Raw genomic sequence first — 115,343 nt, 5'->3', positions numbered from 1 at the left:
CAAACTTGATAGCACTCTTTTTTTTGAGACAGGTTTAGGATGCGAGTTGCGGGTACGCTACGCGTCGAGTTGCAAGGACACTTCGTTCGAGAGCCGAGCAGCCAGAGAACATTGCAGTAAATAAGGTGGCGAGTAACGTGTTTCGTGTTGCGGCAAAGAATCGCGCTCTTACTCGCAACTCGAAGCGTAGCGCTCTCGAAACTCGCACCTCGCGAAGCGTCTATTTAGCACTTAGCACCGTGGCCGGATTCAACTTACTCGCTCTAGATGCTGGGTACCAAGTCGCTAATAAGCTCAACGTGATTGCGGTACCAGACACTAGTAATACATCCGGCCATGATACGAGCGAAGGTAGAAAGTCGATAAAGTAAATATCGCCCGATAAGAATTGATGACCCATGATGGCTTCTAATCCTTTAATCATCGGAGTGAGATTATACGCCACTAGTACACCAACCACGCTACCAATTACACTTCCTAGCACGCCAGACATCACGCCATACCAAACAAAAATACGTTTGATCAACCCATCACTTGCACCCATTGTGCGTAGAATAGCAATATCAGACGCTCGGTCTTTCACCGCCATCATCAAAGTAGACACGATATTAAAACTCGCTACTCCTATCACTAGCACCATCACTAAATACATAATAGTGCGTACCATTTGAATATCATGATGTAAAAAGCCGTACTTCTCTTTCCAACTTTTCAGATAGGCGTAAACAGGAATAGTTGCGCCAACTTCACGAATAATACGGTCAGCTTCAAAGACTGGCTCAACTTTTAAAGATACGCCGCTGACGCCTTTACCCATCTTCATGTAATCCTGGCCATCTTCTAGTGGAATCATCACTAAACCATGATCGATTTGACCACCTAAAGTTAAAAATCCAGCCACATGAACTCGTACTCGTTTCGGCGCACTCAGTTGTATCTGACCATTTGAAGCAGCTGGTGGAATTAATATGGTAATTGAATCGCCGACTTTCACATTAAGTTTGTCAGCAACTCCTTTACCTAATACGATTTGATTTTGGCCTGCTCTAAAGTTTTGCCATGCTTGTTTATCAACAAATTTAGAAAGGCTTGATACCGCACGTTCATAATCTGGGTCGACGGCACGTACCTCTACCGCTTTAAGTTTGCTGCCGCGCTCTAACAATGCGGTAAAACGGACATAAGGCGCAACCGCTTTCACTTGTTTATTTTTATTCGCAATTGAAGCAATTTGTTGCCAATCTTGAATCGGCTCTCTTACGCCTTCAATTTCCGCTTGTGGAATGACTGATAACACGCGATTTTCTAATTCACGCTCAAAACCATTCATCGCCGATAGGCCAATAATAATCACCGCCACGCCCACCGCAATACCAATGGTAGAAGAGAGCGAAATAAATGAAACTAGCTTATTACGTTCTTTGGCGCGGCTAAATTTAGAACCAATAAATAACGATAAAAACATAATTATTCACCCGATTCTTGTACGGTATGCTCAGGTTTTAGGGTATTTTCGTTCCAATCAAGTACACCGTCTTGCATGGTATATTGCTTATCCATTTTTAAAGCCAGTTGATTATCATGTGTTACCACTAGAAACGCCGTACCAAAATCACGATTAAGTTGACGCATCAAATCATAGATCTCTAATGCGGTTTTTTGATCAAGATTACCCGTAGGTTCATCGGCCAACACAAGATCTGGCTCATTCACTAACGCGCGAGCAATTGCCACACGTTGTCTTTCACCACCCGACAGTTCCGATGGGCGGTGATCTAAACGATGACCTAATCCCACTTTTTCTAATACCGATTGCGCTTTTTGTTTTGCTACATCAGCTTTCTGCTTACCAATCAATAATGGCATGGCTACATTTTCTAAGGCAGTAAAATCCGCCAACAAATGATGGAATTGATACACAAAACCAATATGTTGATTACGCAGTTTTGCTTGTTTATTTCCAGATAGACGTAATAAAGATTGACCGAGTACCGTCACGTCACCATCACTAGCATCATCTAGTGCACCCAGAATATGCAGTAAGGTACTTTTACCTGAACCTGAAGAACCAACAATGGCTAAGAAATCACCTTTATTGATAGATAAACTCACCCCTTTCAACACTTCAGTTTCTAGGTTTCCTTCTTGGTAAGTCTTACTTATATTTTGACAGCTTAATAAAGGGTTCATAATGTATTGCCTTGTAACCACAAAACCACGTAAATCATCGCAGTCTTTGAAAAATAGTTATTCATAACGAAGCGCTTCTGCAGGTTTCACCGAAGCCGCTCGATAAGATGGAAATAGCGTTGCCAGTAGACTTAATCCAATCGCAAGGATAATCACTACCACGATCTGAACAGGTTCAATCACCACCGGCAGTTCAGTGCCCGGTGCAAATAAAGACAAGCTCAAAGCACTCATCACATTATTTAAATTAGCGGCTAGTAATGTGCCTAGTAATCCACCGACTAATGCACCAATCACACCACTACTTGCGCCTTGCACCATAAAGATCGCTAATATCTGATGATTCGACATACCTTGAGTCTTCAAGATGGCAACTTCAGATTGTTTCTCCATCACCACCATGATTAGCGCTGAAATAATATTAAACGCCGCCACGGCAATAATTAGACCAAGCATCAAGCCCATCATATTCTTTTCCATCCGTACGGCTTGGAATAGCTCACCTCGCTGCTCCCGCCAGTCAGACCAAAACCATTTTTCAGGTAATAAATTATTATTGCTTGCTTGTTGTGACAAATCAGCCACCACAAATGGGTCATCGAAAAACAATCGCCAACCTGAAATATGTTTACTTGAATAACGGAGTAATCGCCCAGCATCTTCGATATTAGTCACCATCAACATGCCATCAACATCAGAACCAGTATTAAAGATGCCCGCCACGGTGAAATTACGTTGACTAGGAATACGCCCTAGCGGAGTAAACTGGCTCGCGTTAGTCACCATTAATCGTACTTTAGAGCCGACATTAACATTTAATGTTCGGGCTAAAGTGTGACCTAAAAAAACATGGTAACTTCCAGGTGTCAATTGTGACACTTTCCCCATCATCATACGTTTGGCGATAGGATCTTGCTCTCTTGGTTCAATGCCGACCATTAAACCTGCACTTAACTTAGTGGGACTTTGAATAATCGCTTCACTGCGCACAATGGGAGAAATATCTTCAACATGGGGAATTGTATTTAAAAAAGCAGGTGGTGTATCTGATATTAGGGTTTTATCGTCAGCTTGAGAGATGACCGCTTGAGGAAGCACGCCGAGAATTTTTTGCTTTAATTGCCCTTCAAAGCCATTCATCACAGATAATACAGTCACGAGAGATAGTACGCCGATAGAAATACCAGCAGTCGACATATACGAGACAAATCGGCTGAATTTATCGCCTGATCGACCTTTCAAATACCGCAAACCAATATAGGCCGCAACTGGGTGAAACATTCCAATAATCCCTGAATAAAATAATGAAACCGGAGCATATACCCAAGTAACTTCGCGGTGCAAGTTTCAGCAAAAATAAAACATACTTCTGACGAATGAGGGTGATAAATTGATAAAAAAACAACAATTGTGCACATTCCCTTGATTAGTTTGCCTACATGACGATAATCAAACCACTCAAAGTGCTACAACTAGCGCAACATTCAATTTATAAAAGCCTAATCGAATTATGTCTGAATTATCATCCACGTCAGCGTCTTCTCTTTTGCAACTGCCACTGCCAACTAAAGCCGGTGACAAAAAGCACATAGGCCAATTAGTCGGTGGCTCATTAGCACTATCTATTGCAGAGTTTACCGAACAACATTCAGGGGTAACCTTACTTGCTGTACCTGATCCGCAAATCGCGATAAAGCTACAGCATGAAGTCAGCCAATTCACTGGTCATTCAGTGTCTTTATTCCCTGATTGGGAAACGTTGCCGTATGATAACTTTTCTCCGCATCAAGATATTATCTCAGACCGTATCGCACAGCTATATCAGTTACCAACACAGCAAAACGGCTTAATCATCATTCCAATCAGTACGCTATTGCAGCGTCAATCACCAAAAGACTACTTACTCAAAACCACATTGATGGTCAAAAGTGGTGACCTTTATTCACTTGATAAACTGCGTATGCAACTGGAAAGTTCTGGTTACCGTCATGTCGATCAAGTGTTTGGACCGGGTGAATATGCCAGCCGTGGTTCGATTATCGACCTTTTCCCAATGGGCTGTGATAATCCATATCGTATTGACTTTTTTGATGATGAAATTGATAGCATTCGTACGTTTGATGCTGAAACTCAACGCACTATCGAAGATATAAAAGAAATCCGCCTACTACCTGCTCATGAATTCCCAACTACCGAAGCAGCGATAGAAGATTTCCGCATTCGCTGGCGTCAACGTTTTGAAGCACGGCGTGAGCCAGAATCCGTTTACATGCAAGTTTCCAAAGGCACTTGGCCTGCTGGTATTGAATACTGGCAACCATTGTTTTTTGAGCATACCGATACCCTATTCGACTACCTACCAGAGAGCACCTTGCTACTGACGCTTGGTGAACTAGAAAAAAGTATTGATATCTTCTTAACCGATGCTGAACATCGCTTTGAACAACGCAAAGTCGACCCACTACGCCCATTACTTGAGCCACACGAATTATGGCTAAAGAAAGATGAGCTATTTAGCTACTTCAAAGGCATGCCTCAAGCGACCTTATCGATTGAAGCGGTAGAAGATAAAGCCGGACGTAAAAACGCCTCTGTTAGCCTTCTGCCTAATTTACATGCCCAGCATCAACTGAAAGAACCTCTTGCCGCACTGCGTCAATACCTTGAGCAATATTTGGCGGACCACCCACAAGGTAAGGTTATCTTTTCGGTAGAATCTGAAGGTCGCCGTGAAGCCTTAAATGAGCTATTAAACCCAATAAAAGTAAAACCGAAAGAATGCGACAGTCTCGCCCAAGCTTTAGCTTCTAAGCACAAGTACTCTCTAGTACTCGGCTCAACCGAACACGGTTTTGTTCATCACTCCCCTGACTTTGCCTTTATCTGTGAAAGTGATGTGCTTGGTGACAGAGTGATCCAACGTCGCAAAAAAGATCGAAAAGCGGTCAATAGCGATACCGTAATTCGCCATCTTGCGGAATTAAAACCCGGCCAACCTGTGGTGCATTTAGATCATGGTATTGGTCGCTATATCGGTTTACAAACCTTAGAAGCTGGTGGGTTGACCACAGAATACGTCACCCTTGAATACTTAAATAATGCAAAATTGTATGTGCCAGTTTCATCACTGAACTTAATCAGCCGTTACTCAGGTGGTGCAGAAGAAACCGCACCATTACATAAACTGGGTAGTGATGCGTGGAATAAAGCTCGTCAACGTGCGGCAGAAAAAGTCCGTGATGTGGCCGCTGAGCTCCTAGATGTTTACGCCAAACGTGAAATCAAAAAAGGCTTTAAGTTCATTCACGATAAAGAACAATACGCGCACTTTAAAGCGACTTTCCCGTTTGAAGAAACTGATGACCAGTCTATGGCTATTAACGCAGTTCTCTCCGATATGTGCCAAGCAAAGGCAATGGATAGATTAGTCTGTGGTGATGTTGGCTTTGGTAAAACTGAAGTGGCTATGCGCGCGACATTCCTTGCGGTCGATAACAGCAAGCAAGTTGCGGTACTAGTACCAACAACCCTCCTCGCTCAACAACATTTTGAAAACTTCCGTGATCGTTTCGCCAATCTACCGGTACGAGTTGAGGTGCTATCACGCTTTAAATCGGCTAAAGAGCAAAAACAAATTCTAAATGATATCACCGAAGGTAAAGTCGATATTATTATCGGTACCCATAAGCTGCTGCAAGATGATATTAAATTCCGCGATCTCGGTTTATTGATCGTCGATGAAGAACACCGCTTTGGGGTACGTCAAAAAGAAAAAGTCAAAGCGATGCGCGCCGATGTGGATATTCTTACTCTCACCGCGACACCGATCCCCCGAACTTTAAACATGGCAATGAGTGGTATGCGTGATCTATCGATTATTGCCACACCACCAGCGCGACGTTTGGCTATCAAAACCTTTGTCCGTCAAAGTGAAGACAGTGTGATTCGCGAAGCGGTACTACGTGAAATCATGCGCGGTGGCCAAGTCTATTTCTTACATAATAATGTTGAAACCATTGAAAAAGTTGCCGAAGGTTTAACCAAGTTGATTCCAGAAGCTCGCGTGATCACCGCCCACGGACAAATGCGCGAACGTGAGCTTGAAGGCATTATGAATGACTTCTACCACCAACGTTTTAACTTGCTTGTTTGTACCACCATTATCGAAACCGGTATCGATGTACCAACCGCCAATACCATTATTATGGATCGTGCTGATAAACTCGGTTTAGCACAGCTTCACCAATTGCGTGGTCGTGTTGGTCGCTCACATCACCAAGCCTATGCTTATTTATTAACACCACATCCAAAAGCGTTAAGTAAAGATGCGGTAAAACGTTTGGATGCGATTGCCTCACTCGAAGACCTAGGTGCAGGCTTTACACTGGCAACTCACGATCTAGAAATTCGTGGGGCTGGTGAATTATTAGGTGATGATCAAAGTGGACAAATTCAGTCTGTCGGTTTCTCGCTATATATGGAGATGCTAGAACAAGCAGTCAATGCGTTAAAAGAAGGCAAAGAATTGTCATTAGACGAACTTTTACGTGAACAAACTGAAGTAGAATTACGCTTACCAGCATTACTGCCAGATGACTACATTCCAGACATCAATACTCGTTTATCCATGTATAAGCGTATTGCCAGTGTGAATAGTGAGTCGGAATTAGCAGAAATGAAAGTGGAGCTGATTGATCGCTTTGGCAGCTTACCCGATGCTGCGAAAAACTTATTAGTGATCAGTGAAATGAAACTTCAAGCTGCTAGAATACAAGCGAAAAAAATTGAAGCACATGACAAAGGCGGTTTTATTGAGTTTTCACCAAATGCAGACATAAACCCTGCATTCTTGGTACAATTACTACAATCATCACCGAAAAAATTTGCAATGGAAGGGCCCACTAAGTTCAAGTTTACTGTACCATTAACAGATAGACGGGAACGAGTCAGATTCATTAACGATTTACTGATCGACTTTCAGAAAAATCGTTTACCAAAAGTTGGCTAAGCGCTAGACAATTTAGCAATAACCACACAATTTATTATATTAGCTAAGGTACTATCTACATTAGAAGTCTAAAGCAGAAGTACCTTTGATTACGGAGTAACAATGAAAAAACTGATTATATTCCTATTGGTTTTTGTTTCATTACCAACATTTGCACGATCTTTTTCTATCGAAATGATCATTTTTAAGCGTAATGTGGAGCCATCACAAATTAATGAATCTTGGCCACAAGACCTTGAGCCGATTAGTTTTGAACGCGCATTTTCATACCGTGATAGCAACCTAATGTCGCAGCATAGAGCGGGTCTACTTCCAAGTGGTTATTACAATCTAAACAGACAATATCAAGCATTAGAACGTCACGCTGGGTTTAAACCATTAGTTCACGTGGCTTGGTCTCAAAATGATCGTGGTGAAAGTACATCCCCCATCTTCCACATTCAAGCGGGAGAAGATTTTTCGGATAAATTTGCCCCTGATGGACGCTCTCTTAAAGAAATCGCGAAAGACGGCACACCGACTTCCATTGAAAAAGAGCCTCTATATGAGCTAGATGGTACAGTTCAGGTTTATGTACAACACTACCTATACTTGAAAACCAATCTAGACTTACGCATCCCTGGACAAAATGAAGTCGTATTACAAGACTCCGTTATTGACCCATCAAATGAAGATAACGATGAAGATGTTCAAGTGGGTAACCTAGAACCCGTTAAACCAAAAGTTGAAGTTCAAGACTTTTTGAATAGCTACCGTATGCAGCAAAAACGAAAAATTAGAAGTGGTGAAGTACACTACTTAGATAATCCATTCTTAGGTGTGATTATCAATATCCGTAAGCTGTAATAGTGTTCTAAAATAGAATAATTCTGAATCAAGAGGCCATCATGGCCTCTTTTTAATTGCATCAATACAGGTGAACGATGACCCCAGATCATACTTTACTGACCGATAGGCTAAAATTGCGCATGATTCATGCTGATGAAAGTGAACGCTTTGCGGATGCAATTCAATCATCCCCTTCTCTCTACCCATGGCTTGATTGGTGTCATTCAGCATTTACCGTTGAAGAAGCGATGGACTTTCTCATGCACACTCGCTTAAATTGGCTCAAAAATAATGCCTACGGATTTGGTATCTACCATCAACAAACCAATGATTTTATTGGGATGGTGGCATTAACCGACTTATCACCTAGTTTCAATATGGGGACGATTGGTTACTGGGTATGTGACCAACACCAATCCAATGGCTACGCCAAAGAAGCCCTACAAGCCCTTATTAACTTTTGCTTCACACAATTACATCTCACTCGTCTTGAATGCATCTGTGCCCCTAACAATGCGCTTAGTCATCATATTGCACTCAGTTGCGGAGCAGAAAAGGAAGGACTGGCTCGTAATCGCTATTTATTCGATGGCAAACCTAAAGATGGGATCGTATTTTCATTTATACCCAAGTAATACCAATTCCAATAAATAACTGATCTTCTTAGCTTGTTAAAAAACTCATTGAAATATTTAATAAATACAAAAAAGCCCATCACAACGATGGGCTTTCATTTTTTAGATTCAATTATTAAGTAACGATGACTCTTAGTGTAACTTTAAGTTTGGACGCAATACTCGGTTAATTCGCCCTACCAGCATCATTAAACCGGTTTTAAAGCAGCCGTGTAAGGCAACTAGGTGCATACGATAAAGTGAAATGTACACTACTCGTGCAATACGCCCTTCAATCATCATAGAACCTTTGGTTAAGTTACCCATTAAGCTACCTACGGTAGAAAAGCGACTTAGTGACACTAGTGAACCATGATCTTTATAAGTATATGGTTTTAATGCGTGTTCATTGATTTGCGCCACAATATTACGATAAGCCAGACTTGCCATTTGGTGTGCTGCTTGGGCACGAGGCGGAACAAAAGAACCATCTTTTTGCTGGCAAGAGGCTAAATCACCAATCACATAAATCTCATCATCACGTGTTGATTGTAGCGTATCTTTCACAACTAATTGGTTAATGCGATTTGTTTCTAAACCTGCAATATCTTTCATGAAATCAGGGGCTTTTATACCCGCCGCCCACACCATGAGTTGCGCGGGGATACGCTCACCGTCTTTGGTTATTAAACCTTGCTCGTCCGCTTGTGTCACCATAGTAGCTGTACGAACATTTACGCCTAACTTAGTTAATTCATTGTGTGCTGCTGATGAAATTCTTGGCGGCAACGCAGGTAAAATACGCTCTCCTGCTTCAACTAGGCTCACATTCAGTTTGCTTGAATCTAAATCTTCAAAACCGTATGTGTGCAGTTCTTTAATTGCATTGTGTAACTCAGCTGAAAGCTCAACGCCTGTTGCGCCACCACCCACAATCGCAATATCCACTTTACCTTCACCGTGTTTTGCATGAAGCTTTAAAAACAAGTTATTCATTTCTTTACGGAAACGGTGCGCTTGCTCTGGGCTATCTAAAAAGATGCAGTTTTCTTTCACGCCAGGGGTATTAAAGTCATTTGATTTAGAGCCAATCGCCAATACGAGAATATCGTATTCAATTTCACGACTTGGAATCAGCAGTTCATTGCTTTCATCTTTAATTTCACTTAATGAGATAACCTTACGCTCACGGTCAATTCCATCTAAGCTGCCCATTTGAAAATCAAAATGATGATTTTTGGCATGAGCACGATAACTTAATGCATCAACACCTTCATCTAACGAACCGGTTGCCACCTCATGTAACAATGGTTTCCATAAGTGACTTGCGTTACGATCGACTAACGTAACACTCGCACGTCTTTTACGGCCTAATGTTCGGCCCAATTTTGTGGCAAGCTCTAAGCCACCAGCACCACCGCCTACTACAACGATTCGCGTCATCTGACACTCCTAAATATATAAAGATAAAATTGATTCAGCTCGGCTCATACCCAGCTGATAGATTCTTCATGCTTTTCGATACGATGAGGTTAGCTTGTGTGCGAAACCTAAAAGGGTCATCTTTGAGAGATGAAAAAAGTTGTATGTATCGGTGAGATCAAATTGTGAAGTAAAGGTCATTTTTCATTCTATTTATTGGGAAAATTTGATCTAGCTCATTATATCCAGACCTAAAGTAGGATCAATAGAAAGTAACAATTAATAAAAAAGAGCCAATGATTGGCTCTTCTTTATAGTTACAAATTGTGAATTGCTAATGAATTATGCCAATTTGAAAGCTTTTATTGTTTGCAGATGTTGAGAGATTTTCTTAAATTTATGCGCTTCAGATTCATCCCATACCACCTTGTAATATGGTGACAATGCTTCATAACTATCTTGATTATCTCTGATCTCATCATTGCTAGATAAAAACACAAGGCAATTCTCTTTATTCTGATCTCGATAATCTTTAATGCATTTAGTCGCAATATCAGCATACTCTTCGGGACGATCAATACGACCTTGCATGTTGTCTTCTGGATGCAGATTAGGATTGAAAATAGCTTGTTTAATCCCACATAAGAAACCAATACGTTCTGACCAATAACCACCGAGGCCAACACCACAAATAAGCGGTGACGGATCATCGCTTTGTTCAACAACTTTAGTCACTTCTTTTAGAAGGTGTTGCATATCATGCTTAGGGTGAAGTGTACTGTAATTAATAAAACGAACATCTTCATCGATGAATTGAAGTTGTAATACTTTTTCGTGATTCCCTGGGCTTGTGCTATCAAAGCCGTGTAAATAAATGATCATTGAACCATCCTCAGTTCTCGTTCGATAGTGTATACCCAAGTGGCTTCAAAGTGCAGAATTCAGAGCTATCATCTTGAAGCCACCTGGGTATAATCTACCATGAATACTATGGTTTTAAAGTCTTGTTTCTACGATTATTAATGACGATATTAAGAAAAGTGACCTATGTTCGCTCTTCCGACTAGAATCATCACTATTCAGGCAAGTCTAATTGCCGGGTTAACACTTCAATCGCCTGCTTATCTGATGTGCGTTGATGCAAAGAAAAGTTAACTTGATGCCACAACAACGCCATAAAGCGTAAGTATGGTAGCCACTCTTCTACAATAGCAATGAACTGTGCCTTATCGATATCTAAGCCTCTAAGCTCTAGATAACACTCAACACTTTCTTTAACATTAAGTTGCTCGGCTAATATCGTCGTCGCTAAATCCACAACAGGACTAGAAATCGCTGCATATTCCCAGTCAATCACTACCAAGTCTAAATTTGCTTTTTGAATAATATTATAGCTACCTAAATCAAAGTGGCAGAGACAAGGTGCTAAAATCGATTCTGTTCGATTTCTTAATTCATCATATTGCTGATAAAAAGCTTCAAACCATTGCTGATAGCGAGTTGTTTGCTGCTGACTAGGTAATGATTGCCAATAGTTTTGAATACAGGATTGATAATCAAAAATAGGTAAAGAATGAGTTTGAGGAAGAGGATATTGATGCAGAGAAACTAGACACTTCACCACTAAAGTAGACAGCTGTTCACTATGCTGTCCCATTAAAGTCAAGCCATCCACCCACTCAACCAATAGGCCTTGTGGTAATAATGCTTGAACGCTCGGTGATAAAGCAAAACCTTCGAGTATATTGAGGACTTCGAATTCATTAGAGCGGTTAATAGAAAAGGACTGGGTAGAAACAGAATGTGGCCGCCACACATAGTGACGACCACATGAGGTAGTGATTTTCCAACATTGATTGGTTAATCCACCTTGTAATGGCTGAATATCAGAAATACTCTCAGGCCACTGAGCTTGAAGAGCGATTAAGCTTGGATCTTGCTTAATGTATTGTTCTTTCAAACTCGTGACCTTATCCAGTAAAAGGTATTACATGCCAAATAGGCTTTTTGACTCTTGCTTACGGATCTCAGTTTCATCTGCCCATTCGATTAGACCCGTTTTTAAATCCATTAAACGCATCGTCATTTTGTAATAAACATCTTTATCATTACCCGCTTCTTTTACGATGCTAGATAGGTTGCCGTATAACATGTACTGAGCACCCATCATTTGACCAAACTTAATGGCGCTAGTTTGATCAACTAATTCATCGTTATTTTGGAAGTTAAGCTGCTTACGCACGTCCTCTACTTTAGTCATATCAACAAAACGGAACTTACCAGAGTTCAACATTTTGGTGCTCACTGAGTCAGTGATTGATTCAGTATCGATATGTTCGCTGGTTTTGTTACGAATGCTATCAACGTAAGCAATCGGACGACCTTCAATTGCCGCTACTGAGCCAGAAGAAAGCATGCTATCTACCATCTCATTCGCAATTTTTTGTAAATCTGTCGAACCGAAATCTACGGTTGTTGTTTCAGCAGCATTAGCGTCACCATACTGAACCTTATTTGAACAACCACCTAGAATGACTGCTAAACCTATTAATGCAATTGCCGTTTTCTTCATGTGTTACTTCCTTTGATTAATCTTGTGGGCGAATTTGAATACGAAAATCGGTCGCATTCGGATTCACAGACACTTCATTTAAAGTCATTGATTCATAACCGCGCAGGATAAATTGACGCCAAGCACCTTGCTTCGCATTCACTTCCAAACCTTGATCATCATACCAATAAAAGCGGTATTGGAGATTTTGCGTATCTTGAGAGTTATTGGTAATTTTCACCAAACCGCGAGTATTACCATTGTTTTCCTGAGTATCGATATTATCAATTGTCAGGTCATCATCTAACGCAGAATCGCTGTATAAAACTTGTTGGCTGGCACTATCGATACGCAATCCTGCAGTATTACTACTTGAACATCCTGCTAATGCCACTAGACCTAAGCCTGCTACTAACCATTTCTTCATCGAATTGCTCCTAATTGTTTGTGCCATATTGTCACTGCATTCCCTTGACGTGAAAGCCAGACAAAAGTGCGTTGATTCGGTTTTATATCAATTGCATATTGTTTACTACCCGCAGAGATAGTGTGTTGCCCTGCTGTCAAATATGCACTACTACTAAACACCTGAGCAGGTAATGTTTGCCAACTACGAGTATCAGGTTGTTCTGTCACAATATTCCATATATTCACTAAAGCATTGGATATACCTGAATCATCTGCTTTTGCTGCTTGGTGTCTTAACTGATCTTTAGTATATAACCTTAAACCTTGTTTAAGAACCATGGCAGGAATTCGCTCACTCAAATCATTCTGGGCCATCAAGTTTGTATCCGCTAAAAGACTCGTCTTTAATGGTTCAGTATCTAAAGTGGCTGGTGAGAAATTTTGTACTTTGATATTTTTATAAACTGGCAACGCCACACTATAAAACTTGGTTTTACCTGAACTATCCCATATCGGTAATGATAAACGCCAATTACCACGCTGAGCCACAACACCACGCTCATCAATAACAATCACTTGCCCATAACCTTGTGGCATTGATTTAGGTTCACCATATTGTTTGAGCAAAGAATCAAGGTCTTGTCGCATGCCTAATCGCTTAGCCATTCGAATGGTTGCATCAATGATTTCTCGGTTATTTGGGTTGACCGCTAACGCACGTTTATAGTCAATATAGGCATCATTTAGCTGATTGTCGGCTTCATAAAGTACGGCTGACAAATACAACAAATAACCATTTTGTACCGCTTGTAACGTCTTACCCGCATCTGGGTATTGTGAAAGGATACTGCCTAAGTTTGGTTGCACCCCATTATTTTTCATTTTTTGCTGAGCATCTTTTAGCTCATCTTCACGACGTTTTTTTGCTTTTTCCTGAACCTGATTCGCTCGGCGCATTTCAACCAAAGCGCTTTGCAGATCGTTTTTCTGTAGGTAGTTTAAACCTAGATATAAATGTAAATAACCCAATTCATAATCAGCAGGATCATAAGTCGTTAAATTGTCATTTGTTGCCAGAGAGCCAGCTTGATTCGCACCTTCTGAAAGTGAAATCGTAGCCCGATCATTTAACACTCTTACCGCTTTGTCACTTAATTGAAAGGCCGTGAAACTATTCGGGTAGTTTTCGGCAAGGAATGACACTCTGCCCTTTTCCATATTACTTAAAACTGGCCCGCCAACCTCAGACTCCACAAGTTCTGATTCCGCACTTTTATAATCACCATCCACCACATCTTTGTAGACATCTTCATTCTGTGCCGAGTAATGGCTAAATAGATTCCCCGCCGAAAGATTGGCACAAGCACTCAATGTCACACTAAAAAATACCGCTAAACTGGCTTTAATCACTTTACGCCAAGGCATTACATCCATGTTTTTTAAGATTAGAATTTGCATTGATTTAATCACGTTTACGGTTATTCAGTTCGCTTTCACGCCTAAGAACTGGATTCATTATTTCGGGGGTTAACTCACTAACATCGGACCTAATGGCTCACCACCGACTAAGTGCATGTGGATGTGATACACCTCTTGCCCACCATGAGCATTACAATTCACAATTAAGCGGTAACCATTTTCAGCAATACCTTCTTGTTTGGCTAGTTTCTTAGCAACAGTAAATAAACGGCCCATCACCAGTTCATCTTCTTCTTCAACATCATTAGTTGTTGGAATTAACTTATTAGGAATAATTAAAATATGGCTTGGCGCTCTTGGGCTAATATCACGAAAAGCAGTGACTAAATCATCTTGATACAACATATCGGAAGGGATTTCTTTATTAATGATCTTAGTAAATATTGTTTCTTCAGCCATTTTAATCTCCTATTGCCATCGTGCTTAATGAGTTAATTTGAGTATCCTCAAGATGCCAAATACAACGCTATCACCTTGAAGTGCCTCGAATGTCTAAGTATGCGCTAACCCTAGTGATATAACAATATTTTCTCTACTTACTGAGAGATTTAGGCAACTGATATTTCAAGTGAAAAACCTTACTGTTGGGAACTTCCTACCCTTTTTATAGTCTAGTTAATCAGTGGCGATAGAAGATTTATACTCAAGTAGACATCAGCTGGGTGTGACAATAAATAAGGTTAATACTTGTTATTGTTAAAATTCAGCTACATATTATATCTAAGTAACCTCAAGATGAAGCTCCCCAAGAGCAAGTTAAAACTCGCACCTTGAGGTCACAGATATAAAAGTCGCCTCTAGAACACGACATCTTTTCGTTACTCCATTTTCAATGTGATTCTATAGGCCCACAACAGTTCGACTACTTACCTATCTTATGTCTAGTACAGTAAAGGTTAGTTGTTGATTTCACTAGTAACAACAATTAGCGACATACGCTACAAAGGAATAACCATGGCGGTTCATATTGGAATCATAGATCAAGACCCTGTTCGTTTAATTACCCCTCTTTTAGATAACCGTTCTGAATGTACTCACATGGTATTCATCGGTGATGATGCTCAACGAGAAATGTATCAAAGGCTGAATCAAGTACTTGAGTTTCGTGGTATTGGCTCTGAGTTTTTCGAAATCCCCGGTACTATTTATACGTCAGCGATCAAACAAAAAATTAAACAGTTAGCCGAGCAGTTAAAAAGTCGAAATGAGCAAGTTTACTTAAATGCCAGTTGCGGATTACGACATCGACTCTTATCTGTTTATGAAGTAATTCGCAGCTATAATTGGCCCATTTTCGTAGTCGAACCTTTCAGTGATAGTCAATGCTGGCTTTACCCAGATGATAAGCCCGAACAGCAAGTTCAAGATCATATTCGTATCAGTGACTACCTCACTATTTTTGGTGCTCGTAGTGAGTTTCCAACACATGAGATCCCTGCCCCTTTAGATGCAAAACTGCATGAATTAGGCAAACGCTGGGCAAGTAACGCATTAGAATTGGGCCCAGGCCTTGCCACATTAAACTACTTAGCCACCACATGCCGTAAAGAACAAAAACTTGATGTTGCGCTTACCGAGAAACAACAAGGCTATAAAGAACTTGATTGGCTCATTTCTGATTTAGTCGATATTCAACTTGCCACTTATCAAAATGGGATTCTTGAGTTTTTCAACGAAGATGCAAGACGCTTCTCCAATGGTGAGTGGTTAGAAAACCTTGTACACAACACAGTACGAGAAATACAAGATGAACTGCCTACCATTCAAGACCATTCATTAAACGTGCAAGTTTATCGTGAGAGTGCGGGTAGAGAAGTTCGTAATGAATTGGATGTTGCCACTGTGGTCAATAACAAACTGCATATCATCGAATGTAAAACCAAGGGCATGCGTGATGATGGTGATGACACGCTGTATAAACTGGAGTCATTACGTGACTTGCTTGGTGGGCTGCAAGCACGCGCGATGTTGGTAAGTTTCCGACCATTACGTCATAACGATATTTCTCGTGCCCAAGACTTAGGTTTAGCGTTAATTGGCCCAGAAGAATTAAAAGATTTAAAAACCCACTTAACTACTTGGTTTAATGAAGCCGGTGGACAAATAGAAAAGTTATAATACGGCCTATATTCAAGTAACTTTTATATAATAATGCCGATTCCAATAAATAATTGATCGAGTTAGTTGAACTGTCATCTTGGAGAGTGATGAAGGAGCGAATTCAAGATCTCCAAACTCGATTTGAGTCTCAATGCCGTCTTAAATATCAACACGCTGTGGGAGATTCCTGATGTCGCCTAGGCTCCTCGGAATGACGGGGAATTTTAAATTATTATGGTATCCAAATTGTATAAAAAGCCCAGATAGACTCATTTTACACTTGTCTATCTGGGCTAGTTTTTATACCCAAGTAACTTGGGTATAGGTTCAAATCAAAACGATTTACAGCATTTTTCTCGCCGCTTCTACGACCACTTTAATAGAGTTAATTTCTGCTTGTTTTAGCTTCTCATGATCTGGAATTTCATCTTGGCTACGGTTTACAATCACACCCGCAACACAACCCGCTTTCAAACCTGAGCTTGCGCACATGGTTAACAACGTGGCTGATTCCATCTCAAAGTTTAATACCCCCATTTCCTGCCACTCTTTCATTGAGCCTTGGAATCGAGAAACAACACGACCAGTGAATGTATCGTAACGCTCTTGACCTGGGTAGAAAGTGTCACTTGATGCAGTAACGCCGGTATGAACCGTACAACCTGAATCAATCGCGGCTTGTTTCATTGCGGTTGCTACATCAAAATCAGCAACTGCTGGAAATTCCATCGGAGCGAAATGCAAGCTAGCACCATCAAGGCGAACCGAGCCAGTAGTCACAATCATATCACCGACATGAAGGTGCGGTTGGATTGCGCCAGTAGTACCGACACGCAAGAAAGTACGAACCCCTAATTGAGCTAATTCTTCCACCGCAATCGAGGTTGAAGGGCCACCAATACCAGTAGAACACACCACCACTGACTTACCATCTAGTTTGGCGCGGAACACGGTATATTCACGGTGGCTGGCTAAAAACTCTGGCTCATCCATTAAATTAGCAATTTTTTCAACGCGAGCTGGATCGCCAGGAATAATCGCTAATGTTGCGCCATTAAGGTCTTGCTTATTTACACCTAAGTGAAAAACATTTTGAGTATCTGTTGGTGCCACAATGTGCTCCTTACTTTTACTAGAAAGTTTTATTAATAACTAAAAAATCATTGCCGCTACTCTAATCGAGAATACCCAACAAATAAGTGATATCAATCACATCAGCAATGAAACATAATTAAAATTAATCATGAAAAAACGATTTGCATCACACGATATCCAGATCTTGATATTAAAAAAGGTCGCACTTTACATGCGACCTCGCTGAAAATTCTATTTGATAAGAAATCAGACTGGATGCTTAAAACAATTATCTAAATTATCACTCACCGCTTTTAATACCTCACGACGAGAAATAATACCCACTAGCTTTTTGTTTTCGACAACTGGATACACTTTAGGCTTACCTTCTTGCATCATATTAGCCAGTTCAATCACTGACATTTCAGGGCTAATAGTCAAAGGTTCCGTTCTCATACAATCGCCAACCACATGAGTATCTTGGCAATGGTAACTCACTTGAACCAATCGGTTGAGTAAGTCTTGTTCAGACAAAAAGCCCACAACTTCATTTCTATCGTTAACCACTGGACCACCGATATTAATCGCGTTCAATACTTTATCCAATGCCGTAGACAACGACATATCAACGGTAAAAGTGACCGCTCTAGGGCGCATATAATCTCGAACTTTTAATGATGGCATAAAGTACTCCTTGAGATTGTTATCATTCTAATTACTTGAGTATCGTCTAATTTCTTGATTTTACTAAATGGATTTAAGCAATTTCATTAATAGATTATGCCAATGGGTGATCCGGCTCTCGGATTCCATTGGCTTAAACCCATACCCAAGTGACTTCAAGATGCAGAATTCAGAGCTATCATCCACACCTTTAGACAAGGAAGATTGACGAAGGAATGTAGGCACCTTTCAAATCAATCTGACGCAGTATAAAGGTGTGGATGAAGCTCCCGAAGGGCAAGTTAAAACAAGCTTTATGCTGCGTTAAATTGAACAGAGATAGAATAGCTATGATCATGTCCAATTTGTCTTGCCTAAAGCTTGTTTTATTCTTGCTGAAACTCGCACCTTGAAGTTACTTGGGTATAGGCATATTAATTTACTTTTTTCTTGTCTCATTCACAGGAGAAAATTGATAAAGCTCAGGGCGGCGGTGTTTTAAGTTAGTCACCGAACCTTCACTATGCAGCAATTTAAGTTTTGATAAATCAACATCGGCATAGATCATCATTTCGGTATTAGGATCGGCTTCTGCAATGATTGCGTCATGTGGGAAATAGACATCCGAAGGTGAAAATACTGCCGATTGGGCATATTGAATATCCACATTATCCACACGCGGTAAGTTACCGACACTACCGCTGATCGCAACGTAGCATTCGTTTTCAATCGCTCGTGCTTGAGCACAAATACGTACTCTCAAATAACCATTTTTAGTATCTGTCCAAAATGGAACAAACAGAATTTGTACACCTTGTTCTGCTAACATACGACCTAATTCTGGGAATTCCACATCGTAGCAAATCAAAATACCCACTTTACCGGCATCAGTTTCAATCACCTTAACTTTATCGCCACCTTCAATGACCCAGTCCCATTCTTCATGTGGGGTAATGTGTATTTTATATTGCTCTTCGATACTTCCGTCACGGTGTAACATGTATGCAACGTTGTACATCTTTCCGTCTTGCTGAATCGGTAAGCTACCAGCAATGATATTGATGTTATAAGTGACAGCTAAGTGAGAAAAACGCTGAATAATTTCATCAGAGTATTCGCTCAAGTAGCGCATCGCTTCTACAGAACGCAGATCAGGTGCTAGTCCCATTAGCGGAGCACTGAAAAACTCGGGGAATAAGGCAAAATCAGACTGGTAATTTGCAAGAGAAGTAATAAAGAATTCAGCTTGATTAACGAGATCATCTAGAGACATCACATGACGCATTTGCCACTGTACTACCCCTATACGAACAATACTTTTTTCCGTTCCATGAATAGAATCTGCTTCTTCTTCATAAAAGATATTATCCCACTCAAGCAACGTGCCATAGCCTTGTGATTTATCATCTTCAGGTAAATAACCACGCATTAAGCGCTTAATATCAAAATCATTAGAAAGCTGGAAAGACAGGATTGGGTCATGGATCTCTTGACGCTTGACCTTATCGATATACTCACTGACTCTCATTTGTTCGGAATATTGTTTAAAGCCTGGAATGCGGCCACCAGTCAGAATCGCTTTTAAGTTATTCGCGCGGCACATCTCTTTACGAGCTTCATATAAACGACGACCTAAACGTAAGCCTCGGTAATCTGGGTGCACAAAAACATCCAAGCCATATATCGCATCACCTTTAGGGTTATGCTGAACAACATCATTCGCATTAACTAGGTCGCTGTTTTTATGCGGCAAACTAAAGCGGCTATAATCCACTTTCATCGTCAGCGCCGCACCAATCATCTTTCCACTATCTTCAATACAGATTTGCCCATCAGGAAATTGGGTCACTAAATCCATAATGGTCGACTCTGGCCAAGCACCACCTACATCTGGAAAGACAAGATCCATTAAGGCTGCCAGCTCTTCATAATCGTCAGGAGTAAGTGTTCGTAAATTTAACAGCGGTGTATTATTTTCATCCATAAATTTTTTTGCTCCAATCAAATGCTTAATTCCATTATGAGACTTCCATTAATAAATTCTAGTCTTGATATTCACATTCTTTACAATACGTATAGCCAACAGTATTAATTTTCAACAAAACATCAACTAGTGGTTATTATTCAATCATCGCTTTGCTATCATGCACTTATCTAATTTCCCATACCTTTCTTTAGAGCCTTATGAAAAAAATGTTCTATTCCCTATTTCCAGGGAATCAACCTGATCAAACGTCAGTATCCTTGCTGTTTACCTGCTTTTTTGTCGGGATTGCGGGGGCATTTACCATGCCTACTATGAGTTTGTTTATCTCAGAGGAAGTCGGCGCTCGCCCTTTTCTCATCGGGGTCTTTTTCATGGTCATGACGATTTCAGGGGTATTGGTAAGCCAAGTGATTGGTTGGTGGTCAGATCAAGGAGTAGACCGAAAAAACTCATTCTGATCTGTAATATAATGGGAGCGATAGGGTTTATTGTCTTTGCATTTAACCGTAACTACTGGGTTTTATTAGCGACATCAGCCATTTTTGTTAGTACAACTTCCGCTTCTATTCCTCAAGTATTTGCACTTGCCAGAGAAATTTTAGACCGAAAAACGCACACATCCGAGACTTTTAGCTCACTACTCAGAGCGCAGATATCTCTCGGTTGGGTAATTGGGCCACCGATTGCGTTTTTTATTGCAACGGGAATAGGCTTTACCCAATTATTCTTACTCGCCGCCAGCATGTTTATTATTTTATGCTTAGTCGCTCATTTTACTTTGCCACAAATTGAGCCTACCCCGAAACATAACCAATTTGACCCTAGTGACTCGATTTGGCGTGATAAAAATATTTTGCTGTTGGCTCTGTCATTCGTATTTATGTATTGCGCCAACAACATGTACATCATTAGTATGCCGTTATACATAACTCATGAGATGGATTTAGATTCATCGGCTGCTGGTTTAATGATGGGAACCGCAGCCTTTATCGAGATCCCAATAATGTTACTATCTGGTCGTTATGCACTGCGTTTTGGCAAAAAGAACATCATTTCAGCAGCCGTACTTGCGGGTAGCCTGTTTTATATCGGTATCATTGTAAATACTAGCTATATCGGATTTGTATTATTGCAATTTCTCAACGGTATTTTTATTGGCGTGACCGCAGCGCTCGGGATTTCCTACTTCCAAGATTTAAAACCTAAAAAGATGGGGCAAATCACAACATTATATTCTAATGCGATTAAAACAGGAGGCGTGTTAGGAGGTGTTTTTGCCGGTATTATTGCTGACATTTATAGTTTCCAAGCCGTATTTTGGGCTTCTTTGATCCTCACCGCTCTCGCTTTTTTAACCATCTTAAAAGTTCAAGATGGCGGAGCAAAGTCACTCTAAACATTCCGCACCAAAACAAAAAAGCCAGAGCAACTCACTTGCTCTGGCTTCGAAGTAATAATACCAATTACATTAATTATTTATTCATTCTTGCTTGTTAAAAGGCTCGATAACTGCGTTATAACTTTTTGATTAGTGTAACATTGGAATATTTATACCTGTTCTAAAGTTTTAATTTCAACTCTTAATTGATGTTTACCGGTTGTATGCGCTTTTTGTTTCGCTAGATACATTTGCTTATCAGCACGAATAATCAAGTCATCAATATTGTAACCAGCGGCTGGTGACATCTCTGCCCCACCTACGCTTAACGTGACATCCAATGGCTTCATTTTATCAAAAGCATCAAATAAACGTTCACAGTAGAAACTTAGATTTTCTGCCTTGGTATTCGGTAATAAAATACAAAACTCATCACCACCATAACGTGCTGCCGTTTCTTGCTTCCGAATAGTCGATGAAATAGCCTTAGAAACTGCAATTAAAATTTCATCACCAACTTTATGACCTTTGATGTCATTGATCGCTTTAAATTTATTCACATCGATATAAAGAAGGGAATAAGCACCACCAACGCGCTCTACTTGAGACATTCCTTTCTCTAAATGTTCATAAAAGGCACGTTGATTATACAAATTCGTTAAAGGATCTTTTTGTGATAATTCCGTTAACTCTCTAGTACGCTCAGCAACCGTATCTTCTAGGCGTGATGCATAGTCTTCTAACTGATGATTGACTGATTCAACTTCCAATTGCAAAGACGATATATAGGTATCAAAAACAAATTGGTTATCAAAATACATTAACTTACGAACTGCTCGCTTAAGATCTTTGGCGTTCATACCATTTTCTTCAGCATTGCCGTCAATAATATCTTCAAGTAATAATTGAAGTTGATTGATGCCAGATAAATACAGCTTTGGGCTAACGCCAATACGATGATGAACTTTACCGATTCGTAAGCGTTTCTCGACATAAGTTAAATCATATTCCCCTTCAAACAACTCGCACACATACACTTGCATACTTTTATGCAAGTTATTTAAAGTTTCCCGGTCACCAATAATCAATGCTATTTCAGGAATCCCTGTCTGCAACACATAAAACTGACGAACAATTTCTGGAATAAAGGAGGTAATCCATGAACTGGCCTCTTTCAGTATAGAAACGTCCTTATTAGTAAATGACATAAAAACTTTTCTGCGTTCGATATCATGATCGGTAATACGCATCTGTTCAGATAAAGATTGAAAAACTTTGTTCATGGTTCAACTCTGTAAAATTTACTTCATTCTACCACCAAAAAATATAATCTCTTACTTTTTACAAGGTTTATACCCAAGTGACTTCAAGATGCAGAATTCAGAGCTATCATCCAAATCTTTTGGCAAGGAAGATTGGCGACGGAATGTAAGCACCTTTCAAACCAATCTGACGCCGCATAAAGGTTTGGATGAAGCTCCCGAAGGGCAAGTTAAAACAAGCTCTATGCTACGTTAAATTGAACAGAGATAGAATCACTATGATCATATTCAATTTGCCTTGCCTAAAGCTTGTTTTATTCTTGCTGAAACTCGCATCTTGAAGTTACTTGGGTATATATTGGTGAAATATTTGGTTACATTGATAGCGATTGAGTTTTGAAATATATTTTATGCAGGATGGGCGTATGCAAAAAGCATTAGTTGTTGAAGGTGGCGCGATGCGTGGTATTTTTTCCGCGGGAGTTTTGGATCAGTTCATAGACAGTAACTACCAACCATTTGACTTTTGTATCGGAGTTTCAGCCGGCTCTACCAGTTTAGCATCGTGGTTATCTCAACAAAAACGCCGAACCTATAATGTGATTACCGACTACTCTTGTCGTCCTGAGTTTATTAATTTCAAACGTTTTGCTCGCGGTGGGCACTGGCTTGATCTTGATTGGCTATGGGATATTACGATTGATGAAATTCCCATTGATACTAACCTACTACACCAACAACCTACCTCGCTGTATGTCGTCACGACCGATATATATACTGGTCAAGCGCACTACACTCAATCAACGCCAGATAATATTGTCGAGCTATTGAAAGCTTCTTGTTCCGTGCCCGTAGCTTACCGTAATTACCCAGTGATTAATGGCATTCCGATGACCGATGGGGGTGTTGCCGATTCTATTCCCGTTGAACAAGCTTATAAAATGGGGGCAAAAGAAATCACAGTGATTTTATCTCGGCCACTTGGTTATCAGAAAAAGCCATCCAAAATGCCGTGGTTAACCCGAAAGTTTTTAGCTCAAAATCCTAAACTTGCAGAAGCGGCTTTAAAACGCGCCGAAAACTACAATAACAGCATCAAGTTTATTCAATCTCCGCCAGAAGATTGCACTATCCATGTGATTGCACCGCCGGATAATTTCCCTGTTGGTCGTTTAACTAAAAATAGAGCAAGACTTGATATCGGCTATCAAATGGGCATTCAAGCGGCTCAAGTACAGATGAAAGATTAATATTCAAGTGATTTCAAGATACAGAATTCAGAGCTATCTTCACGCTTTTAGTACAACAAGATTGTATAGCTCGACACTTAACTTTATCTTAAACACATGTTTGACTTTTAAGGATAAGAGCAATGAATCACTTACTTGATGGTTTTCCGGTTGTAACAGAAATCCCCGTGGCTTGGGGCGAAATGGATGCTCTACAACACGTTAATAATGTGACCTATTTTCGATATTTTGAAACCGCGCGAATTGATTACTTCAAGCACATCGATTTGATGGAAAATATCGCCATTACCCAAATTGGCCCAGTAGTAGCTGAAACCAGTTGCCGCTATAAAATGCCGGTTACTTTTCCGGATACTTTATTAGTGGGAACAAAAATCACCGACTTGCAAGACGATCGTTTCACCATGAAGTACCAAATAGTTAGTAAAAAGCTAAATAAAATCACTACCCTAGGCAGTGCTACCGTAGTGATGTTTGATTTTAAAACTAATCAAAAAGCCAATTTGACCCCGGAAATTTTAGCGACTATTCAACAACTGGAGAATCTGCGCTAAGCCTCACTACCACCTTATAATAACAGGGTAGTATTGGTTGCCCTGTTATCATCTTTGCTCATACTCTACATTTTTACATTCTAATTTCGGAAAACCTCCCCTTTCTCACTCAACATTCCAAAACAAACAAGCTAATTACCGCAAATAGCCGTAGACTAGCTTTATACCCAGTAACTTCAAGGTGCGAGTTTCAGCAAGAATAAAACAAGCTTTAGGCAAGACAAATTGAATATGATCATAGTGATTCTATCTCTGTTCAATTTAACGCAGCATAAAGCTTGTTTTAACTTGCCCTTCGGGAGCTTCATTCAAACCTTTATGTAGCGTCAGATTGGTTTGAAAGGTACCTACATTCCTTCGCCAATCTTCCTTGCCTAAAGGTTTGGATGATAGCTCTGAATCCTGCACCTTGAAGTCACTTGGGTATATACATAATTACTAAAGGAATATGCTATGAACTACCCACTTGATCTGATATTCGACAACATCGTCCCTGTTGTCCTGTTTATTCTTGTTGTTGTGATATTAAAAAGCAGCATTAAATTTGTCCCACAAAACCAGGCCTGGGTAGTGGAACGATTTGGTAAATTCCAATCGACAAAAATTGCCGGTATTAACTTCATCATCCCTTTTATTGATCGCATCTCAGCGGTTCGCAGCTTAAAAGAACAAGCTCAAGATGTGCCATCTCAATCTGCTATCACTCGCGATAACATTTCTCTGGTTGTCGATGGTGTGCTTTATTTCCGTGTTCTTGATGCTTATAAAGCCACTTATGGTGTCGATGACTATGCTTTTGCGGTAACTCAACTTGCCCAAACAACAATGCGTTCTGAACTCGGTAAAATGGAATTAGATAAAACCTTTGAAGAACGTGATGTACTAAATACCAACATCGTTTCTGCGATTAATGTTGCGGCTGAACCTTGGGGTATTCAGGTATTACGTTATGAAATTAAGGATATTGTGCCGCCGCAATCTATCATGGAGTCTATGGAAGCTCAGATGAAAGCTGAGCGTGTTAAGCGTGCACAAATTTTAGAATCAGAAGGCGATCGCCAAGCTGCTATCAACGTTGCCGAAGGTAAAAAGCAAGCTCAGGTGCTAGCAGCAGAAGCGGATAAAACCGAACAAATTTTAAAAGCTGAAGGTGAAGCCAAAGCCATTATTGCCGTGGCGAACGCGCAAGCCGAAGCGCTGAAAACCGTAGGTGATGCGGCCAATACCGAAGAAGGTCAAAAAGCCATCCAACTAGATTTGGCGACTAAAGCAATTGAAGCAAAACATGCGATTGCCAAGGAATCTTCTGTTGTACTACTGCCAGATAGCGGTACCGATGCAAGTTCACTAGTTGCACAAGGGATGTCTATTATTAATTCACTGAATAAACAGAATGAGGCTTAACTATGGATTGGATTGTGAGCTACTTACCACAAGTATTAATGGCAATTGGCGTAATTGCGCTGATTGTTGAAGTGGTAGTTTTAGGCTTTGCCACTTTCATTTTTTTCTTTATTGGTCTGTCATTGATTATTAGCGGTTTTTGCATGTACATAGGCTGGATAGATACCAGTATTCAATATGCAATTTGGACCAATATAATTTTAACCATCGTGTTTGCAGTTGTGCTATGGAAGCCATTTAAACAATTGCAAAATAGGAAAACCAAACAAAACTACCAATCTGATTTTGCTCAACAAACCTTTGTATTAAAAGGCAATGTCGATGCTAATACCGATGATGTTACCCACGCTTATTCCGGTATTCAATGGAAGGTTAGAAGTGAACAACCTTTAGCAGAAGGGCAAAAAGTTAAAGTGATAAAAATGGAAGTTGGTATTATGTGGGTTGAAGCAATTAATGAATAACTGCTAGCGATTAAACTAACCAATGAACTAATATGTATCTATTGCGTTAGTTAAAGTACCAAAAAACAAAAAGTGATGAGCCTATGAAAAGGTTCATCGCTTTTTAATTTATACTGCCATTGAATTTAATATGTACCGCTTTGAACACTGAAATAAACCGCAGCAAACAGCCCAGCAAAGACAAGTACAGTAATAAGCACTTTTAACCAAATAAATTTCATAAGTAACCTAAATCATTCAAACTTCGACTAGATTACTTAATTTAACCCAAGATTTAAATAAGAGAGTCCATATTTCAATCTAAACAATTGAATTTATTGATATTGATAATTTTTACTCTTCAACTTATTTTATTACTCACTCAATACTGAGATTTTAGATGTACAACAAGGCAAAGGTTCACATGAAGAAATCTAAAAGCGTTCAAAAATTCGAAGACATTTATCTCGCAGGTGGTTGCTTGTGGGGAGTACAAGAGTTTATTAAATACTTACCGGGAGTGATCGCAACTGAAGCGGGTCGCGCTAATGGCAATAGCAATACGACTCAATCAGACTACGATGGTTATGCGGAATGCGTTCGCACTACCTTTGATCCTAATGTCATTAATATTAAACAGATTTTAGAAGGGTTATTTGAAATCATTGACCCGTACAGTTTAAATAAGCAAGGTCAAGATGTTGGAGAAAAGTATCGCACAGGGATTTATAGTTACGATTCTCACCATTTAGATGCTGCCATTCAATATATTCAGCAACGTACTGACAGCGAAAAAATTGTAGTCGAAATATTACCTTTAACCAACTATGTTGCCAGTGATGAAGAGCACCAACACAGGCTCAGCCTACATCCAGAAGATCATCACCTATGCCATATACCATGGAAGTTATTACATAAATATAAGAGTGAATAAGCCTCGCAACTAGGCGACAAACAAGAACGTTTATTCAAAAGTATTGAAGGCGCGTTACGAATTCCAGGTAAAAGCAAAATCGATCGCAAACTAGCTCTTCCTAAGAACTATTATTCCCTCATCACTGCGATACGTTGGTCTTTACACTCATACGATGCCATTTCGAATTCTCGACAAATCCACGGGCGATTTTCATAAATAGTGCACATATAGGTTTCGCGATCTAACGCCGAACACCAACCATCATCTAAACGCAGCATGGTTTCTCCACCCCACTGATCATAGGAAATATGCTCTTCTGGAACGCCAGTTTCACTAATAATCATCACTTCTAAACGACAACAACAAGCTTGGCAGTTTGAACAGGTAACTTCAGGGGTGGTGATATCTTTGATTGGAATAGTCATTCAGATCTTAATTGGAGGCAATGTTGGAATTGTACGCGAAATTCATAGCCAAGTAACTTGAGTATAAAAATAAAAAAGCCAGTAGCTCAACACTACTGGCTTTCAAGCTAAGAAAAAATTAGTCCTCTAATTCCTCTAACTTAGTACTACCGCCGTGAAACTTCTCACGCAATTTCTGAATAATAGAGTACAAGCCTGGAATCAATAATGTGCCAGCAAGTAACACACACAATAGCCCACCAACCAATGAGATCCCCAATGAATTTTGACTAATATGGCCAGCGCCACTCGCAAATACTAATGGGAAAATACCGAGAATAAATGACCACGATGTCATATTCACTGCGCGGAAACGTAATGTCCCTCCTTTAATTGAGGCATCATCAATCGGTAACTCATTTTGTTCACGCTCATTTTTAGCAAACTCTACAATCAATATGGCATTTTTGGCCGCAAGAGCAATCAACAATACTAGACCAATCTGCGCATATAGATTCAGAGGTACTCCCATTAAGTTAAGAGCAATAAATGAACCTAAGGTCGCAACCGGAACCACCAATATGATAGAAATTGGAATTAGCCAGCTTTCATACTGCGCTACCATAAATAAGTAGATAAATATCAACGCCAGTGCGAAAGCAAAAATCGCTTGGTTGCCCGCTAATACTTCTTGATACGCCATTCCGGTCCACTCGTACTGATAACCTTGTGGAAGCATTTCTGCTGCAACGCGTTCCATTGCGGCAATCGCATCACCACTAGAATATCCGTCTGCTGGCTGACCTTGAATAATTGCCGAGCGATACATGTTGTAGCGCCAAGCCACATCTGGTTCAAATACTTGCTCATAAGAAACTAGGGTACTTAATGGCACCATAGAACCACTTTGACTACGTACAAAAAAGCGTTCTAAATCCGTCATAGAAGAGCGATGCTGACTATCTGCTTGCATAGTCACTCGGAAGTTTTTACCCAGCATAGTAAAGTCATTAACGTAAATTGAACCTAAGTTTCCTTGCAGAGTAGTAAAGATATCGGTTAGCGATATGCCAAGTTGCTTAGCTTTTTCACGGTCAATATCCAAATAATAGTGAGGTACATTAGCCCTAAAAGTACTAAAGGTATGAGAGATCTCCGGCTGCTTATTGGCCTCTTGAATAAAATCACTCATCAATTGTGCCAGCTCTGTTCGGCTACGCCCCAACGTATCTTCTAGCACAAATTCAAAACCCGAAGCTGCGCCCATACCCGGCACCGCTGGCGGCCCTAAAGCAAAGACTATCGCATCTGGAATCTCTTGTGCCGCGCGGCCATTAATTCGTTGTGAAATTGCAAAAGACGAATTATCACCGTCTAACTTGGCTCGCTCATCCCAAGATTTCAACTTAATAAATAATGACGCACCATTCGATGCCAGCGCTCCAGTCATAAAGGCATAACCGTTTGCCAGAGTGACAGCTTCCACTCCCGGCTCTTGGTTTACTAATACCATCAAATCGCCAGTGACTTCCTCAGTACGCTGTAAGGAAGCGGCATCTGGCAATTGCACGTTCACAAGTAAGATCCCTTTATCTTCTTGAGGTACAAAAGCAGTTGAAGTGGTTTTGCTGAAATACGTTACAGCGGCCAAAGCCACAATAAAGAAGCCAATCAAAATGATAGATTTCTTCACTAAGTAACCTGCAAGCTTGCCATAACCATTGGTCACACGATCTAAGCCACGATTAAACGCTTTAAACCAACTTGCGGTATTGCCACCACCTTGTTTTAACACCAAAGAACACAATGCTGGAGAAAGTGTCAAAGCGTTAATTGATGAAATCACAACAGAAATACAAATAGTTAGCGCAAATTGGCGGTACATGATACCGGTAATACCTGGCAGCATTGCCACGGGAATAAATACGGCCAGCAGTACCAAGGTCGACGTAACAATAGGGCCGGTCACTTCCTTCATGGCTTGTAATGTAGCTTTCTTCGGGCTCAATGTCGGATCTTTACGCATAATGGTATCAACATTTTCGATAACCAAAATGGCATCATCCACCACTATACCAATCGCCAAAATTAAGCCAAACAGTGTCACGGTATTAATGGTAAATCCCGTCATCTGCATAATGGCAAAAGTACCAATTAACGACACCGGAATCGCTACAACAGGGATCAAGGTTGCTCGCGTACTACCTAAAAATAAATAAGTAACCGCAATCACCAATAAAATCGCTTCAATTAGGGTTTTCACTACCCCATTAATCGACTCTTGTACAAAAATTGTCGTGTCATAGCTGCTTTCAAACTTCATCCCTTCTGGGAAGTTTTTACTCAAACGATCAAGGGTATCCATGACTGCTTGACCACTTTCTAATGCATTAGCACCAGATTGCAAAGATAGCGCAACAATCGAGGCATCTTGCCCACGGAATTTACCCGTGCTGTCATACATTTTCTTGCCAAGTTCTACTCTCGCCACATCACGCAAATAAACAGCAGAACCATCATTGTTAGCACGCAACATAACATTTTCAAATTCATCTACCGTTTCTAAACGACCTTTGGTGACAATATTGAAAGTCACATCGGTGGCATCATTGTATGGTGGCGCACCAATCTTACCTGCAGCGACTTGGATATTTTGTTCAGATAATGCTGCGTAAACATCTGAAGTCGTTAACTTCAAATTAGAAAGCTTTTCAGGATCAAGCCAAACTCGCATTGCGAATTCGCCACCACCAATAACATTAACGTCACTAATGCCTTGTACACGTGCAAGCTGATCTTTAACGTTTAAGTTTACATAGTTGGTTAAATACTGGTCATCATACTTACCTTCAGGTGAATAAAAGTTCAGTACCATAAGAATATCTGGCGAACGTTTTTTCACTGTCACGCCGATAGAGCGAACTTCTGGTGGTAGTTTAGATTCAATTTGAGTCACGCGGTTCTGTACATTGACCTGAGCCATATCCGGATCAGTGCCGACATCAAACGTCACATTTAAGTTATAAGAACCATCATTAGCACTTTTTGAAGACATATAGATCATGCCTTCTACCCCATTAACTGAGGTTTCTATTGGGTCTGCAATTGCTTGTTCTACTGTTTCTGCACTCGCTCCAGTATAAAAAGCAGTAACACTCACCGATGGCGGACTAATACGTGGGTATTCCGAGACTGGTAGTACGAATAACGCAATCGCACCAGCAAGAGATAAAATAATTGAAATAACCAGCGCAAATTTCGGACGCTGTATAAAAAAACGACTTAACATGACTGATTACTCCGCTTTTTCTTGAGCATCAGCGCTGTCATATTGCACCGCCATACCATTACGCACACGTTGCAAACCACTCACAATCACGCGTTCATTCTCACCAAGACCCGTTTTCACGATAATGCCATCACTGGTTTGCACACCAAGTTCAATGTCACGGCGTTCGGCAATATTTCCTTCAGTAACCACCATAACAAAATCACCACCCACATCGGTTTGTACCGCACGGCGTGGGATCACGAATGCTGGTTTGGTTTTTACTGTCGAAATCTCAACATTTATATGCTGACCCGGCAGAAGGGTATATTCTGGATTTGGCACTGAAGCACGCACGGCAATAGTCCCGGTTGTCACATCAATTCGGTTACCAATAAAATCTAACTGGCCAATATGTGGATGAACTTGGCTATTTTCCAATAACACTTTAACCTTCACAGACTGTTGACTAGACTGACCATCACCTTGTAAATTTTCAGCACCAATCTCTAAACGATCTCGCTCACTTAATTGAAAGCTCGCATGAACAGGATCTAGGCTAACTAATGTTGTTAACACACCAGAAGCAGGCGAAACCAAATCACCAGTGCTCACTTTACTATCGGCAATTCTGCCACTAAATGGCGCAGTAATTTGTGTATAAGAAAGGTTAACTTCTGCCAATTTCAACTGAGCTTTCGCGGCTTCTAATTGCGCAGATGCACCCATTTGTTGAGCTTGGCGATTATCATATTCTGAACGAGAAATACTGCCTTTTGGCAATAAAGTTTTGGCACGCGCAAACTCATTATTAGCATGCTTTAACGTCGCTTGAGCTTGAGCAACCGCCGCTTTGGCATTAGCAACTTGAGCTTCATAAGAAGCCGGTTCAATGGAATAAAGCAATTGCCCTTTTTCGACAATTTGTCCTTCACGAAAATGGCGTTCTTTCAGATAACCTGATACTTGCGCAGTAATATCAACATCTTCTAATGCCGAAATACGCCCAACAAACGCTTTACTCGGTTGATGCTCGATGACTTCCACTGGCTGTAACACCACCTTAGGGGCAATAGCACCAGGCTTTTGCTGTTCAGCTTCACCACAACCTACCAGAAATAAGCTTGTCATTAAGCTCATTGCGATCATCGATTTTTTCATCATACTACCTTAAAGAACGTTAAAACCACTTGGGGCTAGATGAACAATACATCAATTAACATGTTGACACAGTTAAAATAAGACGCTGAGTCTAAGATGTAGTTCAATATTTACTTTCTACTTTTAAAAAGTTGGTTAGCTTATTTGGATGCAGCTTGCTGCTCTACAATAAACGCGATCGCTTCATCATTTAAGCAAGATTTGCTGACATATTGTCGCTGTTTACCTATATGAAAAATAAAGCCTAAATCACTTTGTTGAACTTGATTAATTTCACTCCAAGCAATGGTACGGCTATTTGCAGCACTGTTATAACTCACACCTTTAGAATCCACTTGAAATTCCACTTGGCTACTAGGCCCAGCACTGTACGTTTGTCGCCACACCCACCAAGTTCTCTTAAAATAAACACTAAGCACTTCAATAATACTCAAAGTAATAAAGAACCAACCAAGGTAACTATTAGGTAATAGATCAAATTTAACGACAATCACACCAAAAATGAGAAAAAATATTGCTTTGAAATAAGCCTTGGGAAATTTAACAGGACGACTAGTTTGATCATAACATTCTTCAAAAAAGCGCTTATCGAGAGTATATTTTGTAGTGAAATCAAAAGCTTTATGCATATAGGGGGAGTTCTCTGTGAGTCGGTATCCATGCTGCGCTATCGCAACTTGAGTATTGTATGCTTTTCTTTAACTATTTTGCTCTCCCTTTTTGTAAGTCAATAATACCGACAGTGCCTATTTTCACCGTAGCCACGTGCGATACAAATGACTTTTGGTTTCCAGCAAGTAGTATATACCCAAGTAATAATCGCAAAATCAACAACCTAATATAACGCTTAAGTCATCGTTAAATTTAACGCTATCAATAACAAAACCTTTCATGAATATGACTGAAAATACATAGTTTATGGAAATATTGAGAAATCATATTAAATGATAGCCTCTACTGAGAAATAACTATGCTTAGCCCGATATTGCTGAGTCAACCACGACAAAAACAGATGAACATGAAAAGAATCGATTATCCAAGTCACTTAAAAAAACTGAATATTATTTTTACTTCCCTCTTTATTATGATTTTAGTCGGATGCTCTTCGGCAATCAGCGAATCAAAAACCCAAAATTACACAAACTCACATGCTCTTACTGGCCAAGCTTCTTGGTATGGAAAAAAATTCCATGGCAAACTGACAGCAAGTGGGGAGCGCTATAACATGAATGCTTACACCTCGGCTCATAAAACCTTACCATTTGGGACTATCGTGAGGGTAACAAATACAGCCAATAACAAGTTTGTCGATGTGAAAATTAACGATAGAGGTCCCTATGTAAAAGGTCGAGTTATCGATCTTTCTTATCAAGCATTTACACAAATCGGCAACGTTAAGAAAGGAACCATTCCCGTTCAAATTGAGATTGTTGATGACAGTAATACCTTTCGGTATAAACACTAACCGCCGTTAAATAGGACATATATACAGATTTACTTGAAAGGTGTTTATTCCGCACAAATCATCCTTGTCTAAAGACTTGGATGATAGCTCGGAATTCTGCACTTTGAAGTCACTTGGGTATATTAGACAGAAATGATTTTGTGGGAAGAAGAGTCACTTAATGATCGTGAAAAGATCTTCGAGTTTATCTATGACTTCAACCCTGATGCGGCAGAAAAAACTGACAACCTCATTGAAGCAAAAGTAGAAAACTTGCTTGAACAACCTTTAATGGAGGTACAACGAGATGGCATTGGCGGATGACTACTTATAATTGCTGAGATTTCGATGATAGTATCCTACTGGGTTGAAGGAGACATCATCCGTATGATGCGCGCGCTCCACCAGAAACAAAAATTCCTTATGGATTGATTGCTTCCTCTGGGGGAAGTAACTTTTAGCTAAATAGTGCCACAAACAAACTCACAACGACCACATTACTCTGAAACAAAACCGCTGTACGTTATACATCAATTTTAGCACCTTGCTATGCTTGCACGACTTTTTGAGTGAAATGTTCAAAAGCTGTAATCTTTAAGTAACCTTCCGAAATATATAATTTTTTAGCTATTTCATTATCAACGGCAGTTGCTAACTTAACTGTTAGAGCATCGGTTTCTACTGCATAAGTTTTTACTTGTTGTAGCAATGCTTTTCCTACACCCTGTTTCCTTGCTGATTCAGCGACAAACAAATCATTTAAATACCACATACGCTTCATAGCAACAGAAGAGTAAGATGGGTAAAGCTGAGCAAAACCTAACGGTTTATCTTGATAATCGAGTGCGAGGAAAATGACTGAATCCGAACAACTTAGTCTTTCTTCAATAAAACTTCTTGAACCTGATAAATTCGGCTTTTGACCGTAAAACTGGCGATATGAATCGAATAGTTGAGCTACAGCCTCAAGATAAGAGCTATTTATTTTTTTTATTTTCAAAATGACACTCCTTGTCGATTTGTGAGGAACATACAGAACAACTTAATAGATAGAAAAAATAATCATTGTAACACTGGTCGGGTTACTGACTAACTCAGTTTAGGACATAAATAACTTACGCATATCCCCTCCTGAAATGACAAAGTGGTCTTTTTCTCACCCTTATCTTTAAGTTGATTACTCTTGTGCGAGTTTGTGATTACTTCTAGTCGGTAGCCAAAATGAAATCAACGTTGTTAATGCCAAGAAACTGAATGATACCCACAAGCAAGCAGCAAATCCCCATGCTTGGAATACCCAACCAGATAGGATAGTACCGATTAATCGTCCCATCGCATTCGCCATGTAGTAGAAACCAACGTCTAAAGAAACGCCATCTCCTTTGGCATAGCTAACGATCAAGTAAGAGTGAAGCGATGAGTTTACGGCGAATACCACGCCAAATATCATCAAACCAATCACAATAACTAACTCAGGGTTCCATTGCATTTGCACGCTATAAGCAATCACACCTGTTATTGCTGAAAGCACAAAAGCCCATACTATCGCTGATTTTCCATCAGGAACTAGCCCCGATTTTGCCCCTGTGATCTTAGGTGCGAAACCTTGGACAAAGCCATAACCTATGACCCATAGAGCAAGAAATCCCCCTACTGAACTATGATCCCAGCCAAAAACACTTCCTAAATAAATCGGCAATGCAATAACAAACCACACGTCACGTGCACCGAATAAAAACATACGCGCCGCAGATAACACGTTAACACTGCTAGATTTAGAAAAAATCTCCGAAAACTTAGGTTTAGTTTTGGCTTTTCCTAAATCAGCTTTTAAGAAGATTAAACTCATGATAAACACCAAGAGCAACACACCGGCCATCGCAGCAACCGCATATTGAAAGCCAATTAGCGAAAGTAAGGCACCACCAATAAAGAAGCCGACGCCTTTTAAGGCATTTTTAGAGCCTGTAAGAATAGCGATCCATTTATATAAAGCCCCTTGAGCATTTTCCGGTACTAAAGTCTTAATCGAGCTTTTGGCACTCATCTTGTTTAAGTCTTTGGCAATACCGGATAACGCTTGCGCTGCCATTACCCAAGGAATAGTTAACCAAACACTAGGCACCGCCAACATAGCTAAGGCAACTATCTGCATGCCGAGACCAATGTTCATGGTTCTATTTAAACCAAGCCTAGCACCTAACCAACCACCAATAAGATTAGTAACCACACCAAAGAATTCATAAAATAAAAATAAAGAAGCAATCTCTAATGTGGAATAACCTAAATCATAGAAATACAGCACAACCAACATACGCAATGCACCATCGGTAATGGTGAAGTTCCAGTAATTAAAGGTTACTAACATGTACTGACGGATATTTTGATTAATTTGAGACAGCATAATCATTCTCTTTAAAAAAGAGCCACCATCAGGTAGCTCTTTAGGCAGTATTAAAAATTAACAGATTAAACCTGCGTTGAATTAGGCAACAGATTTTGCAAACTGATTGATATAGTCAATTTGTATTTCTTTGGTAAAAGCGCCCGGTCTTAGTGCTTGAACTTGAGAGATAATTTCAGGTAATTCCCACCCTTTTTCTAATAAAAGGTGAGCCGCTAATAAACCAGTGCGTCCTGAACCACCCATACAGTGAAGCGCGATTTTTTCACCATGATTTATCGCTTTATGCAAAGATGGAGCAAGATGCTTCCAACGAGCATGAAAAGCATCATCTGGTGCGCAATCATCTTCAATGGGCGCGTTAAACCATTGCAGCCCTGCTTTTTCGACTTCTTCAGGTAAGTACTCTACACCGGCGTCTTGCATCTCTTTGACGCTTAAAGCGGTAACTACAATGCTAACCCCTTGCGATTTAAGTTGTGCAATACTATCGGCAAGCTCAATGCCTTTTGTTCCTGGGCAAGGCGTTAGCACGAGTCCGGAGTTATCCACCTCAAGAGGAAGTAACCATGTTGGATGTGTCATAATATGTTTTCCTTATGCTAAGCCGACTTTACGAACAAGTTCTGCAGTACGTGTCGCGTAACCCATTTCATTGTCATACCAAGCATAGATTTTTACCATACGCTTTCCGACAACCATAGTAGACAAGGCATCAACAATCGTTGAACGTTGGTCGCCTTTATAATCAATAGAAACCAGTGGGCGTGCTTCAAAACCAAGAATTCCGTTAAGCTCATTTTCAGACGCTTGTTTCAGCAACTCATTAACTTCTTCAACCGTAGTATCACGCTCAACATCAAAAATAATGTCAGTGAGTGATGCATTAGCCAGTGGTACGCGAACCGCGTGGCCATCAATTTTTCCAGCTAAGTCAGGGAAAATTTCAACAATCGCTTTTGCTGAACCAGTTGTGGTTGGAATCAAACTCATGCCACAGGCGCGAGCACGACGAAGATCTTTGTGCGGTGCATCCAAAATGGTTTGAGTATTGGTTAAATCATGGATCGTAGTGAAAGAGGATTGAGCAATACCTAATTTTTCATGAATCACTTTTACTACAGGCGCAATACAGTTCGTGGTACAAGAAGCCGCCGTCACTATTTGATGTTTTACAGGATCAAAAATATGGTCATTTACACCGACAACGATATTAGCAATGCCTTCTTCTTTTACTGGTGCAGAGACCACAACACGCTTAACACCTTGTGCTAAATATTGATTAAGAAATTCAGTTTTACGATGAACACCAGTAGCTTCAATCACCACATCACAACCTGACCAATCGACCGCATCAATCGCTTTTTCTTTTGAGGTTTGAATCAATTTACCATTGATAACAATAGCATTGCCTTCACTGGTGACTTCATGGTGCCAACGGCCTTGTACAGAATCAAATTCAAGTAAATGTGCAAGTGTTGCTGCATCCCCTGCCACATCATTAATTTGTACAAATTCAATTTCAGGCCAATCGAAAGAAGCTCTTAACGCTAAACGTCCAATACGACCAAATCCATTAATTCCTACTTTTATAGACATCTTATTTTCCTCTAAACACAGCACTCTGGACGTGATTCCATCTCAGATAAGCGCAAAATATCTTGTTGGTATTCTTTTTTTAAACAGTTAGATTCTGTTAACCCTTGAATTTGTTTTCTCATCCAGCCAGGCAATTCACTCGATAAACGGTAAAAAACCCATTGACCTTGACGCACATCAACCACTACTCCACTTGAACGTAATAACGCTAAATGGCGAGATATTTTCGGCTGGCTTTCATTAAGAGCAAGCGTTAACTCACCCACACACACTTGTGTTTCACGAGCAATAATCAGTAAACATCTCACACGAGTTTCGTCTGAAAGTAATTTAAAAAATTGATGAGGCAACATCGCTACACCCTTATATATGAATATGCGTATATATTATTTAATATAAAATAGAAGTCAATAATTAATTCGACCCTATTAGAAATGTCATGCAACGATATTAAAACGAGAGACAAAAAAATTGACATTATCTTGCAGGATATTTGTTGCACTTTTATTGCAACTTACTTCCCAGTAAATATTCTTGAAGTAGGCTTCCCGTCTTTTCTGGCAACGATACATTGCATAATTAATATCAACGACATAATCATAAGCGGGTTCAATTTGAGTAACCGGGTCAAGAAATGAATAACCAAAATAATCGAATCGCTCCAACTCCTCCCCTTCAGAGTCCACTTCATCGTCTAATACTTCAAACGAAATGTCATACAAGCTCGCCGATTGTTGATGTAAAAGATGCGCCGCAATTCGAGCCAAGCTTGAATTTGGGTAACTAATAAAATGCACACTTCGCTTATCCATACTTCCCTCTTCATGAGTATCTATCCGTAAAAAAGATATAGCATAAAAAATCATCCGCACATATGGACATGTGAATATTTAAATAAAGTGACATAAATATGTCATAAATGATCAGTAGGGTAACAATCGAAACATAAATGACTAACAAATGGAGACAGTCATGAAACACACGTTATCAACAACTTTAGTTTTATCTTCACTATTAACAGTAAGCCACACAGCCAATGCTCGTGATCTCGTTAAAATCGATGGATCAAGTACCGTTTTCCCTATCACTGAAGCAATGGCAGAAGAATTCCAAATTGCTGAAAAAGGTAAAACAATGGTTACTGTAGGTATCTCTGGTACTGGCGGTGGTTTTAAAAAGTTTTGTCGTGGAGAAACGGATATTTCTAATGCTTCACGTCCAATCAAAGACTCTGAACGTAAACTTTGTGAAGAGAATGGTGTTGAATTTATCGAACTTCCAGCTGCTCTTGATGCGCTAACGGTTGTTATCAACCCTAAAAATGACTGGGTAAAACAATTGAATGTTGAAGACCTTAAAAAAGCATGGGAACCAGCCGCTCAAGGTAAAATTACTTCTTGGAAACAAATGAACCCAGACTTCCCAGACCGCCCATTAAAACTTTTTGGTCCAGGTACTGACTCAGGTACTTACGACTACTTCCTTGAAGCGGTTGTGGAAGGCAAATCAAGCCGTGGTGACTTCACAGCAACAGAAGATGACAACATTATCGTACAAGGTGTGGCTAACGATGTAGACGCTCTTGGTTTCTTTGGTTTAGCGTACTTTGAAGAAAACAAAGACAAACTGAAAGCAGCACCAATTAGCTGGAAAGGTGGCGCAGCGGTTGAACCAAGTGTTGAGAACGCAAAAAATGCCACTTACCAGCCACTATCTCGCCCAATCTTCATCTATGTAAGCAAAAAATCAGCCGATGAGAAAAAACACGTCGAACGTTTTGTTGAATTCTACATGGATGAAAAAGAAGCCTCTAAGCTAGTAAGCGAAGTAGGTTATGTACCACTTCCAGAAAAAGCTTACAAACTCGCTCAAGAGAACTTCAAAAACCGCAGCACGGGTAGCGTATTCCACGGTGCTGAAGTAGGTGTAGGAATCGAAGAGTTACTCGCTCGCACACCAAAATAATTCGCAATATAAATCGTATGAGGGCAGCGTTCTGCCCTCTTTGTTGTATCGATTAGGTACTTTCTATATGAATAAAACAAACTTAAGCCCAGATAGCATGATGGTTTCAGAAGCCTTTCTGAGGCGTCGTGCTTTTTGGAATATCGTCAGCCGATATTTATTAATGGCGGCGGCGTTGGCATCTATTCTAGTCACTGTTGGTATTGTCTATGTATTGATCTCAGAATCCTTACCTTTTTTTGAGCACGTCGCACTTTCTGATTTCTTAACCGACACCCAATGGACCCCAATGTTTGCTGATGCTCACTTTGGTGTGATGACATTAGTTTCTGCAACCTTAACTGTCGCCGGTATTGCATTACTAGTAGCGATTCCTGCTGGTATTGGTTTAGCCATTTACTTAAGTGAGTACGCGAGTAACCAAGTAAGAGAAACGGTTAAACCATTTTTAGAATTACTTGAAGGGATACCAACAGTCGTTTACGGCTTCTTTGCCTTGTTATTTGTGACCCCTCTTTTACAAGCCATCATTCCTGGGTTATCAGGCTTTAACTTACTGGCTCCGGGTATTGTGATGGGCATTATGATCCTGCCTTACACCGCATCGGTGAGTGAAGATGCGATGCGTTCTGTGCCTATGCATTTAAGAGAAGCTGGCTACGCTCTTGGTTATTCACGTTTTAAAGTTGCCTTACATATTGTGATTCCAGCGGCTTTATCTGGTATTACCGCAGCCTGTATTCTTGGTATGTCCCGCGCAGTAGGTGAAACTATGGTAGTGGCAATTGCTGCCGGACAAAACCCAAGATTTGGTTTCGACCCAACAGAAGGTGCTGCAACGATTACCTCTTTCATCGTACAGATGGCAATGGGTGATTTACCTCATGGTACGATCGCCTACCAATCCGTATTCGCTGCCGGTTTAGTGCTATTTATCATCACCTTAATTTTCAACATCATTGGTTTCTATCTGCGCCGCAGATTTAGAGAGGTTTACTAATGGCCACTTCATCGCTCCCACTTGAAACAATTGTCAGTAAAAATAAACGAGACGATTTAGTCATCGCTTCAATTGGGATATTTATCCTCGTTGTCGCCATGTCTTTGTTGCTCAGCGTTTTTATCGACCTGCTCCATACTGGTTTTCCACGTTTGTTTGATCCAAGTTTTTACACCAACTTCCCTTCACGCCATCCAGAGCGAGCAGGTATTTTATCGGCATGGGTCGGTACTAGCTTAGTGATGTTAGTGACCGCTTGTATCTCGATTCCTCTAGGGGTTTCTGCTGGTATCTACTTGGAAGAATATGCACCTAAAAACTGGCTAACTAACATTATCGAAATTAACGTGAGTAACTTAGCGGGTGTACCGTCTATCATTTATGGCCTACTCGCTTTAGGTTTATTCATTTATGGCTTTGGCTTAGGCGAAAGTATTTTGACTGCTGGTCTAGTACTGGCGTTGTTAATTTTGCCAGTCATTATCGTTTCCACTCGTGAATCGATTCGTAGTATCCCACAAGAACTACGTGAAGCCGCTTATGGCTTAGGTGCTGATCAATGGCAAACCGTAAGAATGTATATTATTCCTGCGGCCCGCCCAGGTATTCTCACTGGCACCATTGTGGGCTTAGCGCGCGCGATTGGTGAAGCAGCGCCGGTTATTACCATTGGAGCATTAACCTTTATTGCTTTCTTACCTAGTCCTCCAGTTCAAAACCAATTCCCTTTCATTAATTTTGATTGGTTATCAAGCCCATTTACCCTAATGCCGATTCAGCTATTTAACTGGCTATCTCGCCCACAAGCAGAATTCCATGTCAATGCAGCAACTACTGGTGTGGTACTGATTGCAATGACCGTAGCAATGAACGGAATTGCTATTTATATCCGCTACCGACTACGTCGTAACTTGAAGTGATAGGAAAAATATTATGACGACACAAACTATGACCGCTCCAACAAGCGACTTAGTACAACAAAAAGAAGCCGCCGTAGAGGGAAAAACTTCCTCAACATACACTATTTCAGACACATTACGCGCTGAAGTAAAAGACTTAAATTTCTGGTATGGCGGTAAAGTTCAAGCGTTAAACGGCATCAACCTACCGATTGCTGATAAAAAGATCACCGCACTTATCGGTCCTTCTGGCTGTGGAAAAAGTACTTTACTACGTAGCTTCAACCGTATGCATGACTTGTACCCTGGTCACAAGTATCAAGGTGAAATTCTGCTACACCCAAGCGGTAAAAACTTAATTGAAATGGAACCGGGCCTAGTTCGCCTAACTGTTGGTATGGTTTTCCAAAAGCCGAACCCATTCCCGAAAAGTATTTACGAGAATGTAGTAGCTGGCCTTCGCATTCGAGGTATCACTAAAAAAGCGGAACTTGATGAACGAGTGGAGTCATCTTTACGTGGTGCTGCGCTTTGGGATGAAGTGAAAGATCGCTTACATACTTCGGCTTATGGCTTATCAGGCGGACAGCAACAACGCTTATGTATTGCACGTGCATTAGCACCTAAGCCTGATTTGTTATTGCTTGATGAACCGACCTCTGCTCTTGATCCTATCGCAACAGCAAAAATTGAAGACTTGCTCAGCGATTTACATAAAGAAACGACGGTCGTTATCGTGACACATAACATGCAACAAGCTGCACGTATTTCTCATTACACTGCTTATATGCATATGGGTGAAATGGTTGAATTTGCTCCAACCGACAATTTATTCCGCTCACCACAAAAAGAGAAAACACGCGATTACATTACAGGACGATTTGGTTAGGAATACATTATGAGTGCTCATATATTTAAAAAATTTGATCAAGATTTAGAAGAAATACAAGAAACCGTCAATCAATTGGCAAATAGCGTTCTTAAAGAGTTCGAGCAAGCACTTCAAGTCTTTGACATTCCAGATAAAGATCTTGCTAATCAAGTGGTAGAGCAAGATAAATTTGCTAACCAATGCTTAGCTTCTATTGAGTTTTACGGTGAAAAAGTATTGTCTCGTCAACATGTAGTCGCAGATGACTTGCGTTTTATCCTTTGCTCTATGCGCATGGCGCCTCGTTTAGAACGTATTGGAGATTATGCAAAGTCGATGGCCATCAAATCGAGCCGTTTTAAACATGCCATCAGCCCTCAACGTAATGAAGAATTTCATAATATGCATACTCAACTGATGGATATGCTGAACAATGTTATTCAAGCCTACAATGATAAAAACTATTCACAAGCCGGCGTTGTTTGGAAAGGTGATGATGAGTTAGATAGCCAATATAAAGCGCTTTATACATCTTTATTAGAAGAGCTTGGCAATAGCAATACAGCACCAAAACAACAAGTTGAATTGTTATTTATCGCCAAAGGCTTAGAACGTGCTGGTGACCATATCAGTGATATCGCAAAAGATGTCCAGTTTATGGTGAAAGGTAAATAAACAAAGTAATTGGAGTGATCACTTCAAGTGCCAAAGCTCTAAATATTAAGGGGTCACTCATCAAAGTGACCCCTTATTCTTTCTATTCTATACCCAAAGTAATTGAAGTTGCAGTGAGGCGACAAGTGAATGAGGCCCCATGAGCATAGCTCGCCTATGTGATTGGGGCGAATGAACGCCGGCAACAAAACTGCAGCTTCAAGTACGACGGGTATATCTGCTAATTAAATCAGGCGATGAGTCAGCTTAGGTCATGAGAAACCTAATCTTGCGACCCTCGTTCATCGACACAACATTCGTCTTGCAAGTAACCAATCACGCTTTGTAAAATTTCATATTCCGCTACACAATATAAAACCGTTCCTTCTCGTCTTTGGGTGATCAAACCTGCTGAAATTAGCGCAGATATATGATGAGAAAGCGTTGAGTTTGGAACCTCTAACTTTTCTTGAATTTTTCCTACCGCAATACCTTGATAACCCGCCTTTACCACCGTTTTATAAATCATCAATCGTGTGGCATGCCCGAGCTCTTTCAACGTTTTTGCAATCGCTTCAATTTCCATCACTTCTTCGCCATAAGTTAAATGTTTAAATAGTCAAAATCCATATACCCAAAGTAATTGGAGTTGCAGTGAGGCGACAAGTGAATGAGGCCCCATGAGCATAGCTCGTCTATGACTTTCTTTAATAAAGAGATAAGGGGGTGAATGAACGCCGTCAACAAATCTGCAACTTGAAGTTACTTGGGTATATTAACCAAAAATAAAGTTATAAAGTAACCCTGCGCCAATCGCCATACTTAATATTACCGTTAAAAATGCTGCTATCATCTGATTTTTAAAGATGGATTTTAGCAAAATAACTTCCGTTAGACTCGCGCCAGCACTGCCAATAATCAGGGCCATCACCGAACCTAAAGCCATTCCCTTTTTCACTAATGCTGCACTTAATGGAATCACCGCTTCTGCACGAATATACAAAGGAATACCTATCACAGCCGCAACGGGAATAGCATACCATTTATTTGCTCCAGCATACTCTACGATAAATTCCGTTGGAATAAAGCCATAGATAAATGAACCAATCGCGATCCCCAATATTAAATATGGCAATACTTGTTTAAAATCTTTCCACGTTGATAACCATATTCTCATCCAACGGCTAAGCGGCTTAGTCTCGAGTAAGGTTTCGGCATTATTGACAGAACAACAAGAACTACTATCCGATACAACTGCAACTTTGGGTTGAGGCTTAATCTTTACTTCTTCAATATTTTCTGCTCCAACTTTACTGCAACAACTCACATTTTCTACCTTGGTAACCGGCTCAGGTTGTGCGCAACATGACGTTTTCGGACTCGTTGCAACAAGTGAACAACTGCTTTGCTGATTATTTGAATTAGTCGCACATCCTGATGTTTCATGGGATTGATACGCTTCTGGTTTGATATAACGTTCAAAGCCCAATTTTTCCAACAAGTAACCCGAAGCTATCGATACAGTCATCGCGACAGCAAAATAAAATAATGCCACTTGCCACCCAAAAGTAATAAAAAAGAGACCGATAATCACAGGGTTTAACAATGGGCTAGCAAATAAAAATACCATCATTGGCCCAAAACCAGCACGAGCACGCAACAAACCTTTTAAAAATGGGATAGTCGAACAAGAGCAAAATGGCGTAATAGAACCAAGCAATGCCGCAATAAAATACCCTTTCCCTTTACGCGAACTCAGTATCGATTGAATTTTTTCAGGTGTAAGAAACTCTTGCAGTACACCAACCAAATAACTGATTGCTAAAAAAAGCACGATGAGCTCAGCGGCTAAAAAGACAAACATATCTAAAGCATCATGTGCCATATCAATTAATTCATTATTCACAGTACCGCCCTTATATTTCTAATATTCCAGAAATATAGTAATTATGGTTTCATTAATCAAGAACAATTTCCACAATTACCGAAATAACAACAATTGCAGTAAGTAACTGGTGTTGATGAGGCTAAATTAAGGAAGGTAAAGGTTTGATGATAAAACACCACTTCAAGCTGCTTATAGTCAATACATTCACAGTTTAAAGTGGTGTGCATATACCCAAGTGACTTCAAGATGCAGGATTCAGAGCTATCATCCAAACCTTTAGGCAAGGAAGATTGGCGAAGGAATGTAGACACCTTTCAAACCAATCTGACGCAGCCTATCTCTTATAAAAAAGAAGAGATTTGGATGAAGCTCCCGAAGGGCAAGTTAAAACAAGCTTTATGCTGCGTTAAATTGAACAGAGATAGAATAACTATGATCATATTCAATTTGCCTTGCCTAAAGCTTGTTTTATTCTTGCTGAAACTCGCATCTTGAAGTTACTTGGGTATATAGTGTCAGTTATTTCGTCATTTGACTAAGCGCTTCTAAACCTACTGGCTCTTTGACTAACATTGGCACCAAAGCTAATCGTGATGCATATTGCTGCACTAAACCAATTTGATAGCACTCTTGATTGGCTCTTTGTTGCAATAATGGTGATGTCGTTTCAGCCACCGATAATGCATTGTTCACTACCCAACCCCACGGATGAATACCTGCGCGAGCAAGATCATCTTGCAAGTGCTTAGCTTCTAATACCGGAGTCGTTTCCGCTAATGTCGCAATTAATACTTTGGTGCGTTCTGGATCTTGCAATTGCATCAATGGCGTGGTGAAACGTTGTTTTTCACCCATCTTTTTCTCGATTTCTTTATGGTATGCACCTGTCGCATCCAGTAAAAGAAGTGTGTGCCCTGTTGGTGCGGTATCCATAACGACAAAACGACGACCTGATTCTCGGATCGCCCGTGAAAACGCCTGAAAAATAGCAATCTCTTCTGTACAAGGAGAACGTAAGTCTTCTTCAAGCAAAGCTCTTTCAGAATCACTTAAATTTTGACCTTTGGTTTCCAACACATGCTGGCGGTAACGTTCAGTTTCTTCTACAGGATCAATACGACTTACTTGTAAGTTTTCAAGAGCTGGGCTTTCAAGCTCGCCTTTTAACGTGGCTTGTAAATGTGCCGCAGGATCGGAAGTCGTTAAGTGAACATCGAGCCCTTTATTGGCTAAACCAACCGCAATTGAAGCCGCTAACGTGGTTTTACCAACGCCGCCCTTACCCATTAACATAATTAAACCATGATCATCCTTCGCTAACTCATCAACCATAGCAGCGAGCGTTTCATCATGCTCGATACTTTGTAGTGATGATTCAGCTAAATCTGCCAATGGACAATCTGCTTTCAATAATGAGCTCAGCATTTCAACGCCAACCATATTATTGGCTTTTAGTGTGACCGTATCCATCGTTAAATTTTTCAAAGCCTCTGGCAGGTTTTGAAGTACTGCTTGCTCACGCTGACGAATCGCAGCCGCTAATGGATCACTTAATGCAGCAGATTCTGGCATTACGCCATTTACAATTAAACACTGTTGCTCAATGCCTAGTGAATAAAGCTCTTGATAGGTACGAGCCACTTCATCTAATGCACCTTGTTGAGCTCTAGCAACTAAAATTAAACGTGTTTGTTGTGGATTAGACAAAAGCTCAACTGCATGCGCATATTGTTCACGTTGCTTTTCAAGCCCAGCCATTGGTCCAAGGCAAGATGCACCTTCTGGGTTCGCTTCTATAAAGCTGCTCCATGCTCCTGGTAATTGCAATAAACGTATTGTGTGCCCGGTTGGTGCAGTATCAAATACTATATGATCAAACTGATCACTGACTTCTGAATTAGTGAGTAAGCCTGTAAATTCATCAAAGGCCGCAATCTCTGTCGTACATGCACCGGACAATTGTTCTTCAATGCTGCGTAGTGCATCACTTGGTAAAATATTTTTTAACGGGCCAACAATACGCTGACGATAATTTTCTGCCGCTTCTTGTGGATCAATTTCAATGGCGGATAGATTACCAACTTGCTTGATCTTAGTAATATTATTACCAATCTCTTGATTAAAGACCTGAGCCACATTCGAGGCAGGATCGGTACTCACCAATAGTACTCGCTTCCCCGCTTCCACTAAGTTCAATGCCGTTGCACAAGATAAAGACGTTTTACCCACACCACCTTTACCAGTAAAAAAAAGATAAGGTGGTAAATTATCTAAAAATTTCATTGAAAACTCCTAACAACAACCAGAAGATTGACAAGTTGATTTCGCCGTTGCCTGCCCAGCTAATGTCACCAAGCCAAACCAACTTGCTAGCTCTTCACGAGTCGGATAGCGACCAAATGAGACCAATTGCTCTCCTACGATAAAAGCAGGCAACTTATCGACACCTTGTTCTTCTAAAAAGGTTTTGATCTTTTCTTCTGTCGCGAAAGCCATCGGTTCCTGAGCAAGATTGAAGCGTTTGATTTCAATATCTTGTTGTTTCAACCATGCAAGATCAGCAGAAAATTGGATCAGCATTTGGTCGGCATCAACACCACATACACCACTGCTACAGCAAAGTGCAGGGTCATAAATGGCAAGGCTTTTCTTTTGGGTAACAACACTATTAATTTTCATTGGAGAACTCGCTTAATAACCAAAATTAAATAAAACGCCACACGGTTGAAAGTGTGGCGAGAGGTTTAGTAATTCTTCTTCATTCTCAATGCGACATTTACCAGCGCAATCAATACAGGCACCTCAACTAGAGGCCCGATCACACCGACAAAGGCTTGGTCTGAGTTAATACCAAATACTGCAATCGCAACAGCAATCGCTAATTCGAAGTTGTTACCTGAAGACGTAAAGGCAATGGAAGCGTTACGGTCGTAAGGAATGCCCAGTTTTTTACCAACATAAAAGCTCACGAAGAACATCACTAAGAAATAGATGATAAGCGGTACGGCAACGCGTAATACATCCATTGGCAGTTCGACAATCATCTCACCTTTTAGGCTAAACATAAGAACAATCGTCGCGAGTAATGCAACTAAAGTGATTGGAGAAATACGTGGAATGAAGACCTCGTTGTACCATTGCACACCTTTCGAGGCGACCAAGATTTTACGGCTTAAGTAGCCCGCTAAAAATGGAATACCCAAGTAGATCAAAACGCTTTCTGCAATGTCGAGGATAGTGATATCAATAGCAAAGCTTTCTAAACCAAAGTAAGGAGGCAATACTGTGATGAATAACCAAGCCATAAAGCTGTATGTCACGATTTGGAACGCACTGTTTAATGCCACAAGTGTTGCGCCGTACTCTTTGTTACCACCACTAATGTCATTCCATACCAATACCATCGCAATACAACGCGCGAGACCGATTAAAATCAGGCCTGCCATGTAACCTGGGTAGTCACGTAAAAAGATAATCGCCAGAGCAAACATTAAGATTGGACCGACAATCCAGTTCATCACTAATGACAACGTAATGGCTTTTTTGTCACGCGTTACTTCACCCAGCAGGCTGTAGTCTACTTTTGCTAACGGTGGGTACATCATTAAGATAAGACCAATCGCCAATGGGATATTAGTTGAACCCACCGACATATTTTCATTCCATTGTGCAACTTCAGGGTAGACAACCCCAATAGCGACACCAATCGCCATCGCGAGGAAAATCCAAACCGTTAAATAACGATCAAGGAAGCTCATTTTTTTGGCAGCACTTTCGTCACTGCATGCGGTTACGTTTGTCATTTTAAGACCTTATATTCGGTTTATCTGGGATTTTACCTTGGTGTGTTATAGCCAAAGTAATTGGAGTTGCAGTGAGGCGACAAGTGAATGAGGCCCCATGAGCATAGCTCGTCTATGTGATTGGGGTGAATGAACACCGTCAACAAAGCTGCAACTTCAAGTACGAAGGGTATATTTGGTTTATTGAGCTTTACTGGCTTCAATAACCCGCAATTCGTGTTCAATCATTGGCTGATTGTTGTTTAATGTCAGATCCAAAACTTGCAAAGTCCAAGCCGGTAACTCAGGGTTAACTCTGTAATGCACCCATTTACCACGACGATCATCAATCACCAAGTTATGCTTTCTTAGCTCAGCAAGGTGACGAGAAACTTTAGGTTGGCTTAAGTTAAGTGCGCTCATTAAATCACACACGCATAGCTCGCCTTTACTTTGCATTAATAACAAAGACTTCAAGCGAGTTTCTTCTGAAAGGGCTTTATAAAAATAGAGTGGTTCAAACATGAATACTTTGCCAATCAACTAAACATACGAAATATCATATATATGAAAATTCGAATGTCAAGTGATGCAATGAGTTAAATGTGGTAGTAGAATTGTAAACATCATTAAAACTTGGCGAATCTTTCTGCATGAGATCCTGAACGTCGTTCGTGCCTCACTCATCAGGATGACGTGCTGTTAGGTATCTTGAACGCTCTATTGTTCCCCTGAACACCCTATTTATCGCATCCTGAACACCTTATTTATCGTCATCCTGAAAAGCGCCGTGGGCGCGCAGTTCAGGATCTCCTACCGCACGTTACTCACCCAATGAAATATCAACGATTCAAACTTAATAGGCATTCTCAACAATCGCATCGGTTAAGTGCAATTGGGTTTGTTGGGATTGCGCCAGTTTAGATTTAAGGTCATCGCAAATCGCCATCAGTTCATCGACTTTAGCGACGATGCGGTGCTGTTCTTGTTTTGGAGGTAGAGCTAAAACCATTTCGGCAACATCACTTAAACGAAAGCTATTTTTTATCCCTCGTTGTGGTGCGTCAAACTGAAATTTAGCCATTGGTGAGCGCATAAATTCAGGGAAAAAACGACCTTGAGTTTCGGGCATAAAGCGTAATAAACAAGTGTGCTGATTTATATAAGCTTCTCCGAAATTCTCGGGAATTAAACCAAGGTTACCCACATCACCAGTAATAGAAATTAACAAGTCATTAGTTTCAAGTCTTGTTCTTGAACCTTCACCATCTTTTGGTGGTTGAACATATCTTTTATTATCTAAACGCAACTGGTAACTCCCTCTCGAAAGGTTCCCCATTGTTACAAATAGTGCACCAGATTCAGAATAATACTTAGCCCAATCACGAGAGCCTGAAGTTGTGAACATAGATACATCAAAGATACGACACCACTCCCACCCATTCGGCAGTTCAAACGGCTTTTCATCTTCATTGATTGGCGGTAAGGCTTTTTGTTTTTTAATTTTCTTCTCTTTAATCAATTGCTCTTTTTCAGCGGCGATGCGCTCTAGCAGTTTGCTCGCAGGTTCATCATTAGGATCTTGTGGCACCAGTTTGCCCATTACCGCCAATTGCAGAATGGTTTGTTTGAGTAGATCAATGCTCTGTTCAGTGGTAAACAAAGTATCAAAATTTTGCGCCAACAATGCCCAGTTTTGTTGTAATTCAGCATGGTTTTTGCAATTAGTGAGCGTGTCTAACAGGGTTTGTACGAGCTGCTGATGGGTTTCTAATTGATTTTCGGTTTGGCTTTCCAACTGATCGCACAACGCCATCAGTTCATCGACTTTCGCGACGATGCGGTGTTGTTCTTTAAGGGGAGCAAAAGGAAAAAGTGCTGCTCTTGCCTTATCTGTTCCCATACGAGGAAGATTCATTCCATGTGTAGATTCATCCGCATATCTAATAAAATATGGTGACTTCATCATTAAGCGAAGAAATTTGGGCAACAAATCGCAATACGTTCTAACAGGAATCATTTCCGTTGTACAAACACCAACTTCATCTGCAATTAAAACTTTATCTAGGTATGGGCGAAGCTTGCCATAAATTACATCATTAGCTTCAAAGCGATTTTTAGAACTTTTAAACCGGCGTTCAGAAAACCTAACTTTCTTCAAAAGTTTTGATGTAACTTTCTCTACATCTTCAAGCTCTAATACCCATGTATGAGTGTCTACATCTACTGATTCAGCTTTATCACAAACTCCATAATTAGTAACCTCACCTAATTGGCTCCACTCCCACCCACTCGGCAATTCAAACGGCTTTTCTTCATCGGTAATCTCAGGCAAGGCTTTTGGCTTTTTAATCTTTTTCTCTTTTACCAATTGCGCTTTCTTGATCGCAATACGATCAAGCAACACTGAGGCAGGTTCATCATTCGGATCTTGCGGCACCAACTTGCCACGCACCGCCAATTCTAAAATCAGCTCACGCAGTTTTTTAATGCCATACAACTCCACTTTTTTTGACGTACCACGGCCAGACGCAGACTTGGCTTTGATGGCCGATGTCCAAATATCGATATGCTCTGTGATCAGGCTATTTCCAATTAAAGAATCACTCATTAATTTTGCTCCCCTGATTGCTGCACTCCTGACTGTAAGGCTGCGCCTAAAATGTCTTTCAGTTGGCTACGCAATTGAGTGATTTCTTGTTGCTGAGTTTGATATTGGGCTAACAATTCTTGTGGATCATGGCTGATAACTTCACCTTGATATGGGTTTTTAATATCTAGATTGAAGTTACGCTCGATGATCTCTTCAATCGACACTTTCCACGCTTGGTTGGTTTCGACGCGGCTAGCAAAACCATCTTGTTCACTGCCCCACCAATCAATTTCCGTTTGGAATTCTTCAAACTTCATTGGCTTGGTTTTGTTGTAGTTTTTCACGCCTTCTGGGTACGGATGCTCATAGAACCAAACGTGCTGAGTTGGCTCACCTTTAGTGAAAAACAGAATATTGGTTTTAATGCCGGTGTAAGGGTTAAATACCCCATTTGGCAAACGCACTATGGTGTGTAGGTTACATTCTTCCGTCAGCATTTTTTTGATTTTGGTTTTTACACCTTCGCCAAACAAAGTACCGTCTGGCAATACCACACCTGCTCGACCATCTTTGTCCAACACTTCAATAATGAGCTGCAAAAATAAATCGGCGGTTTCACGGGTTTGCATTTCCGCTGGGAAGTTCTTTTCAATGCCGTCTTCTTCGGTGCCACCAAACGGTGGGTTAGTCGCAATCACGTTGATATTGCTGTCCCAGTTAGAAAGCGGTTTGTTCAGCGTATTGCCGTGTTTGATTTGCACAGGCACTTCAATGCCATGCAGCATCATGTTGGTGATACACAACAAATGTGGAAGCTGTTTCTTTTCTACGCCATGAACTTGCTTTTGTAGGGTTTGGTGATCAGCAACGGTTTTCACGTAGTTATTTTTTACATGATCAAACGAACACGCCAAGAAGCCGCCGGTACCGCACGCCGGGTCCATAATGCTTTCGCCTAGCTTAGGGTCGAGACGATCAACAATAAAACGGGTGACTGCACGAGGCGTATAGAACTCACCGGCATTACCTGCGCTTTGTAAGTCACGCAAAATCTGCTCGTAAATATCACCAAATAAGTGGCGCTCTTTGGAGTCAGTAAAGTCGATTTCATTCAGTTTATTGATCACTTGGCGCAATAATGTGCCGTTTTTCATGTAGTTAAACGCATCGCTAAACGCTTCACGTACCACGTGACCACGCGGGTTTAAATCAATCGGAGCGGTTAGGTTTTTGAGGCTATAAAAAAGCTCATCGTTAACAAAATCCAGTAGTTCATCGCCGGTAATGCCTTGGCTGTCAGTTGCCCAATTGCGCCATAATAATTTTTCTGGAATGGGCGTTTTGTAGTCATCCAGTTCTAGCTCTAGCTCTTCTTCCTGTGCATCAAATACCTTTAGGAATAACAACCAAGACATTTGCCCTAAACGCTGCGCATCACCATCAACACCGGCATCTTTACGCATAATATCTTGAATGGATTTGATCACTGAACTGATTGACATAACAAACCTGTTTTAACTGACTGAAAATTGAGGCCGATTATAACAGACTTGACTCGAAAAATTGTGTTCTAAACTGAGGTTTTAATTTTGAAAATGTAATCGAGCTTGTAAGTTGTCACTATAACTTTTTACCGAGCAACCAAATGAAAATCGAATGCCCAAAATGCAGTCAAACTAATGAAATTGAATTCTCCGAACACATTTCATGTCAACAATGCAAAACAAACTTTAAAGGAATGAGCTTTGTTAAAAACACTCTCACTAAAGCCGTTGCAATCGGTGCTTTATCAATAGGCGCAATTGGAGGGTATGAAGCGAATGATGCTTTTGACAAGATGGGAAGTTCAAGTGAGTATCGCTACCCTTTGGAAGTTGAGTATGCTTTAGTCGATTCATGTATTAAAAAACGTTCAATATTATACAGAACCAATGATTTTCTAAAAGCCAGAAAAAAATGCCTCTGCGCTATTGAAACTACGACAAAAGAAGTCTCATATCATCAATACCAAAACGATATTGCTGAGTTTGAGAATGCCATTCGATACTCTGTTCAACGATGCAAAAATTAGTGGCAACCAAAGCTGCCACTAAGGTGGCCATCAGCCCTACTTTTTCGGTGTATTTCCACGACCCGGGCCTGATGGATTACCAGTTTTGCTTGGGTAATTGGGATTTTGATTAGACATAATTATCTCCTTTCTATTCATTTAAGTATCGTCTTCTCTAACGACGCATTCAAATTAACTTAACTACTCGGGACAATTGGGGACAATGGAAAAACAAAATCAAATTAAATCACTATTAAAGGAATTAAGCTGGGGTGTCAGCACACTGGCTGATTTGGTTCTCGAAGAGCGTTATTCAGATGATTGCGGCTCACATATTGAAATAAGTCCAGAGGAACGCACTAAGGAAGTAGAAAAAATAAAGAAGCATTTACAGCGAGAAACAACGCCAGATGAAAAGCTCAATTTGTACTTGAGGATTATACGCCAACACCCCGACTTTGAAGCACTCAAACTCGATTACGTTTTTCCGCAATATGTTGAGCATGAGTGCTTATCTCCGGAAGTCGTTGATATATTCAAGAACTTAAAATGGTGATTAGCCTAGCTTGTATATTTCAGCTTCTAATTCACTCACCGCTTCCATATATTGAGGTTTACCACCAAAGCTATTTTTGATGATTTCAAGCGGTCTGCCCATTTCATCGAATGGCTTCACTTTAAGAACATGAATATTTTCAATTTCTTGAACACCTTCATCGGCATATTTGTCTAGCAAAGTATTTAATACTTGCTGAGCCGTTTCTCCGTATTTGGTGAAGTAGTTACGCTTTTTGACGTTTTCAGCCCGCTCTTTGCGCGTTAATGCTGGTTGGTCATAAACCACATGGCAAATCATATCGAATGGGTCCATGTCTTTGCCCACTTCATCTTCTAGGGCTTGCCAAATGATGCCTTCTTCTGCCAGTTCATCAATAATGGCTTGCTTGCGGTCTGCTTCATTCCAACGCTTGGTGAACTCATCTAATGAGGCAAACTGATTTTTCATGGTTTTGCGGGTGTAACCTTTAAACGATTCCGTGACTAATTTGCCATCAGAATCGTAATATTGAACCCGTTCGGCAAGCGCTTTAACTTGCACGCCGTTGACATGATACTTACGCACTTTGTCTTCATCGGTCCACCAATCCTCGCCGCCGGAAGTATTTCGCGGGTCATTACTCTCTGACGTATTCCCATAAGGTGCTTCTGGTTCTTGAATAGAAGCAGGGTCAATATCATCACCAAATGGACTGTCGCCTTCCTCTGTCATATCTTCAGGGTCGATGCCGTTAATGATGTCATCTAAGTCATCTTGATCATCAAAATCTTCCGGTGTAACCACTTTGACGCGCTCTGCTTCACCATCAAAGCGTTCATCAGCAAACAACTCGGTCGCTTTTTTAAAGTCTAAAATGGTGAACCATAATTTACCGTAGCGATCATCGATGCGAGTACCACGTCCAATAATTTGCTTAAACTTGGTCATAGATTGAATGCCTTGATCGAGCACTACTAACTTACAAGTTTTAGCATCAACACCTGTGGTCATTAATTCGGAGGTTGTGGCGATAACTGGGTAGGCTTTTTTCGGGTTGATGAAGTTATCCAATTGCGCTTTACCGATTTCATCGTCACCGGTGATTTTCATCACGTATTTTTCGTTTTTCGCCACTTGCTCGGGGTTTAAATTAACCAATGCCCGACGCATTCGCTCTGCATGGTCGATGTCATTACAGAACACAATCGTTTTGGCCATCGGATCGGTGCGTTTTAGATAATTGGTAATCGTTTGAGCCACAAGATCGGTGCGTTCATCGATCACCATAGTACGGTCGAAATCTTTTTGGTTATAAATGCGATCTTCAATCAGGTTACCATCTTTATCGGTTTGCCCTTTGGTTGGTCGCCAACCTTGAACATCGACATCAATATCCACACGCACGACTTTATAAGGCGCAAGAAAGCCATCTTCAATACCTTGCTTTAATGAATAGGTGTAAACCGGATCGCCAAAATATTCAATGTTAGAGACTTCATCAGTTTCTTTTGGTGTCGCAGTTAAGCCCACGTGAGTCGCAGCACTAAAGTAATCCAAAATTTCACGCCATGCGCTGTCTTCAGAGGCACTACCGCGATGGCATTCGTCAATCACAATCAAATCAAAGAAATCTGGATCAACTTGTTTATAGGCTTTTTGACTTTCTTCTGGCCCAGTTAAGGCTTGATATAAACCAAGATGAATTTCATAAGCGGGATCAACGGTTCGACCTGTGATTTTGGTCATCGCAGAGCCAAAAGGTTGGAAGTCATTGGTTTTAGTTTGATCAACAAGAATATTACGGTCGGCAAGGAACAGAATTCTTTTCTTCGCTTTGGCTTTCCATAAACGCCAGATAATTTGAAATGCGGTATAGGTTTTACCCGTTCCTGTCGCCATCACCAATAACACTCGATCTTGACCTGCGGCGACAGCTTCTACGGTTTTGTTGATCGCTTGCAACTGATAATAACGTGGTGATTTACCACTGCCATCATCGTGATAGTCTTGCGTGATCACGGGAAGATGTTCCGTTTTGTAGCCTTTCCAAATACAGTATTTATTCCAAAGTTGCTGCGGGGTTGGAAAGTCTTCTAAGCGTATTTCAGTTTCTAGCTGAGCTGGGTTAGTTTTGTCGTGAAAGATAAAACCATCACCGTTCGAAGCAAAGATAAAAGGCACTTCAAGCAAAGACGCATAATCGAGTCCTTGCTGCATACCTTTGCCAATTTCATGTTTATTGGCTTTTGCCTCTATCACTGCAAGTGGCATGCTTGGTTTATGATAAAGCACGATATCGGCAGATTTGACTTTCTTACGCGCCGCCGCTTGACCACGAACAATCACCTTTCCATCACGCAATTTCACTTCTTGACGAATTTGCGTCATATCATCCCACCCTGCGTTTTTCACCGCCGGAAAAATGAATTTAGAAATGATATCGCTTTCTGAAAGTTTAGTTTTATTAATGTTGGTGGTCATAGACTTAACTCGTCAATCCTTTGTTGATAAGAATATAACTGATTTAAGTTTTAAAACCGAGAAGTAATCATCAGGTCTTTGAATTGGTACTTATATACCCTAGGTGCGAGTTATGAACGTAGAAAGATTTGTTCGTATGATCAAACTTGCTAGAGTACATTTAGTTGTAAACTTACAGCTAAAATTAGTCTAAGCAGAATTAGTTTGAGAATATTAGAAAGGTGGAAGCCCCAGCCACATCCCGGCACACACGTCATTCGCTGTGGCTGCTCCCTTCCGGGCCTGACCAAGTTCACGAACTAGTATTGCGGGAGGACCAGGGCCTCCATAGATTTTTTATCGCAGAAACTTAGGATTGCTAAGTAACTCGAGTGCGGTGATTATGTCGAATCAAGGCAGCCAATGCAAGATCAATATATAAATACATATTTGTTTGCCTAACTTTTCAGCAAAACATACAAATATTACCTTGATGCTGCTTTATCTAGATACATTTTTTCGTCTGCGAGATGAAGAACTTGATCGACATTCATCACCTGTTTTCGATTGGCTGAAATGCCACATGATGTCGTCACTTCAATTATATCTCCGTTTTCAAGACCAATCTCCAAGGATTTGAATTTTGATAAGATGCTTTGTAATTTTTTATTATCGATTCGAGCTAACAATATAAATTCATCACCACCAATGCGAAATGAATGCCCATTCCAATGATTTAATATTGAACTTGCTAAATCTTTTAAAACTGTGTCACCACAACGGTGTCCATGCGTATCGTTAATCATCTTAAAGCGGTTCACATCAAGGTAGACCAAAGTGTAGTCAGCAGGTATCCCCCGTGAAAACTTTTGATATAGCGCCCGGCGATTTTTCAGTCTAGTCAAATTATCTGTCACAGATTGTTGATAGATCATCCATAAAACAAATGACATACAAACAAGACTAATAAGGAATATAGCCCATATCATATGGTGAAGATGCTGCTCTTTTTGTAATACTAACCGCCAGTTCGGCACCACATAATAGCTCTTAACAATATGCGGTATATCCACTAAATTTTGCGCTAAATTAAAGGCTTTTGAAAGTTTATATCCATCATCTGTTTTAGGAAATGCAAATGAGACTGGTGTTTTATGAAAGACACCAATATATTGATCTTCCTCTGTATCAAAACCAGCCGATTCATCTAACAGCATTTGAGTATAGTTCTGACGATTTAAAATTATATAGTCAACTTTGCCGTCTCTTAAGGCTTGTATTTGCTGTGTACGATCCGACATTCTATATAGTTTTTTACTTGGTAGCATATCGGTCAGCAAACCATCATAGTAATCACCATCAACAACACTGATTCGCTCAATTACCATTTCCGATAGGCTTTTGTATACACCTTCCTTATAACCTGTCCGTTTTACCACCACGGTTTCAGGTGTAAAATATGGAAGGCTAAAGTACATTTTGTCTTTTCGTGACGGTGATATAAAAATCGGACCAAGTACATCAATTTTATTATTTAATAAGTCAGCATACATAGATTGCCAAGTTTCATCAGCTGTACTAACTACTTCGCACTCAAATTCCAATATTTCACAGATTTCATTTAATATATCAATAGATATACCTTGCAACTCTCCTTCTTTGTCATATTTAGAAAACACATGCACATTCTCCAATTTTACTTGAAGCTTTTTTTTGTGGTTTAAGTGTAATCTAGCAACTTGTTGCTTTATTGAATTTAATTGGTATTCATACTGAAAGCGTTCTGTTTTTTGACGTAACGCTTTTTGGATTTCTGGAGTATGCAGGTAAGACACCATCGCTTTTACAGCCTCAGCATGTTGTCCCTTCGGGGTCGCAATACCAACAGATTGTATCGGCAAAATAGAGTTCAGCATACGTGCATTCATGCCATCATCCAAAAAGCGTCTTAACTTTGAGATACCATCAATTACACCGTCAACTTCACCACGTTTTAGCATAGTTAAGGCTTGTTGATAGTTAGAAAAATTGAGTACCCGTATATTAGAATAATTTTTTTCGATAAAAGATTTGAAAATAAGATTATTAGCGACGGCTACAACACGCACATCTCTAAAAGTATTCTGCTCGGAGAAAGTGGGCAAAGTATAAAGATAGGTATACTCCATATTAGTTGGCTCTGAAATATCAAAATATTTCTCTCGCTCAGTGGAGTACGTGACATTTGGGGCAAAATCAATTGTATTTTTTTTCAATGCTTCTAGAATTTGGCTAAAATTTCGAAAGTAAACATAATTAACTTGAAATTGAAAATGTTTTTCAAGTTCATCAAATACAACTTGACTACCGACATCACCTTTAACCAGTGCCACTTGGTAGGTTTTGTCTTGATAAGATGTCGTAGGCTCATCAGCATGAGCAACAAAAGTAATCAAGCATAATGAATAACAAAATAATAGAAGACGGAACAAGTTTTCCCCTTGGAAAAGAATTTGACACCACTTTTCTTAAATAAAGGTATCTTTTTGTCATATTTTAAGACATATAGTCTATATGGTTAAACTCTAATCACCAAACAAGTAACTACATTTAAGAATTAAAAATGACTTACTTTGATCAAAACGTATATTTCGTTCTAAAACAAATCCCACCAGGTATGATCTCAACTTATGGCGCCATCGCTAACATGGCGGGCTTCCCTGGGTATGCTCGTCATGTCGGAAAATTATTATCAAATCTGCCCGAACATTCCACCTTACCTTGGTTTCGTGTCCTAAACAGCAAAGGCAAAATTTCATTAAAAGGTGCAGATTTAGAGAGACAAAAACGTTGCTTAGAACAAGACGGTGTTGAAGTCAGTCCAATAGGCCAAGTAAATTTAAAGAAATACCTATGGCGTCCTGAAGGTTAGACGCCATAAATATATACCCAAAGGCTATCGACTCATTAACGAACGCCAATCATACGTAATTGAACTGCTTGCGTTTTGTTTTCATCCGTAATGACGTGGGTGATAGTATCTGTTGTAAAGCGTAACTTACCATCGACCGCAACTTTAGCTCGAACATTATAACGATGGTTCGGCACAATTTTATTCGCATCATAATCAAGCTTAAATTCAAATGGCACTTGCTTACCACCCGTTATAAATGAATCTGTTGCTATAATTTCTGCGGCCTTATCTGCTAACGAAATATCTTCTAATGTCACTGTCACAACTGCGTTATCTGGTAGTGCGATACGCTCACGATAGAACACGCTTCCCGTAACACTGGCAAGACCAACCGCTTCGCTTGAGCTTTGTGATGCAGATGAAGTGTTATCAGCATTTGTGGTGCAACCTGTCATTGCGACCCCCATAATTATTGATGAAATTAACAATAATGACTTTTTCATGCTCTTCCTTAATGAATTTTCGTAAGGTGAATATTATGCAGTCTTGTAATATCAGTCCCGCATGTTAATAATTGGACAATACAATATGGAGGTCTGATGAGCAAACAATTACAAGAATTACTCAATTTACACCAACTAGAGCGCTTAGAAGTTGGCTTATTCCGTGGGGAATGTGAGCATTTAGGCTTACCGCAAGTTTATGGTGGGCAAGTAATTGGACAAGCTTTATCTGCCGCTGGTTATACCGTTGAATCAGATAGAACAGTCCACTCTTTTCATAGCTATTTTTTGCACCCGGGCGATATTAATCAACCAATTATTTATGATGTTGAAAAACTGCGTGATGGCAAAAGTTTATCCACTCGTCGAGTCAAAGCGATTCAACATGGTAGACCAATTTTTTATCTGACAGCTTCTTACCAAGGTCAATTTGAAGGGCTAGAACATCAAGAGTCGCAAATGCCTGGCATCCAAGGTCCAGAAGGTATTCCTTCGGAAAGTGAGCTCGCTCAATCGATGAAAGAAGCGCTATCTCCTGCGATGCAACGTGCATTTTGCCATGAAAAACCAATTGAAGTTCGCCCAGTAGTGGTCAACAATCCCTTCCAGCCAGATGCTTTACCAGCTAAGCAATATTTATGGATTAAAGCCAATGGTGCTTTACCAGATGATCCAATATTACATCAGTACTTACTCGGTTATGCTTCTGATTGGGGATTCCTAGTCACGGCTCTATTCCCGCATAAGGTATCGCTATTTACCCCTAAATTCCAAGTCGCCACTATTGATCATTCTATGTGGTTTCATCGTCCTTTTAAAATGGATGAATGGCTGCTGTATGTAATTGATAGCCCAACTAGCAGCAATGGCCGAGGCTTAGTACGTGGCGAGATTTTTGATCGACAAGGCAACCTAGTGGCAAGTGCGGTACAAGAAGGTGTGATGCGCTTTACTCAAAAATGAGATTGATACTTGCGCATTTCAATATACCCAAAGTAATTGAAGTTGCAGTGAGGCGACAAGTGAATGAGGCCCCATGAGCATAGCTCGTCTATGACCTTCTTTAATAAAGAGATAGGGGGGCGAATGAACGCCGGCAACAAAGCTGCAGCTTCAAGTGCGACGGGTATATATAGATTCTTTTGAAAGGTGCTTACATTCCTATGCGAATCTTCCTTGTTTAAAGGCCTAGATGATAGCTCTGAATTCTGCATCTTGAAGTCACTTGGGTATAAGCGCTTCGGTTTCTAATCACACTGAAGCGCTTAATCTAATTTAATCAATCGGCAGAGCGGTTGTATATTTAATTGATTCCATCGCAAAAGTGGAAGTCACGTTCGAGATTCCTTCTACACTATTCACTAACTTCTTATAAAACTCATCATAAGCTTTCATATCCGAAACCAAAACTTTCATCATATAGTCAAACTCCCCCGCCATTCGGTAAAACTCCATCACTTCAGGAAATTCACTGACCGTATCAACAAAAGCTTGATACCACTCATTCGAATGATTGTTGGTTTTGATTAAGGCAAAAGCGACAAAAGACAAGCCCAACACCTCAGGATTGAGTAGCGCGACCTTTTTATCAATCATACCTTGTTCTTCCAATCGCTTAAGACGCTTCCAGCAAGGAGTCGTAGTCAAATTGACGGTATCAGCTAAGTCTTGCAGTGATACCGTAGCATCTTGTTGCAGCATATTGAGTAATGTTTTATCTACCTTATCTAACATCAACTGTTTCATTTCCAAAACCCTACCAATAAGAGAATTTATTTCTCCAATATAGGCAATTAACAACTAATAAAGCAAACCTTTTCTCTTTTTTAAGAGGTAAATTACCCATAGAGAATTAAGCAACTTTAGATAGCAATCAGGATTAACGTTATGTGCATAGATAGACAATGGATTAACCAAGCAATCACTAAAATTGAAGCGGACTTTCAGCGCTCAGCTGATACGCATTTAATTAAATTGGATCTACCGTATTTGTCCGGCATTGATATTTACCTTAAAGATGAAAGTACTCATCCGACTGGATCTCTTAAGCATCGTTTAGCACGCTCGCTATTTTTGTATGCGTTATCAAACGGTTGGATTGGTCCTGAAACAACCGTGATTGAATCCTCTTCTGGTAGTACTGCGGTATCTGAAGCTTACTTTGCTCGTTTATTAGGCTTACGTTTTATTGCGGTAATGCCAAAATCAACTGCCACAAAAAAAATAGAACAAATCCAATTTTATGGTGGAGAAGCCCACTTAGTGGAGCGTTCGGATCAGATTTATGCAGAATCTCGCCGTTTAGCAGAAGAGTTAAACGGTCACTATATGGACCAATTTACCTACGCCGAGCGTGCTACTGACTGGCGTGGAAACAACAATATTGCTGACAGCATATTTTGTCAGATGAGCCGCGAACCTCACCCTATCCCCTCTTGGGTCGTAATGAGTGCAGGAACAGGCGGTACATCAGCAACCATTGGCCGTTTTTTACGTTATAAAAAGCACCCTACTCAATTATGTGTGGTTGATCCTGAGAATTCCGTTTTCCATGATTTTTTTAAGCATGGCGATGCCTCTATTACTATTGATTCAGGGAGTAAGATTGAAGGAATTGGTCGCCCACGAGTAGAGCCGAGTTTTATTCCTGGCGTGATCGATGAAATGCGCACTGTTCCAGATGCTGCCAGCGTTGCTACGATTCAATGGTTAGAGACGATTCTTGGCCGCAAAGTGGGTCCATCAACCGGAACCAATCTTTATGGTGCATTAAATATTGCCCATGAAATGATTCAACGTGGCGAAACAGGATCGATTGTTACCCTTATTTGCGACAGCGGTGATCGTTATTTAAATTGTCATTACAATCCAGAGTGGTTACAAAAAAACATTGCCGAACTCACTCCATTTAAAGAAACATTAAAAACCATCACCCACTTATAACCAACATATTTTCAGACTAAGATTGAGGGTTGATATACTTAAGAAAATTAATCTCGAAATATAGAGATTAACTCAAGTATTACGTTAATTTTTTAACTATAATGCTACCAGTTTGGGGCGTAATGCCCTCTGCTATCATTTTCGGTAATAACTATTCTCAAGCAGATTTAAAAGGTTAATTATGACGTCCCTACGCTTATTTGCGCTTGCGCCTTTAGCTATGTTGTCAATTTCGTCTCATGCGGCGGATGTTGCTGGCAAAGATTACTTTTACTTAGGTACAGGGGCTGTTGGAGTTTCTTCAGATCCTGTTAATGTTGCTGGTGCAGGCAGGGTTGAATTTAATGACTCTGAAATCTACGAAAATCCAAACGTTACTGTTGGTATTGGTCACTATTATTCAAAACACTTTGCTGTTGAAGGTTTCTATCGATACTCACGTACCGAAGGTGAGTTTTCAGATGACAGCATGGCGAATTTAGATACTCACCAATTTGGTCTGTCTGGATTAGCGACTACTGGTGAAATTTGGAAAACCCCCTTTGAGCTATATGCAAAACTGACCGGTACTTACACCTATTCTAAATTTAAAGCCGATAACTTTGACGTCAATGATGAAGATGGTGTGGGTGGTTTAAATATTTCAGGCGGTCTGCAATGGAACTTAATGCATTCCGACTACTTCTTCCGTGCTGAATATGTCTATGCCCTAACCATGGGTGATTTATACGGTCATGATGATTACGATTACAAAGGCGTACAAATTAGCCTAGGTCGTACGTTCTAGCTTAGAGCGATTCTCGGGGCTCGGGCGTTTCACTGCTCGTAGCTCGGTAAAGAAATGTTTAACGCTGCACTGGCTGTTTCACAACGGGAGTGCAGCGTTTTTATTTTCGGAACTCGAGTATCGACCGCTTCTCGTGGCTCGATGTGGTTGACGCGACAAAGTCGAGACACGAGCTTCCGAGATACGAGCCACGTCTTTATCCATGCCCTGGTCTTACGGTTATATCCTTCTCCAACTCTTTTTTCAGCAAGGCTTCTATATGTCCCGGTGAATGTGTCTTCAACGAAATCAAACGATACATTTGTGGGATCACGAACAAAGTCACTAGTGTGGCAAAGCTCATCCCAAATAAAACCACTGTCCCTACCGCTACTCGGCTTTCATAACCCGCACCAGTGGATAGCATTAGTGGCAATGACCCTGCAATGGTGGTAAATGCTGTCATTAAGATTGGACGAAGACGACGAGCAGAAGCATCGATAATCGCCTTTTCAAATTCAATGCCACGGTCACGTAATTGGTTAGCAAATTCTACAATCAATATGCCATTTTTAGTCACCATACCAATCAGCAAGATCATCCCAATTTGGCTATAAATATTGAGCCCTTGCCCCATTAAATACAGTCCGATAAAACCACCAAGTACGCCCATAGGAACGGTGAACATCACGACCAGAGGGTTTATAAAGCTTTCAAACTGCGCGGCCAAAACAAGATAAGCCACCAATAAAGCCAAGGCAAAAACCACCATCACACTTGATTGATTCTCTTTGAAATCTTTCGATTCACCGCTATACGAAATGCTAATGTCACTTGGCAAGTTATCGATCGCTTGCTTGTCGAGATAATCTAAGGCTTCACCTAACGTAGAGTTTGACGTTAAATTAGCGCTCAAGGTGATCGATTTTTGCTTATTGGTATGCGACAAGCGGTTCGCTGAGGCAATCTCTTCAAGTTTGGTGACGGTATCGAGAGTGATAAGTTCTCCGCCATCAGTACGTAAGTAAATCTTGCTCAAATCAGCGGCGTTATTAAAGCTATTTTCATCGCCTCGAAGATACACGTCATATTCTTCGCCACGCTCTAAATAGGTGGTTTCTGTTACCCCTCCTAACATGGCTTCCAGTGTGTCGGAAATATCACTCACACTAATGCCTAAATCAGCTGCGCGTTGCTTATCAACCGTCACAACAAGCTCTGGTGTTTTTTCAGAATAATCCAAATCTCCACCAGTGATCACGCCATCTTCTTCACCTTTGTGTTGCAGAAATTCGGCCCATTTTGAAAGCTCTTGATAGTCTGATCCACCGAGTACAAATTGTACTGGGTTATCAGAGCCGCCACGGAAACCTGGCATCATCGCACGCACTCGTACATCAGGAATGCCGGATAACGTTTTGCTGATCATACCTAAAGCTTGCTGTGCATTAACGCTTCGTTTATCCCAGTCTTCTAACACCATAATCACAAAGCCCGTTTCATCTCCCGCTCGGCCACCAAATGCTGGTGCATCCACGCTGAAGGATTTCAACACACCTTTACCTAGCAATGGAATGAGGCGATTCTCCACTTCATCCATATTGGCGCTCATACGGTTAAAACTAGTGGCATCAGCTCCTTTTACAAATGCAAATAACACACCTTTATCTTCTTTTGGCGCTAATTGGCTAGGGATCATCGTCATCAACCATCCACTCACCACTATACAAACAACAATACTCACCGGTGCTGACCAACGAAAACGAATTGCGTGTACTAGTCCATTTCGATAGCAAGTTTCAATACGAGCAAAAAACTTATCAATACAAAGGTTAAAACGATTCGGTTGTACATTGGCTTTTAGTAGTTTGCTGCCCAGCACTGGCGTTAACGTTAATGCAATTAGAGATGAGAAAAGTACCGACATGGCGAGTAATACGGAAAACTCGGTAAATAACAGCCCAACCATACCATCCATGAAGGAAATAGGTAGAAACACCATCACCAAGACAAGTGTGGTCGCCATAACAGCGAAACCAACTTCTCTCGTTCCTTTATAGGCAGCAAGTAATGGTGGCTCGCCTCGCTCAAGGTGGTGGAAAATATTTTCGACAACGACAATGGCATCATCTACGACTAAACCAATCGCAAGAATCAATGCCAACAAGGTAATTAAGTTGACTGAGAAACCAAAGTAGTAAGCCGCCATGAAAGCAGAAATCAGTGATACCGGAACCGTCACTGCAGGAATTAAAGTCGCGCGCATTTGACCAAGAAAAATATACAGCACGAGTACTACTAAACCACCAGTGATAAATAGTGTGTTGTAAACTTCGCTAATCGACTGCTCAATAAAGATCGTTGCGTCATACTCTATTTTTAATGAAGTACCATCAGGTAAAAATTTCTGTACGTTATCAACTTCTTTACGAACTAATTGCGCAACGTCAAGTGGATTGGCATCGGTTTGAGTAATGATACCCATGCTGACACCGACTTCACCATCACTCTTATACATTGAACTTTCATTTTTTGCGCCCAGATAAATCGACGCAACATCTTGCAGGTAAATAGGATGTCCATCGCGGCTTTTATTTACCACTAAGTATTTAAAATCTTCTTCGGTTAAATAGTTGCGGGTCGTTCGAACCGTCATAGATGTAGTGTCATTACGCACTTCGCCACTTGGGTTTTCGACATTTTCACGTTCTAATGCATTACGAATATCAGTTGTTGTAATCCCTAAACCAGCCATTGCGGTTGGATCAAGTTTTACGTACATGACTTTGTCTAAGCCACCACTAATATCAATTGAACTAACACCAGAAATCAAACTAAAACGGTCAAGCATGACTCGATTGATGTAGTCAGTTAATTGAGTGCGATCCATCTTAGTTGAAGTAAGGTTGATATGAACCGCCGCTTCACCTGAGCCATTATCTTTCGACACAATAGGATCATCTGATTCATCTGGCAGAGAACGTTGTGCACGAGCAATCGCATCACGTACATCACTCACACCGGTAGTAAGGTCATAGCCTAAATCAAAGGTGATGGTTATACGTGAACTACCATTACGAGAAACCGATTGAATATCATCTACTCCACTGATACCAGAAAGTTGATCTTCCAAAACAGTAGTGATTTGACTCTCCATTATGCTGGCAGAAGCGCCGTCATAACTGGTCGATACTGTGACAACAGGATTAGAAATATCGGGCATTTCACGGACAGCGAGCTTAGTGAAAGACACATAACCAAACACGCATAGTAACAGGCTTAATACAATAGCCACTGTCGGCCGCTTTACCGACACATCAGATAACCACATTATTGAGCTCCTTGGTTTTCTGTGTTCGGTAATGTTAGTGAATCTTGTTCTACCACTTTCACACTTAACCCATCACGCATATTAACAAGACCTTTAGTGACAATTTTCTTGCCAATTTCAAGGCCAGATTCCACCACAATTTTATCTTCTATACGTGCACCTAAAATAATTTCCGTACGAGTAACTTTATTATTTTCAATTACATACACGTAACGTTTAGTACCCGAATATTCGAGCGCTTGAACTGGAATGATAGGTTTATGAATAATAGGAAAAGTTAAGATAGCCGACATCAGCATGCCCGGCTTTAATTTATGATCAGGATTGGCAATATCAACACGAACTGGCACACTCAAGGTTGCGCTGTTAACTCGAGTATTGATATGTGTGACCTTGCCTGGAAAGACTTGGTCGTTCCAAGCGCGACTTTGAGTGTTCACTTCCATACCCAAAGATATTTCTGAAAGATACTTTTCTGGCACCTGTAAATCCAAACGCATGTTATCTAAATTATCTAGAGTAAATAGCTCTTCACTGGCGCTAACGGTTTTACCTTTACTGAAATCAATGAAGCCAACTGTACCGGAAAATGGTGCATTGATATTAAGGTAAGACAGCTCGGCTAATGCGACATCCATACGCGCCTTAGCAATATCCACACTGGCACGTTGGGCATCTAGTTCAGTCTGCGTAATCGCATTCTTTTTAACCAAACTGGCGAATTCTCGTTCCTTACGCTTTTCATCATTATAATAAGCTCTCGCCTCGTTAAGAGCTGCACGAGCTTTTTTCTCGTCTAACACCAAAAGCGGTTGGTTTATTTTTACTTCTTGATTGGAATGCACCAGAATTTTTTCTATCTTGCCCGAAACTTCTGGTTTAATGGTTACGGATTCTTGCGCCGATAATTTGGCAACTAAGGTAAGGGTTTGCTGAACATCGTGCTCTTGAACAATTTGAGCGCCAACAGGGATTCCCGTTGGTTTATCATTAGCATTCGCCAAATGAGAAGTGGCAATAAAAAGAGAGAAAGCGATAGCAACTGAAGATAGTGATATTTTATCCATGACAAATTCCATTTATATGCCCAAGTAGGCTCAAGGTGCAAATATTTATTCTATCAGCAGAAAGATATGTTGAACGTAAAACAATGTAAATATGCTTATCGTTAAAGTAAATAATCCACCGGTTGTCAGTCGCCAATTTCAACTATACCCAAGTGGCGTCAAGATGCACAATTCAGAGCTACCATCCAACCCATTAGGCAGGGAAAGTTGACGCAAGAAGTAAGCACCTTTCAAGCTAATCTGACACGCCTATCTCTATACAAAAAGAAGATATTTGGATGAAGCTCCCATAAGGCAAGTTAAAACAAGCTTTAAGCCGCGTTAAATTGAACAGAGATAGAATCACTATGATCATGCTCAAGTTGCTCAATAAAATACCACTCAAATCCCAATCAGTTCGAAAACTCAACACTTAATCAATTATTTAAAAAAACTTCTTTACAGCCTAAAACAGTTTGCTATTATGCGCCCCACACTTGTGGAGGGGTTCCCGAGTGGCCAAAGGGAGCAGACTGTAAATCTGCCGGCTCCGCCTTCGATGGTTCGAATCCGTCCCCCTCCACCATTATTTAACTTGCTGGTGTTATTCCTTTTAGCACGAGCAAGACGTTCTAGGTACGATGTCAGGTCATTCGTATTGTTGAAGAACAAACACAATTTGTGGAGGGGTTCCCGAGTGGCCAAAGGGAGCAGACTGTAAATCTGCCGGCTCCGCCTTCGATGGTTCGAATCCGTCCCCCTCCACCATTATTAACTTGCTAGTGTTACTCTTTTTAGCATGAGCAAGACGTTCTAGGTACGATGTCAGGTCATTCGTATTGTTGAAGAACAAACACAATTTGTGGAGGGGTTCCCGAGTGGCCAAAGGGAGCAGACTGTAAATCTGCCGGCTCCGCCTTCGATGGTTCGAATCCGTCCCCCTCCACCATTATTAACTTGCTAGTGTTACTCTTTTTAGCATGAGCAAGACGTTCTAGGTACGATGTCAGGTCATTCGTATTGTTAAAGAACAAACACAATTTGTGGAGGGGTTCCCGAGTGGCCAAAGGGAGCAGACTGTAAATCTGCCGGCTCCGCCTTCGATGGTTCGAATCCGTCCCCCTCCACCATTCTTTAACTTGTTCGTGTTACTATTTCTAGCATGAGCAAGACGTTCTAGGTACGATGTCAGGTCATTCGTATTGTTAAAGAACAAACACAATTTGTGGAGGGGTTCCCGAGTGGCCAAAGGGAGCAGACTGTAAATCTGCCGGCTCCGCCTTCGATGGTTCGAATCCGTCCCCCTCCACCATTCTTTCTCTTTTTATTATAAAAAAGACATAAAAAACCAACTCTCGCAGTTGGTTTTTTTTCGTCTAAAATCTGTCTCACTTCACATTCTGGCAATAGAAAAAACACAAAAACCACAAGATTAAAAACAATATAATTTAAAATTGTACACAATACTTCCGAAATTAATTTGCACTAATTTATAACAAAACGTGCACTTTTATGATTTACACACCTTTTAATTACAAATACTTACCTGCCATAATCGACTAATTCCTCTCTCCATTCACTTCATTTCAGTTTTGGCACAAAACTTGCCAGTTAGACCTAGCTTGCAGAAATTAACACCACTAATTTACAAAATTGATTGTATTCAATATTGTTGCATTAATGTTAAAGCACACCTATACATACATGGATGCAGAAATATAACTACCCACATGATTTGGGTATATAACAAGAACTGCTAATTCGAACTTAGGAAGGTAGGCCCATTACTACCTATAAGAATCTAGTGGAATAGACACTAAGGAAATGTCATGAAGCTTACATATACGCTTAACCAACGCCCACCTGTTGGAACAACATTACTACTGGCCTTACAACACATGCTGGCATCGATCGGGGGAATCGTTGCGGTGCCTCTTATTGTCGGTGCATCTGTCGGCTTACCAGCGGCTGAAATTGCAGATCTGATTAACGCTGCGTTACTCGTCGGTGGCATTGCCACTATTGTTCAATGTGTCGGTCTTGGCCCTGTGGGGATTCGATTACCGGTTGTGATGGGTTCTAGTTTTGCTTTCCTCGGTGTGGCGATTTCTATCGGTAAAGCGGATGGTATGAGTGGCATTATGGGTGCTGCTTTTGTTGGCTCATTCTTGGTGATTTTTGCCAGCTTCTTCATGACGCAGATTAAAAAGCTCTTTCCAGATGTGGTCAGTGGGGTTGTAATTACGTTAATCGGTTTAACTATTCTCCCTGTTGCAATGAGCTGGATTGGTGATGCACCAAAAGGTAGTGAAGAGTTCGCGACCTTACCAAAATTGTTTCTCGCTTTAATCTCACTTGGTATCGTTATCTTAGTCTCAGTGTATTGCAAAGGTATGATCGCAGCCTCTGCCATTGTGATTGGATTAGTCGGTGGCTACATTGCTGCCTTGACTATGGGTATGGTCGATTTGAACCAAGTAACAGAAGCTTCCTGGGTAGGCAGCCCGACCCCTCTTAAATATGGCATGACCTTCTCTTGGGGCGCAATTCTAAGCATGAGTTTGGCTTATATTATCGTTGTTGCCGAGGCAACAGGTGATTTCATGGCACTAGGTGCTAACTGCCAAAAAGAAGTATCAGGTAAAGATTTAAAACGTGGCGTATTAGGTGATGGTCTAGGTAGTACCCTTTCAGCACTGATGACAGGGATGCCATTAGCTTCGTTTAGTCAAAACGTAGGTATTGTAGGTATTACTGGGGTAGCAAGTCGTTACGTTGTTGCCACGACGGGTGGCCTCTTGATTCTAGGCGGTCTGTTTCCAAAATTGGCAGCGCTTGCAGTCACTATTCCAAAACCTGTATTAGGCGGTGTAGGTTTCATTATGTTCGGTATGATCGCTTATGCTGGCATTCGCATGCTGATTAAAGCAGCCGATACTAAACGTAATGCATTAATCATTTGTGTCAGCCTAGCTGCTGGTCTTGCGGTTACGATTGAACCTCGTTTAATTCAGCATTTACCTCATGCGGTAGCAGAATTCTTCCACTCAGGCATCACTACTGGTACCTTAATCGCAATTATCTTGCATCAAGTTTTACCGCAAAACCGCAAAGAAGAATTAGCAATGAAAAAGCTAGAAGTGGTTGAAATGGCAAAAGATGAGGAATGTCATTCCCCTGCATTTAAAGTAATGGAATCAAAAGCAACCATATCAAAAGCGATTGCAACCATTGCTGCAGAACGTGAAGCAGTACGAAACCAAACATTACTTGAGGCCCAATCTGAAGACGATAACTTGTCGGATCAACAGACCTCGTCGTCCGAGTCTCACTCTCGACTCACCCCAAGTACCGCGATGAAATAAAATGTATACCAAGGTAAAAGTCGGCATGTTCGGCTTTTACCTTTTTCAACAATAATCACTAACAACCTAAAAAAATAAGACCCTCTCCCCTGAAATGGTTGAGATGGCTAAGGAAAATTATGAATGTCTCAAACGCTTAATACTCAACATTCAGCGAATCAAAACTTAACAACCACTTGGATTAAAAACCCGCTCGATATTTATACTGGTAGCGAACAAGATGCACGTGGTGGGATTGTAGTTCAAGGAAATACCGTACTTGAACTTGTCGCTTTAAATGCTGAACCAAGCTATAAAATTGATAATGTGGTCGATGCTAAAAATCACGTTGTCACACCCGGCTTAATCAATGCCCACCATCACTTTTATCAAACCTTAACTCGCGCCTACCCTGATGCACTAGATAAAGAACTCTTCAATTGGCTTAAAACACTCTACCCAGTATGGGCTGGTCTTGATGAAGAAATGCATGCCCTTTCTACCGAAGTCGCACTCGTTGAGATGATGATGTCTGGTTGTACTACAGCCTCAGATCATCATTATCTAATTCCGGTTGGTTTAGAGAATGCGATTGATATTCAAGTTGACACCGCCAAAAAGCTCGGCGTTCGTGCAATTCTGACTCGCGGCTCGATGAGCTTAGGGGAAGACGACGGTGGCTTACCTCCTCGTCACACCATTCAAACCGAACAAACCATCATTGATGACAGCCTAAGGTTAATTAACCAGTATCACCAACGTGAAAGTGGCGCGATGACGCAAATTGCTTTGGCGCCATGTTCGCCATTTTCTGTTACGACTGATTTAATGAAAGAAACTTCGCGCATTGCTCATCAAGAAAATGTGATGATGCATACTCACTTGTGTGAAACCATTGATGAAGAAGAGTTCTGCCTACAACGCTTTGGCCATCGCCCAGTCGATTACCTTGAAAGCGTCGGTTGGCTGAATGATAAGACTTGGCTGGCGCATGGCATCCACTTTAATGATGAAGAAATCAAGCGGCTAGGTAATGCCGGCGTTGGTATCAGCCATTGTCCAACCTCGAACATGATGCTTGCCTCTGGTATTTGTCGTAATAACGAATTAGAAGCTGCTGGTGTGAAAGTCGGTTTAGGTGTCGATGGTTCCGCGTCTAACGATGGTTCAAACATGATTGCAGAAGTCCGCATGGCGATGTATTTACAGCGTCTACGTTATGGCTCTGCGAATGTGTCACATCTTGATGCTCTACGTTGGGCAACCAAAGGCTCGGCAGCTGCAATGGGACGCACTGACATCGGAACACTAGAAGTCGGTAAGCAAGCGGATATTTCAATGTTTACCCTAGATGAGATTCGTTTCTCTGGCTCACACGATCCATTGGCGGCATTAATTATGTGTGGTGCACAACAAGCTGACCGCGTGATGATTAACGGTGAATGGAGAGTACATGATGGACATGTTATCGGGCTCGACCTAGAGTGTTTATTAATTCAACATCGAGCAGCTGCAAAACGCCTTGCTGAAAAAGCAATGAAGCTTCGTTAAGGTGAAAATAGATTGTGTTGATATATACCCAAGTGATTTTAAGATGCAGAACTCAGAGCTCTCACCCAGACCTTTAGGCTGGGAAGATTGACGAAGAAATGTAGGCACCTTTCAAACCAATCTGATACGCCCTATCTCTTTATACAAAAGAAGAGGTTTGAATGAAGCTCCCGAAGGGCAAGTTACTTGGGTATAAAGCTAGGTTGCTTGATTAACACATAAACAAAACGACACTATTTTTAATCATAGGGCTCTCAGCATGTTAGGGCTCTATGCTTCTCTTTCTCTTATCTTTCCCTTCTATTTCTTCACCTTTTTCAAACCACCATAACACTATCAATTACCACTGTTAAAATAACGTATTGATGTTGTACTAGATCAAGATGGCTCAATTTCGGAAATGCTACCGTCTCTATAGTATTAATACTTTAGGGGTATACAGGTATGTTCTATATTCACATGCTGCTGCTGTTAGCAGTCATTTTCACAGGGATTCGATTTGGCGGTATTGCCTTTGGCTTATTAGGCGGCCTAGGTGTTTCCGTTTTAGCGTTTGTATTTGGTATAGCACCGGGCTCTCCGCCGATCAGCGTTATGTTGATTATTCTTGCGGTTGTCGCAGCATCAGCAACATTAGAAGCAACTGGCGGTTTAAAATTACTGGTTAAATTTGCAGAAAGGCTGCTGCGTAAACACCCGAATCAAATTGTCTTTTTAGGTCCATTTTGTACTTATCTTTTGACTGTTCTTGTTGGCACTGGTCACAGTGTTTACCCACTTCTACCGGTTATCTACGATGTTTCGATTAAAAAAGGCATTCGTCCAGAACGTCCAATGGCAATGGCTTCTGTAGCTTCGCAAATGGGTATTACCGCAAGTCCAATCGCTGCTGCCGCTGCCGTCGTAATGGCCACCGCAGCAAAAAATGATTTAGATATTTCGCTGGTTCAAGTGCTGATGGTCACCATTCCAGCAACCCTATGTGGCTTACTCGCCGGTTGTACTTGGAGCCTATTCCGCGGTAAAGAACTCGATCAAGACGAAGCCTTTATCGAACGCTGCAAAAATCCAGATTTTAAAGCTGCGTTAATTGATGAAACCGTTGAAGGCGGTAATGATATTGCCAATGCCAAAAAGGCCAAAACAGGTTTAACCGTATTTTTAGCCGGTATTGCGGTAGTGGTTTTTGTCGCAATGTTTGGTAAAGATCTGAGTCTGTTACCTCAAGGGGTTGGCATGTCGGTCGCCATTCAATTTTTGATGTTGGCAGTCGGCGCTATTATTTTGCTATGCACTAAAGTCGATCCAAAAGAAATCGCTAAAAGTAATGTATTTACTGCAGGGATGTCGGCAGTAATCATTATCTTTGGTATTGCTTGGATGAGTGACACTATCATTGAGCATCATAAGCCTTACTTGATTGAAATGGTCAGCGACATTGTCAGTGTTCATCCTTGGACCTTTGCTTTTGCAATGTTTGCTACTTCGGTTTTCTTAAAAAGCCAAGCCGCTGTACTGACGATTATGTTCCCATTAGGTTTCTCACTGGGTATTCCACCGGAAGTATTGATAGGAGTAATTCCAGCTTGTTATGCTTATTTCTTCTTCCCATTCTACCCATCGGATCTAGCAGCGATCACCTTTGACCGTTCAGGCACGACGTCGATTGGTAAGTATGTATTAAATCACAGCTTCTTTATTCCGGGCATCATCGGTGTATCAACAGCGACTGTAATTGGCTACTTTATATCTACGACCTTATTAGGATAGTTACACGAGGTAGATACCACTGCTCCACCTGCAAAAATGGCTGATCATAGATCAGCCATTTTTATTGAAGTTTTAATTTATATCCAAACTTTAATCAATTATTTAAGTTTAATCGTTTGACCAATTAATAATGATTTGGGATTTTTAATCTCTGGGTTTAATTGCTGTAACTCATCAACAGTCATATCATGATCGTTGGCAATACGATATAAAGTATCATTTTCTTTGATCACATAAACGCTCGATTTATCTTGCATTTGTTGCTTAATTTCATCTTGATCCATAGACAGTTGATCAACTTTATCTGCTAGTTGCTGATTCGACTCCTTCTGAGCTTGTAGTTCAACTTGTAGAGAATTTAGTTGTTCTGCTTGTTGATTTTGCTGCTCAATCACTTCATCGTTTGAAGCACAGCCAGAAAGCGCTAAAGCAGAAGCGAGCATCGTTAATGTAATGATTTTTGGGTTACTCTTTAACATAGTCAAATACCTTTGATTGCTTGAGTCTTTAATTTAGTCAATAAACCCTATAAATTTCAAGTGATTTATATTTATTACTGAGATTAATAATATTCAGCCAACCAACGTTACCCTCGCCCATGAGGTGAATCTAAGTCCAATTCTGGTCCTTTAGGGATAACTTGAGTCGGATTAATACCTTTATGACTGAAATAATAATGACGTTTAATATGATCAAAATTAACCGTTTCTTTTACGCCTGGCACTTGATAAAGCTCTTTCATATAACCTTGAATATTCGAGTAGTCAGCAATACGTTTTAAGTTACACTTGAAATGGCCAACGTAAACCGCATCAAAACGAATTAAAGTGGTAAACAAACGCCAATCCGCTTCTGTGATTTTCTCACCAACCAGATACTTACTCTGAGATAGATGCTGCTCCACCTTATCTAACGCTGCAAACAAGCTATCAAACGCATCTTCATACGCTTGTTGTGTAGTGGCAAAACCCGTTTTATATACACCGTTATTAATATTGGGATAGATAAATTCATTCCATTTATCGATTTCTGAACGTAAATCTGCTGGGTAGTAGTCATCGCTATTACCCGTTAAATCATTAAACTCCGAATTAAACATGCGCAGAATTTCTGATGATTCATTACTAATAATAGTATTGGTTTTCTTATCCCACAGCGTAGGAACCGTCACTCGACCTGAATAGTCATTCTTGGCTTGGGTGTAAATTTCATGAAGTTTAGTAAAACCAAAGAGCGGTTCAGGTTGGCTAAACTCCCAACCATTTTCCAACATATCCGGGCTCACGACAGTGACATCAATATGGCCGGCTAATCCTTTTAATTCACGCATAATTAAGGTGCGATGCGCCCACGGACAAGCAAGAGAAACATACAAATGATAGCGACCTGATTCAGGTTGAAATGCCGCATCTGGCTTATTTTCAATCCAATCTCGAAAACCGGCATCTTCACGAACAAATTTGCCACCGCTCGATTTAGTGTCATACCACACGTCATGCCATACGCCTTCAACTAACTTACCCATCATGCTCTCCTATTCTCTTTAATTTCCTTCAGTATAAATAGCTAAACGCTCTGTCACACCATAACGAGCTGAAGGTTTTGTTCGATAGATTCGAATGAGTGACGCAATTTTACAACCATGATAAAGTCTCGATTTGTTCATTACTGACTTTCTACTATGAAAACACCTTGTATTGCCGCTTGTAAAAATAACTCCGGAATCTGCTCTGGTTGCCATCGCACCATGGGCGAAATTCTACAGTGGAGCAAAATGGATGATGACGCTCACTCGCAAGTGATGGCAAAACTCAATGGTGAAAAAAACACTCATGCCTGCCCTGAATGTGGGGACAACACTTTTTGTGATATTGCCGCAGGAAAAGAAACTTGTTGGTGTTTTGAGGTTGAGGAGCGAGAAATAACCGAAACTTACGATGTCTGTTTATGCCGCCGCTGTTTGGAAAAGAAACCTATCGTTTAAACTTCACCGCCTAAGACCTTGGTAATAAAAAAGAAACAGGCAATAAAAAAGCAGCACCTTTCAGCACTGCTTTCGTTCACTTAATTTTCAGACCAGATTAATCCACCAGCAAACACGATACCGCGTGAACATCAGTGCCTTTGATTTGTGGTTTTTGCTCGGCACATTGCGCAGTGGCAATGGGACAACGGGTTCTAAACACACAACCTGATGGTGGGTTGATTGGCGATGGTAAATCCCCTTCTAACATTTGAATCACTTTGGCGCGTTCTTTCTTAGGATCAGGAATTGGCACCGCTGACATCAAGGCTTTGGTGTATGGGTGTTTCGGGTTAGCAAATAGTGCATCTGCCTCGCCGAGTTCTACCGCATTACCTAGGTACATTACCAATACGCGATCTGAAATGTGTTTTACCACTGATAAATCGTGGGCAATAAACACTAAACTCAAGCCTAATTCACGCTGTAGCTCTTTTAGTAGGTTCACTACCTGCGCTTGAATTGATACATCGAGTGCTGATACTGGTTCATCACAAATGATCATTTTAGGGTTCAAAATCAACGCACGAGCAATACCAATACGCTGACACTGACCACCTGAGAACTCATGGGGATAACGGTTAATCACGTTCGGTAGCAAACCAACCTTATCCATCATGATTTTTACTTTGGCTTTTACTTCCGCTTTAGATAGCTTTGGATAAAACGTTACTAGCGGCTCAGCAATGATGTCACCGACGGTCATTCGTGGGTTAAGTGAAGCCAGCGGGTCTTGGAAGATCATTTGAATTTCTTTGCGCTTTTCACGTTTTTGTACTGCTTGCATGCGAGTTAAGTCTTGGCCTAACCATAACACTTCGCCTTCAGTCGCTTCCACTAGACCAATAATGGCGCGAGCAAACGTTGATTTACCGCAACCAGACTCACCTACTACACCAAGAGTTTCACCTTCATATAGACGTACATTGACGCCATCGACGGCTTTTAACTTTGATGGTTTAGACCACGGCCAAGCTGATTTGGAGGCAATATTAAAGTGAACTTTTAAGTCTTTAATATCCAGCAGTAAGTTTTTATCCGCTAATGCCACTTTTTCAATTTTGGCTTTAGGCTCAACACTGCTTGGTTGTTCTATCTTTATTTCATTTGTAATGCTCATGACTTCCAAGTCTCCCATTCAGAAAAACAAGCACGGAAACGGTCTTCACCAAATGGAAGAAGTTGTGGTGCTTCTTGACGACAACGATCAGTAACACGGTGACAACGCTCTTGATACGGACACCCCGTTGGCAAGCGTAGTAAGTTCGGTGGGTTACCTGGAATAGTTGGCAACTCTTCCCCCTCAGTATCGAGACGAGGAATAGCGCGTAGTAAGCCTTCGCTGTAAGGGTGGCTTGGTTTATAGAAAATCTCATCAACCGTACCGTACTCCATAGTACGTCCGGCATACATCACGAGTACTTTGTCACAAGAGCCGGCAACGACACCTAGGTCATGGGTGATCATAATAATCGCGGTGTTAAATTCGTCTTTAAGCTCATTCAACAAGTCCATAATTTGCGCTTGTACCGTTACATCTAGTGCAGTAGTCGGTTCATCGGCAATCAGAAGTTTCGGGCGACAAAGAAGCGCCATTGCGATCATCACACGCTGACGCATACCACCAGAGAACTCATGCGGGTACATGTTAATGCGTTTACGAGCTTCTGGAATCTTCACCGCTTCAAGCATGCGTACCGACTCTTCAAACGCTTCGGTTTTGCCCATGCCTTTGTGCAACATTAATACTTCCATTAGCTGATCGCTAACCTTCATGTATGGGTTCAATGAAGTCATAGGATCTTGGAAAATCATCGCGATTTGTTCTGCGCGGATCTTGTTAAGCTCTTTTTCTGGCAAGTTTAAAATTTCTTTGCCTTCAAATTTGGCACTTCCGCTGATCACGCCGTTTTTTGCCAACAAGCCCATGATGGCAAACACGGTTTGGGATTTACCAGAGCCTGACTCCCCAACAATACCAAGAGTTTCACCTTGCTTAATTGAGAAGCTCAAATCATTAACAGCAGTCACCATGCCGTCTTGGGTTTTAAACTCAACCCTTAAATCTTGTACATCTAATAAATTACTCATGTTCTTTCCTTAAATTCTATTTAGCTGAGGGCAGCGACTAACGGTCTTTTGGATCAAGCGCATCGCGCAAACCATCGCCGACATAGTTAAAGCAGAACAGCGTGACTACCATAAATGCCGCAGGAAAACCTAATTGCCAAATTGCAATCTCCATGGTTTGTGCGCCTTCTTGCAGTAATGCCCCCCAGCTGGTCATTGGCTCTTGCACCCCTAGACCTAGGAAAGATAAGAAAGACTCGGTTAGAATCATGCTTGGTACGAGTAGCGTTGAATAAACCGCAACGATACCCAATACGTTTGGCACAATGTGACGAGTAATGATTTTCCAATTGCTCACGCCACAAACGTGCGCCGCTTCGATAAACTCTTTATTACGTAGGCTGAGTGTTTGACCACGTACAATCCGTGCCATATCCAGCCAGGCTATTGCCCCTATCGCAACGAAGATCAAAATGATATTACGACCGAAGAAAGTCACTAGTACAATCACTAGGAACATGAAAGGTACTGCGTATAAGATTTCCAAAATACGCATCATAATGCGGTCAACTTTACCGCCGATAAAGCCAGAGGCTGCGCCGTATAAAGTACCGATTAATACTGCAACAAAGGCACCTAGTACTCCAACCATAAGAGAGATTCGTCCCCCCATTAAGGTTCGCACATACAAATCTCGGCCTAGGCTATCGGTGCCAAATAAATGTTCAGCAGAAGGTGCGGCTTGCAGTGAGTACCAATCGGTATCGTCATAAGCAAACTGGGCAAACATTGGTAGGAAAATCACCGATAAGGTAATCAACACCAAAATCACCAAACTCACCATTGCGGCTTTGTTGCGCATAAAGCGAATACGAGCATCTTGCCAAAGGCTGCGACCTTCAATTTCTAAGTTCTCAGAGAACTTTTCGATCGCTTCTAAATTTTCTTTTTTAGTTAACATAGCGTCATTCCCTGATTAGTAACGAATTTTCGGATCAATATAAGCCAGTAGTACATCGACAATGGCATTGAAAAGAATAAAGAGGAAACCAATCAGAATGGTAATTCCCATGACTAGTGAGTAATCACGGTTGAATGCAGCGTTAACGAACAATTTACCAATCCCAGGCAGACCGAAAATGGTTTCGATAACCACAGAACCAGTAATGATGCCAACAAATGCTGGGCCCATGTATGACACAACTGGAAGCAATGCAGGTTTTAACGCATGTTTAAAAATAATATATTTGTAGCTCAAACCTTTCGCACGCGCCGTACGAATAAAGTTACTGTTTAACGTTTCAATCATGCTGCCACGAGTAATACGAGCAAACGTAGCCACATAAAGCAGAGACATGCCAACCATAGGCAAGAATAAATACTGGAAACCACCGTCTTTCCAACCACCAGCAGGGAACCAACCTAGGTTAATCGAGAAGATATAAATCAAAACAGGTGCTAATACGAATGAGGGCATAACTACCCCGAGCATGGCAGTCGACATAATGGTGTAGTCTACCCAGGTATTTTGCCGCAGCGCCGCAATGGTTCCAACCCCTACCCCCATAATCACAGTAAAGACGAATGCAAAGAAGCCGACTTTAGCTGATACCGGCAAAGCGGCGTAAACCAATTCATTTACGGTGTAATCTTGGTATTTAAATGATGGACCAAAATCACCTTGCAAAATGTTGGTCAAATAAGTGGTGTATTGCACTAATACCGGCTGATCGAGCCCATATTTAGCATTGATATTGGCCATGACCTCAGGAGGTAACGGACGTTCGCTCGAGAACGGGTTACCTGGTGCAAAGCGCATCAGGAAGAAAGACACCGTGATCAATACCAACAGGGTCGGTATCGCTTCGATAAGCCTTTTAAAAATAAATTTAAACATAGTAAAACTTCCAGTTGTGACTAATAAATAGCTTGCCCATCATCAATGAGCATCCTTGTTATATTATTTTTATTATATTTGTGGAACTGTCATAAATTCATGTTTTGTATCATATAAAACAAAAAGTTGAACTCTAATTTGTATCACAGGTTTTTTACTTAACCCATTGGTAGATGAATCATCGCGGAGTATTAGATTAGTGATCATTTTAAAACGAAAATAGGTTCTGCATGTCTCCATACAGAACCTAATCTTTAGCAATAATTACTTAGCGATTTTATACAGATCTTTAGTATAAATTTTATCTTCCGCATTATTTTGTGGGAAGCCACCTACTAACGGTGAAACCAAACGAGCTTTCACGTATTGATAAATAGGGGCAATTGGCATATCACGAGCCAATAGTTTCTCTGCTTCCGCATACAAATCAGCACGCTCTTCGTCACTTGTCGAGTTAAGTGCTTTTTCCATTACCGCATCATACTCTTTGCTATGGTAACGAGGGTCATTCGAGCTGTTGTTAGACTGCATTAGAGACAAGAACGCAGAAGCTTCGTTATAGTCACCACACCAACCCGCACGAGTTACGTCAAAATTACCTTGGCGACGCGTATCAAGGTAAGTTTTCCACTCTTGGTTTTCTAAAGTCACATCAACCGCGCCAAGTGATTTTTTCCACATAGATGCAATCGCAACGGCATTTTTCTTGTGGTTATCATCGGTGTTATAAAGCAGGTTAAATTTAAGAGGATTCGACTTATTATATCCAGCCTCTTCTAACAATTGCTTTGCTTTCTCATTACGTTCTTTTTGTGTCCATGTACCGTATTCCGGCATAGTTGGATGGAAACCGGCAGTAATTTCTGGTGTTAAGAAATAAGCAGGTTTTTGACCTTGCCCAAGCAAGATACGTGTCATCACATCACGGTCGATAGTATAAGAAAGAGCCTTACGCACACGTACATCGTCAAACGGTGGCTTTTGGTTATTGAAACCATAGTAATAAGAACATAGGTTACCGACTACCATGACATCTTCAGGGTGATCTTTTTGTAGACGTTTAAATTGCTCATTTGGTAATTCATCGGTCATATCGAGTTCGCCAGCTAAGAAACGGTTCATTTCAGCGTTTTGGCTTTCGATTGGTAGATAAGTCACTTGATTAATAACCGTACTGTCGTTATCCCAGTAATTCTTATTGCGCACTAGCACCATGCGCTCATTCAGTACCCAGCTATCCAGTACATAAGCACCGTTACTGACGAAGTGTTCAGGCTTCGTCCACTGATCGCCCCACTTCTCCAGTACTTTTTTATTCACTGGCTTAACCGTCGTGTGGCCCATCATTTTCACAAAATAAGGCACGGCAGATTCAAGGCTCACTTCAAGTGTATTAGCATCAAGAGCTTTCACGCCAAGGGTTGATTTATCCGCTTTACCAGAAATAATTTGCGCTGCATTCTTCATGGTAGTCATTTCTAGATACCATGCATATGGTGATGCAGTAGCAGGATCAACTGCGCGTTGGAAAGTAAAAACAAAATCATCGGCAGTCACAGGATCGCCATTTGACCATTTTGCATCTTTACGTAAATGGAAGATAAATGTCTTATTGTCTTGAGTTTCCCAGCTTTCAGCCACACCAGGAACAACGTTACCGTCTGCGTCTTGATTAACTAAGCCTTCAAATAAATCACGAATCACATTGGATTCAGGCACGCCTTCTGTTTTCTGTGGATCGATAGAAGCAACTTCTGCACCGTTGCCTTTCACCAATTCTTGTTTTTCCGCTAATTTAACGCCTGCCGGAACTTGAGCAGCAGAAGCAGAAAGAGAAGCAGCACCGAAAGCAAGACCGGCACCAAGTAGGATCACTTGAGTGATTTTATTTTTACGCATATGGGTAAACTCCAATTTTTTATATTAATGCATCCGTGACATCTTTATATCGATTATAACTATCCAACACTGGTCAATTAGTAGTCTTCACTAGTTTTTAAAGCTTTGTGCGATTTTTACTCTAACCAATACAGCTATAGCGATATATAGAGCGGAACAAGCTATCAATATTTTCTGGGATCTACCACTACAAAATTATAAAAACATAACATAGGTTACACTTTTCCCTATTAACAGTATGTATATCCAAATGAAATCGATTGCATAGTTAAATTCACTCTACCTATGTGAATTTCAATCTTTTACTTCCTGTTTTACGTAGCTCAATTTTTATTACTTTCAAGCCTATTTTTGACAAGTTTTATCAAATAGAGACTTCAAAGAGAGTTTGTTTGAAAGATATTTCATAACGCGAATTATTAATTGTATATCGATTCAAAATTGTCTTTTTGTTCTTTGTTGAGTCACGTTATCTCATCAACACTGCCATTGATGCACAAGTGAAGTGCAGGTTTCACCTGATCTTTTTTAGGTGAGCACATTAAGAAAGGACTAAAGAGAGAAATGACTATGAAACGTTTCAATCTCACTGCAGTGAGTATTGCTTTAGCGTTAGGTTCAGCGTCAGTAATGGCCGCACCTACTGCTCCAAGCTTAGATATGTACGGTTCAAAAAATTTAAAATTCTCCAAAATTGATTTAGCAATGGAAACCACATCAGGTTACAACAGCATGGTTCAGTACCATGAAAATGCTCAAATCGATATTATTTTCAATCAATATAGCGGAGAAACTGGCGACACTTACAACATTTACTTTGATGGTGAAAAAGTCGCAACTGGCCCAATTAGCGGCAGCAAAACGACGGCTTCATTTGAATACTCCCAAGGCGGTGTATATCAAATGGAAATTGAAGCGTGTGATGCAACCGGTTGTAGTAAAACTCAGCCAGTTGAGCTATCAATTGCTGATACTGACGGTTCTCACTTAGCACCGTTAACCATGAATGTAGACCCTAACAATAAAACTTATAATACCGATCCAAATACCGTTGTCGGTACTTACTTTGTTGAATGGGGTATTTATGACCGCGGTTACACTGTTGATAATATTCCTGTCGATAACCTAACCCATATTCTTTACGGTTTTATTCCTATTTGTGGACCAAATGAATCGCTTAAATCGGTAGGTGGTAACAGCTTTAATGCATTGCAAACCGCTTGTCAGGGCGTGCCAGATTACAACGTGGTTATCCATGACCCATGGGCTGCATACCAAAAAAGCTTCAAACAAGCAGGTCATGAGTACGATACGCCTATCAAAGGTAACTTCGGCATGATGATGGCGCTTAAGCAGCGTAATCCTGATCTTAAAATTGTCCCATCTATCGGTGGTTGGACGCTTTCTGACCCATTTTTCTCATTCACTGACAAATCTAAGCGAGACATTTTTGTTGCATCAGTTAAAGAGTTCCTAACCACTTGGAAATTCTTTGACGGTGTGGATATTGACTGGGAATTCCCTGGTGGCGGCGGTCAAGCTACTGACCTAGGTGATCCTGTTAACGATGGTCCTGCTTATATTGCGCTAATGCGTGAATTACGTGCCATGTTAGATGAGCTCGAAGTTCAAAATGGTAAAGAATATGAACTGACTTCAGCGATTGGTGTTGGTTACGACAAACTGGAAGATGTCGATTATGCTGACGCTGCTCAATATATGGATTACATCTTTGCCATGACTTATGACTTCTACGGTGGTTGGAATAATGTTCCTGGACACCAAACTGCACTTTACTGTGGTAGCTTTATGCGCCCAGGTCAATGTGATGGCACAGGTATTGATGCAGAAGGCGAACCATACAAAGGCCCTGCTTATACGACAGATAACGCAATCAAAATTTTGCTAGAACAAGGTGTTCCAGCGAATAAACTGGTTGTAGGTGCTGCTATGTATGGCCGTGGTTGGGATGGTGTAATGCCTGAAAGCTTAACCGTTGCAGGTGATCCAATGACGGGGACTGGTAACGGCAAGCTAACCGGAACGAAAGAGCAAGGTGTTTGGGAAGCAGGTGTTATTGATTATAAAGGTGTGAAAAGCACCATGATCGGTCCAAACGGTGAAGGCATCAATGGCTTTGAAACAGGTTATGATGAACAAGCTGAAGCCGCATGGGTTTGGAACCGTTCTAATGGTAAGTTAGTCACATACGATAATGAACGCTCTGTCATTGCGAAAGGCCAATATGCACGTAACCTAGGTTTAGCGGGTTTATTCTCCTGGGAAATTGATGCTGATAACGGCGATATTTTGAATGCCATGCACGAAGGTTTAGCGGGTGAACCAACTAACTATGCACCGACCGCAAGTGCAGGTGCAGACCAAACTGTAGTAGGTCCTGCGACGGTACAACTTGATGGATCAGCTTCTAGTGATCGTAATGGCAGCATTGCATCATACCAATGGACGCAAACTTCTGGTCCATCCGTTACTCTGCAAAACTCAAGCTCTGCAACCGCTAGCTTTGATATTAGTGAAGTTACCGAAGTCCAAATTTTAGGCTTCTCTTTAACTGTCACTGATAATGAAGGTGCTACTGATAGCGATAATGTTGTCATTACCGTTAACCCTGTTGACCTAGAGCCTACAAACACTGCGCCAGTTGCAAACTTAAGCGCCCCTGCTCAAGTTAATGCAGGTGATACAGTAACGATTGATGCTTCTGGTTCAACCGATGAGGAAGGCGATGCACTTACTTACACTTGGACTCTACCATCAGGCGTAACAGGTTCAGGTTCAAGCATTAGCTTTGTTGCAGGTGAGTATGAGCAAGATACAACACTAAACTTCACAGTAACCGTAAGTGATGGTGAATTGACGAGCGAAGCTTCAGCCTCAGTGGTTGTACTGAAAAAGTCAGGCACCGTTGATCCAACATGTGACAATGTATGGGATGCTTCAGCCGTTTATACTGGCGGTGATCAAGTCACACTAGATGGTACTCTATATGAAGCCAAATGGTGGACAACTGGTGAAAACCCAAGCCAAACTGGTGAATGGGGTGTGTGGAAAAACTTAGGCGCAGCAAGCTGTAACTAAGATTCATCTATATCATCATTAACAGCAAAAAGGCCAATGGATTTAAATCATTGGCCTTTTTTCATTACGGTGCTGATATTTATACTAGTGTGATTGATATTATTTCCAGCGATCCGCCGCTTTGGCATCTGAATCACGAGATTCTACCCAACGGACTTCTTCTGTGGTGCGCTCTTTTTTCCAAAATGGTGCTTGGGTTTTTAAGTAATCCATGACAAATTCACAGGCTTCAAACGCCGCATTACGATGTGCACTTGAAACTCCAACGAATACAATTTGATCACCCAAATCTAAATCACCAACACGGTGAATCACTCTAATATTCAGTAATGGCCAGCGTGATTTTGCTTGCTCACAAATCTGAATTAAAGAACGCTCTGTCATCCCTGGGTAATGCTCTAGACTCAACCCGGTAACGGAATCTCCAAGGTTCATATCACGAACTTTACCAACAAAGGTTACCACCGCACCTGCATCAGAGCCTTGTGCTAATTGCTGATATTCAATACCGATATCAAAGTCTTCAAACTGTACGCTGACCATTTCTTTAACCATACCCGCTGAAGACATATTAGCCTCCTGTTACTGGTGGGAAAAAGGCAACCTCATCACCAGATTTAAGCATAGTGTCCATTTTCACCATATCTTGGTTGACCGCCACCAGCAATTTGCCAGACTGTAGCGCTTGCGCCCATTGCTCACCTTTGTCGCATAACTGCTGACGTAACATCTCTGCCGTAATTTGGTTTGCTTCGATTGTCACTGAATCAACACCAACTAACTCGCGAGTTTGAGCAAAAAATAAAACTTTAATCATTGTTCAACCTTCCGAAGATTATTAATTAGCCACGAAATGACCAGACTTACCGCCGGTTTTTTCAAGTAAACGAACTTGACCAATCACCATGTCTTTTTGTACTGCTTTACACATATCGTAGATAGTTAACGCTGCAACAGAAGCCGCAGTTAGCGCTTCCATCTCAACGCCTGTTTTTCCAGCTAGCTTACACACAGATTCAATACGAACTTGATTGGTTTCCGGTTTAGCTTCTAATTGCACTTCTACTTTTGAAAGTAGTAAAGGATGGCAAAGTGGAATTAAATCCCATGTTTTTTTAGCCGCTTGAATGCCCGCAATACGCGCAGTAGCAAATACATCACCTTTATGGTGTGAACCGGACACAATAAGATCGAGTGTTTCTTTCGACATGGTTACCCAAGCTTCAGCACGAGCTTCACGTACTGTTTCTTGTTTAGCAGACACATCGACCATATTAGCTTCGCCAGAGGCATTAATATGAGTAAATTGAGACATAAATATCATTCCTTATTAGAATTTTTTAAGCGGAAAGATGAGGCATAAAATTACAAGGGCGATGACGTGCGTCAAGCTGCTCCTTGATTAACTTTTCCCAACCTAGACGACATGCCCCCGTCGAACCTGGCATCGCAAAAATAACTGTTTGGTTAGCCATTCCAGCGATTGCACGAGATTGTAAGCTCGATGAGCCAATATCCTCAAAAGACAGCATACGAAAAATCTCACCAAAACCTTCTACTTGCTTATCAAATAAAGGTTGCAGTGCTTCCGTTGTATAGTTTTTTGCGGTAAAGCCCGTGCCACCGCTAATTAAGACTGCCTGAATAGAATCATCGGCAATCCACCCCGAAACCAAGGCGCGAATTTGATATTTGTTATCCGCGATAATTTGACGATCAGCCAATTGATGCCCTACTTGCTGAATTTGCTCAACAAAATAATCACCCGATGTGTCATTTTTAGGGGTTCGAGAATCCGATACGGTCAAGACTGCAATTCGTGCAGGCTTAAACTCAGCAGCAACACGTGCCATGTTGATAACCTCAAAAAATCAAAATATATACCCAAGTAACTTCAAGATGCAGAATTCACTTGGGTATAAATGGAAAGATTAACCACCAATAGAAGCCAGATGTGGTGTCATGCCCGTTTTGCCTTCTTGTAAAAAGTGGCTAACAGATTTGGTATCAAGCGCACCTTGAATTCGCGCGATGAGGTCTTTTTCTTGCTCATCCTGTTGGAGTAAATCACGCAGTTCAACACCCTCTTCACCAAATAAGCACAGGTGTAGCTTACCTGTTGCAGAGACACGCAGTCGATTACAGGTTTCACAAAAACCTTTTTCATACGGCATGATAAGGCCAATTTCACCCTGATAGTCAGGATGAATAAATACTTGTGCAGGACCATCATTGGCTTCTTTAACCTTCAGTAACCAACCATTAGCAATTAAATGATTACGAATACTGACACCAGACTGATGCTGCTGTTCAAATAATTCATCCATTTCACCGGTTTGCATTAACTCGATAAAACGTAATTGAATTGGGCGATCTTTAATCCAGTTCAAAAAGCTCGGTAACGCATGGCCATTAAATTGTTTCAATAGCACTACGTTTACTTTGATTTGCTTATAACCTACCTCAAATGCGCGGTCGATACCGGTCATCACATCATGAAATTTATTTTCACCCGTAATTTGATGAAATAAGCGAGGGTCAAGGCTATCAACACTGACATTAATATGCGTTAAACCTGCATCTTTCCAGTCACCAACTTGTTTAGCCATACGGTAGCCATTGGTTGTAGTCGCTACCTTTGTAATACCTGAGGTCTGTGCAACCGACGCAACGATGTCATTAAAGTCTTTACGTAGTGTAGGTTCACCACCTGTAATGCGCACTTTGGTAGTGCCACAATCGGCGAAGGCATTGACGATACGTTTAATTTCAGCTTGGTTTAAAAAAGATGAGTTTTTCTTGCCGGTTGGATGATAACCATCAGGCAAACAATAAGTGCATTTGAAATTACACACATCGGTGATCGACAGACGCAAATAATAAAACTTGCGCGAAAAACGATCGACAAATTGAGCGTTTTCTGTGGTTGATGTAGAAGATGCCACATCGGATACGCCCGAATAATCAGGAATATATTGAGAAACTAATTGAGTCACGAAACACCTTTCCAAATACGGGAGGAAGATTCATTTCTAAACCAACCCTGGTGACAGTATGTCACTGGCTTTAAAAACTTATCCACTAGCCGTTGATACAAGGAATATTGATACAACGAATAATGAACTTAGTGATTAACGCTCGGAGTTATGACGGAGTTATTGATAAAGAATTCAATAACACTGTTTTTAAATGGTACGCAAGAAAACGAGATTTTTCCATACCCATTTAGGCATAAGGTCGTTATATTTAGTTAATTGATATCAAAGAATTGTCATTTATACCAATCACATTAATTAGGTGGTCAGAAATTGCGCCGAAAAAAGGCTTGAAAACAAGGCAAAAATTTTTGATAAGTAGTTATTCTACAATCAAAATTTCTAACGCAGTTATCGAGTCTTTTAACAAGCAAGGATGAACAGATAATTAATACGATTAGTATTAAGGTCAATTCAACAGAGAAACTAACTTATGCCTATCCATAAAACCAAAAAAGTCGTTGCAATCGGTGGCGGTCATGGCCTAGGCCGCATGCTAGCAGCACTAAAAGATTTTGGGGCTAATGCTACAGGTATTGTTGCGACCACTGACAACGGTGGCTCCACCGGACGTATTCGACAATGCCAAGGTGGTATTGCTTGGGGAGATACCCGAAACTGCATCAATCAGCTTATTACTGAACCTAATATTAGCTCAATGATGTTTGAATATCGTTTTCGAGGTGCCGGAGAATTAAACGGCCATAATCTAGGGAATTTAATGCTCACTGCGCTAGATAACCTATCGATTCGCCCACTAGATGCAATCCACTTAATTTGTGACATGCTAAAGGTTGAAGTGAATATTGTACCTATGTCAGAACACCCTGCTGATCTGACTGCATTGTCAAAAACTGGGAAATGGGTACGTGGTGAAACTAATGTCGATGATATGTCTGAGCCTCTACAACGTTTATATGTGGAGCCTGAAGTTCCCGCAACAGTTGAAGGCATTGACGCTATTTTATCGGCAGATTGCATTATCTTAGGTCCAGGTAGTTTCTTGACCAGCATTATGCCGCCACTATTACTGCCTGACATTGGCAAAGCCATTGCCCAAAACACTCAAGCCAAACTCGTGTTTGTTGATAACCTAGATAATGAATTTGGCCCGGCTGGGATGATGAGTCTAGAAGAAAAACTGAAGTGGTGTCAGCGTGCTTGTGACGGTCGTAAAGTTGATGTATTACTCGGTGAAAATTTTTCTGAAAGTGTCGATCAAAACTATCAATGTATTGAAGTGAATCTCGCCTCACCTAATCATGAATGGCGTCATGATCGTAAAAAACTCCAACAAGAAATTGAAAAGATTATTTTGCAGTAAACAAAAGGTTTCTAGATACGGGTCCCTAGTTCCTAGGTAAGCCACACAAGCAACTGGTGCTTTTTCTAGAAACTAGGGATAGAAACTCGTAACCTCTTTTAACTATTCACAATAAACTGCGCTCGTAACTTCTCAATCTCATCTCGTTTTTGGGCCGCTTGTTCAAATTCCAGATTTTGAGCGTGTTGATACATTTCATTTTCCAACTGGCTTATTTGTTTATCAAGCTGTTGTGGTGTTAACGCTTGATACTCGGCAGCTTGCTCTGCCACTTTAGACAGAGAAATTACATTACTGTCTTTCTTACCTTTGCGAGTACCAACATGGCCCAACTCCATTATATCTTGGATGCTTTTATTCAGCGCTTGAGGAGTCGTTCCCATCTCTTCATTATATTGCTGCTGTTTAGCACGGCGACGTTCCGTTTCATCTATCGCTTTACGCATCGATTTTGTAATACTGTCACCATATAAAATCGCTTTACCTTGAATATTACGTGCCGCTCGACCAATAGTCTGAATCAATGAGCGTTCTGAACGTAAAAATCCTTCTTTATCAGCATCTAAAATCGCTACCAAAGATACTTCAGGCATATCTAAGCCTTCTCGAAGTAAGTTAATGCCGACTAATACATCAAACTCACCTAGACGCAGATCTCGAATGATTTCAACACGTTCAACCGTATCTATATCTGAGTGTAAATAACGGACTTTAACATCATGCTCCGTCAAATATTCAGTCAAGTCTTCTGCCATACGCTTAGTTAAGGTAGTCACGAGTACACGTTCATTCACCGCAACGCGCTGACGAATTTCCGATAGTAAATCATCTACCTGCGTAGCAACCGGACGAACTTCAATTTCAGGATCGAGTAATCCGGTTGGGCGCACGACTTGCTCAGCCACATCACCACCAGACTTATCTAACTCATACGCACTTGGCGTGGCTGAAACATAAATGGTTTGCGGAGCGAGCGATTCAAATTCCTCAAAACGCAGTGGTCGGTTATCTAACGCTGAAGGTAAGCGAAAACCAAACTCGACCAAAGTTTCTTTACGAGAGCGGTCACCTTTATACATCGCACCAATTTGTGGCACCGTAACGTGAGATTCATCAATAATCAGTAATCCATCATGAGGCAAGTAATCAAATAGAGTCGGTGGTGGCTCCCCCTCTTTACGTCCACTTAAATAACGTGAATAGTTTTCGATACCAGAGCAGAATCCCAATTCATTCATCATTTCGATATCAAACTGCGTACGTTGCGTAATACGCTGATCTTCTAACAGCTTATTGTTTTCTCGTAATACTTTTTGTCTTTCAACCAACTCATCTTTGATATTTTCAATCGCTTCAAGAATACGTTCACGTGGTGTTACGTAGTGAGTTTTAGGATAAATGGTGGCACGTGCAATATCTCGTTGTTTAATCGCACCCGTTAACGGATCAAAAACGCTGATGCATTCCACTTCTTCATCAAACATTTCCAGACGAATTGCATCATGCTCAGAATCGGCAGGAAACACGTCTATCACTTCCCCTCGAACTCGGAAGTTACCCCGTTCAAACACCATGTCATTTCGACTGTATTGCAGCTCTGCTAAACGGCGAATAATGTCACGCTGTTCCAAAATGTCACCACGACGAATATGCAGCATCATCTTTAAATAAGAGTCCGGATCACCCAAACCGTAAATCGCCGAAACAGAGGCAACGATAATCGCATCTTTACGTTCAATTAAAGACTTCGTGGCAGATAAACGCATTTGCTCAATGTGGGCGTTAACCGAAGAATCCTTTTCAATAAAGGTATCAGTGGTAGGCACATACGCTTCCGGCTGATAATAGTCATAATAAGAGACAAAATATTCGACCGCATTATTGGGAAAGAAGCTTTTCATTTCTCCATACAATTGCGCAGCAAGCGTTTTATTTGGGGCAAGTAAAATAGTTGGGCGCTGCGCTTTAGCGATCACATTGGCTAAGGTAAATGTTTTACCCGAACCCGTTACACCTAATAACGTTTGATGGGCTAATCCTACTTCCAAACCTTCAGATAATTTTGCAATCGCCTCTGGCTGATCGCCGGCTGGTTGATAATCGGAAACCAGTTGATACAACTTACTCATACTTGCCTCTTAAATGGGGAATTCTCGACTATTTATTCGATTGGTTGACCTTATCACAAGCTTATTATTAACGCTTTAAGTCACAGCAAATGATGTGGTAGTTTTTTTAACTAAAAATATGTTCTAAAAAAGTCATCTTTACTCTAGCTTAGCCTTTCTCGGTTTGGTAGTATTCTCACCCCGCGCAAAATTTCACCCAATATATCACTTACTTTTCATCCACGGGTTTTCCCCAAAAAGTTGTTGATTTTACATTTTCAGTCGTATTTTCATTTTTTACTCACAAACACCCTCAAATGTAAAAACCACAAAAACCAAGCAAAAACAAGCCATTACATACAGCCATTCACTTCGTTTCACTTTTAACTCTCCAACACAAAAACTTGCTCAGGTTTCATTCACACACTTATCCACAAATTTAGTGGATAACTATACAGCCGCCTTATCTGGCGAGGCTTACAAAAAAGTAAAGAGAAAATACGTATTATTTTTCACTTTTTTATTGCTTTCTAGCGTTGACAGTTTGTTTCACCATGGCTAAAATCCTGCCCATAACTTTTCCCTGTTAGTTCAGTTGGTAGAACGGCGGACTGTTAATCCGTATGTCGCTGGTTCAAGTCCAGCACAGGGAGCCAAATTCTAAAAAGCCGCATCGCTAAAATGCGGCTTTTTTTCGTTTATTTTTCATGCATTCCATCATTAATTACTCAATACCTTCAAATACCTATTTCCTGTAGGTTGTTATTAACGTCACAAATGACGATAATGTTGGGATCATAATTAACCCAAAGAGATGATATGACAGACTATCTACTGTTGCTTGTTGGCACTGTGCTGGTCAACAACTTTGTTCTGGTTAAATTTCTCGGTATTTGCCCTTTTATGGGGGTATCTAAAAAACTTGAAACCGCAATTGGCATGGGCCTTGCGACGACTTTCGTTTTAACCTTAGCATCCGTCTGTTCATACCTAGTGCAAACTTATATCTTGCGGCCGCTAGGGATCGAATACCTACAAACCATGAGCTTTATCTTAGTGATCGCTTTCGTGGTGCAATTCACTGAAATGGTAGTACATAAAACTAGCCCAACTTTATATCGTCTACTTGGGATATTTTTACCTCTGATTACCACAAACTGTGCAGTATTAGGGGTAGCGCTTCTCAATATCAATGAAAACCATAACTTTATTGAATCCATTATTTATGGTTTCGGTGCTGCGGTTGGCTTCTCGCTTGTTTTGATTCTATTTGCTTCGATGCGTGAGCGTATTGCTGCAGCGGATGTCCCTGCGCCATTTAAGGGTGCTTCTATTGCAATGATTACCGCAGGGTTAATGTCTCTGGCCTTTATGGGCTTCACAGGTTTGGTGAAATAATCCATGACTACCATATTAATTGCGGTTGCCGCTATTGCCGTCCTTGCCGCTATTTTCGGCGTGATTTTAGGGTTTGCTTCAATTCGTTTTAAGGTTGAAGCAGATCCAATCGTTGACCAAATTGATAATATTTTACCGCAAACTCAATGTGGCCAATGTGGCTATCCTGGTTGTCGTCCATACGCTGAAGCCATTGCTAATGGCGATGAAATTACTAAATGCCCTCCAGGTGGTCAGGCAGGTATTGAAAAGTTAGCCAACTTGATGGGAGTCGACGTTCCGACTGATTCAAATGGTGTAGAAGATGCAGTCAAAAAAGTTGCTTTTATTCATGAGGATATGTGCATTGGCTGTACTAAATGCATCCAAGCCTGCCCTGTCGATGCGATAGTGGGTGGCACTAAAGCGCTGCACACCGTCATTCAAAGCGAATGTACTGGTTGCGATCTTTGTGTCGCACCGTGTCCTACTGATTGTATTGAAATGATCCCAATTGAAACAACACCAGATACTTGGAAATGGCAGTTGGAGCTTATCCCGGTTATTACCGATCTTGAACCATCATCAGCCTCTGCTGACTCTAAAGACCAAACCGTGAGTTAAAGGAAAAAGTATGTTGTCGTTAATTGAACAGATTCGTCACGGTATGATTTGGGATTTTCCCGGTGGTATTCATCCGCCTGAAAATAAGATCCAATCATCAACAGCGCCTATTGTTCAAGCTGATTTACCAGAAGAGTTTGTATTGCCACTGAAACAACATATCGGTCGACCGGGTGATATTTGTGTCAATGTCGGCGATAAGGTTTTAAAAGGTCAGCAATTAACTCAAGCCAACTTAGCTTTTATGGTGCCTGTGCATGCACCAAGCTCGGGTACCGTCACTGCAATTGAGAAACGTACCATCGCCCACCCTTCTGGCCTTTCTGATCTGTGTATTGTCATCAAGCCGGATGGCAATGATACTTGGTGTGAAAAAAAACCAGTCGCAAATTATGTAGAGAGGGACTCTGAAGTACTAATCGAAAAAATTCGCCAATCTGGAATTTCAGGTATGGGCGGAGCGGGTTTCCCTACCGCACGTAAACTACATACTGGTTTAGCCAAAACTAAAATACTCATCATTAATGCGGCAGAGTGTGAACCTTATATAACGGCCGATGACCGTCTTATGCAAGATTACGCACAAGAAGTTATTCAAGGCATTCAGGTTATTCAACATATTTTGCAACCTGAAGTGACCATTATTGGTATTGAAGATAACAAAAAAGAAGCCATCCAAGCTCTAGAAGAAGCCGCCAAAGATGTTGATCTCATAATTCGCGTTATCCCAACTAAATACCCATCTGGCGGCTCGAAACAATTAATAAAAGTACTAACTGGTCGTGAAGTGCCAAGCAAAGAACATTCCGCAGCGATTGGTGTATTAATGCAGAACGTAGGGACGGCTTTTGCTATCAAGCGAGCGATTATTGATGGAGAGCCATTAATTGAACGCGTCGTCACTTTAACTGGTGATTCATTTGCCCAGAAAGGCAACGTTTTAGCACGCTTAGGTACACCAATATCTTCTCTACTGCGGCAGTTTGGTTACAAGGCAGAGAAAAAACATCCTCGCTTGATTATGGGGGGCTCTTTAATGGGCTTTACTCTGCCTCACGCTGATGTACCGATTACTAAAATCACTAACTGTATTTTAGCACCTAACCGTAAAGAAATTGCCCCAACAGGCCAAGAATTAGCCTGTATTCGCTGTACCGCTTGTGCCGAAGCTTGCCCGGCTTCACTGCTACCGCAACAATTACAATGGTATGCCAAAGCACAAGATTATGAAAAATGTGAAGAGTACCATCTCTCCGATTGTATAGAGTGCGGAGCTTGTGCTTATGTCTGTCCAAGCGATATTCCACTGGTACAATATTACCGTCAGGCAAAATCGGAAATTTGGACACGTAATCAAGAAGCGAAAGAAGCTGAACGTGCTAAACAACGCTTTGAAGAGCGTCAAAAACGCTTAGAGCGTGATAAACAAGAACGCGAACAACGCTTTAAGCAGGCAGCGGAAAAGCGTCGCAATGACATGAAGCAAACCAGCGGCGATGATGCAGTCGCTGCTGCTATTGCACGCGTAAAAGCTAAACAAGCAGAAGCGGAACAGCCAGCAGAAAAAGAAGTGAAACCTGCAGTAGCAGCGGCAATCGCACGTGCCAAGGCTAAACAAGCTGCAGCGGCAAAAGCCGGCCAAGTTGAGCCTGATAACTCAGAAATGATCAAACTACGAGAGGAGCGTAAGCGCCTAGCACGCGAGAAGAAAGCTCAACAACAAGCCGAAGGTTTACAAGTAGACAGCCAGCAAATAAAAGAATCGACTTCAAACAGTACTACAACTCAGGAGTCGACACCTAAAAATGCTGCGGTCGCCGCTGCAATTGCTCGCGCCAAAGCTCGTAAAGCGGCGCAGCAGCAAAGTACTAATAAAACAAATTCTGATCCAATTGCGGCTGAACAATCAACCCCTGAAAAATCAACGGCTGAGTCCGGTATGACTCCTGCTCAAAACGATCCAAAGAAAGCAGCGGTGGCGGCCGCAATTGCTCGTGCCAAAGCTCGTAAAGCGGCGCAGCAGCAAAGTACTAATGAAACAAATTCTGATTCAATTGCGGCTGAACAAGCAACCCCTGAAAAATCAACGGCTGAGTCCGGTATGACTCCTGCTCAAAACGATCCAAAGAAAGCGGCGGTGGCGGCCGCAATTGCTCGCGCCAAAGCTCGTAAAGCGGCGCAGCAACAAACTACTAATGAAACAAATTCTGATCCAATTGCGGCTGAACAGGCAAACCCTGAAAAATCAGCGGCTGAGTCCGATATGACTCCTGCTGAAAACGATCCAAAGAAAGCGGCGGTGGCGGCCGCAATTGCTCGCGCCAAAGCCCGTAAAGCAGCGCAGCAGCAAAATACTAATGAAAAAAATTCTGATGTAACTGCGTCCGAACAGGCAAACCCTGAAAAATCAGCGGCTGAGTCCGATATGACTCCTGCTGAAAACGATCCAAAGAAAGCGGCAGTGGCGGCCGCAATTGCTCGCGCCAAAGCTCGTAAAGCAGCACAACAACAAGATCAACCCCAAGAAGAAATCACATCCAATGATGACTCACAAAGTAGTGAATCATCGAAAGATTCATCACAAAAAGATAAACCTGACTCTGAAGTCACCTTAGACTTATTGGATATTCCGGTATTTATCGACAAATCATCTCAGGAGAAAAAATAGTGTCGTTCTTTATAGCGAGTTCTCCACACGTCCGTGTTAAACGAACCACATCGAATATTATGATGTGGGTAGCCTTATGTTTATTACCCGGCATTGCGGTACAAACTTACGTCTTTGGCTATGGGGTACTGATCCAAGTGGTTTTTGCTATTTTGCTGGCTTGGCTATTTGAAGCTGCCATAATGTTGATACGAAAACGCCCACCAATTCTGAGCTTAAGAGATAATAGTGCTCTGGTCACGGGGATGCTGATCGCTGTTGCCATTCCTCCGTTGTCACCATGGTGGATCCTTACTATTGGTATTTTCTTTGCCGTTGTTATCGGTAAACACCTTTATGGTGGCTTGGGGCAAAACTTATTCAATCCTGCAATGGTCGCTTATGTGGTATTGCTTATCTCATTTCCTGTTCAAATGACCAGCTGGGTTAGCCCTGAATCCTTAGCGCATGTACATTTACATTTTGATGATTGCTTAAAACTGTTTTTTACCGGCTTCAATCTTGATGGATTATCTCTGCAGCAAGTTCGTGCAGGCATTGATGGTGTCACTATGGCAACCCCTCTCGATACTTTTAAAACCTCACTTCGTGCTGGACATACAGCAAGTGAAATCATGCAACAACCCACTTTTTCAGGTCTTGCCGGTGTTGGTTGGCAGTGGGTGAATATTGCATTCTTATTCGGTGGATTAATCTTAATAAGACTACGTATCGTTCAATGGCAAATTCCTTTGGCAATGTTAGCCAGCTTATTAGTCATCAGTACTATTACTTCTTTATTCGCTCCAGGCACAACCGCCTCCCCTATTTTACACCTACTTTCTGGTGCAACCATGATTGGCGCATTTTTTATTGCCACCGATCCTGTCACCGCTTCGACCACAACCAAAGGTAGAATTATCTACGGTGCATTTATCGGTATTGTGGTGTTCTTAATTCGCAGCTGGGGAGGTTTCCCTGATGGTGTCGCCTTTGCTGTTCTGTTAGCCAATATGATGGTGCCATTAATTGATTACTACACCAAACCACGTACTTATGGGCATGTAAGGTAATATCGCTATGCTAAATGCAATGAAAAAAAATGGCGGAATCTTGGCAACCTTTGCTATTGCTTCTACCTCATTGGTTGCGATCACCAATTGGGTAACACACGACACAATTGTCGAACAACAACAGCAAGAGTTGCAAAAAACGCTCAATCAAGTGATACCTCAAAGCATGCACGACAATCAATTGTTCGCCTCATGCATGCTACTACCATCACAAAGTACCGTAACCACTGAGCCTCAGCCCGCTTACCTAGCAACCAAAGCTGGTCAACCAACGGCTATTGCTATCGAGACGTATGCTCCTGATGGCTATAATGGTGCGATTAAAATCATCGTTGGTTTGGATATGCAAGGTGTGATCACTAGCACTAGGGTATTAGCTCATAATGAAACTCCTGGACTAGGTGATAAGATAGAAACCCGTAAAACAGACTGGATTTTTAGCTTCGATCACAAAACTGTCAGCCAAAGTAACGATACTGATTGGGCAGTACGTAAAGATGGTGGTCAATTTGATCAATTTACTGGTGCTACCATTACCCCTAGAGCGGTCGTGAAAGCGGTGAAGAAAACCGTGGTGTACTTTAAAGAAAATAAACAAAACATTCTCAACCAACCATTAAACTGTGAGGGATAAAATGTCTGAAGATAGCACTGTGCTTGATACATCATTAGACTCAGCGACCCAAGTTTCTGATCCTGAGAATAAACAGTTAATGAAAAATGGCTTATGGGATAATAACCCTGCCCTTGTTCAACTTTTGGGCTTATGTCCATTACTGGCGGTGTCATCTACCATCACAAATGCACTTGGCTTGGGCCTTGCAACAATGTTGGTACTGATTTCAACCAATACCATTGTCTCGTTAGTACGTAACTACGTTCCGAAAGAAGTTCGAATTCCCATCTTTGTGATGATCATTGCTTCTGTCGTAACCTGTGTTCAGCTATTGATGAGTGCTTATGCTTATGGCCTTTACCTTTCTCTTGGTATTTTTATTCCTCTTATTGTAACGAACTGTGTGATCATTGGTCGCGCGGAAGCCTATGCATCTAAAAATGCTCCTAAAAAAGCAGCCTTAGATGGCTTCTGGATGGGCCTTGGCATGTTAGCTGCCCTGACCGTTTTAGGGGCGCTACGTGAAATGATTGGACAAGGTACTTTGTTTGATGGTGCGGATCTATTATTAGGTAACTGGGCAGCCTCTTTACGTGTCGAAGTTTTCCATATTGATAGCAGCTTCTTACTCGCTTTACTGCCACCGGGTGCCTTTATCGGTGTGGGTTTCCTAATTGCGTTAAAACAAGTGATTGATTCGCAAATCGAGAAACGAAAACCAGCAGAAGAAAAACCAACTATTGAGCGTGCTAGAGTCACCAATGCTTAATATGAAAATCACTTATTACAAACACCGATTGGTAAGCAAAAAATGAATAATGAAAAACGCCGACTAATCCTTGAAAGGCTACGTGAAGATAATCCAAACCCTCAAACTGAGCTGAATTGGTCAACGCCATTTGAGTTATTGATCTCAGTGCTTCTTTCGGCTCAAGCTACCGATGTCAGCGTCAATAAAGCCACTGATAAACTGTATCCAGTGGCTAATACACCTGAAGCGATTCTGGCACTAGGCGTGGATGGGTTAAAAGAATATATCAAGACTATTGGCCTGTTTAATTCCAAAGCAGAAAACACGATTAAGACTTGTAAGATCTTAATTGAAAAACATAACAGCCAAGTACCAGAAGACCGCACCGCATTAGAGGCATTACCCGGGGTAGGTCGAAAAACCGCAAATGTGGTACTAAATACCGCTTTTGGTTGGCCGACCATTGCTGTTGATACTCACATTTATCGCGTATCGAATAGAACAAAATTTGCCATGGGTAAAACGGTTGATGACGTGGAAGCCAAACTATTAAAAGTAGTACCCAAAGAGTTTAAACTCGATGTTCATCACTGGCTGATCCTACATGGCCGCTACACCTGTATCGCTCGTAAACCACGTTGTGGTAGCTGTATGATTGAAGATCTCTGCGAGTTCAAAGAAAAAGTTTATCCTGAAGAGTAATCATTTAGTTTGATTACTTTACATTCTAATAAGGAGCACACAATGTCGAATGGAAGAATTTTGCATACTATGGTTCGTGTTGGCGATCTTGATCGTTCAATCGAGTTCTACACGAAAGTTCTTGGCATGCAGCTAATTCGTAAAAATGAAAACGCGGAATATAAATATACTCTCGCTTTCGTGGGCTATGGTGATGAATCTCAAGGGGCCGTCATTGAACTCACCTACAACTGGGATACTTCTGAATACGATCTAGGGACAGGTTACGGCCACATTGCCATTGGTTTTGATGATATCTATACCGCATGTGATGCAATTAAAGCAGCGGGTGGTACTGTCACTCGTGAACCAGGCCCAGTAAAAGGCGGCAGCACTCATATCGCGTTCGTTAAAGACCCTGATGGTTACATGATCGAGCTTATCCAACGTAGCCAAATGTCTGCTGGTTTAGAAGGTTAATTACCTTATTCACTGTAAAAGAACTCGTGGAATACGGGTTCTTTTTATTTTGTTTTATGCCTCTTATCTTTCTTCGAGTAAACATATCTCTTTTTGACGCTTTAAAAATAAATAATCACTTATTTTAAATAAAACACCATATTTTATTGCTCAAGAACAATATTAGAGAGTGAAGTTCAATATCTAATCTGCAATAATACGCGCCTAAATTCATGGATCTGAAAGCATATGACTGACAAAAATGAAGCCTTGACACTAAAACAGCGATTTCGTGGTTATTTTCCCGTCGTTATCGATGTGGAAACCGCGGGTTTTAATGCTCAAACTGATGCATTACTTGAAATCTGTGCTGTCACATTGGCCATGGACGAAAACGGTGATTTATATCCTGCTTCCACTATTCAATTCAATGTTGAGCCATTTGAAGGCGCAAACCTTGAAAAAGAAGCCTTAGAGTTTACTGGTATTCGTGACCCATATAGCCCATTAAGGGGTGCAGTTACAGAAGCGGAAGCTCTCAAAGAAATCTTCAAATTAGTCCGTAAAGAACAAAAAGCAGCAGATTGCAGCCGAGCGATTATGGTGGCTCATAATGCAAATTTTGATTTGAGTTTTGTCATGGCAGCAGCAGAACGTAGCAAACTGAAACGTATTCCATTTCATCCTTTTGCCACATTCGATACAGCGGCATTAAGTGGCTTAGCCTACGGTCAAACTGTGCTCGCAAAAGCTTGCCGCGCTGCCGGTTTTGAATTTGACAATCAAGCCGCGCATTCGGCTCTATATGATACCCAAATTACCGCCAAACTTTTTTGCAACATCGTTAACAAATGGAAAGCTCTTGGTGGCTGGCCATTAGTAGAAACAACCGAAGAATAACAATAATACCAACTCAGATTGGTAACACACTTATACCCAAGTGACTTCAAGATGCAGACTTCAGATCTATCATCCTGAAACGACTTGGATATATGTACAACATTAATATATACAACATTAATATATACAACATTAATATATACAACATTAATTTATACAAAGAGAATTACAATGAATCCTGTCGTTATCTCCGTTTGCTTAATGCTCGCGCTATCGGTTTTCCGAGTCAATGTCGTGATAGCTTTAACCTTGAGCGCCATTACCGGTGGCTTGCTCGCCAACATGTCACTTGATCAAACGATCTCAGCATTTCAATCAGGTTTAGGTGACGGTGCAGAAATCGCTTTAAGTTATGCCTTATTGGGTGCTTTTGCGGTTGCACTCTCTCAAACTGGTATTACTGATATTTTATCTAATGCGGTGATCAAACGCGTTCATGGTAAAGAAAATGAAAAAGCCTCAAACATGGTGAAATACGCCATCTTTGGCGCGCTATTCATAATGGCAATTTTCTCTCAAAACGTTATCCCTGTTCATATTGCCTTCATTCCAATTATTGTTCCGCCACTACTATCGGCTTTCAATAAAATGAATGTCGATCGTCGTATGGTTGCGTGTATCTTAACCTTTGGTTTAGTCACCCCATACATGACAATGCCTATCGGTTTTGGTGGCATCTTCTTAAATGATATCTTATTACCTGCCCTACAAAACAATGGATTAACAAGTGCTACTGCCTCTCAAATCCCTGCCGCTATGGTTATTCCGGCTTGTGGAATGATTTTTGGTTTATTAGTGAGTGTTTTCATCAGTTACCGTAAACCACGCGCTTATGCTGAAAAACAAAACGAAACCACTGAAGTAAAACAAAAAGGCATTGATAAAAAAGCAGTGATAGTTGCCGTCGTAAGTATTATTGCTACTTTATCAGCTCAACTATATTCCGGCTCAATGATTGTAGGTGCACTAGTCGGTTTCATCATTCTATCATTCGGTAAGCCATTCCAAACTAGTCAAGATAGTTTCACGCGTGGTGTTCAAATGATGGCAATGATTGGCTTTATTATGATTTCTGCCAACGGTTTTGCCAGTGTAATGAAAGCAACCGGTGGTGTTGAAACGTTAGTAACCTTCTTACAAACTAGCATGAGTGGTCACCAAGCTTTAGCCGCTCTAATGATGCTAATTGTTGGTCTATTGATCACTATGGGTATTGGCTCGTCTTTCTCAACAATTCCAATCATCGCAACGATCTATGTTCCTCTTGCGATTTCTTTCGGCTTCTCTCCAGCGGCTACGATTGCACTTGTTGGTACTGCTGCTGCATTAGGTGATGCCGGTTCTCCAGCGTCAGATTCAACCTTAGGTCCTACATCGGGCTTAAATGCTGATGGACAGCACGATCACATTAAAGACTCAGTAATCCCAACTTTCCTACACTACAACCTACCACTTATCGTATTTGGTTGGATTGCAGCAATGGTTCTATAATCATTACCTCACGTTAAAATAAAAAGCGCATGCTTCGTTCATGAATCGAAACATGCGCTTTTTTATAACTGTTGTTTAATTGCTCTTATTCTTTCGGTTTTAATCTAACCCAACGCTTTGTGGTATCAATGCTATTCGCCCACTTTATACGCTGCTCAATATCTTTCAAACTAGTGAGTTCCGAAGCATAATCCAACTTCACCAAATAGTACTTCTCACCAAGTTGTAGTACTAAACTAGGAAAAGAATGAACGCCTAGCAGCTGACAAAACTCACGTTGGCGAGCAAACTCCTGATCGACATCAGTGCTTTTACAATCATGAATAAATCGTTCAACATCCAAATTAAGTTCTTCAGCTAATTGAACATGCGTTGAGTCGATATGTGGCGTCATCGCTCTTAAATAATAAGCCTTTTGAATGGCCTGATTCATTGCCTCTCCAGCTCCCTGTTGTTGAGCTGCAATCACAGCACGACAAGCTGGGTATGTTGTCCTAACAGGCTCTGCCAAAGTCCAATAATCATAATTAAATTGAGTTCCTAATTGGCTTTCAATTCTTTTCCACGTTTGCTGCAACATTAATCGCATCTCTTGTGGCATTGGCTCATCACTATCTGGAGCAAGACCACCAAGTAAATATTCAACTTGAATATCTTCTGAAAGCGCTAATTTTAATTTTTCCCATGTTGCTTTGTATCCCCAGCACCAACTGCACATAGGATCGTGAATATAATACAAAGTCCGTTTCATCTTTTACTCCAGTCATTCTATCTATTCAATTTGTCTTATCTAAAACATCTTTTAATGTGGCTGAAACTCGTTACTTAGATATAAAAAAAGAGCCCAAATTGGCTCTTTTTCTTTCAGCAAAAAATAATTTTATTCTTCACTTGCCGGTGCACGAGAAGCTGCGTCTTTAATCAATGTTTGAAGCTCGCCTTTTTGGAACATCTCAATGATGATGTCACAGCCACCCACTAGCTCACCTTCAACCCATAGCTGTGGGAAAGTTGGCCATTGTGCATACTTTGGCAATTCAGCACGAATGTCTGGGTTTTGTAGAATATCTACATAAGCAAATTTTTCACCACATGACATCAAAGCTTGTGAAGCTTGAGAAGAGAAACCGCAGCTTGGTAGTTTCGGTGAACCTTTCATGTATAACAGAATTGTGTTTTCAGAAATCTGTTGTTTAATTTTATCGATAGTTTCCATTACTTCCTCTCTAGGATTTAAGCATCACTCTAAGTTGTTGCCCCATTCTACTTGTATCTATAACAGAATAAAAAGGCATTATTTGTAAGGGTATTCTAATTACCGCATTTATGCACTGTATTGTTGGGCTATTCTTAACATTCGTTAGACTACTGGGCATATACAAATAAGTGATGCATAAGAAATTTTTGACTCCAACTCTTTTAATAAAGTAAAAACTTGCTAAACTGACCTTAGTCGTTAATGGCTCAAACTGATGCTTAACAATCATCACTTAATCATTTCATTGTTTAAACAAGATGGTTGATGTTTCACTGTCATGGAAATGGCATCATCAGTTAGTATGATTAAAAAAATCGGAAGCTGTTCTATTTAGAACACAAGAAAGTCCCTTTCTAACACATGGAGATTTGAGCAATGGCATTTGAATTACCAGCCCTGCCTTACGAAAAAGATGCACTAGAACCACACATCTCAGCAGAAACTTTAGATTACCACCACGGCAAACACCACAACACATACGTGGTTAAGCTTAATGGCCTAATCCCTGGTACTGAGTTTGAAGGTAAATCTCTTGAAGAAATCGTTAAGACTTCAACAGGTGGTATCTTTAACAACGCAGCACAAATCTGGAACCACACTTTCTACTGGCACTGCCTAGCTCCAAACGCTGGCGGCGAACCAACAGGTGCTGTTGCAGAAGCAATCAAGCAACAATTTGGCTCATTCGATGAGTTCAAAGCAAAATTTACTGATTCTGCAATCAATAACTTCGGTTCTTCTTGGACTTGGTTAGTGAAAAAAGCAGATGGTTCTCTAGACATCATCAATACGTCTAATGCAGCAACACCACTAACAGAAGAAGGCGTTACTCCACTTCTTACTGTTGACCTGTGGGAACACGCATACTACATCGATTATCGTAACGTTCGTCCGGATTACATGAATGGTTTCTGGGCACTAGTTAACTGGTCTTTCGTAGAAGAAAACCTAATCAAATAACCTCCGCTCCGTCGAGAAATCATTTGATACTAAAAAGACTGGCTTCGGCTAGTCTTTTTATATTCTGCCCTTCTCTCCTAATAATTCTGTATAGTTATACATATTTTATTCACACCTCTTTCCCTTATAGATTAGTAGTTTTCATTATTTCATTTCAGTTCTTTGATGTTATTCACAGGATCTTTACACGTTTTACTACCATTATTACTATCTAAGGCCCATAGACACCTTGGAGGTAATAGCTAACGCCATTCATGGCTTTGTGTTTAAGGGCATTAGGTATTTTTTATTTGATACCAATGAGGTGCTATATGAACATACAAAACTCCGTCGTAGTTATCACATCAGCAGGCTCTCATTTAGGTCAAAATTTAGCTCAACACTTTCTTTCTCTAAATGCCAATGTCATTCTGGTTGATAACAACGAGGCATCGTTAAATCAAGCTTTGCATCATTGTCAGCCTTATTCTTCTCATGTATTCCAATATCTCCTAGACGATGAAAGCTTTGAAAGTGTCCAACCTTTGTTTTCCTCTATTAATCAACAATTTGACAAAGGTATTGATGTCTTAATTAACCTATACCCTAGCCTACCATCCCCCTCACTCATCAAGGATGAACAAATCGACAGCTACAGCCGTCAATATTCTAAATTGGCAGCGACTATGTTGTGTTTTAGTAAATTAGCCGCCAGACAAATGCTACATAACCAAAAGCGTGGTGTAATTGTTAACCTATCAAGTCAAGAACAAGACAGCCTCTCCCAACCTTCATCTTTAATATCTGAATTTACTCAAAATTGGGCTAAAGAATTAATGCCCTTTAATATTCGGGTGGGAGGCATATTACCAAGCCGTTCTGAGCGACATACCAAGCATCGCGGCTGGGCAAAGAGTCATGATGAACTAATCAGAAATACTGAATACATTGTAGAAAATGAGTACTTTAATGGTCGTATTTTAGATTCATATTAAGCAGCATCTAATTCAATACTTCAAAACGTAAAAAAGCCCTGCTTACATCACATAAGCAGGGCTTTCATTATTTCAGGCTAATATTATTTTTTCTTAGCTGATTTTTTTACTGGCTCTTCAGTTTTTTTGATAACCGTTGTACCTTCGAAAGTTTCACCTTCAATGTAAGCTTTGCCGTAGTAAGCCGCTTTAAGAACTTCTTTTAGTTCAGAAATTAGAGGATAACGAGGGTTAGCTCCCGTACATTGGTCATCAAACGCATCTACCGCTAAGTTATCTAATTTCGCAAGGAAGTCAGCTTCATTAACACCAGCCGCTTGAATAGACATTGGAATATCCAAGTCTTTCTTCACTTCATCCAACCAAGTCAATAGACGCTCAATTTTTTGTGCCGTACGGTCACCTTCTTGGCTTAGGCCTAAGTGATCCGCAATTTCAGCATAGCGACGACGTGCTTGTGGGCGGTCGTACTGAGAGAACGCAGTTTGTTTAGTTGGGTTATCGTTCGCGTTGAAACGAATAACGTTAGAAATCATTAATGCGTTAGCAAGACCGTGTGGGATGTGGAACTCAGCACCAATTTTGTGTGCAATTGAGTGACATACACCTAGGAATGCGTTCGCAAATGACATACCAGCGATAGTGGCGGCATTGTGTACTTTTTCACGAGCGATTGGGTCAGCTGCGCCATTTTGGTAGCTTGATGGTAGGTACTCTTTTAGCATCTTAAGCGCTTGTAGAGCGTGGCCATCTGAATATTCGTTGGCAAGAACTGAAACGTAAGCTTCTAGTGCGTGAGTGATTGCATCGTAACCACCAAACGCTGTTAGAGACTTAGGCATGTTCATAACAAGGTTTGCATCAACGATAGCCATGTTAGGCGTTAGCTCGTAATCCGCTAGTGGGTATTTCGCACCAGTGCGATCGTCAGTTACAACTGCGAATGGTGTGACTTCAGAACCCGTACCAGAAGTAGTAGTTACACATACTAGTTCAGCTTTGGCACCCATTTTAGGGAACTTGTAGATACGTTTACGGATATCCATGAAGCGCATTGATAGTTCTTCAAAGTGCGTTTCTGGGTGCTCGTACATTACCCACATGATTTTCGCTGCATCCATTGGTGAACCACCGCCTAGAGCAATGATTACGTCTGGTTGGTAGCTTTGCATTTGTGCTGCACCTTTCTCAACAACAGATAGCGTTGGATCCGCTTCTACGTCGAAGAAAGTTTGAACCTCCATGCCTTGAGCTTTAAGTAGGCTTACGATTTCGTCAGCATAACCGTTGTTAAATAAGAAACGGTCAGTTACTAGGAATGCACGTTTTTTACCTTCTAAATCAGTCAATGCAACTGGTAGGCTGCCACGACGGAAGTAGATTGATTTTGGAAGTTTATGCCACAACATATTCTCAGCTCGCTTAGCAACAGTTTTCTTGTTGATTAGGTGTTTTGGACCTACGTTTTCAGAGATAGAGTTACCACCCCATGAACCACAACCTAGTGTTAGCGATGGTGCAACGTTGAAGTTGTACAAGTCACCGATACCACCGTGAGTCGTTGGGATATTGATAAGAATACGAGCAGTTTTTAGTTTGTCGCCGAAGTATTTGATACGGTCAGCGTTGGTGTCTTGGTTAGTGTAAAGACCAGAAGTATGGCCAATACCACCGATTTCAACCATAGTTACCGCTTGCTCTACTGCGTTTTCAAAAGAAGACGCACGGAACATCCCTAGAGTTGGAGAGAGTTTCTCATGAGCGAACTCGTCGTCATGGCTTACTACGCCACCTTCACCGATTAACACTTTAGTGTCAGCTGGCACTTTAACGCCCGCTAATTCAGCGATTTTAACTGCTGGTTGACCTACGATGTCAGCGTTTAGGTTGCCGTTGATAAGTAATACTTTACGCACTTTATCCGCTTCAGCTTTAGATAAAACGTAACCTTTGTGAGAAGCAAAACGCTCTTTCACTTCTTCGTATACTTCATCCATTACAATAACCGCTTGCTCAGAAGCACAAACCACACCGTTATCGAATGTTTTAGACATAAGAACAGAAGCAACCGCACGCTTAATATCAGCCGTTTCATCGATAACCACAGGAACGTTACCTGCACCTACACCGATAGCTGGTTTACCTGAAGAGTAAGCTGCTTTAACCATGCCTGGACCACCAGTCGCAAGGATAAGGTTGATACCGTCATGCTTCATGAGTGCGTTAGATAATTCAACTGAAGGTTGATCAATCCACCCGATGATATCTTTTGGAGCACCAGCAGCAACGGCAGCATCTAATACTAGTTTTGCAGCATCGTTGGTTGAGTTTTTCGCTCGTGGGTGTGGAGAGAAGATAATACCGTTACGAGTTTTCAAAGAAATAAGAGATTTGAAAATCGCAGTTGACGTTGGGTTAGTGGTTGGAACGATACCACAAATGATACCTACTGGTTCTGCGATAGTGATCGTGTCAGTGCCTTCTTCAAGGATGCCACATGTTTTTTCATCGCGGTATTTGTTGTAAATGAACTCTGAAGCGAAGTGGTTTTTGATTACTTTGTCTTCAATAATACCCATGCCAGATTCCGCTACAGCTTGTTGTGCTAGAGGAATACGTGCTTGGTTAGCTGCTAAAGATGCTGCACGGAAAATATGATCTACTTGTTCTTGAGAAAAAGTAGCAAATTCCTTTTGTGCCGCTTGAACGCGTGCGACAAGAGCATCTAGTTCAGCTAAGTTAGTTACAGGCATAATGAATCTCCTAAGATTTAAAATTAAAAACTATTTAGTAAGACTATTTGGTATTCGTAAAACGTGCCAACCGAACCTAAAATCTACCTTAGTAAATCGCTTTCAAAACTGAGTATATGCTTTCAAATATTAAAAATATTGATGTAGATCAGTTCCTGAAGCCTAAATACTACTAAAGCGGTAGTGCAACCAAGGAAAACAAAATAAGGCACTGTTTTAAAAGAAAATTTAATTATTTCAATAAGTGAAAAAATATCCAAGATAGTATTTTCAACTCACCCCAAAAGCACAATATTTGTAAATTTATTTCTGTAACTCACCTACAAGGTAAATACGTGATTTTTGTGCTACAACGAGTATACGCAATCTCACAAAGAACGTAATACTTTAGAGTTAATTTTTACATTGTTTTTTATAGTGTTAACCAACAATTAGCCTAGCGCAAACCTCTTAAACTGCCACTGTTACCTCTATTCTATCTCTGCTCAATTTAACACGGTCTAAAGGTTTGGATGATAGCCCTGAATTCTGCATCTGGAAGTCACTTGGGTATAAAATAATTTAGCCTCGAAAGATGCTGCGCCCCTAGGTATACTCATCTTCTACTTACTACCTGAGATCACACTATGGCCTCCATTGAATTTGCCATCTATTTACAATTCTTCCTCGGACTTGTCGCTGCGGTTAACCCTATTGGAATTATGCCGGTCTTTGTTTCACTAACTGGACACATGACCCCTGAAGAAAAAAGTAAAACGGCTAAAACGGCCAATATTGCTGTTGGCGTAATCTTGGTTGTCTCTCTACTCTGTGGGCAGCTTTTACTTGATATGTTTACAATCTCTCTTGATTCATTCCGCATTGCAGGTGGCCTACTGCTTATGAGCATCGCTTTTTCAATGATGAGCGGTAAACTTGGTGAAGATAAACAGAATAAACAAGAACGTACAGAATCGATAAGTCGTGAACAAATTGGGGTTGTACCTTTAGCTATGCCTCTTATGGCTGGCCCCGGCGCAATCAGCTCAACCATTGTCTATGGTTCTCGCTACCCTACCCTAATTGAAACTGCGGGAATTATTGCGACTATTAGTGTTTTTTGTTTTTGTTCATGGTTATTATTTCGCTCAGCCCCCCTCATTGTTCGCTTTTTAGGTCAAACAGGGATTAACGTTATCACTCGTATTATGGGGTTAATATTAGCGGCTTTAGGTGTCGAATTTATTGCAAATGGCGTACGAAACCTCTTCCCAGGTTTAATGTAATAGGAAATAAAGGAATCTATTTATGAGTGAAGAGACGTTTAAGCATAAGCTTTATGTCATCATTTTTGGTACGCATACTCCGGCAGGACGCCGTTTTGATATATTACTGATCGTGGCAATAATTAGTTCACTAGCGGTGCTAATTTTAGACTCTGTCCCTATCTTCGCCGAAAAATGGCAACAAGAATTCGATATTCTGGAATATTTCTTTACTGGCCTATTTACCATTGAATATCTGTTACGTTTATATTGTTCGCCAAAACCCAAAGCCTATGCAAAAAGTTTTTATGGCATCATAGATTTACTCGCCATACTTCCAACTTATCTTGCATTTTTTTTCCCATCGGCAAGCTTCATCGGGATTATTCGTCTATTACGTGTCATGCGAATCTTCCGAATTCTCAAACTAGTACGATTTTTACAAGACTCGAATTTACTCGTTCGTACGCTAGCAATGTCTCAACGTAAGATTTTGATATTTTTTAGTGCAGTGGCAATACTAGTAACGATTTTTGGTGCGCTCATGTATGTGATAGAAGGGCCTGAAAATGGCTTTACCAGCATTCCTCGTGGGATTTACTGGGCCATTATCACAATTACTACGGTAGGCTATGGCGATGTAGTTCCCAAAACGCCGCTAGGACAGGGGGTCGCAGCACTGACAATGCTATTAGGTTATTCAATTTTAGCGGTTCCCACCGGGATCATCACAGCTGAACTCAATCAAGAAATGAAAGCCCATCGCACTCTGGTATTATGCCCAAACTGCACCAAAGGTGGCCATGAAACCGATGCGCTTTTCTGTAAACATTGCGGCAGTGAATTAGCTGAGCCAGATAAACGTGTGGTACCGGTTCCTAAGCCAGATGAACCGACTTAACAACTCATAATCAATTTAATAAAGATATGACCAAAAAAAGTCCGCATTATTTTTTAATGCGGACTTTCTAGAGTTTAATATTAGCGGTAAGCTTTTATTTTATCGAAATAAGCTTAGCGGTTTTCTAGAATGATTCGTAAAGTACGACGTAGCGGCTCTGCAGCACCCCACAATAACTGATCACCAACAGTGAACGCATTGAGGAAAGTATCCCCCATCGCCATCTTACGTAAGCGACCTACGGGTACAGAAAGCGTGCCTGTTACTTTCGCTGGAGAAAGCTCTTGAGTCGTAATATCACGCTCATTTGGGATCACTTTTACCCAATCATTATGAGTTGCGATGATATCTTCAATTTCATCCATTGGCACATTTTGCTTCAGTTTAATCGTTAGTGCTTGTGAGTGACAACGCATCGCACCAATTCTTACACAAGTACCATCGATTGGAACCGCGTTAGCGCCATCAAGACCTAAGATCTTGTTAGTTTCTACTGTGCCTTTCCATTCTTCTTTACTCTGACCATTATCACGCTTCACATCAATCCAAGGGATCAGTGAACCGGCCAACGGTGAACCAAACTCACTGGTTGGGTAGTCACTTGAACGAATCGTTTCCGCTACTTTACGGTCAATATCAAGAATTGAACTTGCAGGATCAGCCATTTCAGCACTTACAGACTGATTAATCACCCCCATTTGGGCAATTAATTCGCGCATGTTTTTCGCGCCAGCACCAGAAGCTGCCTGATAAGTCATCGCGCTCATCCATTCAATCATGCCTTTCTCATATAGACCACCAAGACCCATCAGCATAAGGCTAACGGTACAGTTACCGCCCACGAACGTATTGGTGCCAGAATGAATGCCTTGTTGAATTTGGTTCAAGTTAACTGGGTCTAGGGCAATGATTGCGTCATCTTTCATGCGTAATGTTGAAGCTGCATCAATCCAGTAGCCTTTCCAACCCGCCTGACGAAGTGCAGGATAAACTTTTTCAGTGTATGAGCCACCCTGACAAGTAATAATTGCATCAAGTTGCTTCAAGCTTTCAAGATCGAAGGCATCTTGTAGCATGCCGGCATCTTTACCTAGGTTGGGAGCAGGGATTCCCACTTGTGAAGTGCTGTAAAATACTGGTTCAATAAGGTCGAAGTCCTTCTCTTCCACCATACGTTGCATCAGTACAGAACCAACCATGCCACGCCATCCGACTAAACCTACTCTCATTCTTTCATCCTCTCCATGAATTAAAATTATAAAAAGGGGGCCAATTCAGCCCACCAATCATTATTCTTTCTTTACTATCTCATTGCTGCCGTCAATCTTCAAATCCGATTTCAGATTTATTCAGAGGCAATAGATAGGTTAACGCTTAAGAATGTCGCGTTAATTGATCTTTCAAATTTGGTGGAATGCCTTTGATCGTCAAAGTATCGGTCTCTGGATCATAAAAAACACGTTCACCCAATAGCATGCTATCAAAATTAATCGACAAGCCACCGCCAGCGCCAACATACTTAGCTAACTTGCGGATAGTAGAGCGATCAACAGGAAAACTCTCTTCTAATTCATAACCTTGCTTTTGAGTAAACTCAGCAAAATTATCATGGTGTCCTGCACCACTTAACTCGCCAGATAATTCCCAAATTGTCACTTCATCACCTGACTTTAACTGTTCGTTACAAAAATCATGCACCTGCTTACGGCAAGCAACGGTTTCTTCTTTATTAAGTTGCGCATCTACACAGTAATCATCAACCGCTTGCATTAATACTTGGTTTTGTTTTTTCGTATCTAAGCCTACTTCTGCTTGTAAGAAATCCAAGAAGAAATCAGCCACTTTACGACCAACACGCCCTTTGATGTAGCTTAAATAGCGATTAGAGTCTGGATCGGTTTCATAGCGAGATAAATCAATACGGACTGCAATATCCATTTTATTAATATCGAGATAATCAGTCCCACTAATATCCAACTCTTCATCCACTTTCAAACTTTGATTAGATGGAAGCAAAGCAATGAACAGGTAGTCGGTTGCTAAAGATTGATACTCAGCCAAAACCAATACCCCTTCTTCTGCAAAAGGATATTTAGATAATTCTGATTTTAATCGCTCAGCCGATTGTTGCGAAAAGTCATAAAAATTCAACTCACCTTGACGCAACTGCTTCATCCAAGATTGAAATTCACTTTCTTCTTTGTAAACACCAAAGCCTTTGCCTGCTTTAGCACTGAAAGTACGGTGCAATTCTGCTACCAGTTGTTCCGTTACTTCATCATTGGATAACGCGGAATCTCTCAAGCTGACAACGAGTTCGTCTTGATTATTTTTGGTCAATTTATGCAGTATAACGTTGGAAATATCTAAGCTCATGGTAAATTAGTTTCAGTTGATGTTTCAGTTGTGAGGAAGACTAGGTTATCATAAGCCGCTTTACATACCCAAGTGACTTAAAAATTCTCTGAAACAACATGTTAATTAGTAACAACGCAGAGCAATTAAGCATTATTATTTATTGAATCTAGGAAATTATTTAAAACCGTTATGCCTATTAATTCTAAATACAGCGACCAAAAAATTGAACAAATTCTGGCAGAAATTGCTGCCGTATTAAAAAAGCATGATGCAAATCCGGATTTAAGCTTAATGATTGCGGGTAATATGGTCACTAACATATTGAACTCAAATGTGCCAAAATCTCAACGTAAACTCATTGCAGATAAATTTTCTCAGGCTCTTTTATCATCAATTGATGACTAAAATGTATTCTTAAACCAAATTGAGTTAGAACGATATTTTAAATGGTTGATAGCGGAAATTCATACGGAGAGCGCGTCTCTCGACTGGTAAGTTGGGGACATTGGTTCGCCTTCTTTAATATCATCTTGGCCATGCTAATTGGTACGAGTTTTGTCACTCAATCGCCATGGCCGGAGACTTTACTTGGGCAAGCCTACCTCATTGTTTCTTGGGTGGGCCATTTTAGCTTTCTCGTATTCGCGCTTTATATTCTTATTTTATTTCCGCTCACCTTCATCATACCTTCTCGAAAGTTATTACGTTTATTAAGCGTATGTTTTGCAACCATTTGCTTGACTCTACTTTTGTTAGATACTCAAGCCTATGAGCGATTGCACCTCCATTTAAACCCAGTTGTCTGGGAGTTATTACTTAGCAAAGAAAAAACCTCATTCAATGCAGAGTGGCAATACCTCTTTGCAGCTGTGCCGGTTATTTTCCTGCTACAAATTGCCATTTCAGAATGGATTTGGAAAAAGCAGCGAAAATTATCACGTAAGCGCATTGGTAAACCTGCAACCATCGTTTTCTTTTTATGCTTTGTAAGTAGTCACTTGGTTTACATCTGGGCGGATGCCTTTTTCTATAACCCTATTACTAGCCAAAAAGCTAATTTCCCATTGTCTTATCCAATGACAGCAAAATCTTTCATGGAGAAACATGGCTTACTCGATAAAGATGAATACCTTGAACGGCTAGAGCAAAACGGTGAAGCAAGTGAAGTAGTTAACTACCCACTTGAACCACTTAAATTTGATGGTCGTGGCAAAAAGTACAATGTTTTGATGGTCATGGTTGATAACTTACGCAGTGACATGCTGACGGAAGAAGTCATGCCGATGACCTATCAGTTTGCCAAAAACAATCAGAACTTTATCAACCATTATAGTGCTAGTAATAACAGCTATGGTGTCTTTGGATTATTCTATGGTTTACCAAGCAGTTATTCAGCAAGCATAAAGTCACAAGACACTCCGCCTTTGTTTATTTCCACAATGAATGAACGTGACTACTCGATGGCAGCATTTGGCAACCAACGATTTAGTGACACTGCATTTTATGAGGAAATTTTTGCGAAAATTGACACTGCAAACTCGGATCAAAATCAAAACAATCCAGATCAAAACGCAGTATTGCAATGGACTCAATGGATAAACCAATCACCAAATCAACCTTGGTTCAGTTATATTGAGCTTTCAGAAGTAGAGCAATTTGAAGAAACTCCAACTGTTTTACCTCGCTTTAAAACCGATTCAAAAGCCCCTTTTGAAAAATTGATTGCACAATATAAATCAGCCTCATTTTCTGCTGACCAGAAAGTAGAAAATATTCTCAGCCAATTAGAAAGCAAGCAATTGCTAGACAATACCATTGTGGTGATCACATCGAATCATGGGACTGAATTTAACGAAACCAAAAATAATAGCTGGGGTTCAAACAGCAATTTTAGCCGTTACCAATTACAGGTACCTATGATGATTCATTGGCCAGGAAAAGCTCCTGAACTATATCAACATAAAACGAGTCATTTGGATTTTTCAGCAACTATTATGCAAGATCTTTTCCAGTCATCCTCTAATCCGTATGACTATGGAAGTGGCAAAAATTTATTTAATGCTTCATCTCGTCCATGGATTCTAGCGGGTGATAGTGACAATATTGCACTCATTACTGACGATACAACTACTGTGGTCGATGAATTTGGCAACTACAAGGTAT

General features: G+C 40.9%; 101 protein-coding genes, 6 tRNA genes, 1 other RNA gene, 1 pseudogene and 1 riboswitch (1 of these 110 only partly in view). Of the genes and pseudogenes, 52 read left to right on the top strand and 57 right to left on the bottom strand.

Features of this window, described 5'->3' with window-relative positions; genetic code table 11:
- Positions 1-220: 220 nt before the first annotated feature.
- Genes lolE through lolC form a run of 3 tightly spaced genes read right to left on the bottom strand, consistent with a single transcriptional unit; the run spans position 221 to position 3,471 of the window.
- A complete protein-coding gene (gene lolE, locus QQJ93_RS06420; RefSeq protein ID WP_089122715.1) occupies positions 221-1,465 on the bottom strand; it encodes a lipoprotein-releasing ABC transporter permease subunit LolE in 1,245 nt (414 codons plus the stop codon).
- 2 nt (positions 1,466-1,467) lie between these two features.
- The gene (gene lolD / locus QQJ93_RS06415) at positions 1,468-2,190 is read right to left on the bottom strand and encodes a lipoprotein-releasing ABC transporter ATP-binding protein LolD (protein WP_089122714.1); all 723 of its coding nucleotides are present in this window, start codon (positions 2,188-2,190) and stop codon (positions 1,468-1,470) included.
- A 57-nt stretch (positions 2,191-2,247) separates the two neighbouring features.
- Positions 2,248-3,471, bottom strand: coding sequence for a lipoprotein-releasing ABC transporter permease subunit LolC (gene lolC / locus QQJ93_RS06410; RefSeq protein WP_089122713.1), 1,224 nt, complete (start codon positions 3,469-3,471; stop codon positions 2,248-2,250).
- Positions 3,472-3,700: 229 nt separating this feature from the next.
- Here lolC and mfd point away from each other — a divergent pair, with 229 nt between their 5' ends.
- The 3 genes from mfd (at position 3,701) to QQJ93_RS06395 (ending at position 8,661) form a co-directional block, all read left to right on the top strand.
- A complete protein-coding gene (gene mfd, locus QQJ93_RS06405) occupies positions 3,701-7,198 on the top strand; it encodes a transcription-repair coupling factor (protein WP_089122712.1) in 3,498 nt (1,165 codons plus the stop codon).
- Positions 7,199-7,300: 102 nt separating this feature from the next.
- On the top strand, positions 7,301-8,044 hold the full coding sequence (locus QQJ93_RS06400; RefSeq protein WP_089122711.1) for a peptidoglycan binding protein CsiV: 744 nt from the start codon (positions 7,301-7,303) through the stop codon (positions 8,042-8,044).
- A gap of 77 nt (positions 8,045-8,121) precedes the next feature.
- Positions 8,122-8,661, top strand: a complete 540-nt coding sequence (locus QQJ93_RS06395) for a GNAT family N-acetyltransferase (protein ID WP_089122710.1) — start codon at positions 8,122-8,124, stop codon at positions 8,659-8,661.
- Between the two features lie 132 nt (positions 8,662-8,793).
- On the opposite strand, the gene QQJ93_RS06390 is transcribed toward QQJ93_RS06395, so the two are convergent.
- From QQJ93_RS06390 to hinT, 7 genes are all read right to left on the bottom strand, one after another.
- Complete coding sequence (locus QQJ93_RS06390) at positions 8,794-10,083, bottom strand: NAD(P)/FAD-dependent oxidoreductase (RefSeq protein ID WP_089122709.1); 1,290 nt, start codon at positions 10,081-10,083, stop codon at positions 8,794-8,796.
- A gap of 321 nt (positions 10,084-10,404) precedes the next feature.
- Entirely contained in the window at positions 10,405-10,944 is a 540-nt protein-coding gene (ycfP, locus tag QQJ93_RS06385; protein ID WP_089122708.1) for an alpha/beta hydrolase YcfP, read from the bottom strand.
- A 193-nt stretch (positions 10,945-11,137) separates the two neighbouring features.
- The gene (locus QQJ93_RS06380; protein WP_160117471.1) at positions 11,138-12,022 is read right to left on the bottom strand and encodes a phosphotransferase; all 885 of its coding nucleotides are present in this window, start codon (positions 12,020-12,022) and stop codon (positions 11,138-11,140) included.
- 27 nt (positions 12,023-12,049) lie between these two features.
- Positions 12,050-12,634, bottom strand: a complete 585-nt coding sequence (lpoB, locus tag QQJ93_RS06375; protein WP_089122706.1) for a penicillin-binding protein activator LpoB — start codon at positions 12,632-12,634, stop codon at positions 12,050-12,052.
- Positions 12,635-12,650: 16 nt separating this feature from the next.
- On the bottom strand, positions 12,651-13,040 hold the full coding sequence (locus QQJ93_RS06370; RefSeq protein WP_089122705.1) for a YcfL family putative periplasmic lipoprotein: 390 nt from the start codon (positions 13,038-13,040) through the stop codon (positions 12,651-12,653).
- Positions 13,037-14,479 carry a COG3014 family protein gene (locus QQJ93_RS06365; protein WP_431313588.1) on the bottom strand — a complete coding sequence of 481 codons (1,443 nt, stop codon included), beginning with the start codon at positions 14,477-14,479 and terminating at the stop codon, positions 13,037-13,039. The genes QQJ93_RS06370 and QQJ93_RS06365 overlap by 4 nt, the downstream gene beginning before the upstream one ends.
- Before the next feature lie 69 nt (positions 14,480-14,548).
- Entirely contained in the window at positions 14,549-14,899 is a 351-nt protein-coding gene (hinT, locus tag QQJ93_RS06360; RefSeq protein WP_089122703.1) for a purine nucleoside phosphoramidase, read from the bottom strand.
- A 555-nt stretch (positions 14,900-15,454) separates the two neighbouring features.
- On the opposite strand from hinT, the gene QQJ93_RS06355 reads away from it, so the two are divergent.
- On the top strand, positions 15,455-16,618 hold the full coding sequence (locus QQJ93_RS06355) for a Card1-like endonuclease domain-containing protein (RefSeq protein ID WP_089122702.1): 1,164 nt from the start codon (positions 15,455-15,457) through the stop codon (positions 16,616-16,618).
- 324 nt (positions 16,619-16,942) lie between these two features.
- Here QQJ93_RS06355 and udp read toward each other — a convergent pair whose 3' ends face one another.
- The 3 genes from udp to QQJ93_RS06340 form a co-directional block, all read right to left on the bottom strand.
- On the bottom strand, positions 16,943-17,713 hold the full coding sequence (gene udp, locus QQJ93_RS06350; protein WP_089122701.1) for a uridine phosphorylase: 771 nt from the start codon (positions 17,711-17,713) through the stop codon (positions 16,943-16,945).
- Positions 17,714-17,941: 228 nt separating this feature from the next.
- Positions 17,942-18,358 (bottom strand): CBS domain-containing protein, encoded by a 417-nt coding sequence (locus tag QQJ93_RS06345; protein ID WP_027696172.1) that lies wholly within the window; start codon positions 18,356-18,358, stop codon positions 17,942-17,944.
- Between the two features lie 418 nt (positions 18,359-18,776).
- Positions 18,777-20,321: a bifunctional GNAT family N-acetyltransferase/carbon-nitrogen hydrolase family protein gene (locus QQJ93_RS06340; RefSeq protein WP_089122700.1), complete on the bottom strand. Its 1,545-nt coding sequence runs from the start codon at positions 20,319-20,321 to the stop codon at positions 18,777-18,779.
- Positions 20,322-20,530: 209 nt separating this feature from the next.
- Between QQJ93_RS06340 and QQJ93_RS06335 the strand changes: the two genes are divergently transcribed.
- Positions 20,531-20,782, top strand: a complete 252-nt coding sequence (locus QQJ93_RS06335; RefSeq protein WP_284186049.1) for a hypothetical protein — start codon at positions 20,531-20,533, stop codon at positions 20,780-20,782.
- An 11-nt stretch (positions 20,783-20,793) separates the two neighbouring features.
- Positions 20,794-21,720, top strand: coding sequence for a sugar efflux transporter (locus tag QQJ93_RS06330; protein WP_089122698.1), 927 nt, complete (start codon positions 20,794-20,796; stop codon positions 21,718-21,720).
- A gap of 152 nt (positions 21,721-21,872) precedes the next feature.
- On the opposite strand, the gene QQJ93_RS06325 is transcribed toward QQJ93_RS06330, so the two are convergent.
- Positions 21,873-22,985 carry a GGDEF domain-containing protein gene (locus QQJ93_RS06325; protein WP_089122697.1) on the bottom strand — a complete coding sequence of 371 codons (1,113 nt, stop codon included), beginning with the start codon at positions 22,983-22,985 and terminating at the stop codon, positions 21,873-21,875.
- Between the two features lie 404 nt (positions 22,986-23,389).
- On the opposite strand from QQJ93_RS06325, the gene QQJ93_RS06320 reads away from it, so the two are divergent.
- From QQJ93_RS06320 to QQJ93_RS06300, 5 genes are all read left to right on the top strand, one after another.
- Positions 23,390-24,214 carry a patatin-like phospholipase family protein gene (locus QQJ93_RS06320; RefSeq protein ID WP_089122695.1) on the top strand — a complete coding sequence of 275 codons (825 nt, stop codon included), beginning with the start codon at positions 23,390-23,392 and terminating at the stop codon, positions 24,212-24,214.
- Positions 24,215-24,336: 122 nt separating this feature from the next.
- Positions 24,337-24,768, top strand: coding sequence for an acyl-CoA thioesterase (locus QQJ93_RS06315; protein WP_089122694.1), 432 nt, complete (start codon positions 24,337-24,339; stop codon positions 24,766-24,768).
- A gap of 453 nt (positions 24,769-25,221) precedes the next feature.
- Entirely contained in the window at positions 25,222-26,172 is a 951-nt protein-coding gene (locus tag QQJ93_RS06310; RefSeq protein ID WP_089122693.1) for an SPFH domain-containing protein, read from the top strand.
- A gap of 2 nt (positions 26,173-26,174) precedes the next feature.
- Positions 26,175-26,636: an NfeD family protein gene (locus tag QQJ93_RS06305; RefSeq protein ID WP_089122692.1), complete on the top strand. Its 462-nt coding sequence runs from the start codon at positions 26,175-26,177 to the stop codon at positions 26,634-26,636.
- A 403-nt stretch (positions 26,637-27,039) separates the two neighbouring features.
- On the top strand, positions 27,040-27,549 hold the full coding sequence (locus tag QQJ93_RS06300; protein ID WP_089122691.1) for a peptide-methionine (S)-S-oxide reductase: 510 nt from the start codon (positions 27,040-27,042) through the stop codon (positions 27,547-27,549).
- Positions 27,550-27,659: 110 nt separating this feature from the next.
- Here the strand turns inward: QQJ93_RS06300 and QQJ93_RS06295 are convergent, their stop codons facing one another.
- The 4 genes from QQJ93_RS06295 to QQJ93_RS06280 all read right to left on the bottom strand — a co-directional run bounded on the left by QQJ93_RS06295 (position 27,660) and on the right by QQJ93_RS06280 (position 32,993).
- Positions 27,660-27,956, bottom strand: a complete 297-nt coding sequence (locus QQJ93_RS06295) for a YkgJ family cysteine cluster protein (RefSeq protein WP_089122690.1) — start codon at positions 27,954-27,956, stop codon at positions 27,660-27,662.
- Positions 27,957-28,074: 118 nt separating this feature from the next.
- The gene (locus QQJ93_RS06290; protein ID WP_089122689.1) at positions 28,075-31,224 is read right to left on the bottom strand and encodes an efflux RND transporter permease subunit; all 3,150 of its coding nucleotides are present in this window, start codon (positions 31,222-31,224) and stop codon (positions 28,075-28,077) included.
- Between the two features lie 6 nt (positions 31,225-31,230).
- Positions 31,231-32,367, bottom strand: coding sequence for an efflux RND transporter periplasmic adaptor subunit (locus QQJ93_RS06285; protein WP_089122688.1), 1,137 nt, complete (start codon positions 32,365-32,367; stop codon positions 31,231-31,233).
- 137 nt (positions 32,368-32,504) lie between these two features.
- Entirely contained in the window at positions 32,505-32,993 is a 489-nt protein-coding gene (locus QQJ93_RS06280; protein WP_089122687.1) for a YcxB family protein, read from the bottom strand.
- Between the two features lie 389 nt (positions 32,994-33,382).
- On the opposite strand from QQJ93_RS06280, the gene QQJ93_RS06275 reads away from it, so the two are divergent.
- Positions 33,383-33,829 (top strand): septal ring lytic transglycosylase RlpA family protein, encoded by a 447-nt coding sequence (locus tag QQJ93_RS06275; protein ID WP_089123571.1) that lies wholly within the window; start codon positions 33,383-33,385, stop codon positions 33,827-33,829.
- 132 nt (positions 33,830-33,961) lie between these two features.
- Positions 33,962-34,240 (top strand): annotated as a pseudogene (locus QQJ93_RS06270) (type II toxin-antitoxin system RelE/ParE family toxin).
- Positions 34,241-34,355: 115 nt separating this feature from the next.
- Here QQJ93_RS06270 and QQJ93_RS06265 read toward each other — a convergent pair.
- From QQJ93_RS06265 to QQJ93_RS06240, 6 genes are all read right to left on the bottom strand, one after another.
- The gene (locus tag QQJ93_RS06265) at positions 34,356-34,808 is read right to left on the bottom strand and encodes a GNAT family N-acetyltransferase (protein ID WP_089122686.1); all 453 of its coding nucleotides are present in this window, start codon (positions 34,806-34,808) and stop codon (positions 34,356-34,358) included.
- Positions 34,809-34,985: 177 nt separating this feature from the next.
- Positions 34,986-36,218, bottom strand: a complete 1,233-nt coding sequence (gene arsJ, locus QQJ93_RS06260; protein ID WP_089122685.1) for an organoarsenical effux MFS transporter ArsJ — start codon at positions 36,216-36,218, stop codon at positions 34,986-34,988.
- A gap of 75 nt (positions 36,219-36,293) precedes the next feature.
- On the bottom strand, positions 36,294-36,797 hold the full coding sequence (locus QQJ93_RS06255) for a cyclin-dependent kinase inhibitor 3 family protein (RefSeq protein ID WP_089122684.1): 504 nt from the start codon (positions 36,795-36,797) through the stop codon (positions 36,294-36,296).
- 12 nt (positions 36,798-36,809) lie between these two features.
- Positions 36,810-37,811 (bottom strand): ArsJ-associated glyceraldehyde-3-phosphate dehydrogenase, encoded by a 1,002-nt coding sequence (locus QQJ93_RS06250; protein WP_089122683.1) that lies wholly within the window; start codon positions 37,809-37,811, stop codon positions 36,810-36,812.
- 11 nt (positions 37,812-37,822) lie between these two features.
- Positions 37,823-38,164, bottom strand: a complete 342-nt coding sequence (locus QQJ93_RS06245; RefSeq protein ID WP_089122682.1) for a metalloregulator ArsR/SmtB family transcription factor — start codon at positions 38,162-38,164, stop codon at positions 37,823-37,825.
- An 84-nt stretch (positions 38,165-38,248) separates the two neighbouring features.
- Entirely contained in the window at positions 38,249-38,623 is a 375-nt protein-coding gene (locus QQJ93_RS06240) for a hypothetical protein (RefSeq protein ID WP_089122681.1), read from the bottom strand.
- Between the two features lie 160 nt (positions 38,624-38,783).
- On the opposite strand from QQJ93_RS06240, the gene QQJ93_RS06235 reads away from it, so the two are divergent.
- The 5 genes from QQJ93_RS06235 (at position 38,784) to phoU (ending at position 43,221) form a co-directional block, all read left to right on the top strand.
- The gene (locus tag QQJ93_RS06235) at positions 38,784-39,776 is read left to right on the top strand and encodes a PstS family phosphate ABC transporter substrate-binding protein (protein WP_089122680.1); all 993 of its coding nucleotides are present in this window, start codon (positions 38,784-38,786) and stop codon (positions 39,774-39,776) included.
- Between the two features lie 67 nt (positions 39,777-39,843).
- The gene (pstC, locus tag QQJ93_RS06230) at positions 39,844-40,776 is read left to right on the top strand and encodes a phosphate ABC transporter permease subunit PstC (RefSeq protein ID WP_284186048.1); all 933 of its coding nucleotides are present in this window, start codon (positions 39,844-39,846) and stop codon (positions 40,774-40,776) included.
- Entirely contained in the window at positions 40,776-41,696 is a 921-nt protein-coding gene (pstA, locus tag QQJ93_RS06225; RefSeq protein WP_089122679.1) for a phosphate ABC transporter permease PstA, read from the top strand. The genes pstC and pstA overlap by 1 nt, the downstream gene beginning before the upstream one ends.
- 13 nt (positions 41,697-41,709) lie before the next feature.
- Positions 41,710-42,564, top strand: a complete 855-nt coding sequence (gene pstB / locus QQJ93_RS06220; protein WP_348542213.1) for a phosphate ABC transporter ATP-binding protein PstB — start codon at positions 41,710-41,712, stop codon at positions 42,562-42,564.
- A gap of 9 nt (positions 42,565-42,573) precedes the next feature.
- Complete coding sequence (gene phoU, locus QQJ93_RS06215; RefSeq protein ID WP_089122678.1) at positions 42,574-43,221, top strand: phosphate signaling complex protein PhoU; 648 nt, start codon at positions 42,574-42,576, stop codon at positions 43,219-43,221.
- Positions 43,222-43,483: 262 nt separating this feature from the next.
- Here the strand turns inward: phoU and QQJ93_RS06210 are convergent, their stop codons facing one another.
- The 8 genes from QQJ93_RS06210 to QQJ93_RS06175 all read right to left on the bottom strand — a co-directional run bounded on the left by QQJ93_RS06210 (position 43,484) and on the right by QQJ93_RS06175 (position 52,965).
- Positions 43,484-43,786 (bottom strand): ArsR/SmtB family transcription factor, encoded by a 303-nt coding sequence (locus QQJ93_RS06210; RefSeq protein ID WP_089122677.1) that lies wholly within the window; start codon positions 43,784-43,786, stop codon positions 43,484-43,486.
- 189 nt (positions 43,787-43,975) lie between these two features.
- The gene (locus QQJ93_RS06205; protein ID WP_089122676.1) at positions 43,976-45,106 is read right to left on the bottom strand and encodes a permease; all 1,131 of its coding nucleotides are present in this window, start codon (positions 45,104-45,106) and stop codon (positions 43,976-43,978) included.
- A 501-nt stretch (positions 45,107-45,607) separates the two neighbouring features.
- Positions 45,608-47,371, bottom strand: coding sequence for an arsenical pump-driving ATPase (arsA, locus tag QQJ93_RS06200; RefSeq protein WP_089122674.1), 1,764 nt, complete (start codon positions 47,369-47,371; stop codon positions 45,608-45,610).
- A 9-nt stretch (positions 47,372-47,380) separates the two neighbouring features.
- Complete coding sequence (gene arsD, locus QQJ93_RS06195; protein WP_089122673.1) at positions 47,381-47,767, bottom strand: arsenite efflux transporter metallochaperone ArsD; 387 nt, start codon at positions 47,765-47,767, stop codon at positions 47,381-47,383.
- Positions 47,768-47,832: 65 nt separating this feature from the next.
- Positions 47,833-48,891: an ACR3 family arsenite efflux transporter gene (gene arsB, locus QQJ93_RS06190; protein WP_089122672.1), complete on the bottom strand. Its 1,059-nt coding sequence runs from the start codon at positions 48,889-48,891 to the stop codon at positions 47,833-47,835.
- Between the two features lie 180 nt (positions 48,892-49,071).
- The gene (locus tag QQJ93_RS06185) at positions 49,072-49,395 is read right to left on the bottom strand and encodes a metalloregulator ArsR/SmtB family transcription factor (protein ID WP_089122671.1); all 324 of its coding nucleotides are present in this window, start codon (positions 49,393-49,395) and stop codon (positions 49,072-49,074) included.
- Positions 49,396-49,726: 331 nt separating this feature from the next.
- On the bottom strand, positions 49,727-51,481 hold the full coding sequence (locus QQJ93_RS06180; protein WP_089122670.1) for a restriction endonuclease subunit S: 1,755 nt from the start codon (positions 51,479-51,481) through the stop codon (positions 49,727-49,729).
- On the bottom strand, positions 51,481-52,965 hold the full coding sequence (locus tag QQJ93_RS06175) for an N-6 DNA methylase (RefSeq protein ID WP_089122669.1): 1,485 nt from the start codon (positions 52,963-52,965) through the stop codon (positions 51,481-51,483). The genes QQJ93_RS06180 and QQJ93_RS06175 overlap by 1 nt, the downstream gene beginning before the upstream one ends.
- 143 nt (positions 52,966-53,108) lie before the next feature.
- On the opposite strand from QQJ93_RS06175, the gene QQJ93_RS06170 reads away from it, so the two are divergent.
- Entirely contained in the window at positions 53,109-53,534 is a 426-nt protein-coding gene (locus QQJ93_RS06170; RefSeq protein WP_089122668.1) for a hypothetical protein, read from the top strand.
- A 202-nt stretch (positions 53,535-53,736) separates the two neighbouring features.
- On the top strand, positions 53,737-54,069 hold the full coding sequence (locus tag QQJ93_RS06165) for an elongation factor Ts (RefSeq protein WP_089122667.1): 333 nt from the start codon (positions 53,737-53,739) through the stop codon (positions 54,067-54,069).
- Here QQJ93_RS06165 and hsdR read toward each other — a convergent pair whose 3' ends face one another.
- The 3 genes from hsdR to QQJ93_RS06150 all read right to left on the bottom strand — a co-directional run bounded on the left by hsdR (position 54,070) and on the right by QQJ93_RS06150 (position 58,982).
- Positions 54,070-56,532 carry an EcoAI/FtnUII family type I restriction enzme subunit R gene (gene hsdR, locus QQJ93_RS06160; protein WP_089122666.1) on the bottom strand — a complete coding sequence of 821 codons (2,463 nt, stop codon included), beginning with the start codon at positions 56,530-56,532 and terminating at the stop codon, positions 54,070-54,072.
- A 225-nt stretch (positions 56,533-56,757) separates the two neighbouring features.
- Positions 56,758-56,854: signal recognition particle sRNA small type (ffs, locus tag QQJ93_RS06155), an RNA gene on the bottom strand.
- A gap of 142 nt (positions 56,855-56,996) precedes the next feature.
- Positions 56,997-58,982, bottom strand: a complete 1,986-nt coding sequence (locus QQJ93_RS06150) for a GGDEF domain-containing protein (RefSeq protein ID WP_089122665.1) — start codon at positions 58,980-58,982, stop codon at positions 56,997-56,999.
- A 131-nt stretch (positions 58,983-59,113) separates the two neighbouring features.
- Between QQJ93_RS06150 and QQJ93_RS06145 the strand changes: the two genes are divergently transcribed.
- Positions 59,114-59,422, top strand: a complete 309-nt coding sequence (locus QQJ93_RS06145; protein ID WP_089122664.1) for an MGMT family protein — start codon at positions 59,114-59,116, stop codon at positions 59,420-59,422.
- A 35-nt stretch (positions 59,423-59,457) separates the two neighbouring features.
- Here QQJ93_RS06145 and QQJ93_RS06140 read toward each other — a convergent pair whose 3' ends face one another.
- Complete coding sequence (locus QQJ93_RS06140; RefSeq protein WP_089122663.1) at positions 59,458-59,907, bottom strand: YbaY family lipoprotein; 450 nt, start codon at positions 59,905-59,907, stop codon at positions 59,458-59,460.
- Positions 59,908-60,003: 96 nt separating this feature from the next.
- Between QQJ93_RS06140 and tesB the strand changes: the two genes are divergently transcribed.
- The gene (gene tesB, locus QQJ93_RS06135; protein ID WP_089122662.1) at positions 60,004-60,870 is read left to right on the top strand and encodes an acyl-CoA thioesterase II; all 867 of its coding nucleotides are present in this window, start codon (positions 60,004-60,006) and stop codon (positions 60,868-60,870) included.
- 312 nt (positions 60,871-61,182) lie between these two features.
- Here the strand turns inward: tesB and QQJ93_RS06130 are convergent, their stop codons facing one another.
- Positions 61,183-61,641 carry an Lrp/AsnC family transcriptional regulator gene (locus QQJ93_RS06130; RefSeq protein ID WP_179949224.1) on the bottom strand — a complete coding sequence of 153 codons (459 nt, stop codon included), beginning with the start codon at positions 61,639-61,641 and terminating at the stop codon, positions 61,183-61,185.
- 153 nt (positions 61,642-61,794) lie between these two features.
- On the opposite strand from QQJ93_RS06130, the gene QQJ93_RS06125 reads away from it, so the two are divergent.
- Both QQJ93_RS06125 and QQJ93_RS06120 read left to right on the top strand, forming a co-directional pair.
- Positions 61,795-62,850: a PLP-dependent cysteine synthase family protein gene (locus QQJ93_RS06125; protein WP_089122660.1), complete on the top strand. Its 1,056-nt coding sequence runs from the start codon at positions 61,795-61,797 to the stop codon at positions 62,848-62,850.
- A gap of 181 nt (positions 62,851-63,031) precedes the next feature.
- Positions 63,032-63,637 (top strand): outer membrane beta-barrel protein, encoded by a 606-nt coding sequence (locus QQJ93_RS06120; protein WP_089122659.1) that lies wholly within the window; start codon positions 63,032-63,034, stop codon positions 63,635-63,637.
- A gap of 196 nt (positions 63,638-63,833) precedes the next feature.
- On the opposite strand, the gene QQJ93_RS06115 is transcribed toward QQJ93_RS06120, so the two are convergent.
- Together QQJ93_RS06115 and QQJ93_RS06110 are read right to left on the bottom strand one after the other, a co-directional pair.
- The gene (locus tag QQJ93_RS06115; protein ID WP_089122658.1) at positions 63,834-66,947 is read right to left on the bottom strand and encodes a multidrug efflux RND transporter permease subunit; all 3,114 of its coding nucleotides are present in this window, start codon (positions 66,945-66,947) and stop codon (positions 63,834-63,836) included.
- Entirely contained in the window at positions 66,947-68,014 is a 1,068-nt protein-coding gene (locus QQJ93_RS06110) for an efflux RND transporter periplasmic adaptor subunit (RefSeq protein ID WP_170143416.1), read from the bottom strand. Before QQJ93_RS06110 ends, QQJ93_RS06115 begins: the two co-directional genes overlap by 1 nt.
- A gap of 480 nt (positions 68,015-68,494) precedes the next feature.
- Between QQJ93_RS06110 and QQJ93_RS06105 the strand changes: the two genes are divergently transcribed.
- The 8 genes from QQJ93_RS06105 (at position 68,495) to QQJ93_RS06070 (ending at position 74,658) form a co-directional block, all read left to right on the top strand.
- Positions 68,495-68,579: transfer RNA gene (locus QQJ93_RS06105), tRNA-Tyr, on the top strand.
- 97 nt (positions 68,580-68,676) lie between these two features.
- Positions 68,677-68,761: transfer RNA gene (locus tag QQJ93_RS06100), tRNA-Tyr, on the top strand.
- Between the two features lie 96 nt (positions 68,762-68,857).
- Positions 68,858-68,942: transfer RNA gene (locus QQJ93_RS06095), tRNA-Tyr, on the top strand.
- Positions 68,943-69,038: 96 nt separating this feature from the next.
- Positions 69,039-69,123 (top strand) — tRNA-Tyr (locus QQJ93_RS06090).
- Between the two features lie 97 nt (positions 69,124-69,220).
- A tRNA-Tyr gene (locus QQJ93_RS06085) sits at positions 69,221-69,305 on the top strand.
- 517 nt (positions 69,306-69,822) lie between these two features.
- A complete protein-coding gene (locus QQJ93_RS06080; RefSeq protein ID WP_089122657.1) occupies positions 69,823-71,358 on the top strand; it encodes a nucleobase:cation symporter-2 family protein in 1,536 nt (511 codons plus the stop codon).
- A gap of 123 nt (positions 71,359-71,481) precedes the next feature.
- Complete coding sequence (locus QQJ93_RS06075; protein WP_089122656.1) at positions 71,482-72,888, top strand: 8-oxoguanine deaminase; 1,407 nt, start codon at positions 71,482-71,484, stop codon at positions 72,886-72,888.
- Between the two features lie 444 nt (positions 72,889-73,332).
- Entirely contained in the window at positions 73,333-74,658 is a 1,326-nt protein-coding gene (locus QQJ93_RS06070) for an anaerobic C4-dicarboxylate transporter (protein WP_089122655.1), read from the top strand.
- Between the two features lie 98 nt (positions 74,659-74,756).
- Here the strand turns inward: QQJ93_RS06070 and QQJ93_RS06065 are convergent, their stop codons facing one another.
- Both QQJ93_RS06065 and QQJ93_RS06060 read right to left on the bottom strand, forming a co-directional pair.
- The gene (locus QQJ93_RS06065; RefSeq protein ID WP_089122654.1) at positions 74,757-75,137 is read right to left on the bottom strand and encodes a LysM peptidoglycan-binding domain-containing protein; all 381 of its coding nucleotides are present in this window, start codon (positions 75,135-75,137) and stop codon (positions 74,757-74,759) included.
- A gap of 107 nt (positions 75,138-75,244) precedes the next feature.
- A complete protein-coding gene (locus tag QQJ93_RS06060; protein ID WP_089122653.1) occupies positions 75,245-76,183 on the bottom strand; it encodes a glutathione S-transferase family protein in 939 nt (312 codons plus the stop codon).
- A 156-nt stretch (positions 76,184-76,339) separates the two neighbouring features.
- On the opposite strand from QQJ93_RS06060, the gene QQJ93_RS06055 reads away from it, so the two are divergent.
- Positions 76,340-76,642, top strand: coding sequence for a cysteine-rich CWC family protein (locus tag QQJ93_RS06055; RefSeq protein WP_089122652.1), 303 nt, complete (start codon positions 76,340-76,342; stop codon positions 76,640-76,642).
- 97 nt (positions 76,643-76,739) lie between these two features.
- On the opposite strand, the gene oppF is transcribed toward QQJ93_RS06055, so the two are convergent.
- From oppF to QQJ93_RS06030, 5 genes are all read right to left on the bottom strand, one after another.
- Positions 76,740-77,801 carry a murein tripeptide/oligopeptide ABC transporter ATP binding protein OppF gene (oppF, locus tag QQJ93_RS06050; RefSeq protein WP_089122651.1) on the bottom strand — a complete coding sequence of 354 codons (1,062 nt, stop codon included), beginning with the start codon at positions 77,799-77,801 and terminating at the stop codon, positions 76,740-76,742.
- Positions 77,798-78,772, bottom strand: a complete 975-nt coding sequence (locus QQJ93_RS06045) for an ABC transporter ATP-binding protein (RefSeq protein WP_027697339.1) — start codon at positions 78,770-78,772, stop codon at positions 77,798-77,800. The genes oppF and QQJ93_RS06045 overlap by 4 nt, the downstream gene beginning before the upstream one ends.
- A gap of 37 nt (positions 78,773-78,809) precedes the next feature.
- Positions 78,810-79,712: an oligopeptide ABC transporter permease OppC gene (gene oppC / locus QQJ93_RS06040; protein WP_089122650.1), complete on the bottom strand. Its 903-nt coding sequence runs from the start codon at positions 79,710-79,712 to the stop codon at positions 78,810-78,812.
- 15 nt (positions 79,713-79,727) lie between these two features.
- Positions 79,728-80,648, bottom strand: coding sequence for an oligopeptide ABC transporter permease OppB (oppB, locus tag QQJ93_RS06035; RefSeq protein WP_089122649.1), 921 nt, complete (start codon positions 80,646-80,648; stop codon positions 79,728-79,730).
- 264 nt (positions 80,649-80,912) lie between these two features.
- The gene (locus QQJ93_RS06030; RefSeq protein ID WP_089122648.1) at positions 80,913-82,547 is read right to left on the bottom strand and encodes an ABC transporter substrate-binding protein; all 1,635 of its coding nucleotides are present in this window, start codon (positions 82,545-82,547) and stop codon (positions 80,913-80,915) included.
- A 570-nt stretch (positions 82,548-83,117) separates the two neighbouring features.
- Between QQJ93_RS06030 and QQJ93_RS06025 the strand changes: the two genes are divergently transcribed.
- Complete coding sequence (locus tag QQJ93_RS06025) at positions 83,118-85,646, top strand: glycosyl hydrolase family 18 protein (RefSeq protein WP_089123567.1); 2,529 nt, start codon at positions 83,118-83,120, stop codon at positions 85,644-85,646.
- Positions 85,647-85,745: 99 nt separating this feature from the next.
- Here the strand turns inward: QQJ93_RS06025 and moaE are convergent, their stop codons facing one another.
- From moaE to moaA, 5 genes are all read right to left on the bottom strand, one after another.
- Positions 85,746-86,201, bottom strand: a complete 456-nt coding sequence (gene moaE, locus QQJ93_RS06020; RefSeq protein ID WP_089123566.1) for a molybdopterin synthase catalytic subunit MoaE — start codon at positions 86,199-86,201, stop codon at positions 85,746-85,748.
- Between the two features lie 16 nt (positions 86,202-86,217).
- Positions 86,218-86,463 (bottom strand): molybdopterin synthase sulfur carrier subunit, encoded by a 246-nt coding sequence (gene moaD / locus QQJ93_RS06015; protein WP_089122647.1) that lies wholly within the window; start codon positions 86,461-86,463, stop codon positions 86,218-86,220.
- Between the two features lie 21 nt (positions 86,464-86,484).
- Positions 86,485-86,961 (bottom strand): cyclic pyranopterin monophosphate synthase MoaC, encoded by a 477-nt coding sequence (gene moaC, locus QQJ93_RS06010; RefSeq protein WP_089122646.1) that lies wholly within the window; start codon positions 86,959-86,961, stop codon positions 86,485-86,487.
- A 25-nt stretch (positions 86,962-86,986) separates the two neighbouring features.
- On the bottom strand, positions 86,987-87,499 hold the full coding sequence (moaB, locus tag QQJ93_RS06005) for a molybdenum cofactor biosynthesis protein B (RefSeq protein ID WP_089122645.1): 513 nt from the start codon (positions 87,497-87,499) through the stop codon (positions 86,987-86,989).
- A gap of 78 nt (positions 87,500-87,577) precedes the next feature.
- On the bottom strand, positions 87,578-88,591 hold the full coding sequence (moaA, locus tag QQJ93_RS06000) for a GTP 3',8-cyclase MoaA (RefSeq protein ID WP_089123565.1): 1,014 nt from the start codon (positions 88,589-88,591) through the stop codon (positions 87,578-87,580).
- 39 nt (positions 88,592-88,630) lie between these two features.
- Positions 88,631-88,802, bottom strand: a riboswitch (molybdenum cofactor riboswitch).
- 312 nt (positions 88,803-89,114) lie between these two features.
- Between moaA and yvcK the strand changes: the two genes are divergently transcribed.
- Positions 89,115-90,005, top strand: coding sequence for a uridine diphosphate-N-acetylglucosamine-binding protein YvcK (gene yvcK, locus QQJ93_RS05995; RefSeq protein WP_089122644.1), 891 nt, complete (start codon positions 89,115-89,117; stop codon positions 90,003-90,005).
- A 98-nt stretch (positions 90,006-90,103) separates the two neighbouring features.
- Here yvcK and uvrB read toward each other — a convergent pair whose 3' ends face one another.
- Entirely contained in the window at positions 90,104-92,134 is a 2,031-nt protein-coding gene (gene uvrB, locus QQJ93_RS05990) for an excinuclease ABC subunit UvrB (RefSeq protein ID WP_089122643.1), read from the bottom strand.
- A 559-nt stretch (positions 92,135-92,693) separates the two neighbouring features.
- Here uvrB and QQJ93_RS05985 point away from each other — a divergent pair.
- The 11 genes from QQJ93_RS05985 (at position 92,694) to QQJ93_RS05935 (ending at position 102,732) form a co-directional block, all read left to right on the top strand.
- Positions 92,694-92,769, top strand: a tRNA-Asn gene (locus QQJ93_RS05985).
- Between the two features lie 163 nt (positions 92,770-92,932).
- Entirely contained in the window at positions 92,933-93,511 is a 579-nt protein-coding gene (rsxA, locus tag QQJ93_RS05980; protein ID WP_027697352.1) for an electron transport complex subunit RsxA, read from the top strand.
- 3 nt (positions 93,512-93,514) lie between these two features.
- Positions 93,515-94,114, top strand: coding sequence for an electron transport complex subunit RsxB (gene rsxB, locus QQJ93_RS05975; RefSeq protein WP_089122642.1), 600 nt, complete (start codon positions 93,515-93,517; stop codon positions 94,112-94,114).
- 10 nt (positions 94,115-94,124) lie between these two features.
- Positions 94,125-96,782, top strand: coding sequence for an electron transport complex subunit RsxC (gene rsxC, locus QQJ93_RS05970; protein WP_089122641.1), 2,658 nt, complete (start codon positions 94,125-94,127; stop codon positions 96,780-96,782).
- The gene (rsxD, locus tag QQJ93_RS05965) at positions 96,782-97,834 is read left to right on the top strand and encodes an electron transport complex subunit RsxD (RefSeq protein WP_089122640.1); all 1,053 of its coding nucleotides are present in this window, start codon (positions 96,782-96,784) and stop codon (positions 97,832-97,834) included. The genes rsxC and rsxD overlap by 1 nt, the downstream gene beginning before the upstream one ends.
- 7 nt (positions 97,835-97,841) lie before the next feature.
- On the top strand, positions 97,842-98,468 hold the full coding sequence (gene rsxG, locus QQJ93_RS05960) for an electron transport complex subunit RsxG (RefSeq protein WP_089122639.1): 627 nt from the start codon (positions 97,842-97,844) through the stop codon (positions 98,466-98,468).
- Position 98,469: 1 nt separating this feature from the next.
- A complete protein-coding gene (locus QQJ93_RS05955; RefSeq protein WP_089122638.1) occupies positions 98,470-99,219 on the top strand; it encodes an electron transport complex subunit E in 750 nt (249 codons plus the stop codon).
- A gap of 42 nt (positions 99,220-99,261) precedes the next feature.
- Complete coding sequence (gene nth, locus QQJ93_RS05950; RefSeq protein ID WP_089122637.1) at positions 99,262-99,903, top strand: endonuclease III; 642 nt, start codon at positions 99,262-99,264, stop codon at positions 99,901-99,903.
- 42 nt (positions 99,904-99,945) lie between these two features.
- Positions 99,946-100,362, top strand: coding sequence for a lactoylglutathione lyase (gene gloA / locus QQJ93_RS05945; RefSeq protein WP_089122636.1), 417 nt, complete (start codon positions 99,946-99,948; stop codon positions 100,360-100,362).
- Positions 100,363-100,590: 228 nt separating this feature from the next.
- Positions 100,591-101,241 (top strand): ribonuclease T, encoded by a 651-nt coding sequence (gene rnt / locus QQJ93_RS05940; RefSeq protein WP_089122635.1) that lies wholly within the window; start codon positions 100,591-100,593, stop codon positions 101,239-101,241.
- Positions 101,242-101,412: 171 nt separating this feature from the next.
- Positions 101,413-102,732: a Na+/H+ antiporter family protein gene (locus QQJ93_RS05935; protein WP_089122634.1), complete on the top strand. Its 1,320-nt coding sequence runs from the start codon at positions 101,413-101,415 to the stop codon at positions 102,730-102,732.
- A gap of 85 nt (positions 102,733-102,817) precedes the next feature.
- On the opposite strand, the gene QQJ93_RS05930 is transcribed toward QQJ93_RS05935, so the two are convergent.
- On the bottom strand, positions 102,818-103,483 hold the full coding sequence (locus tag QQJ93_RS05930; RefSeq protein ID WP_089122633.1) for a DsbA family protein: 666 nt from the start codon (positions 103,481-103,483) through the stop codon (positions 102,818-102,820).
- A 129-nt stretch (positions 103,484-103,612) separates the two neighbouring features.
- Positions 103,613-103,948: a Grx4 family monothiol glutaredoxin gene (locus QQJ93_RS05925; protein WP_089122632.1), complete on the bottom strand. Its 336-nt coding sequence runs from the start codon at positions 103,946-103,948 to the stop codon at positions 103,613-103,615.
- Positions 103,949-104,365: 417 nt separating this feature from the next.
- Here QQJ93_RS05925 and sodB point away from each other — a divergent pair, with 417 nt between their 5' ends.
- Together sodB and QQJ93_RS05915 are read left to right on the top strand one after the other, a co-directional pair.
- On the top strand, positions 104,366-104,950 hold the full coding sequence (gene sodB, locus QQJ93_RS05920) for a superoxide dismutase [Fe] (RefSeq protein WP_027697362.1): 585 nt from the start codon (positions 104,366-104,368) through the stop codon (positions 104,948-104,950).
- A gap of 311 nt (positions 104,951-105,261) precedes the next feature.
- Positions 105,262-105,924 (top strand): SDR family oxidoreductase, encoded by a 663-nt coding sequence (locus tag QQJ93_RS05915; RefSeq protein WP_160117470.1) that lies wholly within the window; start codon positions 105,262-105,264, stop codon positions 105,922-105,924.
- A gap of 83 nt (positions 105,925-106,007) precedes the next feature.
- Here QQJ93_RS05915 and adhE read toward each other — a convergent pair whose 3' ends face one another.
- On the bottom strand, positions 106,008-108,677 hold the full coding sequence (gene adhE / locus QQJ93_RS05910; protein ID WP_089122629.1) for a bifunctional acetaldehyde-CoA/alcohol dehydrogenase: 2,670 nt from the start codon (positions 108,675-108,677) through the stop codon (positions 106,008-106,010).
- 626 nt (positions 108,678-109,303) lie between these two features.
- Between adhE and QQJ93_RS05905 the strand changes: the two genes are divergently transcribed.
- Together QQJ93_RS05905 and QQJ93_RS05900 are read left to right on the top strand one after the other, a co-directional pair.
- Positions 109,304-109,942: a YchE family NAAT transporter gene (locus QQJ93_RS05905; RefSeq protein WP_089122628.1), complete on the top strand. Its 639-nt coding sequence runs from the start codon at positions 109,304-109,306 to the stop codon at positions 109,940-109,942.
- 22 nt (positions 109,943-109,964) lie between these two features.
- Positions 109,965-110,822 (top strand): ion transporter, encoded by an 858-nt coding sequence (locus QQJ93_RS05900; protein WP_089122627.1) that lies wholly within the window; start codon positions 109,965-109,967, stop codon positions 110,820-110,822.
- A 113-nt stretch (positions 110,823-110,935) separates the two neighbouring features.
- On the opposite strand, the gene asd is transcribed toward QQJ93_RS05900, so the two are convergent.
- Both asd and yejK read right to left on the bottom strand, forming a co-directional pair.
- The gene (gene asd / locus QQJ93_RS05895; protein ID WP_089122626.1) at positions 110,936-112,051 is read right to left on the bottom strand and encodes an aspartate-semialdehyde dehydrogenase; all 1,116 of its coding nucleotides are present in this window, start codon (positions 112,049-112,051) and stop codon (positions 110,936-110,938) included.
- A gap of 145 nt (positions 112,052-112,196) precedes the next feature.
- On the bottom strand, positions 112,197-113,198 hold the full coding sequence (gene yejK, locus QQJ93_RS05890; RefSeq protein ID WP_089122625.1) for a nucleoid-associated protein YejK: 1,002 nt from the start codon (positions 113,196-113,198) through the stop codon (positions 112,197-112,199).
- Between the two features lie 171 nt (positions 113,199-113,369).
- Between yejK and QQJ93_RS05885 the strand changes: the two genes are divergently transcribed.
- The gene (locus QQJ93_RS05885; RefSeq protein ID WP_027697369.1) at positions 113,370-113,585 is read left to right on the top strand and encodes a YejL family protein; all 216 of its coding nucleotides are present in this window, start codon (positions 113,370-113,372) and stop codon (positions 113,583-113,585) included.
- Between the two features lie 41 nt (positions 113,586-113,626).
- Positions 113,627-115,343 carry the 5' portion of a DUF3413 domain-containing protein gene (locus QQJ93_RS05880; protein ID WP_089122624.1) on the top strand. Its footprint extends 101 nt past the window's final position, so only the first 1,717 of its 1,818 coding nucleotides appear in the window; it begins with the start codon at positions 113,627-113,629; the stop codon falls past the right edge of the window.

Origin of the sequence: Vibrio algivorus, assembly GCF_030161215.1 — a bacterium.
Taxonomy (GTDB): domain Bacteria; phylum Pseudomonadota; class Gammaproteobacteria; order Enterobacterales; family Vibrionaceae; genus Vibrio; species Vibrio algivorus.
Note: the sequence above shows the minus strand (reverse complement) of the source record. Positions and strands in the feature narration are given on the sequence as shown.

Bases quoted from the DNA above. Each gene is read 5' to 3' on its own strand.
- QQJ93_RS06080 (WP_089122657.1), top strand. From the start codon at position 69,823: ATGAAGCTTACATATACGCTTAACCAACGCCCACCTGTTGGAACAACA.
- sodB (WP_027697362.1), top strand. From the start codon at position 104,366: ATGGCATTTGAATTACCAGCCCTGCCTTACGAAAAAGATGCACTAGAA.
- QQJ93_RS06120 (WP_089122659.1), top strand. From the start codon at position 63,032: ATGACGTCCCTACGCTTATTTGCGCTTGCGCCTTTAGCTATGTTGTCA.
- QQJ93_RS05935 (WP_089122634.1), top strand. From the start codon at position 101,413: ATGAATCCTGTCGTTATCTCCGTTTGCTTAATGCTCGCGCTATCGGTT.
- lolD (WP_089122714.1), bottom strand. From the start codon at position 2,190: ATGAACCCTTTATTAAGCTGTCAAAATATAAGTAAGACTTACCAAGAA.
- adhE (WP_089122629.1), bottom strand. From the start codon at position 108,677: ATGCCTGTAACTAACTTAGCTGAACTAGATGCTCTTGTCGCACGCGTT.
- QQJ93_RS06325 (WP_089122697.1), bottom strand. From the start codon at position 22,985: ATGAACAAAGTTTTTCAATCTTTATCTGAACAGATGCGTATTACCGAT.
- QQJ93_RS06345 (WP_027696172.1), bottom strand. From the start codon at position 18,358: ATGCCATCATTAAAAGTTCGAGATTATATGCGCCCTAGAGCGGTCACT.
- QQJ93_RS06175 (WP_089122669.1), bottom strand. From the start codon at position 52,965: ATGTCAATCAGTTCAGTGATCAAATCCATTCAAGATATTATGCGTAAA.
- QQJ93_RS06310 (WP_089122693.1), top strand. From the start codon at position 25,222: ATGAACTACCCACTTGATCTGATATTCGACAACATCGTCCCTGTTGTC.
- QQJ93_RS05900 (WP_089122627.1), top strand. From the start codon at position 109,965: ATGAGTGAAGAGACGTTTAAGCATAAGCTTTATGTCATCATTTTTGGT.
- QQJ93_RS05915 (WP_160117470.1), top strand. From the start codon at position 105,262: ATGAACATACAAAACTCCGTCGTAGTTATCACATCAGCAGGCTCTCAT.
- QQJ93_RS06030 (WP_089122648.1), bottom strand. From the start codon at position 82,547: ATGCGTAAAAATAAAATCACTCAAGTGATCCTACTTGGTGCCGGTCTT.
- QQJ93_RS06185 (WP_089122671.1), bottom strand. From the start codon at position 49,395: ATGTTTGAACCACTCTATTTTTATAAAGCCCTTTCAGAAGAAACTCGC.
- QQJ93_RS06125 (WP_089122660.1), top strand. From the start codon at position 61,795: ATGTGCATAGATAGACAATGGATTAACCAAGCAATCACTAAAATTGAA.
- QQJ93_RS06065 (WP_089122654.1), bottom strand. From the start codon at position 75,137: ATGTTAAAGAGTAACCCAAAAATCATTACATTAACGATGCTCGCTTCT.
- yejK (WP_089122625.1), bottom strand. From the start codon at position 113,198: ATGAGCTTAGATATTTCCAACGTTATACTGCATAAATTGACCAAAAAT.
- QQJ93_RS06285 (WP_089122688.1), bottom strand. From the start codon at position 32,367: ATGATGAAAAAATCGATGATCGCAATGAGCTTAATGACAAGCTTATTT.
- QQJ93_RS06395 (WP_089122710.1), top strand. From the start codon at position 8,122: ATGACCCCAGATCATACTTTACTGACCGATAGGCTAAAATTGCGCATG.
- QQJ93_RS05955 (WP_089122638.1), top strand. From the start codon at position 98,470: ATGTCTGAAGATAGCACTGTGCTTGATACATCATTAGACTCAGCGACC.
- QQJ93_RS06250 (WP_089122683.1), bottom strand. From the start codon at position 37,811: ATGTCTATAAAAGTAGGAATTAATGGATTTGGTCGTATTGGACGTTTA.
- gloA (WP_089122636.1), top strand. From the start codon at position 99,946: ATGTCGAATGGAAGAATTTTGCATACTATGGTTCGTGTTGGCGATCTT.
- QQJ93_RS06240 (WP_089122681.1), bottom strand. From the start codon at position 38,623: ATGGATAAGCGAAGTGTGCATTTTATTAGTTACCCAAATTCAAGCTTG.
- QQJ93_RS06180 (WP_089122670.1), bottom strand. From the start codon at position 51,481: ATGAGTGATTCTTTAATTGGAAATAGCCTGATCACAGAGCATATCGAT.
- oppF (WP_089122651.1), bottom strand. From the start codon at position 77,801: ATGAGCATTACAAATGAAATAAAGATAGAACAACCAAGCAGTGTTGAG.
- arsA (WP_089122674.1), bottom strand. From the start codon at position 47,371: ATGAAATTTTTAGATAATTTACCACCTTATCTTTTTTTTACTGGTAAA.
- QQJ93_RS06110 (WP_170143416.1), bottom strand. From the start codon at position 68,014: ATGGATAAAATATCACTATCTTCAGTTGCTATCGCTTTCTCTCTTTTT.
- QQJ93_RS06165 (WP_089122667.1), top strand. From the start codon at position 53,737: ATGGAAAAACAAAATCAAATTAAATCACTATTAAAGGAATTAAGCTGG.
- nth (WP_089122637.1), top strand. From the start codon at position 99,262: ATGAATAATGAAAAACGCCGACTAATCCTTGAAAGGCTACGTGAAGAT.
- QQJ93_RS06355 (WP_089122702.1), top strand. From the start codon at position 15,455: ATGGCGGTTCATATTGGAATCATAGATCAAGACCCTGTTCGTTTAATT.
- QQJ93_RS05885 (WP_027697369.1), top strand. From the start codon at position 113,370: ATGCCTATTAATTCTAAATACAGCGACCAAAAAATTGAACAAATTCTG.
- QQJ93_RS06060 (WP_089122653.1), bottom strand. From the start codon at position 76,183: ATGGGTAAGTTAGTTGAAGGCGTATGGCATGACGTGTGGTATGACACT.
- QQJ93_RS05905 (WP_089122628.1), top strand. From the start codon at position 109,304: ATGGCCTCCATTGAATTTGCCATCTATTTACAATTCTTCCTCGGACTT.
- QQJ93_RS06300 (WP_089122691.1), top strand. From the start codon at position 27,040: ATGAAGAAATCTAAAAGCGTTCAAAAATTCGAAGACATTTATCTCGCA.
- QQJ93_RS06145 (WP_089122664.1), top strand. From the start codon at position 59,114: ATGACTTACTTTGATCAAAACGTATATTTCGTTCTAAAACAAATCCCA.
- arsB (WP_089122672.1), bottom strand. From the start codon at position 48,891: ATGACAAACGTAACCGCATGCAGTGACGAAAGTGCTGCCAAAAAAATG.
- lpoB (WP_089122706.1), bottom strand. From the start codon at position 12,634: ATGAAGAAAACGGCAATTGCATTAATAGGTTTAGCAGTCATTCTAGGT.
- uvrB (WP_089122643.1), bottom strand. From the start codon at position 92,134: ATGAGTAAGTTGTATCAACTGGTTTCCGATTATCAACCAGCCGGCGAT.
- QQJ93_RS06305 (WP_089122692.1), top strand. From the start codon at position 26,175: ATGGATTGGATTGTGAGCTACTTACCACAAGTATTAATGGCAATTGGC.
- QQJ93_RS06295 (WP_089122690.1), bottom strand. From the start codon at position 27,956: ATGACTATTCCAATCAAAGATATCACCACCCCTGAAGTTACCTGTTCA.
- QQJ93_RS06075 (WP_089122656.1), top strand. From the start codon at position 71,482: ATGTCTCAAACGCTTAATACTCAACATTCAGCGAATCAAAACTTAACA.
- QQJ93_RS06290 (WP_089122689.1), bottom strand. From the start codon at position 31,224: ATGTTAAGTCGTTTTTTTATACAGCGTCCGAAATTTGCGCTGGTTATT.
- oppB (WP_089122649.1), bottom strand. From the start codon at position 80,648: ATGTTTAAATTTATTTTTAAAAGGCTTATCGAAGCGATACCGACCCTG.
- moaE (WP_089123566.1), bottom strand. From the start codon at position 86,201: ATGGTTAAAGAAATGGTCAGCGTACAGTTTGAAGACTTTGATATCGGT.
- QQJ93_RS06320 (WP_089122695.1), top strand. From the start codon at position 23,390: ATGCAAAAAGCATTAGTTGTTGAAGGTGGCGCGATGCGTGGTATTTTT.
- QQJ93_RS06370 (WP_089122705.1), bottom strand. From the start codon at position 13,040: ATGAAGAAATGGTTAGTAGCAGGCTTAGGTCTAGTGGCATTAGCAGGA.
- QQJ93_RS06210 (WP_089122677.1), bottom strand. From the start codon at position 43,786: ATGGAAATTGAAGCGATTGCAAAAACGTTGAAAGAGCTCGGGCATGCC.
- rsxB (WP_089122642.1), top strand. From the start codon at position 93,515: ATGACTACCATATTAATTGCGGTTGCCGCTATTGCCGTCCTTGCCGCT.
- QQJ93_RS06070 (WP_089122655.1), top strand. From the start codon at position 73,333: ATGTTCTATATTCACATGCTGCTGCTGTTAGCAGTCATTTTCACAGGG.
- QQJ93_RS06330 (WP_089122698.1), top strand. From the start codon at position 20,794: ATGGGAGCGATAGGGTTTATTGTCTTTGCATTTAACCGTAACTACTGG.
- QQJ93_RS05925 (WP_089122632.1), bottom strand. From the start codon at position 103,948: ATGGAAACTATCGATAAAATTAAACAACAGATTTCTGAAAACACAATT.
- QQJ93_RS06340 (WP_089122700.1), bottom strand. From the start codon at position 20,321: ATGGATGAAAATAATACACCGCTGTTAAATTTACGAACACTTACTCCT.
- QQJ93_RS06055 (WP_089122652.1), top strand. From the start codon at position 76,340: ATGAAAACACCTTGTATTGCCGCTTGTAAAAATAACTCCGGAATCTGC.
- phoU (WP_089122678.1), top strand. From the start codon at position 42,574: ATGAGTGCTCATATATTTAAAAAATTTGATCAAGATTTAGAAGAAATA.
- QQJ93_RS06280 (WP_089122687.1), bottom strand. From the start codon at position 32,993: ATGCATAAAGCTTTTGATTTCACTACAAAATATACTCTCGATAAGCGC.
- moaB (WP_089122645.1), bottom strand. From the start codon at position 87,499: ATGGCACGTGTTGCTGCTGAGTTTAAGCCTGCACGAATTGCAGTCTTG.
- QQJ93_RS06235 (WP_089122680.1), top strand. From the start codon at position 38,784: ATGAAACACACGTTATCAACAACTTTAGTTTTATCTTCACTATTAACA.
- QQJ93_RS06140 (WP_089122663.1), bottom strand. From the start codon at position 59,907: ATGAAAAAGTCATTATTGTTAATTTCATCAATAATTATGGGGGTCGCA.
- QQJ93_RS06025 (WP_089123567.1), top strand. From the start codon at position 83,118: ATGAAACGTTTCAATCTCACTGCAGTGAGTATTGCTTTAGCGTTAGGT.
- rsxC (WP_089122641.1), top strand. From the start codon at position 94,125: ATGTTGTCGTTAATTGAACAGATTCGTCACGGTATGATTTGGGATTTT.
- QQJ93_RS06400 (WP_089122711.1), top strand. From the start codon at position 7,301: ATGAAAAAACTGATTATATTCCTATTGGTTTTTGTTTCATTACCAACA.
- QQJ93_RS06365 (WP_431313588.1), bottom strand. From the start codon at position 14,479: ATGCAAATTCTAATCTTAAAAAACATGGATGTAATGCCTTGGCGTAAA.
- arsD (WP_089122673.1), bottom strand. From the start codon at position 47,767: ATGAAAATTAATAGTGTTGTTACCCAAAAGAAAAGCCTTGCCATTTAT.
- mfd (WP_089122712.1), top strand. From the start codon at position 3,701: ATGTCTGAATTATCATCCACGTCAGCGTCTTCTCTTTTGCAACTGCCA.
- pstC (WP_284186048.1), top strand. From the start codon at position 39,844: ATGAATAAAACAAACTTAAGCCCAGATAGCATGATGGTTTCAGAAGCC.
- QQJ93_RS06335 (WP_284186049.1), top strand. From the start codon at position 20,531: ATGTTCTATTCCCTATTTCCAGGGAATCAACCTGATCAAACGTCAGTA.
- QQJ93_RS06115 (WP_089122658.1), bottom strand. From the start codon at position 66,947: ATGTGGTTATCTGATGTGTCGGTAAAGCGGCCGACAGTGGCTATTGTA.
- QQJ93_RS06275 (WP_089123571.1), top strand. From the start codon at position 33,383: ATGAAAAGAATCGATTATCCAAGTCACTTAAAAAAACTGAATATTATT.
- yvcK (WP_089122644.1), top strand. From the start codon at position 89,115: ATGCCTATCCATAAAACCAAAAAAGTCGTTGCAATCGGTGGCGGTCAT.
- QQJ93_RS06315 (WP_089122694.1), top strand. From the start codon at position 24,337: ATGAATCACTTACTTGATGGTTTTCCGGTTGTAACAGAAATCCCCGTG.
- QQJ93_RS06245 (WP_089122682.1), bottom strand. From the start codon at position 38,164: ATGTTGCCTCATCAATTTTTTAAATTACTTTCAGACGAAACTCGTGTG.
- rnt (WP_089122635.1), top strand. From the start codon at position 100,591: ATGACTGACAAAAATGAAGCCTTGACACTAAAACAGCGATTTCGTGGT.
- tesB (WP_089122662.1), top strand. From the start codon at position 60,004: ATGAGCAAACAATTACAAGAATTACTCAATTTACACCAACTAGAGCGC.
- QQJ93_RS06170 (WP_089122668.1), top strand. From the start codon at position 53,109: ATGAAAATCGAATGCCCAAAATGCAGTCAAACTAATGAAATTGAATTC.
- ycfP (WP_089122708.1), bottom strand. From the start codon at position 10,944: ATGATCATTTATTTACACGGCTTTGATAGCACAAGCCCAGGGAATCAC.
- QQJ93_RS06255 (WP_089122684.1), bottom strand. From the start codon at position 36,797: ATGACACATCCAACATGGTTACTTCCTCTTGAGGTGGATAACTCCGGA.
- oppC (WP_089122650.1), bottom strand. From the start codon at position 79,712: ATGTTAACTAAAAAAGAAAATTTAGAAGCGATCGAAAAGTTCTCTGAG.
- asd (WP_089122626.1), bottom strand. From the start codon at position 112,051: ATGAGAGTAGGTTTAGTCGGATGGCGTGGCATGGTTGGTTCTGTACTG.
- lolE (WP_089122715.1), bottom strand. From the start codon at position 1,465: ATGTTTTTATCGTTATTTATTGGTTCTAAATTTAGCCGCGCCAAAGAA.
- rsxG (WP_089122639.1), top strand. From the start codon at position 97,842: ATGCTAAATGCAATGAAAAAAAATGGCGGAATCTTGGCAACCTTTGCT.
- moaC (WP_089122646.1), bottom strand. From the start codon at position 86,961: ATGTCTCAATTTACTCATATTAATGCCTCTGGCGAAGCTAATATGGTC.
- QQJ93_RS06390 (WP_089122709.1), bottom strand. From the start codon at position 10,083: ATGACGCGAATCGTTGTAGTAGGCGGTGGTGCTGGTGGCTTAGAGCTT.
- lolC (WP_089122713.1), bottom strand. From the start codon at position 3,471: ATGTTTCACCCAGTTGCGGCCTATATTGGTTTGCGGTATTTGAAAGGT.
- arsJ (WP_089122685.1), bottom strand. From the start codon at position 36,218: ATGATTATGCTGTCTCAAATTAATCAAAATATCCGTCAGTACATGTTA.
- hsdR (WP_089122666.1), bottom strand. From the start codon at position 56,532: ATGACCACCAACATTAATAAAACTAAACTTTCAGAAAGCGATATCATT.
- QQJ93_RS06130 (WP_179949224.1), bottom strand. From the start codon at position 61,641: ATGTTAGATAAGGTAGATAAAACATTACTCAATATGCTGCAACAAGAT.
- rsxA (WP_027697352.1), top strand. From the start codon at position 92,933: ATGACAGACTATCTACTGTTGCTTGTTGGCACTGTGCTGGTCAACAAC.
- QQJ93_RS05930 (WP_089122633.1), bottom strand. From the start codon at position 103,483: ATGAAACGGACTTTGTATTATATTCACGATCCTATGTGCAGTTGGTGC.
- pstB (WP_348542213.1), top strand. From the start codon at position 41,710: ATGACGACACAAACTATGACCGCTCCAACAAGCGACTTAGTACAACAA.
- QQJ93_RS06045 (WP_027697339.1), bottom strand. From the start codon at position 78,772: ATGAGTAATTTATTAGATGTACAAGATTTAAGGGTTGAGTTTAAAACC.
- pstA (WP_089122679.1), top strand. From the start codon at position 40,776: ATGGCCACTTCATCGCTCCCACTTGAAACAATTGTCAGTAAAAATAAA.
- moaD (WP_089122647.1), bottom strand. From the start codon at position 86,463: ATGATTAAAGTTTTATTTTTTGCTCAAACTCGCGAGTTAGTTGGTGTT.
- hinT (WP_089122703.1), bottom strand. From the start codon at position 14,899: ATGGCTGAAGAAACAATATTTACTAAGATCATTAATAAAGAAATCCCT.